Annotated in this window: 104 protein-coding genes, 1 tRNA gene and 5 pseudogenes (1 of these 110 running past the window's edge); 34 read left to right on the top strand and 76 right to left on the bottom strand. The window is 69.7% G+C overall.

What is annotated here, in order from left to right; all coding sequences use genetic code 11:
* Positions 1-208 carry part of the coding region annotated (gene glgB, locus ABZX30_RS12085; RefSeq protein ID WP_355932076.1) for a 1,4-alpha-glucan branching enzyme on the top strand (this coding region is incomplete at its 5' end). The annotated region extends 1052 nt beyond the left edge of the window, so 208 of the 1260 annotated nt are shown.
* A gap of 362 nt (positions 209-570) precedes the next feature.
* On the opposite strand, the gene ABZX30_RS12080 is transcribed toward glgB, so the two are convergent.
* From ABZX30_RS12080 to ABZX30_RS12060, 5 genes are all read right to left on the bottom strand, one after another.
* Positions 571-2805 (bottom strand): UvrD-helicase domain-containing protein, encoded by a 2235-nt coding sequence (locus ABZX30_RS12080; protein ID WP_355932074.1) that lies wholly within the window; start codon positions 2803-2805, stop codon positions 571-573.
* Positions 2806-2973: 168 nt separating this feature from the next.
* On the bottom strand, positions 2974-3288 hold the full coding sequence (locus tag ABZX30_RS12075; protein ID WP_355932086.1) for a thioredoxin domain-containing protein: 315 nt from the start codon (positions 3286-3288) through the stop codon (positions 2974-2976).
* Between the two features lie 14 nt (positions 3289-3302).
* Positions 3303-3731, bottom strand: coding sequence for a MerR family transcriptional regulator (locus tag ABZX30_RS12070; protein WP_355932071.1), 429 nt, complete (start codon positions 3729-3731; stop codon positions 3303-3305).
* 43 nt (positions 3732-3774) lie between these two features.
* Positions 3775-4536 (bottom strand): DUF2127 domain-containing protein, encoded by a 762-nt coding sequence (locus ABZX30_RS12065; protein ID WP_355932070.1) that lies wholly within the window; start codon positions 4534-4536, stop codon positions 3775-3777.
* A gap of 468 nt (positions 4537-5004) precedes the next feature.
* Positions 5005-6396 carry a cation:dicarboxylase symporter family transporter gene (locus ABZX30_RS12060; RefSeq protein ID WP_355932067.1) on the bottom strand — a complete coding sequence of 464 codons (1392 nt, stop codon included), beginning with the start codon at positions 6394-6396 and terminating at the stop codon, positions 5005-5007.
* 153 nt (positions 6397-6549) lie between these two features.
* On the opposite strand from ABZX30_RS12060, the gene ABZX30_RS12055 reads away from it, so the two are divergent.
* Positions 6550-8202 carry a sensor histidine kinase gene (locus ABZX30_RS12055; RefSeq protein ID WP_355932064.1) on the top strand — a complete coding sequence of 551 codons (1653 nt, stop codon included), beginning with the start codon at positions 6550-6552 and terminating at the stop codon, positions 8200-8202.
* Positions 8199-8900: a response regulator gene (locus tag ABZX30_RS12050; protein WP_355932061.1), complete on the top strand. Its 702-nt coding sequence runs from the start codon at positions 8199-8201 to the stop codon at positions 8898-8900. The genes ABZX30_RS12055 and ABZX30_RS12050 overlap by 4 nt, the downstream gene beginning before the upstream one ends.
* Positions 8901-8932: 32 nt before the next feature.
* On the opposite strand, the gene ABZX30_RS12045 is transcribed toward ABZX30_RS12050, so the two are convergent.
* Complete coding sequence (locus ABZX30_RS12045; RefSeq protein ID WP_355932058.1) at positions 8933-9223, bottom strand: hypothetical protein; 291 nt, start codon at positions 9221-9223, stop codon at positions 8933-8935.
* A gap of 55 nt (positions 9224-9278) precedes the next feature.
* Between ABZX30_RS12045 and ABZX30_RS12040 the strand changes: the two genes are divergently transcribed.
* Positions 9279-10034 carry a PQQ-binding-like beta-propeller repeat protein gene (locus ABZX30_RS12040; RefSeq protein ID WP_355932055.1) on the top strand — a complete coding sequence of 252 codons (756 nt, stop codon included), beginning with the start codon at positions 9279-9281 and terminating at the stop codon, positions 10032-10034.
* Between the two features lie 165 nt (positions 10035-10199).
* On the opposite strand, the gene ABZX30_RS12035 is transcribed toward ABZX30_RS12040, so the two are convergent.
* A complete protein-coding gene (locus tag ABZX30_RS12035; RefSeq protein ID WP_355932053.1) occupies positions 10200-11225 on the bottom strand; it encodes an ATP-dependent 6-phosphofructokinase in 1026 nt (341 codons plus the stop codon).
* A gap of 221 nt (positions 11226-11446) precedes the next feature.
* Here ABZX30_RS12035 and pta point away from each other — a divergent pair, with 221 nt between their 5' ends.
* From pta to pyk, 3 genes are all read left to right on the top strand, one after another.
* The gene (gene pta, locus ABZX30_RS12030; protein ID WP_355932050.1) at positions 11447-13558 is read left to right on the top strand and encodes a phosphate acetyltransferase; all 2112 of its coding nucleotides are present in this window, start codon (positions 11447-11449) and stop codon (positions 13556-13558) included.
* Positions 13559-14767 (top strand): acetate kinase, encoded by a 1209-nt coding sequence (locus ABZX30_RS12025; protein ID WP_355932047.1) that lies wholly within the window; start codon positions 13559-13561, stop codon positions 14765-14767.
* Positions 14768-14867: 100 nt separating this feature from the next.
* On the top strand, positions 14868-16295 hold the full coding sequence (pyk, locus tag ABZX30_RS12020) for a pyruvate kinase (protein ID WP_355932046.1): 1428 nt from the start codon (positions 14868-14870) through the stop codon (positions 16293-16295).
* 100 nt (positions 16296-16395) lie between these two features.
* Here pyk and ABZX30_RS12015 read toward each other — a convergent pair whose 3' ends face one another.
* The 4 genes from ABZX30_RS12015 to ABZX30_RS12000 form a co-directional block, all read right to left on the bottom strand.
* Positions 16396-17763 carry a hypothetical protein gene (locus tag ABZX30_RS12015; RefSeq protein WP_355932043.1) on the bottom strand — a complete coding sequence of 456 codons (1368 nt, stop codon included), beginning with the start codon at positions 17761-17763 and terminating at the stop codon, positions 16396-16398.
* Positions 17753-18325: a DUF6114 domain-containing protein gene (locus tag ABZX30_RS12010; protein WP_355932042.1), complete on the bottom strand. Its 573-nt coding sequence runs from the start codon at positions 18323-18325 to the stop codon at positions 17753-17755. Before ABZX30_RS12010 ends, ABZX30_RS12015 begins: the two co-directional genes overlap by 11 nt.
* A 116-nt stretch (positions 18326-18441) precedes the next feature.
* Complete coding sequence (locus tag ABZX30_RS12005) at positions 18442-19074, bottom strand: DUF6230 family protein (protein ID WP_355932040.1); 633 nt, start codon at positions 19072-19074, stop codon at positions 18442-18444.
* A gap of 637 nt (positions 19075-19711) precedes the next feature.
* On the bottom strand, positions 19712-20692 hold the full coding sequence (locus ABZX30_RS12000; RefSeq protein WP_355932038.1) for a tetratricopeptide repeat protein: 981 nt from the start codon (positions 20690-20692) through the stop codon (positions 19712-19714).
* A gap of 236 nt (positions 20693-20928) precedes the next feature.
* Between ABZX30_RS12000 and ABZX30_RS11995 the strand changes: the two genes are divergently transcribed.
* Positions 20929-21564, top strand: a complete 636-nt coding sequence (locus tag ABZX30_RS11995; protein WP_355932037.1) for a TetR/AcrR family transcriptional regulator — start codon at positions 20929-20931, stop codon at positions 21562-21564.
* Between the two features lie 36 nt (positions 21565-21600).
* Here the strand turns inward: ABZX30_RS11995 and ABZX30_RS11990 are convergent, their stop codons facing one another.
* The 8 genes and pseudogenes from ABZX30_RS11990 to ABZX30_RS11955 all read right to left on the bottom strand — a co-directional run bounded on the left by ABZX30_RS11990 (position 21601) and on the right by ABZX30_RS11955 (position 27260).
* Positions 21601-23301, bottom strand: a complete 1701-nt coding sequence (locus ABZX30_RS11990) for a methylmalonyl-CoA mutase family protein (RefSeq protein ID WP_355932034.1) — start codon at positions 23299-23301, stop codon at positions 21601-21603.
* Between the two features lie 82 nt (positions 23302-23383).
* Positions 23384-23722 (bottom strand): DUF3817 domain-containing protein, encoded by a 339-nt coding sequence (locus tag ABZX30_RS11985; protein WP_355932031.1) that lies wholly within the window; start codon positions 23720-23722, stop codon positions 23384-23386.
* A 53-nt stretch (positions 23723-23775) separates the two neighbouring features.
* Positions 23776-24285: a MarR family transcriptional regulator gene (locus ABZX30_RS11980; RefSeq protein ID WP_355932029.1), complete on the bottom strand. Its 510-nt coding sequence runs from the start codon at positions 24283-24285 to the stop codon at positions 23776-23778.
* Positions 24286-24318: 33 nt separating this feature from the next.
* Positions 24319-25041 (bottom strand): TetR/AcrR family transcriptional regulator, encoded by a 723-nt coding sequence (locus ABZX30_RS11975; RefSeq protein WP_355932026.1) that lies wholly within the window; start codon positions 25039-25041, stop codon positions 24319-24321.
* Positions 25038-25616, bottom strand: coding sequence for a hypothetical protein (locus ABZX30_RS11970; RefSeq protein WP_355932023.1), 579 nt, complete (start codon positions 25614-25616; stop codon positions 25038-25040). The genes ABZX30_RS11975 and ABZX30_RS11970 overlap by 4 nt, the downstream gene beginning before the upstream one ends.
* 99 nt (positions 25617-25715) lie before the next feature.
* A complete protein-coding gene (locus tag ABZX30_RS11965; protein ID WP_355932020.1) occupies positions 25716-26762 on the bottom strand; it encodes a recombinase family protein in 1047 nt (348 codons plus the stop codon).
* A 19-nt stretch (positions 26763-26781) separates the two neighbouring features.
* Positions 26782-26919: pseudogene (locus tag ABZX30_RS11960) on the bottom strand (thiamine-binding protein); the annotation flags it as partial.
* Positions 26916-27260: a DUF3817 domain-containing protein gene (locus tag ABZX30_RS11955; RefSeq protein ID WP_355932017.1), complete on the bottom strand. Its 345-nt coding sequence runs from the start codon at positions 27258-27260 to the stop codon at positions 26916-26918. The gene ABZX30_RS11955 and the pseudogene ABZX30_RS11960, both read right to left, overlap by 4 nt.
* A 164-nt stretch (positions 27261-27424) precedes the next feature.
* Between ABZX30_RS11955 and ABZX30_RS11950 the strand changes: the two genes are divergently transcribed.
* The 4 genes from ABZX30_RS11950 to ABZX30_RS11935 all read left to right on the top strand — a co-directional run bounded on the left by ABZX30_RS11950 (position 27425) and on the right by ABZX30_RS11935 (position 30081).
* Complete coding sequence (locus ABZX30_RS11950) at positions 27425-28057, top strand: AIM24 family protein (protein WP_355932083.1); 633 nt, start codon at positions 27425-27427, stop codon at positions 28055-28057.
* 1 nt (position 28058) lies between these two features.
* Positions 28059-28709 carry an AIM24 family protein gene (locus tag ABZX30_RS11945; protein WP_355932015.1) on the top strand — a complete coding sequence of 217 codons (651 nt, stop codon included), beginning with the start codon at positions 28059-28061 and terminating at the stop codon, positions 28707-28709.
* Complete coding sequence (locus ABZX30_RS11940; protein ID WP_355932012.1) at positions 28706-29512, top strand: AIM24 family protein; 807 nt, start codon at positions 28706-28708, stop codon at positions 29510-29512. Before ABZX30_RS11945 ends, ABZX30_RS11940 begins: the two co-directional genes overlap by 4 nt.
* A gap of 92 nt (positions 29513-29604) precedes the next feature.
* Positions 29605-30081, top strand: coding sequence for a MarR family transcriptional regulator (locus ABZX30_RS11935; protein ID WP_355932009.1), 477 nt, complete (start codon positions 29605-29607; stop codon positions 30079-30081).
* A gap of 575 nt (positions 30082-30656) precedes the next feature.
* On the opposite strand, the gene meaB is transcribed toward ABZX30_RS11935, so the two are convergent.
* Complete coding sequence (gene meaB / locus ABZX30_RS11930) at positions 30657-31613, bottom strand: methylmalonyl Co-A mutase-associated GTPase MeaB (RefSeq protein WP_355932006.1); 957 nt, start codon at positions 31611-31613, stop codon at positions 30657-30659.
* Positions 31614-31667: 54 nt separating this feature from the next.
* Positions 31668-32870: an acetyl-CoA C-acetyltransferase gene (locus ABZX30_RS11925; RefSeq protein ID WP_355932004.1), complete on the bottom strand. Its 1203-nt coding sequence runs from the start codon at positions 32868-32870 to the stop codon at positions 31668-31670.
* Positions 32871-33019: 149 nt separating this feature from the next.
* Between ABZX30_RS11925 and mce the strand changes: the two genes are divergently transcribed.
* The 7 genes from mce (at position 33020) to ABZX30_RS11890 (ending at position 43331) form a co-directional block, all read left to right on the top strand.
* On the top strand, positions 33020-33460 hold the full coding sequence (gene mce, locus ABZX30_RS11920; protein ID WP_355932002.1) for a methylmalonyl-CoA epimerase: 441 nt from the start codon (positions 33020-33022) through the stop codon (positions 33458-33460).
* Positions 33461-33692: 232 nt separating this feature from the next.
* Positions 33693-37541 carry a polarized growth protein Scy gene (gene scy, locus ABZX30_RS11915; protein ID WP_355931999.1) on the top strand — a complete coding sequence of 1283 codons (3849 nt, stop codon included), beginning with the start codon at positions 33693-33695 and terminating at the stop codon, positions 37539-37541.
* A gap of 195 nt (positions 37542-37736) precedes the next feature.
* Positions 37737-38672, top strand: coding sequence for a cellulose-binding protein (locus ABZX30_RS11910; RefSeq protein ID WP_355931997.1), 936 nt, complete (start codon positions 37737-37739; stop codon positions 38670-38672).
* 89 nt (positions 38673-38761) lie between these two features.
* Entirely contained in the window at positions 38762-39718 is a 957-nt protein-coding gene (locus tag ABZX30_RS11905) for an ATP-binding cassette domain-containing protein (protein ID WP_355931994.1), read from the top strand.
* 3 nt (positions 39719-39721) lie between these two features.
* The gene (locus ABZX30_RS11900) at positions 39722-40492 is read left to right on the top strand and encodes an ABC transporter permease (RefSeq protein ID WP_355931991.1); all 771 of its coding nucleotides are present in this window, start codon (positions 39722-39724) and stop codon (positions 40490-40492) included.
* 668 nt (positions 40493-41160) lie between these two features.
* Positions 41161-42456 (top strand): ATP-binding cassette domain-containing protein, encoded by a 1296-nt coding sequence (locus ABZX30_RS11895; RefSeq protein ID WP_355931988.1) that lies wholly within the window; start codon positions 41161-41163, stop codon positions 42454-42456.
* Positions 42453-43331: an ABC transporter permease subunit gene (locus ABZX30_RS11890; RefSeq protein ID WP_355931986.1), complete on the top strand. Its 879-nt coding sequence runs from the start codon at positions 42453-42455 to the stop codon at positions 43329-43331. The genes ABZX30_RS11895 and ABZX30_RS11890 overlap by 4 nt, the downstream gene beginning before the upstream one ends.
* 33 nt (positions 43332-43364) lie before the next feature.
* Here ABZX30_RS11890 and ABZX30_RS11885 read toward each other — a convergent pair whose 3' ends face one another.
* Positions 43365-43706, bottom strand: coding sequence for an ATP/GTP-binding protein (locus tag ABZX30_RS11885; RefSeq protein ID WP_355931983.1), 342 nt, complete (start codon positions 43704-43706; stop codon positions 43365-43367).
* Positions 43707-43927: 221 nt separating this feature from the next.
* On the opposite strand from ABZX30_RS11885, the gene ABZX30_RS11880 reads away from it, so the two are divergent.
* The gene (locus tag ABZX30_RS11880) at positions 43928-44956 is read left to right on the top strand and encodes an LLM class flavin-dependent oxidoreductase (protein WP_355931981.1); all 1029 of its coding nucleotides are present in this window, start codon (positions 43928-43930) and stop codon (positions 44954-44956) included.
* Positions 44957-45083: 127 nt separating this feature from the next.
* On the opposite strand, the gene ABZX30_RS11875 is transcribed toward ABZX30_RS11880, so the two are convergent.
* Positions 45084-45476 (bottom strand): SCO5389 family protein, encoded by a 393-nt coding sequence (locus ABZX30_RS11875; protein WP_355931979.1) that lies wholly within the window; start codon positions 45474-45476, stop codon positions 45084-45086.
* 298 nt (positions 45477-45774) lie between these two features.
* Between ABZX30_RS11875 and nucS the strand changes: the two genes are divergently transcribed.
* Entirely contained in the window at positions 45775-46446 is a 672-nt protein-coding gene (nucS, locus tag ABZX30_RS11870) for an endonuclease NucS (RefSeq protein ID WP_355931976.1), read from the top strand.
* Positions 46447-46510: 64 nt separating this feature from the next.
* Here nucS and ABZX30_RS11865 read toward each other — a convergent pair whose 3' ends face one another.
* The 4 genes and pseudogenes from ABZX30_RS11865 to ABZX30_RS11850 form a co-directional block, all read right to left on the bottom strand.
* A complete protein-coding gene (locus ABZX30_RS11865) occupies positions 46511-49078 on the bottom strand; it encodes an ATP-binding protein (RefSeq protein ID WP_355931973.1) in 2568 nt (855 codons plus the stop codon).
* A 281-nt stretch (positions 49079-49359) separates the two neighbouring features.
* A complete protein-coding gene (locus tag ABZX30_RS11860; RefSeq protein ID WP_355931970.1) occupies positions 49360-49683 on the bottom strand; it encodes an STAS domain-containing protein in 324 nt (107 codons plus the stop codon).
* A 107-nt stretch (positions 49684-49790) separates the two neighbouring features.
* On the bottom strand, positions 49791-50660 hold the full coding sequence (locus ABZX30_RS11855; protein ID WP_355931967.1) for a 3-hydroxyacyl-CoA dehydrogenase family protein: 870 nt from the start codon (positions 50658-50660) through the stop codon (positions 49791-49793).
* Positions 50661-50769: 109 nt separating this feature from the next.
* Positions 50770-51075 (bottom strand): annotated as a pseudogene (locus tag ABZX30_RS11850) (TetR/AcrR family transcriptional regulator); the annotation flags it as partial.
* Between ABZX30_RS11850 and ABZX30_RS11845 the strand changes: the two are divergent.
* Positions 51074-51385: pseudogene (locus tag ABZX30_RS11845) on the top strand (ABC transporter permease); the annotation flags it as partial. The pseudogenes ABZX30_RS11850 and ABZX30_RS11845 overlap by 2 nt on opposite strands.
* Positions 51386-51398: 13 nt before the next feature.
* The gene (locus tag ABZX30_RS11840) at positions 51399-51971 is read left to right on the top strand and encodes a cob(I)yrinic acid a,c-diamide adenosyltransferase (RefSeq protein WP_355931965.1); all 573 of its coding nucleotides are present in this window, start codon (positions 51399-51401) and stop codon (positions 51969-51971) included.
* Positions 51972-52172: 201 nt separating this feature from the next.
* On the opposite strand, the gene ABZX30_RS11835 is transcribed toward ABZX30_RS11840, so the two are convergent.
* The 26 genes from ABZX30_RS11835 to ABZX30_RS11710 form a co-directional block, all read right to left on the bottom strand.
* On the bottom strand, positions 52173-52619 hold the full coding sequence (locus tag ABZX30_RS11835; RefSeq protein ID WP_355931963.1) for a DUF2550 domain-containing protein: 447 nt from the start codon (positions 52617-52619) through the stop codon (positions 52173-52175).
* 159 nt (positions 52620-52778) lie between these two features.
* Positions 52779-53153, bottom strand: coding sequence for a F0F1 ATP synthase subunit epsilon (locus ABZX30_RS11830; RefSeq protein WP_355931960.1), 375 nt, complete (start codon positions 53151-53153; stop codon positions 52779-52781).
* Positions 53154-53282: 129 nt separating this feature from the next.
* A complete protein-coding gene (gene atpD, locus ABZX30_RS11825) occupies positions 53283-54719 on the bottom strand; it encodes a F0F1 ATP synthase subunit beta (protein WP_355931957.1) in 1437 nt (478 codons plus the stop codon).
* Complete coding sequence (locus ABZX30_RS11820) at positions 54719-55633, bottom strand: F0F1 ATP synthase subunit gamma (RefSeq protein ID WP_355931955.1); 915 nt, start codon at positions 55631-55633, stop codon at positions 54719-54721. The genes atpD and ABZX30_RS11820 overlap by 1 nt, the downstream gene beginning before the upstream one ends.
* 20 nt (positions 55634-55653) lie before the next feature.
* A complete protein-coding gene (atpA, locus tag ABZX30_RS11815) occupies positions 55654-57246 on the bottom strand; it encodes a F0F1 ATP synthase subunit alpha (RefSeq protein ID WP_355931952.1) in 1593 nt (530 codons plus the stop codon).
* Between the two features lie 131 nt (positions 57247-57377).
* Positions 57378-58193, bottom strand: a complete 816-nt coding sequence (locus ABZX30_RS11810) for a F0F1 ATP synthase subunit delta (protein WP_355931949.1) — start codon at positions 58191-58193, stop codon at positions 57378-57380.
* On the bottom strand, positions 58190-58741 hold the full coding sequence (locus ABZX30_RS11805) for a F0F1 ATP synthase subunit B (RefSeq protein WP_355931946.1): 552 nt from the start codon (positions 58739-58741) through the stop codon (positions 58190-58192). The genes ABZX30_RS11810 and ABZX30_RS11805 overlap by 4 nt, the downstream gene beginning before the upstream one ends.
* 42 nt (positions 58742-58783) lie before the next feature.
* Positions 58784-59014, bottom strand: coding sequence for an ATP synthase F0 subunit C (atpE, locus tag ABZX30_RS11800; RefSeq protein ID WP_006381669.1), 231 nt, complete (start codon positions 59012-59014; stop codon positions 58784-58786).
* 73 nt (positions 59015-59087) lie between these two features.
* The gene (gene atpB, locus ABZX30_RS11795; protein ID WP_355931944.1) at positions 59088-59918 is read right to left on the bottom strand and encodes a F0F1 ATP synthase subunit A; all 831 of its coding nucleotides are present in this window, start codon (positions 59916-59918) and stop codon (positions 59088-59090) included.
* Positions 59919-60143: 225 nt separating this feature from the next.
* The gene (locus ABZX30_RS11790) at positions 60144-60590 is read right to left on the bottom strand and encodes a hypothetical protein (RefSeq protein ID WP_355931941.1); all 447 of its coding nucleotides are present in this window, start codon (positions 60588-60590) and stop codon (positions 60144-60146) included.
* 289 nt (positions 60591-60879) lie between these two features.
* Positions 60880-62214 (bottom strand): MraY family glycosyltransferase, encoded by a 1335-nt coding sequence (locus ABZX30_RS11785; protein WP_355931939.1) that lies wholly within the window; start codon positions 62212-62214, stop codon positions 60880-60882.
* Between the two features lie 152 nt (positions 62215-62366).
* Complete coding sequence (gene glyA / locus ABZX30_RS11780; protein ID WP_355931936.1) at positions 62367-63626, bottom strand: serine hydroxymethyltransferase; 1260 nt, start codon at positions 63624-63626, stop codon at positions 62367-62369.
* A gap of 542 nt (positions 63627-64168) precedes the next feature.
* Positions 64169-64846, bottom strand: a complete 678-nt coding sequence (locus tag ABZX30_RS11775; protein ID WP_355931933.1) for a protein-tyrosine-phosphatase — start codon at positions 64844-64846, stop codon at positions 64169-64171.
* On the bottom strand, positions 64843-65490 hold the full coding sequence (locus ABZX30_RS11770) for an L-threonylcarbamoyladenylate synthase (protein ID WP_355931931.1): 648 nt from the start codon (positions 65488-65490) through the stop codon (positions 64843-64845). The genes ABZX30_RS11775 and ABZX30_RS11770 overlap by 4 nt, the downstream gene beginning before the upstream one ends.
* A gap of 55 nt (positions 65491-65545) precedes the next feature.
* Positions 65546-66385, bottom strand: a complete 840-nt coding sequence (gene prmC, locus ABZX30_RS11765; protein WP_355931928.1) for a peptide chain release factor N(5)-glutamine methyltransferase — start codon at positions 66383-66385, stop codon at positions 65546-65548.
* A gap of 106 nt (positions 66386-66491) precedes the next feature.
* On the bottom strand, positions 66492-67559 hold the full coding sequence (gene prfA, locus ABZX30_RS11760; RefSeq protein WP_355931926.1) for a peptide chain release factor 1: 1068 nt from the start codon (positions 67557-67559) through the stop codon (positions 66492-66494).
* A 111-nt stretch (positions 67560-67670) separates the two neighbouring features.
* Positions 67671-67895, bottom strand: a complete 225-nt coding sequence (gene rpmE / locus ABZX30_RS11755; RefSeq protein ID WP_014675000.1) for a 50S ribosomal protein L31 — start codon at positions 67893-67895, stop codon at positions 67671-67673.
* A gap of 182 nt (positions 67896-68077) precedes the next feature.
* Entirely contained in the window at positions 68078-69208 is a 1131-nt protein-coding gene (locus ABZX30_RS11750; RefSeq protein ID WP_355931923.1) for an LCP family protein, read from the bottom strand.
* A 206-nt stretch (positions 69209-69414) separates the two neighbouring features.
* Positions 69415-71193 (bottom strand): trypsin-like serine protease, encoded by a 1779-nt coding sequence (locus tag ABZX30_RS11745; RefSeq protein ID WP_355932082.1) that lies wholly within the window; start codon positions 71191-71193, stop codon positions 69415-69417.
* Positions 71194-71435: 242 nt separating this feature from the next.
* Positions 71436-73475 carry a transcription termination factor Rho gene (gene rho / locus ABZX30_RS11740; RefSeq protein WP_355931921.1) on the bottom strand — a complete coding sequence of 680 codons (2040 nt, stop codon included), beginning with the start codon at positions 73473-73475 and terminating at the stop codon, positions 71436-71438.
* A gap of 405 nt (positions 73476-73880) precedes the next feature.
* Positions 73881-74810 carry a homoserine kinase gene (gene thrB, locus ABZX30_RS11735; protein WP_355931918.1) on the bottom strand — a complete coding sequence of 310 codons (930 nt, stop codon included), beginning with the start codon at positions 74808-74810 and terminating at the stop codon, positions 73881-73883.
* Between the two features lie 657 nt (positions 74811-75467).
* Positions 75468-76526: a threonine synthase gene (gene thrC / locus ABZX30_RS11730; protein ID WP_355931915.1), complete on the bottom strand. Its 1059-nt coding sequence runs from the start codon at positions 76524-76526 to the stop codon at positions 75468-75470.
* Between the two features lie 6 nt (positions 76527-76532).
* A complete protein-coding gene (locus tag ABZX30_RS11725; RefSeq protein ID WP_355932079.1) occupies positions 76533-77831 on the bottom strand; it encodes a homoserine dehydrogenase in 1299 nt (432 codons plus the stop codon).
* Between the two features lie 169 nt (positions 77832-78000).
* Positions 78001-79392 (bottom strand): diaminopimelate decarboxylase, encoded by a 1392-nt coding sequence (lysA, locus tag ABZX30_RS11720; protein ID WP_355931913.1) that lies wholly within the window; start codon positions 79390-79392, stop codon positions 78001-78003.
* 15 nt (positions 79393-79407) lie between these two features.
* On the bottom strand, positions 79408-80442 hold the full coding sequence (gene nrtL, locus ABZX30_RS11715) for an ArgS-related anticodon-binding protein NrtL (protein ID WP_355931910.1): 1035 nt from the start codon (positions 80440-80442) through the stop codon (positions 79408-79410).
* Between the two features lie 86 nt (positions 80443-80528).
* Positions 80529-81038: a response regulator gene (locus ABZX30_RS11710; protein ID WP_355931908.1), complete on the bottom strand. Its 510-nt coding sequence runs from the start codon at positions 81036-81038 to the stop codon at positions 80529-80531.
* Between the two features lie 109 nt (positions 81039-81147).
* Between ABZX30_RS11710 and ABZX30_RS11705 the strand changes: the two genes are divergently transcribed.
* Positions 81148-81219: transfer RNA gene (locus tag ABZX30_RS11705), tRNA-Arg, on the top strand.
* Between the two features lie 276 nt (positions 81220-81495).
* On the opposite strand, the gene ABZX30_RS11700 is transcribed toward ABZX30_RS11705, so the two are convergent.
* The 14 genes from ABZX30_RS11700 to ABZX30_RS11635 all read right to left on the bottom strand — a co-directional run bounded on the left by ABZX30_RS11700 (position 81496) and on the right by ABZX30_RS11635 (position 91229).
* Entirely contained in the window at positions 81496-82350 is an 855-nt protein-coding gene (locus ABZX30_RS11700) for a nuclease-related domain-containing protein (protein ID WP_355931906.1), read from the bottom strand.
* A gap of 189 nt (positions 82351-82539) precedes the next feature.
* Positions 82540-83913, bottom strand: a complete 1374-nt coding sequence (locus ABZX30_RS11695; RefSeq protein WP_355931903.1) for a site-specific integrase — start codon at positions 83911-83913, stop codon at positions 82540-82542.
* The gene (locus ABZX30_RS11690) at positions 83910-84104 is read right to left on the bottom strand and encodes a helix-turn-helix domain-containing protein (protein WP_355931901.1); all 195 of its coding nucleotides are present in this window, start codon (positions 84102-84104) and stop codon (positions 83910-83912) included. Before ABZX30_RS11690 ends, ABZX30_RS11695 begins: the two co-directional genes overlap by 4 nt.
* Positions 84080-85399, bottom strand: coding sequence for a replication initiator (locus ABZX30_RS11685; protein ID WP_355931898.1), 1320 nt, complete (start codon positions 85397-85399; stop codon positions 84080-84082). Before ABZX30_RS11685 ends, ABZX30_RS11690 begins: the two co-directional genes overlap by 25 nt.
* A 131-nt stretch (positions 85400-85530) precedes the next feature.
* Positions 85531-85776, bottom strand: a complete 246-nt coding sequence (locus tag ABZX30_RS11680) for a SpdD protein (RefSeq protein ID WP_355931896.1) — start codon at positions 85774-85776, stop codon at positions 85531-85533.
* Positions 85777-85790: 14 nt separating this feature from the next.
* Positions 85791-85985, bottom strand: coding sequence for a hypothetical protein (locus ABZX30_RS11675; protein WP_313743461.1), 195 nt, complete (start codon positions 85983-85985; stop codon positions 85791-85793).
* 11 nt (positions 85986-85996) lie between these two features.
* A complete protein-coding gene (locus ABZX30_RS11670; protein WP_355931893.1) occupies positions 85997-86188 on the bottom strand; it encodes a mobile element transfer protein in 192 nt (63 codons plus the stop codon).
* A complete protein-coding gene (locus ABZX30_RS11665) occupies positions 86185-86379 on the bottom strand; it encodes a hypothetical protein (RefSeq protein ID WP_355931890.1) in 195 nt (64 codons plus the stop codon). Before ABZX30_RS11665 ends, ABZX30_RS11670 begins: the two co-directional genes overlap by 4 nt.
* A gap of 19 nt (positions 86380-86398) precedes the next feature.
* A complete protein-coding gene (locus ABZX30_RS11660) occupies positions 86399-87019 on the bottom strand; it encodes a DUF2637 domain-containing protein (protein ID WP_355931887.1) in 621 nt (206 codons plus the stop codon).
* 83 nt (positions 87020-87102) lie between these two features.
* Positions 87103-88476: an FtsK/SpoIIIE domain-containing protein gene (locus tag ABZX30_RS11655; protein ID WP_355931885.1), complete on the bottom strand. Its 1374-nt coding sequence runs from the start codon at positions 88474-88476 to the stop codon at positions 87103-87105.
* 5 nt (positions 88477-88481) lie between these two features.
* A complete protein-coding gene (locus ABZX30_RS11650) occupies positions 88482-88832 on the bottom strand; it encodes a hypothetical protein (protein WP_355931882.1) in 351 nt (116 codons plus the stop codon).
* A gap of 125 nt (positions 88833-88957) precedes the next feature.
* Positions 88958-89686, bottom strand: coding sequence for a GntR family transcriptional regulator (locus ABZX30_RS11645; RefSeq protein WP_355931879.1), 729 nt, complete (start codon positions 89684-89686; stop codon positions 88958-88960).
* 86 nt (positions 89687-89772) lie between these two features.
* Positions 89773-90210 carry an ATP-binding protein gene (locus ABZX30_RS11640; protein WP_355931876.1) on the bottom strand — a complete coding sequence of 146 codons (438 nt, stop codon included), beginning with the start codon at positions 90208-90210 and terminating at the stop codon, positions 89773-89775.
* A 278-nt stretch (positions 90211-90488) separates the two neighbouring features.
* Positions 90489-91229, bottom strand: a complete 741-nt coding sequence (locus ABZX30_RS11635) for a GntR family transcriptional regulator (protein WP_355931875.1) — start codon at positions 91227-91229, stop codon at positions 90489-90491.
* 81 nt (positions 91230-91310) lie between these two features.
* On the opposite strand from ABZX30_RS11635, the gene ABZX30_RS11630 reads away from it, so the two are divergent.
* Positions 91311-92423 carry a DUF1152 domain-containing protein gene (locus tag ABZX30_RS11630; protein WP_355931873.1) on the top strand — a complete coding sequence of 371 codons (1113 nt, stop codon included), beginning with the start codon at positions 91311-91313 and terminating at the stop codon, positions 92421-92423.
* A gap of 33 nt (positions 92424-92456) precedes the next feature.
* Here ABZX30_RS11630 and ABZX30_RS11625 read toward each other — a convergent pair whose 3' ends face one another.
* The 4 genes from ABZX30_RS11625 to ABZX30_RS11610 all read right to left on the bottom strand — a co-directional run bounded on the left by ABZX30_RS11625 (position 92457) and on the right by ABZX30_RS11610 (position 98447).
* A complete protein-coding gene (locus ABZX30_RS11625; protein ID WP_355931870.1) occupies positions 92457-94274 on the bottom strand; it encodes an IS481 family transposase in 1818 nt (605 codons plus the stop codon).
* A 497-nt stretch (positions 94275-94771) separates the two neighbouring features.
* On the bottom strand, positions 94772-95845 hold the full coding sequence (locus tag ABZX30_RS11620; protein WP_355931867.1) for a hypothetical protein: 1074 nt from the start codon (positions 95843-95845) through the stop codon (positions 94772-94774).
* A gap of 14 nt (positions 95846-95859) precedes the next feature.
* The gene (locus ABZX30_RS11615; RefSeq protein WP_355931864.1) at positions 95860-96459 is read right to left on the bottom strand and encodes a hypothetical protein; all 600 of its coding nucleotides are present in this window, start codon (positions 96457-96459) and stop codon (positions 95860-95862) included.
* On the bottom strand, positions 96456-98447 hold the full coding sequence (locus tag ABZX30_RS11610; RefSeq protein ID WP_355931862.1) for an AAA family ATPase: 1992 nt from the start codon (positions 98445-98447) through the stop codon (positions 96456-96458). Before ABZX30_RS11610 ends, ABZX30_RS11615 begins: the two co-directional genes overlap by 4 nt.
* Positions 98448-98687: 240 nt before the next feature.
* Between ABZX30_RS11610 and ABZX30_RS11605 the strand changes: the two genes are divergently transcribed.
* The gene (locus ABZX30_RS11605; protein WP_355931860.1) at positions 98688-100019 is read left to right on the top strand and encodes a hypothetical protein; all 1332 of its coding nucleotides are present in this window, start codon (positions 98688-98690) and stop codon (positions 100017-100019) included.
* A 175-nt stretch (positions 100020-100194) separates the two neighbouring features.
* On the opposite strand, the gene ABZX30_RS11600 is transcribed toward ABZX30_RS11605, so the two are convergent.
* Positions 100195-101589 (bottom strand): hypothetical protein, encoded by a 1395-nt coding sequence (locus ABZX30_RS11600; protein ID WP_355931858.1) that lies wholly within the window; start codon positions 101587-101589, stop codon positions 100195-100197.
* 492 nt (positions 101590-102081) lie between these two features.
* On the opposite strand from ABZX30_RS11600, the gene ABZX30_RS11595 reads away from it, so the two are divergent.
* The gene (locus tag ABZX30_RS11595; RefSeq protein ID WP_355931857.1) at positions 102082-102831 is read left to right on the top strand and encodes a transposase family protein; all 750 of its coding nucleotides are present in this window, start codon (positions 102082-102084) and stop codon (positions 102829-102831) included.
* Positions 102832-102980: 149 nt separating this feature from the next.
* On the opposite strand, the gene ABZX30_RS11590 is transcribed toward ABZX30_RS11595, so the two are convergent.
* Positions 102981-105386, bottom strand: a complete 2406-nt coding sequence (locus ABZX30_RS11590; protein ID WP_355931854.1) for an NACHT domain-containing protein — start codon at positions 105384-105386, stop codon at positions 102981-102983.
* A 242-nt stretch (positions 105387-105628) separates the two neighbouring features.
* On the opposite strand from ABZX30_RS11590, the pseudogene ABZX30_RS11585 reads away from it, so the two are divergent.
* The 3 genes and pseudogenes from ABZX30_RS11585 to ABZX30_RS11575 all read left to right on the top strand — a co-directional run.
* Positions 105629-105760 (top strand): annotated as a pseudogene (locus ABZX30_RS11585) (IS5/IS1182 family transposase); the annotation flags it as partial.
* A gap of 6 nt (positions 105761-105766) precedes the next feature.
* Positions 105767-106111: pseudogene (locus tag ABZX30_RS11580) on the top strand (Scr1 family TA system antitoxin-like transcriptional regulator); the annotation flags it as partial.
* Between the two features lie 4 nt (positions 106112-106115).
* Positions 106116-106340 carry a DUF397 domain-containing protein gene (locus tag ABZX30_RS11575; protein ID WP_355931853.1) on the top strand — a complete coding sequence of 75 codons (225 nt, stop codon included), beginning with the start codon at positions 106116-106118 and terminating at the stop codon, positions 106338-106340.
* Positions 106341-106366: 26 nt separating this feature from the next.
* On the opposite strand, the gene ABZX30_RS11570 is transcribed toward ABZX30_RS11575, so the two are convergent.
* Positions 106367-108793, bottom strand: a complete 2427-nt coding sequence (locus ABZX30_RS11570) for a hypothetical protein (RefSeq protein ID WP_355931850.1) — start codon at positions 108791-108793, stop codon at positions 106367-106369.
* A gap of 331 nt (positions 108794-109124) precedes the next feature.
* Between ABZX30_RS11570 and ABZX30_RS11565 the strand changes: the two genes are divergently transcribed.
* From ABZX30_RS11565 to ABZX30_RS11550, 4 genes are all read left to right on the top strand, one after another.
* Complete coding sequence (locus ABZX30_RS11565; RefSeq protein ID WP_355931847.1) at positions 109125-109721, top strand: hypothetical protein; 597 nt, start codon at positions 109125-109127, stop codon at positions 109719-109721.
* Between the two features lie 492 nt (positions 109722-110213).
* Positions 110214-111884, top strand: a complete 1671-nt coding sequence (locus ABZX30_RS11560) for an allantoin permease (protein ID WP_355931845.1) — start codon at positions 110214-110216, stop codon at positions 111882-111884.
* A gap of 495 nt (positions 111885-112379) precedes the next feature.
* Positions 112380-113042 (top strand): hypothetical protein, encoded by a 663-nt coding sequence (locus ABZX30_RS11555; protein ID WP_355931842.1) that lies wholly within the window; start codon positions 112380-112382, stop codon positions 113040-113042.
* A gap of 32 nt (positions 113043-113074) precedes the next feature.
* A complete protein-coding gene (locus ABZX30_RS11550; protein WP_355931839.1) occupies positions 113075-114076 on the top strand; it encodes a hypothetical protein in 1002 nt (333 codons plus the stop codon).
* 310 nt (positions 114077-114386) lie between these two features.
* Here the strand turns inward: ABZX30_RS11550 and ABZX30_RS11545 are convergent, their stop codons facing one another.
* Positions 114387-114653, bottom strand: a complete 267-nt coding sequence (locus ABZX30_RS11545; RefSeq protein ID WP_355931836.1) for a hypothetical protein — start codon at positions 114651-114653, stop codon at positions 114387-114389.
* Positions 114646-115038 carry a hypothetical protein gene (locus ABZX30_RS11540; RefSeq protein ID WP_355931833.1) on the bottom strand — a complete coding sequence of 131 codons (393 nt, stop codon included), beginning with the start codon at positions 115036-115038 and terminating at the stop codon, positions 114646-114648. The genes ABZX30_RS11545 and ABZX30_RS11540 overlap by 8 nt, the downstream gene beginning before the upstream one ends.
* Positions 115039-115343: the final 305 nt, after the last annotated feature.

Genomic DNA, 115343 nt, shown 5'->3' with positions numbered 1-115343 from the left:
CACGGTCCGCCACGACTACCGCCTCGGCGTGCCCGAGGACGTCCCCGCGTGGCACGAGGTGGTCAACACCGACGCGGCCCGGTACGGGGGCAGCGACGTCACCAACCCCGACCCGGTCAAGCCGGAGGCGACCGCCTGGCACGGGCGCGCGGCGAGCATCCGGCTGACGCTGCCTCCGCTGGCCACGGTGTGGTTGCGGCCGGCCTAGGTTTCTCGCCCCCGCCGCCCCTGCCCATTCCCGTTCCCAGGGGCTCCGCCCCTTCATCCCCGGCGGGGACTGCGTCCCCCGCACACCGCCGGGGGCTGCCGCCCCACGCCCCCGCACCACCTCACCGGGGACTCCGCCCCCTCACCCCTCGGCGGGGCTACCGCCCCCGCACCCCGCAGCACTGCCCCCAGGCCCCGGCGGGCGCTACCGTCCCACACCCCGCCAGGGGCTACTACTCCGCAACCCCGCGGCACCGCGCCCCGCCGAGGACCACCACCCCACCCCGCAAGGGGCCGTCGGTGCGGGACCCCGCGTGGTGGTGCCCGGTATCCCGGGATGCGCATCTCGAGTGTCGTAGGGGGTTACGTCAGGGCCTCGGCCAGTGGCCTGGGGAGTTCCTCGGTGTGGATCATGGCGAGCCGCTGGGTGGCTCGGGTCAGGGCCACGTAGAGGTCGCTGGTGCCGTACCGGCCGGGCTCGACCGCCAGGACGGAGTCGAACTCGAGGCCCTTGGACTGACGGGGGTCGAGCAGGACGACCGTGCGGGTCAGGTCGGGTTCGGCGCCCGCGGTGACCCCGTCCAGCCGGGCGGCCAGCCGGCGGTGCAGTTCGCGCGGGGCGATGACCGCCAGGCGGCCCTCGGCGGGCGTCAGTTCGGCGACCGCTTCGGCCACCGCGCCGGGCAGGTCGTCGTACACACGGCGCGCCCAGGGCCGTACCCCGGTCGAGCGGACCGAGCTCGGCGGGGTGAAGTCCGGGTTCTCGGCGCGGACGACGGCCGCGGCCACGTCCATGATCTCGGACGGGGTGCGGTAGTTGACGCCGAGGCGGGTGTGCTCCCAGCGGTCCTCGACGTACGGCTGGAGGATGCCGGCCCAGGAGCCGACGCCCGCCGCCTCCGCGGTCTGCGCCGGGTCGCCGACGAGCGTCATCGAGCGGGTCGGGCTGCGCCGCATCAGCAGCCGCCAGGCCATCGGGGACAGCTCCTGCGCCTCGTCGACGATGATGTGCCCGAACGCCCAGGTCCGGTCGGCCGCGGCGCGTTCGGCGGCGCTGCGGTGGTCCGCCTCCTCGTGCCGCTCGGCGAACCGTTCGGCGTCGATGATGTCGTGCGCGGACAGGACCTCCGAGGACTCCGGGTCGCTGTCCTCCTTGTCCTCGAACTCGTAGGTCCGGGAGGCGTAGGAGACGTCCAGGACGCCTTGCGCGTAGGCGATCTGCGTCTCCCGCTCCCGTTCGGCGCGGGCCCGGGCGAGCCGGTCGTCCTCACCGAGGAGTTCGGCCGCCTCATCCAGCAGGGGCACGTCGGCCACCGTCCAGGCCCGGGTCACCGGGCGCCGGATCGCGTCGGCGTCCGCCGCGGACAGGTACCCGTCGGGCTCGGCGAGGAAGTCGGCGACCAGCCGGCGCGGGGTCAGCCGCGGCCACAGTCGGTCGACGGCAGACCAGACCTCGGGGTTCTCCGCGATCTCGTCGCGGATCTGGGTGACGTCGGAGGGGTCCAGCAGGCTGCTGCCGTCGTACGGGTCGGTGCCCACGCGCTCGGCGTACAGCTCGGTGAGCGCGTTGAGGATGTGGCCCTCGAAGTGCTCGCGGGCCGCGTTGTGCGGCAGCTTGGCGGCGCGGGTGCGCTCGCGGGCGACGTTCACCAGGCCGTCGTCGAGCATCAGCACCTCGCGGTCGTGCTCGATGGCGATCACCGGGTCGGGCAGCGCCTGCCGGTCGCGCACCACGGCGGCGAGCACGTCGGCCATGCCGGCGCGGCCCTTCACGGCGGCCGCCTCCGGGGTGTCGGTGGCCGTCGCCTTCACGCCGGGGAACAGCTCGCCGACCGTCGCCAGCAGGACGCCGGTCTCGCCGAGGGAGGGCAGCACCTCGCCGATGTAGCCGAGGAAGGCGGGGTTGGGGCCGACGATCAGGACGGCGCGCCGGGCCAGCAGTTCCCGGTACTCGTACAGGAGGTAGGCGGCCCGGTGGAGGGCGACGGCCGTCTTGCCGGTGCCGGGGCCGCCCTCGACCACCAGCACCCCGCGGTACGGGGCCCGGATGATCTCGTCCTGCTCGGCCTGGATGGTCTGCACGATGTCGCTCATGCGGCCGGTGCGGGCGGAGTTGAGCGCGGCCAGCAGCACGGCGTCCCCGGTCGGATCCTCGTGGCCGGTGCGGGTGGCGTCGCCGAGGTCGAGGATCTCGTCGTGCAGGGAGGTGACCCGGCGGCCGTCGGTGCCGATGTGCCGGCGCCGGCGCAGGCCCATCGGGGTGTGGCCGGTGGCCAGGTAGAAGGGGCGGGCCACGCCGGCCCGCCAGTCGATCAGGACGGGGGTGCGCTCGGCGTCGTCCAGGCGCAGTCCGATGCGGCCGATGTGGTGCTTCACCCCCGAGGTCAGGTCGATACGGCCGAAGCACAGGGAGCCCTCCACCGCGTTCAGCGCGGCGAGCAGCCCCGAGCGCTCGGCGACCAGGATGTCCCGCTCCAGCCGGGCCTGCCTGGGCTTGTCACCCTGGGCGAGGGCGTCCGTGACGGAGGCCTCCGTGTCGCCGCGCAGGGCGTCCACGCGCGCGTACAGGCCGTCGATGAATTCCTGCTCGCGGCGCAATTCATCGTCTGGAAATTCGCTGTTTGACAATTCCGCTCCCGCCCGGATATACTGTGCTCACTGAACTTCTCCGTGACCCAGTTTCATTGAAGTCACGAACCATCGAATATACGCAAAGAAATCCCCCGAGCGCAATTGCTCGGGGGATTTCTTCTGGCCCGCGCGGGATCACAGCACGTCGGACAGCTCCTCAAGGAGCCGTCGCTTCGGCCGGGCACCCACCATCGCCTTCACCGGCTCGCCGCCACGGAACACCATGAACGTCGGCATCGACAGCACCTTGTAGGCGTTGGTGGTCACCGGATTGGTGTCCACGTCGAGCTGTACGACCTTCAGCCGGTCGCCCTCCTCTTCGGCGAGCGCGCTGAGGACGGGCCCCATCTGCCGGCACGGAGGGCACCAGTCGGCGGTGAACTCCACCAGCACGGGCAGCTCCGAGGCGATCACCTCCGCCGCGAAGTCCCCGTCCGTCACCTCGGTCACGCCCGCTGCCTTGATCACCGTATCCGCCCTCCCCGTTCGCACCCGGGTTCCGGACCCCCCGGAACCAGCGCCTCGGCGGCCAGCTCGCCCATGGCCTGTTCGGCCCGCGCCAGCTGCCCGGCGACCTGCTCCCGGACCGCTGTCAGTTCGCCGATGAGGTCGTCGAGTTCGGCCAGCTTGCGCCGGTAGACCGCCAGCGACGCCGGGCACGAGTCGCCCTCCGGGTGACCGGCGCGCAGGCACTCCACGAACGGGCGCGTCTCCTCCAGGTCGAACCCGAAGTCCTGCAACGTGCGGATCTGTGTGAGCAGCCGCAGATCGCGTTCGTCGTAGGTGCGGTGCCCGTGGTCGTCACGGCGCGCGGGCAGCAGCCCGCGCGACTCGTAGTACCGCAGCGTGCGCGTGGTGGTCCCGGCCCGTGCGGCCAGTTCGCCGATTCGCATAGCAGCGACCGTAGGCCTTGACGCCGACGTCAACGCAAGCCCGTCAGAGCACCCGCGCGGACTCCTCCACCTCCAGCAGCGACGCGCTGTGCCGTTCCTCGTCGAAGGCCTTCCGGCCGCCCCGAAGACCGAAGAGGCGCTTGGCGAGGGCGATGTAGAGGACGGCGAGGATGTTGAGGGCGAGGGTGGCGATCTTCAGCCCGCTGACGTGCTCGGTGAGTTCGTAGACCTCCAGCGGGAGGAAGGCGGCCGTGGCCACCACCGTCAGGTACTCCGCCCAGCGCTTGGCGTACCACAGGCCGACCGCCTCGACGAGTTCGATCAGGGCGTAGGCCAGCAGCAGGGCCGCGACGACGAGCAGCGTGGAGTGCTGGTAGCCGAAGGACTTCTGGATGGTGCCGACGACCGGGGAGTGGTCGAGGTCGTAGTGGAAGTGCCGGAAGACCGGGCGCAGGACGTTCAGGTCCTCGTCGAAGAGCCGGCGTACCGCGTCCTGGCTGTTGCTGAACTTCCACACCGCCACCGCGACCAGCACGATGAACACTCCGCGCACGGCCCGCTCGACCGCCAGGAAGCGCAGGATGAACAGGTCCCGCAGGACCTTGCCGCGCGGTACCAGCGGGGCGTCGGCGGCCGGTCCCGAGCCGTGCGGCTCGCCGAGCGCGAAGTCGCCGCAGCGCAGGCAGCGCCAGACGTCCCCCAGGGCGGTCCGCGCGTGCAGCCGCACCCGCAGCCGCGGGTCGTCCGGCGCGTACGTCACATGGCCCTTGCGGGCACAGGTCCGCCGGTCCCAGTCGATCTTCATCCCCCGTGCCTCCGTACCGTGTGCGCGGCCGACCCGCGCACGAACGTGCCGTTCCGGTCGCTCCGGAGACGGCACGTTAGTGGATGCGGCCGGGGGGCCCGCAGGTGGGCCCGGTCAGCGTGCCGACGAGGCCGCGGACTCCTTCTTCTTCCTGTGCGGACTCCTGGGCGGGCTCCCCGGCGGCCACCGGGGCTTGCCGGCCGACGGCAGCACCGCCACCCGCACGGTCGGCCGACGGCCTGCCGACAGCACAGGAGGCGGGCCGCTCCGGGCGGGGCACGGAGAAGGTCTCCGGGCGGCCGACCGTAAGGGGGAGTATCGGCCGCCCGGAGACGGTGGGGCCGGGCACCCGGCCCGGGTTCAGGCGGGGCCGGGTGCCCGGGGTACGGGGGGCGGGGGCACCGCCCCGGCAGGAGCGCGGGGGCTCCGTCGGCCTGCGGCTCCGCCGCACGGGGCGGGCGGCGGAGCCTACGCCTTCGCCAGTTCCTTCTCGCCGCCCTGGCGCGGTTCGGGCAGGTCCGCGGGGACCGCGGACGCGCCCTCGTCCAGCAGGGTCGTCTCGTCGAACGGCAGCTGACCGGCGAGCACCTGCCGGACGCGGTCCCGGTCGATCTCCTTGGTCCAGGTGCCGATCAGGACGGTGGCGACGGCGTTGCCGGCGAAGTTCGTCAGGGCGCGGGCCTCGCTCATGAAGCGGTCGATGCCGACGATCAGGCCGACGCCGTCGACCAGTGCGGGCTTGTGCGACTGCAGACCGCCGGCCAGGGTGGCCAGGCCGGCGCCGCTGACGCCGGCCGCGCCCTTGGAGGCGAGCAGCAGGAACAGCAGCAGCGGGATCTGCTCGCCGACGGACATCGGGGTGCCCAGAGCGTCCGCGATGTACAGCGACGCCATGGTCATGTAGATCATCGTGCCGTCGAGGTTGAAGGAGTAGCCGGTCGGGACGGTGATGCCGACCACCGGCTTGCTGACGCCCAGGTGCTCCATCTTCGCGATCAGCCGCGGCAGCGCGGACTCGGAGGAGGAGGTGGACAGGATCAGCAGGAACTCCCGGCCCAGGTACCTGAACAGCGAGAAGACGTTCAGGCCGGTGACGACCCGCAGCAGCGCGCCGAGCACGACGAAGACGAAGAGGAAACAGGTGACGTAGAAGCCGAGCATCAGCACGGCGAGGCTCTTCAGCGCGTCCACGCCGGCCGAGCCGACCACCGCGGCGATGGCGCCGAAGGCTCCGATCGGGGCGGCCCACATCACCATGGCGAGGATGCGGAAGACGAGCCGCTGGATGTGCTCGATGCCGCGCAGCACCGGCTGCCCGGCCGGGCCCATCGCCTGGAGCGCGAAGCCGGCGAGCAGCGCGATCAGCAGGGTCTGCAGCACCTGGCCCTCGGTGAAGGCGGAGACGAAGGTCACCGGGATGATCGAGAGCACGAAGTCGACCGGCGGCAGCGCGTCCGCGGACACCTGGTCGTGTCCGGTCGCCTTGATCGCGTCGGTGAGGTGCAGCCCGTCCCCCGGGTGCAGCACGTTGCCGACGACGAGACCGATGGCCAGTGCGACGAGCGACATCACCAGGAAGTAGCCGAGCGCGATGCCGCCGACGGCGCCGACCTTGGCGGCCTTCCGTACCGAACCGATCCCGAGCACGATCGTGCAGAAGATGATCGGCGAGATCATCATCTTGATCAGGTTCACGAAGCCGGTGCCCAGTGGCTTGAGTTCGATCCCCGCGTCGGGCCAGATCAGCCCCACCGCGATACCGAGGGCCACCGCGACGATCACGGCTATGTACAGGTAATGGGTGCGGTCCCGCTTCACGGCGGGTGCGGCAGGTGCCGTATCGGGGGTGCTGGCGGCCACGGCTGCCCTCCTTGACGTCTTCGTCGGCGAACACCGGCGTGCGGCTCACGTCCGGGCGTTACAGGGGAATGCCGTGACTATCTCCCGCCCCTGTGAGGGCGGTCACCCTTCCGTTCATTTAGTTCACACTCGGCGCGGAGGCAGACTGACGGCATGCGAGTCCCAGCCATTCCCAGGCCCCGCAGCCTGGCCGGCCAGCTGTTCGCCATGCAGGCCGTGCTCATCGCCGTGGTCGTGGCCGGATACGCGCTGTTCACCTACGTCAGCGACCAGCGGCAGGCGGAGGACGCGGCGAGCCGCCAGGCGACGGCCGTGGCCCGCTCCATCGCGGACACCCCCTCGGTACGGGCCGCGATCCACACGCCGGACCCCTCGGCGCACCTCCAGCCGTACGCCCTCCAGGTCATGCGTGACACCGGGGTCGACTTCGTCACGATCATGAATCAGAGCGGGATCCGCTGGACCCACCCCGACGAGAAGCAGATCGGCAAGCGCTATCTCGGCCACATCGCGGACGCCCAGCACGGCCACACCAGCTCCGAGACCTACACCGGCACCCTCGGGGCCTCCGTCCGCACGGTGACGCCGGTGGAGGAGAACGGCCGCGTCATCGGCCTGGTCAGCGCCGGCATCCGGGTCGAGGCCATCAGCCGCCGGGTCCAGGAACAGGTCTCGGCCCTGTTCGGCGTCGCCGCCGGCGTCCTGCTGCTGGGCGCGGTCGGCACGTACGTCATCAACGCCCGCCTGCGCCGCCACACCCACGGCATGAACGCGACCGAGCTCAGCCATGTGCACGACTACCACCAGGCCGCGCTGCACGCGGTGCGGGAGGGGCTGCTGATGCTGGACGGGCAGTACCGGGTGGCACTGATCAACGACGGCGGGCGGGAGCTGCTCGGGGTCGGTACCGAGGACGCGGTGGTCGGCCGGTCGGTCGCCGACCTCGGCCTGCCCGCGCCGCTGACCGGCGCTCTGCTGGCTTCGGAGCCGCGGGTGGACGAGGTGCACCTGACGGCGGACCGGGTGCTGGTGGTGAACACCTCGCCGGTGTCGGGCGGGGAGCGCCGGGGCACCGTGGTCACCCTGCGGGACGTGACCGAGCTCCAGTCGCTGATGGGCGAGCTGGACTCCGAGCGCGGCTTCACCCAGGCGCTCCGCTCGCAGGCCCACGAGGCCGCGAACCGCCTCCACACGGTGGTTTCCCTGATCGAACTGGGGCGTGCGGAGGAGGCGGTCGACTTCGCCACGGCGGAGCTGGAACTCGCGCAGGCGCTGACCGACCAGGTGGTGGCGGCGGTGAGCGAGCCGGTGCTGGCCGCCCTGCTGCTGGGCAAGACGGCACAGGCGAACGAGCGGGGCGTGGAGCTCCTGGTGTCGCCGGAGAGCCGGCTGGACGACGGGGTGCTCCCCGACGACCTCTCGGCCCGGGACCTGGTGACCATCCTCGGCAACCTGATCGACAACGCGGTGGACGCGGCGCAGGGCAGCACCGGGGCACGGGTGACGGTCACGGCGTCCACCGACGACGCGGAGGAGCCCGCGCGGACCCTGCTGCTGCGGGTGGCGGACACCGGGGCCGGTGTGGCTCCCGCCCACGCCGACCTGGTATTCCAGCGGGGGTTCTCCACCAAGCCGGCCGGACCGGGCGGGCGGGGGCTCGGTCTGGCACTGGTGCGGCAGGCCGTGCACCGGCTGCACGGGACCCTGTCCGTGGCGGAGGCCGACGGCGGCGGGGCCCAGTTCGAGGTCCGGCTGCCGTTGCGTACGGCGGTCGGGCCGGCCCCGGTGTCTGGAGGCGACGCATGACGAACGAGCAGCACATCCGCGTGCTGGTGGTGGAGGACGATCCGGTGGCGGCGGACGCGCACGTCATGTACGTCGGCCGGGTGCCGGGGTTCGTCGCCGTCGGCAAGGCGCACACCGGGGCCCAGGCGCGGCGGCTGCTGGACCGCACGCCGGTCGACCTGCTCCTGCTCGACCTGCACCTGCCGGACGTGCACGGTCTCCAGCTCGCCCGGTCGCTGCGGGCGGCCGGGCACCACGCGGACGTGATCGCGGTGACGTCGGCGCGGGACCTGGCGGTGGTGCGGGAGGGCGTCTCGCTCGGGGTCGTCCAGTACGTCCTGAAGCCGTTCACCTTCGCCACCCTGCGCGACCGTCTGGTCCGGTACGCCGAGTTCCACGCCGCGGTGGGTGAGGCGAGCGGCCAGGACGAGGTGGACCGGGCGCTGGCGGCCTTGCGCGCCCCCGGACCCGCGGCGCTTCCGAAGGGGCTGAGCGGGCCGACCCTGGAACGCGTGACCGGCACCCTGCGCGAGGCCGCCGGAGGGCTCACGGCGGCGGGGGTCGCCGAGTCCGTGGGGATCTCCCGGATCACCGCCCGGCGGTATCTGGAGCACCTGGTGGAGAGGGCCCGGGCCGAGCGGAAGCCGGTGTACGGGCAGGTGGGGAGACCGGAGCTGGTCTACCGGTGGGTGAGCGGGACGGAGCAGCGCAGGACCTGAGGACGGCCCCGATGAGCGGTCCGCCCATCCGGTCAGATCCCCAGCGCCTCGATGTCGTCCGGTCGGAGCAGCCTGGTGTGTCCGCCGCCCGCGGTGCCCAGTCGGGGCTGCACCTGCTGCTCGTCGGAGAAGTGCCGCTGCCCGGACAGCCGAAGGGTGACGGCACCGCCCAGCACCAGCCGGTCCTTCTCGCGAAAGGTGATCCGCTCCCCCGGCTTCAGACGGCGCGAGGCGGTGCCGCTCTCCAGCACCGTTCCGTTGGCGGAGTCGAGGTCGACCGCGATCACCCGGACGTGTTCGGACTCGCTCTCCACGCTGACCATCAGGTGCCGGCACCCCGCGCCCCGCGACGCACCCCGCCTCCTCTTCGGCCGGCCCGTGACGGCCGGCCGGCAGGTGCTGCTCGCCGCCACGGACGGCACTTTGCGGGCGCTCGACGGCAGGACCGGCGCACTGCGCTGGAAGAAGCGATGGGGCGCGGACGACGACAGCGAGGACACCTCGTACTCCCTCCGCGACCTCCCGCCGTTCCTCGTCAGCCACGGCAAGGTGTACCTGGCGGGCCACGGGACGGTCGAGGTCTACGACGCCGGTTCGGGCGAGCACCGCGGGAGGATCACCGTGCCCGGCGAGGACAGCCCGTACGACACCGTGAGGATCAACGCCTCGGCCGACACGGTCTACGCCGCCTCCGACAAGACGGTCACGGCTTTCGACAGCCCTACCGGAAAGCGCCGCTGGAGAACACCACTCGAGGACGGTGCTGCGCCCAGAGGCCTCACGGTCTTCGAAGGCTCCCTCTTCCTCAAGGACGACGATCGCCTGCTGCGGTTCGACGCCCGCACCGGCAGGCTCGTGTGGGATGCGGATGTCCAGGGTGGTTCCGTGCCCGCCGTGACCGGTGACCGGGTCATCCTGGGCCACGACCGGAAGATCACCTGCCTTCGCGTGTCATCCGCCGAGCCGTGCGGGACCATGAGCACCGCCGGGATGGACGAGACGCTCATGGGCCCTGGAGGCTCCATCGTGCTCGTCTCCCGCATGAACTTCGTGGAAGTCCTCTCCCCGGATCTGCGCCCTCGCAGCGAATGGAACGCACGCCAGCTGCTGCGGGGATGGGGTGCAACGATCTGATCTGCCGGTACCCGCTCCCGGCGTGCCGGCCTCCGGCCCCGCCCCCAGCAGGAGGAGCTCGATCGCCACCGGGTACGGCAGGACCGCCACCCCCTACGAAGCGGTGGTCGTGCTCGCGTCGGTTCCTGCTGTGGGCGAGATCCGTTCGAGGATCGAAGACGGACCCTAGAAGACCGACTCCGCCTCGTCCATGCGGTCCTTCGGCACCGTCTTCAGCTCGGTCACCGCCTCCGCGAGCGGCACCATCACGATGTCGGTGCCGCGCAGCGCGGTCATCCTGCCGAACTCGCCGCGGTGCGCGGCCTCCACCGCGTGCCAGCCGAAGCGGGTGGCGAGGACGCGGTCGTACGCGGTCGGGACGCCGCCGCGCTGGACGTGGCCGAGGATGACCGGCTTGGCCTCCTTGCCGAGCCGGCGCTCCAGCTCGTAGGCCAGGGCCGTGCCGATGCCCTGGAAGCGCTCGTGGCCGAACTGGTCGATCTCGCCCTTGCTGTAGTCCATGCTGCCCTCGACCGGGTGGGCGCCCTCGGCGACGCAGATGACCGCGAACTTCTTGCCGCGGGCGAACCGCTCCTCGACCATCTTGACCAGGTCGACGGGGTCGAAGGGGCGCTCGGGCAGGCAGATGCCGTGGGCGCCCGCGGCCATGCCGGACTCCAGGGCGATCCAGCCGGCGTGCCGGCCCATGACCTCCACCACCATCACCCGCTGGTGGGACTCGGCGGTGGTCTTGAGGCGGTCCATGGCCTCGGTGGCGACGCCGACCGCCGTGTCGAAGCCGAACGTGCGGTCCGTCGAGGAGATGTCGTTGTCGATCGTCTTGGGGACGCCGACGACCGGCAGACCCGCGTCGGACAGCATCCGGGCCGCCGTCAGCGTGCCCTCGCCGCCGATCGGGACGAGCGCGTCGATGCCGAACTCGCCGACCATGTCGGTGGCCCGCTCGCAGGCCTCCCGCAGCCGGTCCCGCTCCAGGCGGGAGGAGCCGAGGATGGTGCCGCCGCGGGCCAGGATGCCGCCGACCGCGTCCAGGTCGAGGGGGCGGTAGTGGCGGTCGAGCAGCCCCCGGTAGCCGTCCTCGAAGCCGATCACCTCGTCGCCGTAGTGCGCGACCGCCCGGTGCACGACCGACCGGATCACGGCGTTCAGGCCGGGGCAGTCGCCGCCTGCGGTGAGAACTCCGATGCGCATCGTGCTGTGTCTCCTGCTCGCTGTGGGTGGGTACCGGTGAGCCGGTCCGATTGTTTCATGTCCGCACCGGCACCGCGGCGCCCGTCCGGACCCGGGAGGGGGACGCGGCGCTGACGGGCGCCGTGTCCGGCTCGAGGGGTACCGTCAAGAGGGTTCTGCCCACCTCGGTGGGCGATTTTTCTGAGCCGGGCCGGACGACGAGACGGAGAGGGAGAGCGCACGTGACGCGCAGCGTGTACGTGACCGGGATCGACCGCGGCGACGGCCGCCAGGTCGTCGAGCTGGGGGTCATGGAACTCCTCACCCGGCAGGTCGACCGGGTCGGTGTGTTTCGCCCCCTCGTCCACGACGGGCCCGACCGCCTGTTCGAGCTGCTGCGCTCGCGCTACCGGCTCTCGCAGGACCCGGCGACCGTCTACGGCATGGACTACCAGGAGGCGTCCGCGCTCCAGGCCGAGCAGGGCACCGACGAGCTGGTGTCCGCCCTCGTGGACCGCTTCCACCTTCTCGCCCGGGACTACGACGTCGTCCTCGTCCTCGGCACCGACTACGCCGACACCCAGCTCCCGGACGAGCTGTCCCTGAACGCCCGGCTGGCGAACGAGTTCGGCGCGTCCGTGATCCCGGTGGTGGGCGGGCGCAAGCAGACGGCCGAGTCCGTGCTCGCGGAGACGCGGAACGCCTACCGGGCCTACGAGGCGCTCGGCTGCGACGTGCTGGTCATGGTCGCCAACCGGGTGGCCCGCGAGGACCGGGACAAGATCGCCGACCGGCTCGCTTCGCGGCTGCCGGTGCCCTGCTACGTGGTGCCGGACGAGCCCGCGCTGTCCGCCCCGACGGTCTCCCAGATCGCCCAGGCCCTCGACGCCAAGGTGCTGCTCGGGGACGACTCGGGGCTGGCCCGGGACGCGCTGGACTTCGTCTTCGGCGGCGCGATGCTGCCGAACTTCCTCGCCGCCCTGACCCCGGGCTGCCTGGTGGTCACCCCGGGCGACCGGGCCGATCTGGTCGTCGGCTCGCTGGCCGCGCACAGCGCCGGCACCCCGCCGATAGCCGGGGTGCTGCTCACCCTCGACGAGGTGCCGAGCGACGAGATCCTCACCCTGGCCGCCCGCCTCGCCCCCGGCACCCCGGTGCTGTCCGTGGCCGGCAACAGCTTCCCCACCGCCGAGCAGCTGTTCTCCCTGGAGGGCAAGCTGAACGCGGCCACCCCGCGCAAGGCGGAGACCGCGCTCGGCCTGTTCGAGCGGTACGCCGACACCGCCGACCTGGCCAGGCGCGTCTCCGCGCCGAGCAGCGACCGGCTCACCCCGATGATGTTCGAGCACAAGCTCCTCGAGCAGGCCCGTGCCGAGAAGCGCCGGGTCGTCCTGCCCGAGGGCACCGAGGAGCGCGTGCTGCACGCGGCCGAGGTGCTGCTGCGCCGGGGCGTGTGCGACCTGACGCTGCTGGGGCCGGTCGAGCAGATCCGGAAGAAGGCCGCCGATCTCGGCATCGACCTGGGCGGCGCGCAGCTGACCGACCCGGCCACCTCCGAACTGCGGGACGCCTTCGCGCAGAAGTACGCGCTGCTGCGCGCCCACAAGGGCGTGACGGTGGAGCTGGCGTACGACGTCGTCTCCGACGTCAACTACTTCGGCACGCTGATGGTCGAGGAGGGGTACGCCGACGGCATGGTGTCGGGGTCCGTGCACTCGACCGCCGCCACCATCCGGCCCGCCTTCGAGATCATCAAGACCAAGCCGGAGTCGTCGATCGTCTCGTCCGTGTTCTTCATGTGCCTCGCCGACAAGGTGCTGGTCTACGGGGACTGCGCGGTCAACCCCGACCCGAACGCCGAGCAGCTGGCCGACATCGCCATCCAGTCGGCCGCCACCGCCCGGCAGTTCGGCGTGGAGCCGCGGATCGCGATGCTGTCGTACTCGACCGGTACGTCCGGTTCGGGAGCCGACGTGGACAAGGTGCGCGAGGCCACCGAGCTGGCCCGCGTGCGCCGGCCCGATCTGAAGATCGAGGGGCCGATCCAGTACGACGCCGCCGTGGAGCCGTCGGTCGCGGCCACCAAGCTGCCGGGCTCCGAGGTCGCGGGGCAGGCCAGCGTGCTGATCTTCCCCGACCTCAACACCGGCAACAACACCTACAAGGCCGTGCAGCGCTCGGCCGGCGCGATCGCCGTCGGCCCGGTCCTGCAGGGCCTGCGCAAGCCGGTCAACGACCTGTCCCGGGGTGCGCTGGTCCAGGACATCGTCAACACCGTCGCCATCACGGCGATCCAGGCGCAGAACTCCGACCGGTCCCCCGCCGGGACCCCGCACGAGAAGGCCCTCGCTTAAGTGAGCTCCACGCGCGTCCTCGTCCTCAACTCCGGCTCCTCGTCGGTGAAGTACCAGCTGCTGGACATGCGCGACCGCAGCCGGCTGGCCGTGGGCCTCGTCGAGCGCATCGGTGAGCAGACCTCCCGGCTGAAGCACACCTGCCTCGCCTCGGGCGACACCCGTGAGCAGAACGGCCCGATCGCCGGCCACGACGCCGCCCTCAAGGCGGTCGCCGAGGAACTGGGCAGGGACGGCCTGGGCCTGGACTCCCCCGAACTGGCCGCGATCGGGCACCGGGTGGTGCACGGCGGCCTGTTCTTCACCGAGCCCACCGTCATCGACGCCGCGGTGCTCAGCGAGATCGAGCGGCTGATCCCGGTGGCGCCGCTGCACAACCCGGCCAACCTCACCGGCATCCGTACGGCGATGGCGCTGCGCCCCGACCTGCCGCAGGTCGCCGTCTTCGACACCGCGTTCCACACCACCATGCCGGAGTCCGCGGCGCGCTACGCGATCGACCCGAAGATCGCGGACCGGCACCGTATCCGGCGGTACGGGTTCCACGGCACCTCGCACGCGTACGTCTCCCGGGAGACCGCCCGGCTGCTGGGCAAGGATCCCTCCGAGGTCAACGTCATCGTGCTGCACCTGGGCAACGGCGCGTCGGCCTCCGCGGTCGAGAAGGGCCGGTGCGTGGACACCTCCATGGGGCTGACGCCGCTGGAGGGGCTCGTGATGGGTACCCGGTCGGGAGACCTGGATCCCGCGGTCATCTTCCATTTGGCGCGTGTTGGCGGAATGTCCATGGACGAGATCGACACTCTCCTCAACAAGAGGAGCGGCTTGTTCGGGCTGTGCGGGGACAATGACATGCGGGAGATCCGCCGGCGGATCGACGAGGGCGACGAAGAGGCACGGCTCGCCTTCGACATCTACATTCACCGCTTGAAGAAGTACATCGGCGCCTATTTCGCGGTGCTCGGACGGGTCGACGCGGTCGCCTTCACAGCGGGAGTCGGGGAGAACGCGAGCCCGGTGCGGGAGGCTGCCGTCGCGGGCCTGGAGGAGCTGGGCCTGGCGGTGGACGGCGAGCTGAACGCCGCGCGCGGTGACGGGCCGCGGCTGATCTCGCCGGCGTCCGCGCGGGTGGCCGTCGCCGTGGTGCCGACCGACGAGGAACTGGAGATCGCGACACAGACCTACGCACTGGTGGGACACAGCCGCTGAGCAAATACACGGGAGTAACACGGCTGAGCGCATAGCCGCCCATTTGTATTTTCCGCCAGACGGAATATTCCGTAGCGAAACAAACCGATAGGATCACCCCATGCGCCGTTCGAAAATCGTCTGTACTCTCGGCCCCGCGGTCGACTCCCACGAGATGCTCGTCTCCCTGATCGAGGCGGGCATGAACGTGGCCCGGTTCAACTTCAGCCACGGCTCGCACGCCGAGCACCAGGCGCGGTACGACCGCGTCCGGGCCGCCTCCAAGGAGACCGGCCGCGCCATCGGCGTCCTCGCCGACCTCCAGGGCCCGAAGATCCGTCTGGAGACCTTCGCCGAGGGTCCGGTCGAGCTCGAGCGCGGTGACGAGTTCGTCATCACCACCGAGGACGTCCCGGGCGACAAGCACATCTGCGGAACCACCTACAAGGGCCTGCCCGGTGACGTCGACCGCGGCGACCAGATCCTGATCAACGACGGCAACGTCGAGCTGAAGGTCCTGGACGTCGAGGGCCACCGGGTGCGGACGATCGTCATCGAGGGCGGTGTGGTCTCCGACCACAAGGGCATCAACCTGCCCGGCGCGGCCGTGAACGTGCCCGCGCTGAGCGAGAAGGACATCGAGGACCTGCGGTTCGCGCTGCGCATGGGCTGCGACCTGGTCGCGCTGTCCTTCGTGCGGGACGCCAAGGACGTCCACGACGTCCACAAGGTGATGGACGAGGAGGGGCGCCGCGTCCCGGTCATCGCCAAGGTGGAGAAGCCGCAGGCGGTCGACAACATGGAGGACGTCGTGATGGCGTTCGACGGCGTGATGGTCGCCCGTGGCGACCTCGCCGTCGAGTACCCGCTCGAGAAGGTCCCCATGGTGCAGAAGCGCCTGATCGAGCTGTGCCGGCGCAACGCCAAGCCGGTGATCGTGGCGACCCAGATGATGGAGTCGATGATCACCAACTCCCGTCCGACCCGCGCCGAGGCCTCCGACGTGGCCAACGCGATCCTGGACGGCGCCGACGCGGTCATGCTGTCGGCCGAGTCGAGCGTGGGCGCGTACCCGATCGAGACCGTGAAGACGATGTCGAAGATCGTCGCCGCGGCCGAGCAGGAACTGCTGTCCAAGGGCCTGCAGCCGCTCGTGCCGGGCAAGAAGCCGCGCACGCAGGGTGGTTCGGTGGCCCGCGCGGCCTGCGAGATCGCCGACTTCCTCGGCGGCCGGGGCCTGGTGGCCTTCACCCAGTCCGGCGACACCGCCCGCCGCCTCTCGCGCTACCGCGCCTCCCAGCCGATCATCGCCTTCACCACCGACGAGGGCACCCGCAATCAACTGACGCTCAGCTGGGGTGTGGAGTCGCACGTCGTGCCGTTCGTGAACAGCACCGACGAGATGGTCGACCTGGTGGACCAGGAGATCACCAAGACCAACCGCTTCAGCCCGGGCGAGATCGTCATCATCACCGCCGGCTCGCCCCCCGGTGTCTCGGGCACCACCAACATGCTCCGGGTGCACCACCTCGGCGGCGACGGCCGCTGACGGCCCCGCCGAGGTACTTGTACGGCGCTGAGGGCGCCCCCTGCGACGCAGGGGGCGCCCTCAGTTCTTGCGCGGCTCCCGAACGGGCCTGTGCGGCCGCTCAGTCGGTCGTGTACACGTGCATCCCGGGCACGTGCAGGTTGCCACCGAACTGGGCTGCCTGGGTCACCTTGGCGTTGGTGAAGTAGATGAGCGGGATGTTCAGCGGCGGCGGGCTGTCCGGGCTGAACGTCACGGGGATCAGGCCGAAGAGGTTGCCGGAGATGCTCTCGGTGTACATCACGGTGTCGCCACCGGTGATGGTCGACGTCGTGCCCTTGGCGGCCTGCACGTGGTAGGTCTTGCCGGACTGCTTGTCGTTGACCGTCTGGTGCAGGTCCCCGATGTCGGTGCCGCCGGAGATGACGTACTTCAGGACCTTCTTCTTGGTCCCGTTGGCCGTCTTCACCTCGACGATGCCCTGGTAGTCGGCGCCCTTGAGCAGCAGGGAGCTGGCGTTCAGGTACCAGGGGTCGTCCGCCACCGGCACCTTGTTGTCGATGCCGCTCTCGTCGAGCGTGGCGGCCGGGCAGTCGGCGGCGGCGTCACCGGGACTCGCCGACGGGCTGGGTGAGGCGGTGGCCGTCGCGGCCGCGTCGCCGGCCGCCGTGGTGGCGTCGTCCGCCGCCTCGGAGGCCGTGCCGGTGGTGTCCTCGACGGTGTCCTCGACCGTCTTGGTGGTCTTGTCGACCGTGTCCTTGACGGTGCCGGACGAGCCGGAGTCCTTGCTGTCCCCGGAGGACGACGAGGAAGAGGGCGACGCCGAGGACGACGCGGACTCCGACGGGCCGGGGGTCGCGCTCGCGCTCGCGGAGGACCCCGAGCCGCCGGTGAAGATGTCGCCGATCGTGTCCCCGACGGTGTCGAGCAGACCGCCGCCGCTCTCGGACGCCGACGGGGCCGCAGTGGCGGTGTCACCGGACGACGAGGTGTCCTTGGAGTCCGAGGACCCGGCGGAGGCGGTCGCCGTAGGCGTGGGGTCCGGCTTGCCACCGGAACCCGAATCCGCCGAGGTGGACCCGCCGGAGGTGTCCTTGGTGCCGCCCGACGCCGAGGGGTCCGGCGTGCTCCCGCTCGTGTCGGTGGAGTCGCCCGCGCTCTCGGAGGCGGACGGCGACGGCGAGGCGGAGGCGTCCGTGCCGTCCGAGGAGTCGGACAGCGCCTTGACGCAGTCCTTGTACTCGTCGGCCGTCAGGCTCTTCGACGACGCCGACGCCGACGGCGAGGAGCCGTTGTCGGCGAGGGCGAGGCTGGACGTGAATCCCATGCCCATGAGGACCGCGGTCGGCATCGCCACCGTGGCTATCGCCTTGCCGGCCGGCATCTGGAACCTGGTGAACAGCGGCTTCTTGGGTGCCGCGTGGCGCGGCCCGGTTCTCACACGGGACTCGTCCACCTCAGTCCCGTGGGTCACCTCGTCAGCCGGCACTGTGCCTCCCGTTCGCCCCGTTCGCCGGGCTCGTTCCTGACAGGTCGTTCGAGTCGCCCACCCCGTTCGCGTCCTTGCCGAACGACACGGGCGCGGGGGCACCGCTGTCGGCGGGCGCGGCCTCGGGCACCGCCTGCGGCTGCGGCACCGCCTGCGGCTGTGCCTCGACGCCCGGCGCCCAGGCCACCGCCATCGCTCCGCCGAGGAGGGCGAGCACGAAGCCGACGACGAAGCCGCCGAAGTTGGCCACGGGGATGGACACCAGCCCCAGCAGGATCGCCGCGACGCCCGCGAAGACCCGTACGTGCTTCTGGAACCAGAGGCTGACGCCCAGGACGAGGAGCAGCACACCGATGATCAGGGATCCCGCTCCCGCGGTGGTGGACATCGCCAGCGTCAGATGGCCGAGCTGCAGGTGTGCGTACGGGAAGTACATGATCGGAAAGCCGCCGAGCAAGACGAACAGACCAGCCCAGAACGGACGGGTGCCCCGCCAGGCGCGGAACTGCTGCCTCCGGCGGGTGAACTGGCCGGATGCGGCGGCAGGGGTCTCGGCGCTCATGGAAAACAGCTCCCTGGTGCGGCGTTGCTGTGGTGGTGATGTGTGCCACGTGTGAAACGCGGCCGGAGAGTGGACAGGCGGGGGCGCCATCGGCTCCCCCGCCCGTCAACGAATGCTCAGTAGCACTCGTGCGTACCCGTCGACAGCGACATGTGCAGTCCGCTGAGCTTGAAGGTTCCGGCAGTGGTCGCCCACGCCGTCTGCTTCACGTCGGTCAGCGTGGCCGAGTCGGCCTGCTGCGCGAAGCCGAACGGGTTGGCCTGCTCGCTGCCACCCTTCATGCCCGGACCCTTGGAGGCGTCCTTGGCGGCCACACCGATGTCGAGACCCTTGAACGTCGCGTCGGCGTTCAGGTCGGCGACGTCGATGTACAGGTTGTCGGCCTCGACCGGCTTGTCCGCGCCCGCCTTCAGGATCAGGCTGACCGATCCGAAGACCGGGATGTTCGGCGTGACCACCGACTGGCACATGTTGCTGATCGTGGCCGACTTGAAGGCCGACACGGCGACGGGGTGAGCCGTCTTGTTGCCGTCGAGCGTGTAGCCGGCGTCGAGCGCACCGTACTGCGAGAAGCCGGTGCCCTCGAGCTTGTCGGCCGTGACCTTGAACGACTGGCCGGAAACGCTGAACGACGCGGCGAGAGCGCCCTGCGCGAGGGCGACACCTATCGCTGCCGTAGCGGCGACGCTGGGCACCATGACCACAGCGAACCGCTTCCATCTGGTCCCGCCACGCACCTGGGACTCCATATTTCCTCCTTCTCGGACGTACATCTCCTGACCCTTGCTCACCACCGAGGCGGCGGCTCAGCCGGGCAGGGATGGGAGAAGCGCTACGTCCTCGGGAAGGGGAGCGCCCGCGCTCGGAGGCACGAACCGCGCCCGAATCACCGGCGATCACCCCCGAGCGACAACCACTGGTCGCGCCTGACACGCATCACGCACAACCTTGCTGGACAGGCTTCACCGTGCGGCGAAGACCCCCCTGTCCTAGAGCCGGCGCCACTGCCGCCGACTCTGCCCGGTGGGGACCCAGAGTGCCCCGCCGACCCGACCGGCTGCCGGGGTGCGGGAATGGACCGAGCGTCGCCGATCGTGGTGCATTCTCGCCGCCCGCACAAGGGGGTTCGTTACTGGCTAGTAACGGCCGGATAACCGAAGGACGACCCGGCGGTCTCGAAGTGCGACGCTGGGTGGCATCCAAGGGCAGAACAAAACCGTTGACCTTTGGACGGAACCAGACAGATCAACGGCCCTGCTTTACTGCGAGTAACAGCGGCCGCGATTACCAAGATTTGGTAAAGCGCGGCCGCCGTGACGTGGGACTGGCCGATCTTTCACCCCGGCATCACATGCCGGGAGGTTTAGCGACTGGTCAACAGCCGCTTCAGAACAGGGCGCGAGCCAGGGCCCGGCGCGCCCCCACGACCCGCGGGTCGTCCGAGCCGACCACCTCGAAGAGCTCGAGCAGCCGGCGCCGGACGGCGTCCCGGTCGTCACCCACCGTGCGCCGCACGGTCTCGATCAGCCGCCCGAACGCGTCCTCGACGTGCCCGCCCACCAGATCGAGGTCGGCGGCCGCGATCTGTGCCTCGACGTCCTGCGGCTTGTCGGCCGCGTCCCGGCGCACCTGCTGCGGGTCCGCGCCCTGCACCCGCTGGAGCAACTCCGCCTGCGCCAGGCCGAGCTTGGCCTCGGTGTTGCCCGGGTCGTCGTTCAGTACGTTCTTGTAGGCCTGGACGGCACCAGCCAGATCCCCGGCGTCCAGGGCCTGTACGGCGGCCTCGAGCAGCGCGTCGTACGGCCCCGCCGGGGGTCCGGCCGCCGCGGGGACGCCGCCGCCCGGCTGGGCGTCCGGGTCGACGGTCAGGCCGGTCAGGCCGAAGCGCTCCTCGGCGACCTGGACCAACTGGTCGAGGGTCTGCCGGATCTGCGCCTCGCCGGCGGCGCCCTGGAAGAGCGGCAGCGCCTGTCCCGCGACGACCGCGAAGACGGCCGGGATGCCCTGCACCCCGAACTGCTGCATCAGCATCTGGTTGGCGTCGACGTCGATCTTGGCGAGCAGGACGCGGCCGGCGTACTCGACGGTCAGCCGCTCCAGTACCGGGCTCAACTGCTTGCAGGGCTGGCACCACTCGGCCCAGAAGTCGATGACGACCGGGACCTCGGCGGAGCGCTGGAGGACATCGCGTTCGAAGGTGGCCTCGTCGACGTCGATGACGAGATCGGCCGGTGAGACGGCACCGGTGCCGCCGCCCTGCCGGGCGGCCTCGGCGCGCGCCTGCTCCGCCTTGGCCTTGGCCTCCTGGGCCGCCTTCACCGCGGCGAGGTCGACGACGCCGCTCATGGACATGTTCCGTGGCTGCATGCGCCTATCCTCCCCCGTTCCCGCGCGTGTGTGAAAAAACGTCGTGTCGGCGGCGCCGGGTCCCCACCCCACGCCGTGCGGTCGTCGCCCGTGCGGTCCCCACGGGCCCTCGCCGCGACCCCGCGCCGCGCGTTTTCGCTACGAGTCGTAGCGTAATACCGTCGCGGGTGCGGGCGACACCCCGCCCCGGTGATCTCCCTCACGGCCTCACAGGAACCGCCGGTTATGGTCAAGGCATGCAGAGCAGCACCCCCGCCGGCCGCCCCGGACGCCCGCGCAGCGCCGCCGCCGACACCGCGATCCTGGCCGCGACCCGGGAGGCCCTGGTGGAACTCGGCTGGTCCAAGCTCACCTTGGGAGACGTGGCCACGCGGGCCCGGGTCGCGAAGACGACGCTCTACCGCCGCTGGGCGGGCAAGAACGAACTCGTCGTGGACGCGGTGGCCGAACTCTTCGACGAACTCGAACTCCCCGACCGCGGCAGCCTCGCCGCCGACATCGAAGGCGTGGTCCTCCAGTTCGCGGCCATCCTGGCCCGCCCCGAGGCCAAGAGCGGCCTGATGGCGGCGGTCGCGGAGTCGACCCGGGACGACGCCCTGCGTCAACGGGTCCGCGCCTCCATCGTGGACCGCCAGAAGCGCCTCGTCCTCGAGGGCCGCGCCCGCGCCCAGGCCCGCGGTGAACTCCCCGCGGAGGCCGACCCCGTGGAGGCCGCCCGCACGGCCGACCTCATCTTCGACGTCGTCGCCGGTGCGGTGGTGCACCGCACACTGGTGAGCGGCAAGCCGGCGGACGAGGAATGGGTACGGAGCTTCACCCGGGTGCTCCTGCACGGCCTGACGTCACCGCCCCCCGGCCCCGCGACCCCCTGAGGGGGCGGAGCCGGGCCCGCCCCCGCCCGGTGGCGGTCAGAAGCCCGCCGGCTCCGTGTACACCCCCCACTCGTCCCGGAGGACCCCGCAGATCTCCCCCAGCGTCGCCTCCGCCCGCACCGCGTCCAGCATGGGCTCGATCATGTTGGCCCCGGACCGCGCCGCGGTCAGCATGCCGTCCAGGGCCGCACGCACACGTGCCTCGTCCCGCGCCGTCCTGCGCGCCCCGAGCACCCGGACCTGCTCCCGCTCCACCTCGTGGCTGACCCGCAGGATCTCCAGGTCGCCGGTGACCGACCCGGTGTGGACGTTGACGCCCACCACCCTCTTGTCGCCCTTCTCCAGCGCCTGCTGGTAGCGGAAGGCGGACTCGGCGATCTCGCCGGTGAACCAGCCGTCCTCGATGCCCCGCAGGATGCCGGAGGTGATCGGCCCGATCGGGTGCCGCCCGTCGGGGTGGGCCCGCAGGCCCCGCTCCCTGATCTGCTCGAAGATCTTCTCGGCGTCCGCCTCGATCCGGTCCGTCAACTGCTCGACGTACCAGGAACCGCCCAGCGGGTCGGCCACGTTGGCGACGCCGGTCTCCTCCATCAGCACCTGCTGCGTGCGCAGCGCGATCTCCGCCGCCTGCTCGCTGGGCAGGGCCAGCGTCTCGTCCAGGGCGTTGGTGTGCAGCGAGTTGGTCCCGCCGAGCACCGCCGCCAGTGCCTCCACGGCCGTGCGCACCACGTTGTTGTACGGCTGCTGGGCCGTCAGCGACACCCCGGCGGTCTGCGTGTGGAACCGCAGCCACTGCGCCTTCTCGCTCTTCGCCCCGTACACGTCCCGCATCCACCGCGCCCAGATCCGGCGCGCGGCCCGGAACTTGGCGATCTCCTCGAAGAAGTCGACGTGCGCGTCGAAGAAGAAGGACAGGCCGGGCGCGAAGACGTCCACGTCCAGGCCGCGCGACAGCCCCAGTTCGACGTAGCCGAAGCCGTCCGCGAGCGTGTACGCCAGCTCCTGCGCGGCCGTCGAGCCGGCCTCCCGGATGTGGTAGCCGGAGACGGACAGCGGCTTGTAGGCGGGGATGCCGGCCGCGCAGTACTCCATCAGGTCACCGATCAGCCGCAGATGCGGCTCGGGCTGGAAGAGCCACTCCTTCTGGGCGATGTACTCCTTGAAGATGTCCGTCTGGAGGGTGCCGTTGAGCGCGGACACGTCCACGCCCTGCCGCTCCGCTGCGACCAGGTACATGCAGAAGACGGGCACGGCCGGCCCGCTGATGGTCATGGACGTCGTCACGTCGCCCAGCGGGATGTCCTTGAACAGGACCTCCATGTCCGCCGCCGAGTCGATGGCCACCCCGCAGTGCCCGACCTCGCCCAGCGAGCGCGGGTCGTCGGAGTCGCGTCCCATCAGCGTCGGCATGTCGAAGGCGACGGAGAGTCCGCCGCCGCCGGCGGCCAGGATCATCTTGTAGCGCTCGTTGGTCTGCTCGGCGTTGCCGAAGCCGGCGAACTGCCGGATGGTCCACGTGCGCCCGCGATAGCCGGTCGGATACAGCCCGCGCGTGAAGGGGTACTCCCCCGGCCACCCGATCCGCTCGAAGCCCTGGTACTCGTCGCCGGGCCGGGGCCCGTACACCGGCTCCACGGGATCACCGGAGAGCGTGGAGAAGTCTGCGGCGCGCTTGCGCGCGGCGTCGTAGCGGGCCTGCCAGCGACGGCGGCCTTCCTCGATGGCGTCAGCATCCATACGACGAATTTACTAGGACGTCCTAGTAAATGTCGACGGCACGCCGCCGCACGGGGCTCGCGCGGCGGTGGAGGCTCAGGTGTTACGCCTCGGCGACGGCCGGGGCCTGGTCCGCGGACCCGGGCTCCAGCTCGTGGGTGATCTTCCGCTCGACGAAGAACGCGGCGGTCGGGATCGTCCCCGCCAGCAGCACCCACAGCTGCTTGCCGACCGGCCACTTGGCCTTGGAGCCCAGGTCGAAGGCGAAGACCAGGTAGACGACGTACAGCCAGCCGTGGGCGATGGCGACGACCCGGGTGAAGTCGGCGGCGCCGTCGATGTGAAGCCCGTACTTCGCGATCATGCTCAGACACAGCAGCACCAGCAGCACACCGGTGGTGTAGGCCATGACGCGGTAGCGGGTCAGCACGCTCTTTTTCATGCCGTCGAGCGTAACCGCCCGATCCGGGAGATCTTGCCCCGGGTCGCCCGCGCTCAGTCCGCGTCGAAGTCGTGCGCCGCGATCCGGAGCGGGCGCAGCATCGCGAAGAGTTCCGCGCACTCCTCGGCGTCGTACACCCCGAGGCCGAAGTCCATCGCCATCAGGTCCCGGGTGGCCGCGTCGACCACCTCGCGGCCCTTGTCGGTGATGCTGGCGAGCGTGCCGCGCCCGTCGTTCGGATTGGGCCGCTTGGCCACGAGCCCGGACTTCACCAGCCGGTCGACGGTGTTCGTCACGGAGGTGGGATGCACCATGAGCCGCTCGCCGATCTTGGACATCGCCAGTTCACCGGCCTTGGAGAAGGTGAGCAGCACCAGTGCCTCGTACCGCGCGAAGGTCAGTCCGTACGGCTTGACCACCGCGTCGACCTCGGCCAGCAGGATCTGGTGCGCCCGCATGATCGAGGTGATCGCCGCCATCGACGGCACGTTTCCCCACCGCTGTTTCCAGAGCTCGTCGGCGCGGGCGATGGGGTCGAAGGGAAGACTGAGAGGCTTCGGCACGTCACCAGACCCTACCCGCCGGTCACATCCCGGTCAGCTCCGTCTCGGCCTTCGGTCGGCCGGGCCTTCCGGGCCCGGGACCGCCCGGCGCAGATGGTGGCGGACCGCCCGCTGGGCGACGGGCCCGAGGTCCTCCAGGGCGGCCACGAGCGCGCCGAGGTGCTCCAGGGCGTCGAGGGCCGCGTGGGCGCCCGCCTCGTCCACGCCCTCGTACAGCTCGATGCCGACGAAGGACGCGGCGACCGCGCGGGCCAGGTTCGCCGGGTCGGTGAACTCGCCGAGCGGGGTCGCCGCGAGCACCCTCCGGAGCACCTGCTCCATCGACGCGATCCACAGGTCGAGGCCCGCCGCCGTGGCCGGCCCCAGGGCCTCGTGGGTCTGCGCCCCGGCCAGGAGCTGGCCGAGCAGGGCGACGTGGCCGCCGGCCCGCTCCTGTGCGTGGATCTCCCGGCCCACGGCCAGGAGCTCGGAGAGGGAGGAGACGGACGCGAGTCGCGCTCGGTGCCGGGCCACCGCGTTCTCCGCGCCGTAACGGCAGGCCGCCGCGAGGAGCTCGTCCACCGAGCCGAAGTGGTAGAAGACCAGCGCCTGGTTGACCCCGGCCGCCGCCGCGACCGTACGGGCGGACGTCTTGGCGATCCCCTGCTCGGTGAGGACGCGCAGGGCACCCTCCAGGAGCCTGGTCCTGGTCTCCTGGGACTTGCCCTGGGACTTGCCCTGGGTGCCGCGTCGAGACGTCGCCGGCTCCGGGCTCATGACCCGTTGCCGAGGGTGCGCAGGAGGCACGGGGTACCGACGCCCGAGGACAGGGTGCGCGAGCAGCGGCGGGCGGCCGGGGTGCAGGACAGGGGCGCCTTGAAGAGGGCGAGGAAGACACCGACGACGAGGAGCAGCGGGCACAGGTAGGCCAGCGCCGCGGCGAGCGGGCCGAAGAGGGGGACGGCGGGGCCGAGGCTCAGACCGGCGCCGCAGACGGTGAGCACCAGCGCGCGGACCGCGAGCTCGGCCAGCCAGTTCCGGCGCGCCCGCTCCGGGGTGATGCCGTGCTCGGCCCACAGCCGCAGCCGGTCCAGGGACCAGGCCGTCGCCCAGCCGCGCAGGGGGCGCACCACCAGCCGGTCGGCGAGCGCCCGGGGGGCGCCCCGGCGGGGGCGGTGGTCGTGACCGGCGAGGAAGCGGACACCGTCGGCGTCGGGGACACAGCGCCAGTGGTCGATGAGGGTGAGGCGGGACTCCCAGCGGCGCCGCTGGGCCGGTTCCTGGGTGCGTTCCCGCAGGATGTCGAGGCCGGCCCGTATGCGCGTCTCTATGTGGAACGCCTGGAGCGCCATGGATGTGTCCCCCTGTCGGCCGGAAGGCCGGCCCGTCCGGCCGTTTGAGCGACCGCTCAACCTGTCCACGGCGGAAGTTACACCTCTTTGAGCAGTCGCTCAAAGAGGCGGGTCTGCCGCCGGGCAGGGCGGTGGGCACGGAAAAACCCCGGCACAGCGGCCGGGGTCGGGCCCCCAGGTACGCAGGAATTCGGCCTCCACCCGCTGATCCAGCGTCTCTGCGTAGATCGTCACGTGACCAGCCTTGCAGCGGTACAGCGGTACGCCCTTGTCGCTGGTTCCGCCATTGAGCCTGCCGTCGCAGCGATAGCAGAACGCCAGACCGGCAACCAGGGGAGTCGCCCGGCGGGGTGCACGGTCGGTGCCGGTGGCCAGCGCGAGTAGACGTTCCCGTACGGCCTTGGCTTCGGCGGCAGTCAGGATCGGGTCGGCGAACTGAACCGGCGTGACGCCATCGGCAGCCAGCACCAGGGCGCCTTTGTGGGCACGGTGGCCCCGGAGCGTCGGCGACTTCAGGAGTCTGCGCCACTGGGGTTCAGACAAGCCGACCATGCGAGCGGTGCCCGCTACCGTGCCATCGCTGATCAGCTTGGCAACAGCAGCGCGGATGAGTTCGGCTTGCGCAGCGTCGACGGCGAGATAGGCCGCACCGTCCCGCCGGATGATCTGGTATCCGAACGGCGCTCTCCCGCTGGACCACCGTCCTTGTGTCCGGCGCGTCTCGTGCCCTTCGCTGATACGGGCAGCGATCATGCCGCGTTCCCACTCAGCGAGTGCAGCGAGGACGTTCCCCACCATGCGGCCGGTTGGCGTGCTGGTGTCGATCGTGTTGTCTGTGGTCGCGATCTTGGCCCCGTAGGCTTCCGCCCACGCCACCAGCCGCAGGAACTCGCCCACGCTGCGGGCGTAGCGATCCAGCTTCCATGCGATCACCACATCAGGCGTTGCCGCCATCAGCGCCGACATGCCCTTGCGCTGCTCCAGCGGCTTGGCTCCGCTGACGCCCGCATCTATGTACTCGACGGCTTCAGCCGGGTCGTACCCATGGCCGGTAAGCCACTGATGGGCAGCAGCGCGCTGAGTCTCGATTGAGGCGCTGTCGTCGCTCTCGCGGGACAGCCGCAGGTAGATCGCCGTGCTGGTCATGTACTCAAAGGTGCCTGCATTTGCCCTCGACGGAGGTGAACATGGCGTCGGTGCGGTGCGGCAGGCCCGACTCGCGGACCACGCGGACGGCGTCGGCGACGTATTCCCCCACGTCCTCGCCGACGCCGAGGGGCGTCACGGAGAAGGCGACGATCATGCGTTCACGATTCCTTCCTTGCGGGCGCGGGCGGCGATGACGGCGCTCTCGGCCTCGCGCCGGAGCTTGCGCTCGGCGAAGAAGCCGCCGGTGGGCAGGACCGAGAGGACGAAGTAGAGGACCCCGGTCCTGATGTCCCACCGGGCGCGGTTCCAGGCGTCGGCCCAGAAGACCACGTACAGGACGAACAGCACACCGTGGACCGCGCCCATCACGGGCACCGCGTTGAAGTCCGTGGTCCGCTTCAGCACCGAGCAGACGAGCAGGACGAGGAAGGACACAGCCTCCGGGGCGGAGACCAGGCGGAGGCGGCGGAGGGCGCTGGCGGTCTTGATGTCCACGGGTCACCTTCGGTGGGAGAGGGTCGACGGCATGCGCAGCGCTGACTTGTGAACGCGTGCACAAACTTCCGCCCATTGTGGCAAACCGGGGGCGGAGGCCGGGCGCCGGGGCGACACAGGCACTGTCGGCGGCACCGGCCGCCCGCTACCTTCACCCCGTGGCGATGTTCCGACTTCAAGGCAGCAAGGTGCTCGCCGTCGACATGACCGGGGACGCCGTCAAGGCGAAGAACGGCTCCATGGTCGCGTACGACGGGCAGATGGCCTTCAAGAAGCTGAGCGGGGGCGGTGAGGGTCTGCGCGGGATGGTGACCCGGCGGCTCACCGGCGAACAGATGACCGTGATGGAGGTGAGGGGGCACGGGACGTGCTGGTTCGCCGACCGGGCCTCGGAGATCAACCTCGTCGCCCTCCAGGGGGACAAGCTGTACGTGGAGTCGAGCAACCTGCTCGCGACCGACGCCGGGCTGCGGACCGGGACGACCTTCACGGGACTGCGCGGCGCCTCCCAGGGCAACGGGCTGTTCACGACGACCGTCGAGGGGCACGGACAGGCGGCGATCATGTCCGACGGGCCGGCGGTCGTGCTCCGCGTCAGCCCCCAGTACCCGCTGGTCGTCGACCCGGGCGCCTACATCGCCCACCAGGGGAACGTCCGGCAGTCCCTCCAGTCCGGTGTGACCTTCCGCACCTTCCTGGGCGAGGGCGGCGGCGAGGCCTTCCAGATCCGCTTCGAGGGGGACGGGCTGGTGTACGTACAGCCGAGCGAGCGGAACACGATCGCGGGGGACGTGTGAGATGCCGCTGAGAGAGATCAACTCCAAGATGGTCGAGGCCACCGTCGTGCCCGGGCAGCGGCTGTTCAGTCAGCGCGGCGCGATGCTCGCCTACCAGGGCGACGTCTCCTTCACCCCCAGCATCCAGGGCGGGCAGGGCGGGATCATGTCGATGATCGGGCGGCGCGTCGCCGGCGAGGCCACGCCCCTGATGACCGTGGAGGGCAGCGGCACCGTCTTCTTCGGGCACGGCGGCCACCACGTCCACGTCATCAACCTCTCCGGCGACACCCTCTACGTGGAGGCGGACCGGCTGCTGGCCTTCGAGGGCACGCTGCGGCAGGGGACGATGTTCATGGGCTCGCAGGGCGGGGTCATGGGCATGGTCCGGGGCCAGGTCACCGGGCAGGGCCTGTTCACCACGACCCTCCAGGGCCACGGGGCGGTGGCGGTGATGGCGCACGGCGGGGTCTTCGAGGTGCCGATCACACCGCAGCGGCCCGTCCACGTCGACCCACAGGCATACGTCGCCCACCACGGCGACGTACGCAACAAGCTGTCCACCGCCCTCGGCTGGCGCGACATGGTGGGGCGCGGCTCCGGCGAGGCGTTCCAGCTGGAGCTCAGCGGCAGCGGCACGGTGTTCGTCCAGGCCTCGGAGGAGAAGCTGTGAGCGGGTACGGAACTCCCGGCGGGCCCGTGGTGTACGACCCCATGACGCTGCCCGTCGACGACAACGTGAACAAGTACACCTTCTGCGTGGAGCTCAAGGGCGCCGAGTGGTTCCTGCAGAAGGGGAAGATGATCGCCTACTACGGGGCGATCGAGTTCAACGGGATCGGGCACGGGCGACTCGACCGACTTGTCCGTACGTCTTTTCATTCGCCACTGCACGCGAGCGACTGGGTCGTGGCGTCGGGGTCCGGGCGGATGCTGCTCGCCGACCGGGCGTTCGACGTCAATTCGTTCGACCTGGACGACGGCAACCTGACCATTCGCGCGGGCAACCTCCTCGCTTTTCAGCCAAGTCTTGCTCTCAAGCAGTCGATCGTGCCGGGTTTTCTGACACTGATCGGAACCGGAAAGTTCGTGGCCGCATCCAACGGACCGGTGGTGTTCATGGAACCCCCCATCCGGGTGGACCCGCAGGCGCTCGTCGGCTGGGCCGACTGCCCGTCGCCGTGCCACCACTACGACCACGGGTACCTCACGGGCGTGATGGGCGGTCTACGTGCGATGACGGGGCTCGGCGGGGCCTCCGGGGAGGAGCATCAGTTCGAGTTCGTCGGGGCCGGGACGGTGCTGCTCCAGTCGAGCGAGACGCTGATGGCGGAGCAGTCGACGGGGGCGGTTCCGCCGGAGCCGGGCGTGCCCGGCGGTGGCTCGGCGACACCGGGTGGACACGGAGCGCAACCGTCGGCGGCTCCGCGCCTTCCCGGACAGCTGGGAGACCTCCAGCGTCGCTTCGGGCTGTGAGCGGTAGTCTGCGGAGTGTGACGTCGAACGCGTGCGCACAGTCACACCACCCTCACTAGTTCGCCTTTCAACATTTTAGGTAGACTTCATTCATGGAGACCGAAACGGCCACGCGCTGGCTGACCGATGCGGAGCAGTGCGCCTGGCGCACCCACCTGGAGGTCAACAGGCTGTTGACGTATCAGCTCGAAAAGGACCTGCAGCCGTTCGGCCTGACGATGAACGACTACGAGATCCTGGTGAACCTCTCCGAGTCCGATGACGTGCGGATGCGCATGAGCGACCTGGCGTCCGCCACGCTGCAGTCCAAGAGCCGGCTCTCGCACCAGATCACCCGCATGGAGAACGCGAACCTGGTCCGGCGCGAGAACTGCGAGTCCGACCGCCGCGGGCTCTACGCCGTCCTCACCGAGCACGGCATGGAGACGATGAAGAAGGTCGCGCCACATCATGTGGCATCCGTCAGGAAGCACTTCATCGACCTGCTGTCGCCGGAAGCCCTGACGGAGCTGGACAAGGCCCTGAAGCCCATCGCCGAACACCTGCGGGGGCAGCGGGGCCGCCCCTGACCCGGCCGGGGGGGCGCGAGCGGCAGGCGGGTGTTCAGGTCTCGCCTGCCGCTCCGCTGCGCGGCATCGGCGCCGGGTCCCGTCCCGGTCGGTGTCCCGAGACCGGCACGGAGCCGCCCCGGCGCGGCACCCGGCCCGGACCCACGACCCCACGGCGACATGACCCGCCCCCTCGCCCGAGTCATGGGCACACGGGCGGAGCCCCGCCAGACTCCGGAGGCTCACCCCGAACGGCATCCAAAGCCGCAGCCCCGCAGGGAGCCCCCGGCAGGGGCACAGCCCCGCATGGCGCAAGAGGAACCGCCTACGGGCGACAGGGACGCCCCGCGATCGTCCCAGCGGCGCAGCCCCGGGCGGGGGGCCAGGCGGCGCAGCCCCCGGCAGAGGTCCAGGCGGCACAGCCCCGCAGGGGCCAGGCGGCACAGCCCCGCAGGGGCCAGGCGGCACAGCCCCGCAGGGGCGGGGGGGTGTAGCCCCCGGCGGGGGCCCAGGGGGCGCAGCCCCCGGCGGGGGAAGGGGCGGGGCCCCCGGGGATGGGAGAGGGCAGGGGCGGCGGGGGCGGGGGAACCGGACGGTCAGCCCGCCGTCAGTCCCGCCACCAGCTCGTCCGCCGCGCGGTAGGGGTCGAGCTCCCCGGAGACGATCTGCTCCGCGAGGGCGCTGAGGCGGCGGTCCCCGTGGAGGTCGGCGATGCGTTCCCGCAGGGCCGTGACCGCGATGGTCTCCACCTCCCGCGCCGCGCGGGCCAGCCGGCGTTCGGACAGGACGCCGCGCTCCTCCATCCAGGCCCGGTGCTTCTCCAGGGCCTCGACGACCTCGTCGACGCCCTCCCCACGGGCGGCGACCGTCTTGACGATGGGCGGGCGCCAGTCCCCGGGGCCACGGGACTCACCGAGGCCCAGCATGTGGTTCAGCTCACGCGCCGTGGCGTCGGCACCGTCACGGTCGGCCTTGTTGACGACGTACACGTCACCGATCTCGAGGATGCCCGCCTTGGCCGCCTGGATGCCGTCGCCCATGCCCGGGGCCAGGAGGACCACCGAGGTGTCCGCCTGGGAGGCGATCTCCACCTCCGACTGGCCCACGCCGACCGTCTCGACCAGGATCACGTCGCAGCCCGCCGCGTCCAGCACGCGGATCGCCTGCGGGGCGGCCCAGGCCAGCCCGCCCAGGTGGCCCCGGGTGGCCATCGAACGGATGTACACCCCCGGGTCGGAGGCGTGCTCCGACATACGGACCCGGTCGCCGAGCAGGGCGCCGCCCGAGAAGGGCGAGGAGGGGTCCACCGCGAGGACGCCCACCCGTTTGCCCTGTTTGCGGTACGCGGTCACCAGCGCCGACGTGGACGTCGACTTGCCGACACCCGGGGAGCCGGTCAGACCGACCACGTACGCGTTCCCGGTCAGCGGCGCCAGGGCGGCCATGACCTCCCTGAGCTGCGGGGACGCCCCCTCCACCAGGGAGATCAGCCGGGCCACGGCCCGCGGCCGGCCTTCCCTGGCCTGGGCCACCAGAGAGGAGACGTCCTGCATCACAGCTCCGTTCGCGAAAGGGACCTACTGCAAGGGCCTACAACGAGGGTGCACTCAGACCTTCGGCACGCGCACGATCAGCGCGTCGCCCTGCCCGCCGCCGCCGCACAGCGCGGCCGCGCCGACCCCGCCGCCCCGGCGCTTCAGCTCCAGGGCCAGGTGCAGGACCAGACGGGCGCCCGACATGCCGATGGGGTGACCGAGGGCGATGGCGCCACCGTTCACGTTCACCTTTTCCGTGGAAACCCCGAGGTCCTTCATTGACTGGACCGCGACGGCGGCGAAGGCCTCGTTGATCTCGATGAGGTCGAGGTCGGAGACCTCCAGGCCCTCCTTCTTCAGGGCGTGCAGGATGGCGTTGGAGGGCTGGGACTGCAGGGAGTTGTCCGGACCCGCCACGTTGCCGTGCGCGCCGATCTCGGCGATCCAGGACAGGCCCAGTTCCCGCGCCTTGGCCTTGCTCATCACGACCACGGCCGCGGCGCCGTCGGAGATCTGCGAGGAGGAGCCGGCGGTGATCGTGCCGTCCTTGGCGAAGGCCGGCCGCAGCTTGCCCAGGGACTCCGCCGTGGTGTCGCCGCGGATGCCCTCGTCCTTGCTGAAGACGACCGGCTCGCCCTTGCGCTGCGGGATCTCGACCGGGGTGATCTCGGCCTCGAAGACGCCGTTCTTCTGCGCGGCGGCGGCCCGCTGGTGGGACAGGGCGGCGATCTCGTCCTGCTCGGGGCGCTTGATGCCCAGGCGCGTGTTGTGCTTCTCCGTGGACTCGCCCATGGCGATGCCCTCGAAGGCGTCGGTCAGGCCGTCGTACGCCATGGCGTCGAGCATCTCGACGGCGCCGTACTTGAAGCCCTCCCGGGACTTGGGCAGCAGGTGGGGGGCGTTGGTCATGGACTCCTGGCCGCCGGCGACGACGATGTCGAACTCGCCCGCCCGGATCAGCTGGTCCGCGAGGGCGATGGCGTCGAGGCCGGACAGACACACCTTGTTGACGGTGAGCGCCGGGACGCTCATCGGGATGCCCGCCTTGACCGCGGCCTGCCGCGCCGGGATCTGTCCCGCCCCGGCCTGCAGGACCTGGCCCATGATCACGTACTGCACCTGGTCGCCACCGATCCCCGCACGGTCGAGGGCGGCCTTGATAGCGAAGCCGCCCAGATCGGCCCCGGAGAATGACTTGAGCGAGCCGAGCAGCCGTCCCATCGGGGTGCGAGCACCCGCGACGATGACGGAGGTCGTGCTGTTCGATGCTGACATGAGGTGGGATCCCCTTCCAGCTGCACAAAGCTGAGGAGTGAACGAGGGTTTACTTCGAATGTACTGACCGGTACCGCACCCCGTCATCGGGCCGTCGGTGTGATCGCGCGCACGTTGCGTAACCACCCGAGGCGCGCTGCACTGACACCATGCTGACGCGAATCGACCACATCGGTATCGCCTGCCACGATCTCGACGCGACCGTCGAGTTCTACCGGGCGACGTACGGCTTCGAGGTGTTCCACACCGAGGTCAACGAGGAGCAGGGCGTCCGCGAGGCCATGCTCAAGATCAACGACACGTCCGACGGGGGGTCGTCCTACCTCCAGCTGCTGGAACCGGTCCGGGAGGACTCCACCGTCGCCAAATGGCTGGCGAAGAACGGGGAGGGCGTCCACCACATCGCCTTCGGTACGGCGGATGTCGACGCGGACGCCGCGGACATCCGGGGGAAGGGCGTACGCGTTCTGTACGAGGAGCCACGACGTGGCTCCATGGGGTCGCGGATCACCTTCCTGCACCCCAAGGATTGCCATGGCGTACTCACAGAACTGGTCACATCGGCGCCTGTTGAGTCACCTGAGCACTGACCCTCGTACATAAGGGCCGGTAGGGTTGGGGGCGGTCGTCCCGCATCACCGGGACGGCCGGGTCCTGCCGTCACCGGCAGGACCTCCGGGGTCCGGGTTTCGGGGGACGAGCGTCGGGGCAGCAGCCCGTGCTCCACCGTTGATCTGACACCATTCCCCGGGGGCCCCGTCCGGCGGATGGACGGAGCTCGTTTGGACAGGCTTGCTACCAGGGGACGGATGGGACCGCGCAGTGCGGGGCTACGAGAGCCAGGAGCGAGAGCCGGCGGCTGACGTCGACCACCTCTCTCGGTTCGAGGCCGAGATGAAGCGGCTGAAGACCGAGCGGGAAAAGGCGATCCAGCACGCCGAGGACCTCGGCTACCAGGTCGAGGTGCTGCGCGCCAAGCTGCACGAGGCGCGGCGCACCATCATGTCCCGGCCCGCCTTCGACGGTGCCGACCTCGGCTATCAGGCCGAGCAGTTGCTGCGCAACGCCCAGGTCCAGGCCGACCAGTTGCGCCAGGACGCCGAGCGGGAGCTGAGCCAGGCCCGCGCCCAGACCCAGCGCATCCTCCAGGAGCACGCCGAGCAGGCGGCCCGGCTCCAGGCCGAGCTGCACGCCGAGGCCGTGGCCCGCCGCCAGCAGCTGGACCAGGAGCTCGCCGAGCGGCGCCAGACGGTCGAGTCGCACGTCAACGAGAACGTGGCGTGGGCCGAGCAGCTGCGCGCCCGCACCGAGGCCCAGGCCCGCCGGCTCCTCGACGAGTCCCGCGCCGAGGCCGAGCAGGCCATGGCCGCCGCCCGGGCGGAGGCCGAACGGGTGACCGCCGAGGCCCGGCAGCGGCTGCAGAGCGAGGCCGAGGCGGCCCGCGCGGAGGCCGAGCAGCTCCTGCGCCGCGCCCGCACGGACGCCGAGCGGCTGCTGAACGCCGCCTCCACCCAGGCGCAGGAGGCCACCGACCACGCCGAGCAGCTGCGCACCTCCACCGCGACGGAGTCCGACGCGGCCCGCCGCCAGGCCACCGAGCTGAGCCGGGCCGCCGAGCAGCGCATGGCCGAGGCGGACGAGGCCCTCCGCAAGGCGCAGTCCGAGGCCGAGAAGGTGCTCACGGAGGCCAGGGAGGCCGCCGCCAAGGCGCTCGCCGGCGCCGAGTCCGCCAACGAGCAGCGCACGCGCACGGCGAAGGAGCAGGTCGCCCGGCTGGTCGAGGAGGCCACCAAGGAGGCCGAGAACACCAGGTCCGAGGCCGAGCAGCTGGTCGCGGACGCCCGCGCCGAGGCCGAGAGGATCGTCGCGGAGGCCGCCGAGAAGGCCCGTACGCTCACCGCCGAGGAGAGCGCGACCCAGCTGTCCAAGGCGGCGAAGACCGCCGAGGACGTGCTGAACAAGGCGGCCGAGGAAGCCCGGAACACCACCAAGGCCGCGACCGAGGAGGCCGAGCGGATCCGCCGGGAGGCCGAGGCCGAGGCGGACCGGCTGCGCGGCGAGGCGCACGACATCGCCGAGCAGCTCAAGGGCGCGGCGAAGGACGACACCAAGGAGTACCGCGCCAAGACCGTCGAGCTCCAGGAGGAGGCCCGCCGGCTGCGCGGCGAGGCCGAGCAGCTGCGCTCGGACGCGGTCGCCGAGGGCGACCGCATCCGCGCCGAGGCCCGGCGCGAGGCCGTGGCGCAGATCGAGGAGGCGGCGAAGTCCGCCGAGGAGCTGCTGGCCAAGGCGAAGGCGGACGCGGACGAGCTCAGGCAGAAGGCCACGACGGACAGCGAGAAGGTCCGTACGGAGGCCATCGAACGGGCGACGACGCTGCGCCGGCAGGCCGAGGAGGTCCTGGAGCGCACCCGCGCGGAGGCCGAGCGCTCCCGCGAGGAGGCGGTGGAGCTCGCCGAGACCATCACCTCGAACGCCGAGCAGACCGCGCGCGAGCTGCGCGAGGAAGCCGAGCGGGCGGTCGAGGCCCGGCAGGCGGAGGCCGCCGAGGAGCTGACCCGGCTGCACGCGGAGGCGGAGGCGCGGCTCGCGTCCGCCGAGCAGGCGCTGACGGACGCCCGGGAGGAGGCCACGCGGCTGCGCCGGGAGACCGGCGAGGAGACCGAGCGGCTGCGCACGGAGGCCGCCGAGCGGATCCGTGCGCTCCAGCAGCAGGCGGAGGCGGAGGCCCAGCGGCTGCGGGACGAGGCCGCGTCGGACGCGTCCGCGTCCCGGGCGGAGGGCGAGGCCATCGCCGTACGCCTGCGGTCGGAGGCCGCGGCCGAGGCGGAGCGGCTGAAGTCGGAGGCCCAGGACTCCGCCGACCGGGTGCGGGCGGAGGCGCAGGCCGCCGCCGAGCGGCTGGCCGCGGAGGCGTCCGAGACGCTGGCCGCCGCGCAGGAGGAGGCCGCCCGCCGGCGCCGCGAGGCCGATGAGCTGGTCGGTGCCGCGCGCGCGGAGGCCGGCCAGGAGCGTGAGCGGGCCCGCGAGCAGAGCGAGGAGCTGCTGGCCTCCGCGCGCCGGCGCGTGGAGGACGCGCAGGCCGAGGCGGTCCGGCTGGTGGAGGAGGCCGACCGGCGCGCCACCGAGATGGTGTCGGCGGCCGAGCTGCACGCCCAGCAGGTACGGGACTCCGTCGCCGGGCTGCACGAGCAGGCACAGGAGGAGATCGCCGGTCTGCGCTCCGCCGCCGAGCACGTGGCGGAGCGGATGCGCCGGGAGGCCGAGGAGGAGGCGGGCCGGGTCCGCGCCGACGCCTACGCCGAACGGGAGCGGGCGAGCGAGGACGCGAGCCGGCTGCGCCGCGAGGCGCGGGACGAAACGGAGGCCGCCAAGGCGCTCGCCGAGCGGACGACCGCGGAGGCGATCGCCGAGGCCGAGCGGCTGCGGGCGGACGCCACGGCGCACGCCCAGCGGGCGCGGACCCAGGCGTCGGACACGCTGGCCGAGGCCGACCAGTCCGCGGCGCGCGCCCGGGCCGAGGCCCGGGAGGACGCCAACCGGATCCGTTCCGACGCGGCGACGCAGGCGGACACGCTCATCACCGAGGCGCGCAACGAGGCCGAGCGGCTCCAGTCGGAGACGATCGCCGAGGCCGACCGGGTCCGGGCCGAGGCGGTGGCCAAGGCCGAGAAGCTGATCGCGGACGCCTCCGGCGACGCGGAGCGGCTGCGCGGCGAGGCCGCCGAGACGGTCGGGGCCGCGCAGCAGCACGCGGAGCGGGTCCGCACCGACGCGCAGCGGGTCAGGGCGGACGCGGAGGCGGAGGCCGAGCGGCTGGTGACGACCGCCCGTGAGGAAGCCGAGCGGACGCTGGACGAGGCCCGCAAGGAGGCCAACAAGCGGCGCTCGGAGGCGGCCGAACAGGTCGACACGCTGATCACGGAGACCACGGCCGAGGCCGACAAGCTGCTGACCGAGGCGCAGCAGCAGGCGCTGAAGACCACCGCGGAAGCGGAGTCGCAGGCCGACACGATGGTGGGCGTGGCCCGCCAGGAGGCCGAACGGCTGGTGTCCGAGGCACGGGTCGAGGGCAACTCGACGGTGGAGAAGGCCCGTACGGACGCGGACGAGCTGCTCGTCGGCGCCCGCCGGGACGCCACCGCGATCCGGGAGCGCGCGGAGGAGCTGCGCGACCGCATCACGGGCGAGATCGAGGAGCTGCACGAGCGGGCCCGCCGTGAGGCCGCGGAGACGATGAAGTCGACCGGTGACCGCTGCGACGCGCTCATCAAGGCCGCCGAGGAACAGCTCGTCAAGGCGCAGGCCAAGGCCAAGGAGATCGTCTCGGAGGCGAACTCCGAGGCGGGCAAGGTCCGTATCGCGGCGGTGAAGAAGGCGGAGGGGCTGCTCAAGGAGGCCGAGCAGAAGAAGGCCTCGCTGATCCGGGAGGCCGAGGAGCTCAAGGCCGAGGCGATCCGCGAGGCCAGGCGGTCGGTCGAGGAGGGCAAGCGCGAGCTGGAGGTCCTGGTGCGCCGGCGCGAGGACATCAACGCCGAGATCTCCCGTGTCCAGGACGTGCTGGAGGCGTTGGAGTCCTTCGAGGCCCCGTCGTCCGGGAAGGACGGCGGCGTCAAGGCGGGCGCCACCGTGGGACCGCCCCGATCGGGTGGCAAGTCGTCAGACAGCTAGCGCACAGGGTGGTTTCTGATGTCTTCTGGGTGCTTTGACCCCTTCCTCGGCAAGATCATTCGCAAGCCGTCCGGGGGTCAGCCACTCAAAAGAGGTGTCATTCTCCAGATCAAACACGTATCCGCTCGATGACACACCGCTTCGGCCCCTAGGATTCCACCTATCACCTCACCGGTCTCATTCGACAGGAACCCCATGAGCGACACTTCCCCCTACGGCTTCGAGCTTGTGCGGCGTGGGTACGACCGCGCTCAGGTGGACGAACGAATCTCCAAGCTCGTCTCCGACCGTGACAGCGCTCTCGCCCGCATCACCGCTCTGGAAAAGCGCATCGAGGAACTCCACCTCGAGACGCAGAACGCCCAGGCCCAGATCAGCGACGCCGAGCCGTCGTACGCGGGTCTCGGCGCGCGCGTAGAGAAGATCCTCCGCCTCGCCGAGGAAGAGGCCAAGGATCTGCGTGAGGAGGCCCGGCGCGCGGCCGAGCAGCACCGCGAACTCGCGGAGTCGGCGGCCCAGCAGGTGCGCAACGACGCGGAGTCGTTCGCCGCGGAGCGCAAGGCCAAGGCCGAGGACGAAGGCGTCCGGATCGTCGAGAAGGCCAAGAGCGACGCCTCGCAGCTGCGGGCCGACGCGCAGAAGGACGCGCAGTCCAAGCGCGAGGAGGCGGACGCCCTCTTCGAGGAGACCCGCGCCAAGGCCGCGCAGGCCGCCGCCGACTTCGAGACGAACCTCGCCAAGCGCCGCGAGCAGTCCGAGCGCGACCTGGCCTCGCGTCAGCAGAAGGCCGAGAAGCGCCTGGCGGAGATCGAGCACCGCGCCGAGCAGCTGCGCCTGGAGGCCGAGAAGCTGCGCACCGACGCCGAGCGCCGCGCCCGCCAGACCGTCGAGACGGCCCAGCGCCAGGCCGAGGACATCGTGGCCGACGCCAACGCCAAGGCCGACCGCATCCGCTCGGAATCCGAGCGCGAGCTCGCGGCTCTCACCAACCGCCGCGACAGCATCAACGCCCAGCTGACGAACGTCCGCGAGATGCTCGCCACGCTCACGGGCGCCGCGGTGGCCGCGGCCAGTTCGCCGGCCGATGACGAGCCGATCTCCCGCGGGGTTCCGGCCCAGCAGTCCCGGTAACACCCGGACGCCCGGCGACCGCACGCAGTCGAAGCCCCCTGCCACTCCTTCCGGTGGCAGGGGGCTTCGTCCCGTTCTAGCGTGACCGCATGATCGAGCTGGACGGACTGACCAAGCGGTACGGCGAGACGCTGGCGGTCGACGGACTGAGCTTCGCCGTGCGGCCGGGCATCGTCACCGGTTTCCTCGGGCCGAACGGGGCAGGGAAGTCCACGACCATGCGGATGATCCTCGGCCTCGACCGTCCCACCGCCGGGGACGTCCGGATCGACGGCACGCACTACGACCGGCTGAAGGACCCGCTGACGTACATCGGGGCGCTGCTGGACGCCAAGGCCGTGCACGGGGGCCGGAGCGCGTACCACCACCTGCTGTGCCTCGCGCAGAGCAACGGGATCCCGAAGAGCCGGGTGCGGGAGGTGCTGGAGACGGTCGGGCTGACCTCGGTGGCACGGAAGAAGGCCAAGGGGTTCTCGCTGGGGATGGGGCAGCGGCTCGGGATCGCGGGGGCGCTGCTCGGCGATCCGCGGATCCTGATGTTCGACGAGCCGGTCAACGGGCTCGACCCGGAGGGCATCCACTGGATCCGCACCCTGATGAAGTCGATGGCGGAGCAGGGGCGGACGGTGTTCGTCTCGAGCCATCTGATGAGCGAGATGGCGCTGACCGCCGACCACCTGGTGGTCATCGGGCAGGGGCGGCTGCTCGCGGACACCTCCATGGCCGAGTTCATCCGGCAGAACTCGCGGTCGTACGTCCGGGTCCGCAGCCCCGAGCAGGAGCGGCTGCTGGACGTGCTGCACCGGGCCGGGATCACGGCCGTGGAGGCGGGCGGCGGGGCGCTGGAGGTGGACGGCGGGAAGGCCGAGCTGATCGGCGAGCTGGCCGCCGAGCACCGGGTCCCGCTGCACGAGCTGAGTCCGCAGCAGGCCTCCCTGGAGGAGGCGTTCATGAGGCTGACGGCGGGGTCGGTGGAGTACCACGCGCACAGCGACACCGCGCCCGTGCCCGAGGGCTGGGGCGCCGACTGGAAGAAGGGCACCTGAGTCATGGCCGCCGTCGAGGTCGTCCGGTCCGAGTGGACCAAGATCCGGTCTGTCGCGTCCACGCTGTGGACGCTCTCCGTCGCCGTGGTCGTCTCCGTCGCCGTCGGCATGCTGATCTCGGCCCTGTCGAGGAGCCAGTACGACAGGATGCCGGTACGGGAGCGGCTCTCCTTCGATCCCACCCTGGTCAGCTTCGCGGGCATGACCCTCGGCCAGCTCGCGCTGATCGTGTTCGGCGTGCTGGTGGTGTCCAACGAGTACAGCACCGGCATGATCCGCACCTCGCTGGCGGCCGTGCCGCGGCGCGGCACCTTCCTGTTCAGCAAGATCGCGGTGGCCACCGGGCTCGCGCTGGTCGTCTCCTTCGCCACCAGCTTCGCCGCCTTCTTCCTCGGGCAGACCGTGCTCGGCCCCCACCGGGCACAACTGGGCGACCCGGGGGTGCTGCGGGCGGTGATCGGCGGCGGGCTGTACATGACCCTCATCACCGTGTTCTCCATGGGCGTCGCCGCGATGCTGCGCTCGCCGATGCTGTCGCTGGGCATCCTGATGCCGTTCTTCTTCCTGGTCTCCAACATCCTCGGCAACGTCGACGCGACGAAGAAGATCGGCCGGTACCTGCCCGACCAGGCCGGCAGCCGCATCATGCAGGTGGTCCCCCGAATCGGCGACGACACCCCGTACGGCCCCTGGGGCGGGCTGGGCATCATGCTGCTCTGGGTGATCGCGGCGGTGGCGGGCGGCTACGTCCTCCTCCGGAAACGGGACGCCTAGGGCATCGGCGCCCGGAACGACAGCGGCTGGGCCGAAGCCCCGTGCCCGTGCCCGGTACGGCGGGCGGGGCCACCGCCGTCCACACCCCAGGCCGGCTGCGGAGGCCCCGTCACCCGCGCCGAGGGCGTGCCCCGCGCCCGCCGCGGCAACGGCTGAGCTGCATCCCGGTGCGTGCTCCGGCGGTCCCGGAGCCAGGGGCCCGGGACCGTGCCCGGTACGGCGAGCGGGGCCACCGCCGTCCACACCCCAGGCCGGTTACGGAGATCCTCGTCCGCCTGAAGGGCGTGCACGTCGGTGCGTGCTCCGAGAGTCCCCGAGCCAGGGCTCGGGTCTGCACCGGGGGTGCGGCGAGTGGAGGCACCGCCCACACCCCAGGCCAGTCGGCGGAGGCCCCGTCGTCCGGGCGAAGGCGTGCCCCGCGCCCGCCGCGGCAGCGGTTGAGGCGCACGCCGGTGCGTGCTCCGGGGGTTCAAGGGGCTCGGGTCCGTGCCCGGTGAGTGGGGGTGCCTCTCGCGGGCCGTTGCCTCCGCCGCCTTCATCCGCCCGGGCAGCGGAGCGCGTGCGGGGCTTTACTCTCCCTTGGGCGGAACCGTCAGCGCCCGGATATCCTCCTAACCCTTACGGGGGCGTGTGCCCTGCTGTCCTGAACCTTTTGATGGGTGCGGAGCATGATCGAGGCTGTCGGCCTGACCAAGCGCTACGGCGACAAGACCGCCGTGTACAACCTTTCCTTCCAGGTACGACCGGGCGCCGTGACCGGCTTCCTCGGGCCCAACGGCTCGGGCAAGTCGACCACCATGCGGATGATCCTCGGCCTGGACAACCCGACCGCGGGCACGGTGACGATCGGCGGCTATCCGTACCGCAAGCTGCCCAACGCACCCCGCCAGGTCGGCGCGCTGCTTGACGCCAAGGCCGTGCACGGCGGCCGGCACGCCCGCAACCACCTGCTGTGCCTGGCGCAGCTGTCGGGCATCCCGGCCCGGCGGGTGGACGAGGTGCTCGGGGTCGTCGGACTCCAGGACGTGGCCAAGAAGCGCTCCAAGGGGTTCTCGCTCGGCATGGGCCAGCGGCTCGGCATCGCGGCCGCGCTGCTCGGCGACCCGCAGGTGCTGCTGTTCGACGAGCCGGTCAACGGCCTCGACCCCGAGGGCATCCTCTGGGTGCGCAACCTGATGAAGGCGCTGGCGGCGGAGGGGCGGACCGTGTTCGTCTCCAGCCATCTGATGAGCGAGATGGCGCTGACCGCCGACCACCTCATCGTCATCGGGCGCGGCCAGCTGCTCGCCGACATGAGCGTGAAGGACTTCATCTCGGCCAACTCGGCCGACTTCGCGCGGGTCCGCACCCCGGACAGCGAGCCGCAGCTGCGGGAGAAGCTGACCTCCGCGCTCACCGAGGCGGGCGGTCACGTGCTGCCGGAGCAGGACGGCGCGCTGCGGGTCACCGGGCTGCCGCTGCCCCGCATCAGCGACCTCGCGCACGAGTCGGACGTACGGCTGTGGGAGCTGTCGCCGCACCAGGCCTCGCTCGAGGAGGCGTACATGCGGATGACCCAGGGCGCCGTGGACTACCGCTCGACCATCGACGAGAAGGCGGGCCTGCAGCAGCCGCTGCCGCCCGGCGCCCAGCCGCCCCTGCCGGTCCCGGGCCAGGGCCAGCCGGGCTGGTACGCCCCGCCGCCGCCCCAGCAGCAGGGCGGGGCGCCCGTGGGGCCGTACGGCGGCCCCGGGGCGCCCGCGGGGGCGTACGGCCCTCCGGCGGGGGCGCCCGGCCCGTACGGCGCTCCCGGTGCAGGCCGGCCGAATCCCTACGCCCAGCCGCCCGTACCGCAGCAGCCGCCCGCCCCCGCGGCGCCCGCCGCCCCGGCGCCGGCCGCCGCGCCGGCCGCGGAATCGCCCGGGTCCGCCGCCCCCGCCCCCGCCGCACCCGTCGCCCCGACCAAGCCCGAGGACGCCCGATGAGCACCCACCAGCCCCCGATGCCGCAGGCAGCAGCCGCCGTGCCCGAGTGGCAGGCGGCGCCCGGAGCCTCGTACTCCGGATACACCTCGCCGATCCCGGTGGTGCGCACGCACCTCGGGCACGCGGTCGCCTCCGAGTGGACGAAGATCAGGTCGGTGCGCTCGACGATGTGGACGCTGGGCGTCTTCGTGCTGCTGGTGGTCGGCATCGGGCTGGCCGCCGGCGCGCTGGTGGCGGACTCCACCTCGGACATGGACGGCCAGAGCGCCCTCGGCCTGGGCTTCTTCGGGCTGCTGCTGGGCAGCATGTGCATCATCACGCTCGGCGTGCTGACCACGGCCTCCGAGTACGGCACCGGCATGATCCGTACCACGATGGTCGCCTGCCCGAGCCGGGGGCGGGTGCTCGCGGCGAAGGCGATCGTGTTCTTCGCCGTCGCCTTCACGGTCACCCTGGCGTCGGCCTCCCTCGTGGCCATGGCCCAGGTGTCCATGCTCGACGGCAGCGGCGCCAGCCACCCGTCCGGCGGCGAGTGGCTGAAGGCCACGGTCGGCGTCAGCCTCTACATCGCCCTGCTCGGCCTGGTCTCGCTCGTGATCGGCTCGATCATCCGGCACTCCGCGGGCGCCGTCACCATCATGATCGGTGCCGTGCTCGCCCCGCTGGTGATCGCGCTGTTCATGTTCTCCGAGTCGCTGGCGAGCCTGCGCGAGAAGCTGGTCCAGTACTCGATCCCCAACCAGTTGAGCGTCTTCTACTCCAACTCCCTCAGCCGGTCCGGCCCGTCCGGCTGGGACCCGCTGTGGATCATGCTGGGCGTGACGGCCGTCGTGTTCGGCGCGGCGTACGCGCTGCTGCAGAAGCGCGACGTCTGACCGGTCCGGTCGATCCGACCGGTTGCGGGTTCTTCAGAACCTCGGCGCGTTACGGGACCGCTGCACCCGCGTGGTGCGGCGGTCCTTCGCGTTCCAGCACGCCTTGTGCCAGTGGCGGCGGTCGTCGACGCCCGAGTGCTCCGGCCAGGCGACGACGTGCGGGACGCCGGAGGGGATCACCTGGTCACAGCCCGGGCAACGGTAGGTCTTGCCCTCCGCGCTGGCCCCGGCCACGTGCCGCACGCTCCAGTTCTCGCCCCGCCAGTTCTCGGTGGACTGCCACCCGCCGTACCGGTCGGCGCGGTCGTCCTCGGCGCTCCGGGCGGACGCGGCCGTGTCCTTGGGGCCCTTGGGGCGGTTGCGACGCGGGGACACGGGACACCTCTCGGGGCTCTGCAGGAAGGCGGGCTGTGACCAGCCTACGCGTCCCCGACGTGGGTACGCGTAGGGAACCAATCCATACAAGTCCCCCTGCCAGCCGACGCATTCTGCAGACAATCCGCAAATCCCTTTGCCAGGCCGTGTCCTCGTCACGTGTCCCACGGTTATGCCGGGTGGGGGAGCTCCGCGTCGGAGCCGAGGAAGCAGGAAATGCGATGCGCGTAGGAAGTTTTGTGCTGGCCGCCCAGTTCCCTGGGCAGGGCCAGGGGGAGGCACTGCACCGGGCGGTCCGCTCGGCACAGGTCTCCGAGGAGGCGGGCCTCGACGCGGTCTGGCTGGCCGAGCACCACTTCGTGCCGTACGGCACGTGCCCGTCCGCGGTCACCCTGGCCGCCCTGCTGCTGGGCCGCACCCGGCGCATCCGGGTCGGTACGGCGGTCAGCGTGCTGCCCACCGTGCACCCGGTCGCCCTCGGCGAACAGGCCGCGCTGCTGCACGTGACCAGCGGCGGCCGCTTCACGCTCGGCGTGGGCCGCGGCGGCCCGTGGGTGGACCTGGAGGTCTTCGGCGCGGGCCTCGCCGCCTACGAGCACGGATTCCCGGACTCACTCGATCTGCTGCTGCGCTGGCTGCGCGAACCGGCCGTGGCGGCCTCGGGCGAACGGTTCTCCTTCCGTGAGGTGCCCGTCGTACCGCGCCCGTCGGAGGCGCTCACGGACCTCCCCGGGCCCGAGGTCGTCGTCGCCTGCACCTCCCCGTCGAGCGTGCGGCTGGCGGCCGAGCGCGGGCTGCCGATGCTGCTCGGCATGCATGTCGGGGACGAGGAGAAGGCCGAGATGACCGCGCTGTGGCGACGGCACGCACGGGCGTGCGGCCGGCCGGACGAGGAGATCGCCCACGCGGCCCATGTGTCGGCCGGCGTCTGCCAGATCGCGGACACCCGTTCCGACGCGACGGAGACCCTGCTGAAGGCCATGCCGGGCTGGCTGAAGCAGGGTCTGGAGGCCCATGTGACGGTGGACGACCGGACCCGGTCGATGCGCGATCCGCTGGCCTACACCGAACTGCTCTGCGGGCTGCACCCGGTCGGCACTCCCCGTCTGTGCGCCGAACGCCTCAGGGCGACCTCGGAGCGCACCGGCATCTCCCGCTTCGCGCTGCTCGTGGAGGGCTCGGGGGACCTGGCGGCGACGGAGGAGAACGTACGACGGCTGGGTGCCGAGGTACTGCCCCACCTGCGCTGACCGGTCGGCTCCCCTGGAAGGTGAGGGGCTTGCCGGCGAGGGGCTTGCCGCTCCAGTACTGATGGCACCTCCCGCGGGTGGAGCGGCAAGCGGCGACTCACTGCGTCAGCGGTTCGCGGGCTCCGCGTCAGCAGTCCCTGAGCTCCGGGGACTGGTTCAGCAGCTGACCGCGCACCGAGGTGAAGCGGGCCAGACGCGCGTCGGCCGAGGTGTCCATCGGGAACACCGCCACCCGGTGGCAGTTCTGGAACGCCAGCCGCACACCGAAGTGCCGCTGCAGCGCGCCGCGTATCGCGTCGCTGGCGAGCGCGCGCAGCAGCTGACCGCGTGCCTGCTCGTCCGGCGGGGGCGTCTGGTTGTCGGCGAAGTCTCCGCCGTCCACCTTCAGCTGGGCCACCAGGGAGCTGATCATCTCCCATGCGTAGGGCAGGGAGATCCGGACGCAGTCGACGAAGTCGGCTTCGTCGACCTCGCCTCGCTCGGCCTGTTCGAGTAGGGCCGGTGAGACGTCGAGCGACATGGGTACTCCTCTCGCACCCCCGAACAGCAGGGGTTGCCGGACAGGTAAGGGAGTTCGCGATGCCGGACACGCTGAGTACACGCATCGCGACCTCCCGTTCCCTACCGTAGGCAACGGACGGTGACGGCACCAGGAGAATGCGTACATACGCAGATCCCTTTAGGCACACAATCGGCCAGGTATGAACACGTACGCTCAGAACAAACAGGGCGGCCCAGAGGCTCCCGGTCGAGGGCGGTGGCGGGAGACAGGCGGGCGGATCGCGGGGGCGGCGGGGTGTCGAGTAGCGTTGCCGACCATGCGTCTCGTCATTGCCCGGTGCTCGGTCGACTACGCCGGCCGGCTCACCGCCCACCTCCCCTCGGCCCCCCGCCTGATCCTGGTCAAGGCGGACGGCAGCGTCTCGATCCACGCGGACGACCGGGCGTACAAGCCCCTCAACTGGATGTCGCCGCCCTGCACGCTGAAGGAGGGCTCGGGCGACGAGGAGGGCGTCTGGACCGTCGTCAACAAAGCAGGCGAAAAACTGATCATCACGATGGAGGAAATCCTCCACGACACCTCGCACGAACTCGGCGCGGACCCCGGCCTGATCAAGGACGGCGTGGAAGCACACCTCCAGGAACTGCTCGCCGACCGCATCGAAACGCTCGGCGAGGGCTACACCCTGATCCGGCGTGAGTACATGACCGCGATCGGGCCGGTCGACATCCTGTGCCGGGACGGCGAGGGCCGGACCGTCGCCGTGGAGATCAAGCGGCGCGGCGAGATCGACGGGGTGGAGCAGCTCACCCGCTATCTGGAGCTGTTGAACCGCGATCCGCATCTCGCCCCCGTCCGCGGCATCTTCGCCGCCCAGGAGATCAAGCCGCAGGCCCGCGTCCTCGCCACCGACCGCGGCATCGGCTGCCAGGTGCTCGACTACGACGCGCTGCGCGGCATCCAGGACGACAAGCTGCGGCTGTTCTGAACGGCGTTGCCGTGGGGCACGCGGGTGGGGGCCGGGCCCGGCTGGGGCCCGGCCCCCGCCCGCGTCACATCACCCGACCCGTACCGCCGCTCTGCGGGGCGCTCGCCGAACCGCCGGCCGCCGCCGGGGCGCTGGAGACGGCGCCGCTGGCGGTGTCGGACGTGGAGGGAGTGGACGGCGCCGTGTCCGTGGGGTCGGGCGTGGTGCTGTCGGTCGGCGTCGGGGTGGTGCTCTTCGTCGGCGTCGAGGAAGGCGTCGACGTGGTCGGGGCCGGGCTCGACGCCGACGGCCTGGACGTCGTCGGCCTCGGCGACGTGCTCGGCGAACCGCCGTCGCCCGTCCCCTTCGTACCGCTGGGCTCGTCCGAGGGCCGGCTGGCGGCCGGGGTCGGCGTCGGGTCGTCCGCCGTGCCGTACGTGCCGTCGGGGCCGGGATCCGTCGGCCGGCTGACCACCGCGCCGGCGCCGGCGTCGCCGCTGCCGTTGCCCGGGGCCTGCGCGCCCAGGTCGCCGTCGTCGGTGCCCTCGTCGGCGGACGGGTTGACGCTCACGTTCTTCGCCGGTTTGTCCGCGTTGTCGTTCGAGGTCATGCCGAGGGTCACCACCGTGCCGAGCACGGCGGCGAGCAGCGCGCCCGAGCCGGCCGCGACGAGGTTGCGCCGGGCCAGCCGCCGCAGGCCGCCGCCCCGGACCGTGGGCAGCGGCGCGGTGACCGCCGCCGCCCGGTGGGTGATCAGGGTGTCGTCGGAGGGCGGCTGGAGCCGCGGGAACGGGGCCAGGACCCCGCCCGGGGGCGGGGCCGGCTCCTCACGGCGCACGTCGGGCACTTCCTCGCCCGCGGTCGCCCCGATCCCGGGCACGTCGCCCGTGCGGTCGGCGACCAGGGCGAGGGCGCGGCGGCCGGCGACGGTGCCGCGCTTGTCGGCGAGGGCGGCGCGCAGGCCGATGGACGCCTCGAGTTCGGCGCGGGCCCGGTCGAACTGGCCGCCGCACAGCGCGAAGATGCCGAGTTCGTGGTGGAAGTAGGCCTGTTCGGCCACCTCTTCGGCGAGCCGGGAGGCCTCGGCGCCGGCGCGCAGGGCCCGCTCCCAGGCGCTCCAGTGCAGTCCGGCGGCGAAGGCGGGCGCGACGGTGCGGGCGAGCCGGAGGGCGACGCTCTCCTCGCCCTCGGCGAGCGGGGCCGTCAGCGGCACCAGCACGGTCAGCGCGGCGAGCACCGCGTCGGCCTCCGCGCACACCCGCTCGGGCGTGACGGACGGGTGTCCGGCCCACCAGGTGTAGTGCTGGGCGGCGGCGTGGGCGGTGTCCGCGACGTCGTCGGCGTATCCGGCGGCCTCCAGCTGGGTCCGCACGCCGACCGCGAGGCGGTAGCGGGAGCCGACCGGGGTGACCAGTCCGCAGGAGGCGAGCTCGCCGAGGGCCGCGTCCGCGTGGGTGTCGCCGACCAGCGCCGGCAGGTGCGCCTGGTGCGGGACCTCGCCGCCGAGCGCGACGGCGAAGCGCAGGGTGGCGCGGGCGGAGGCGCTCAGCCGGGAGGCGAGCAGCCGGGCGGGTGCGGCCGCCTCGGCGAGCGACGGCAGGGGCATGTCCTCGCCGTTGCCGGTGTCCGTGCCGGGCGGGGCGTCGAAGGGGGCGTCGACCGGGTGCCGTAGGTCCTCGAAGACCCCGACCTCGTCCACGGCGCCCGCGCCGGCCCGCAGGTGGTCGCGCTGCCCGAGCAGGGCACCGGCCTGGACGAACCGCAGGGGCAGGCCCTCGGACTCGAACCAGAGGTCACCGGCCCAGTTGGCCTCCTCCTCGGTGAGGACGCGGCCGACGGCGCGCTCCAGGATCTCCACGCCCCCGGCCCGGTCCAGGCCGCCGAGGGGGATCTCCCCGACCGCCGAGTCGGCGGACGGGGCGGGCACGTCCGGGGTGGCGCTGATGAGGAAGGCGCACTCGGGGGTGGCGTCGAGGAGTTCGTCGAGGGCGGCGCCGCCGAACTCGATGTCGTCCACGACGACGACCGCGCCGATCTCGCGGACCAGGTCGAGCACCTCGTCCGGGTCCGGGCGGTGCAGGGGCGTGTCGTACACCGCGTGACAGAGGTCGCGGAGCAGATCGGCCGTGGTGCGGTGGAAGCCGGTGAGGCGGACGACGCCGTCGGGGGCGAGGTCCGCGCAGTCCTCGGCGACCAGGTCGAGCAGGGCGGTGCGGCCGGAGCCCGCCGGGCCGGTCAGGCGTACGGAGCGGCCGCGGGCGAGCAGGCGTACCAGGCTCTCGCGCTCGTCCTGGCGTTCCAGGAGCGACAGCGCGGGCCGGTCCGGTCCGGGCGGTACCGGTGGCCGGGCCGCGCGGTCGGTGGCGGCGCGTTCGGCGGCGGCGAGCTTGGCGGGCCTGCCGGGCCGCTCTCCCGGCGGGCAGGGCTCGATCTCGCTGCCGTCGACCGGGTTGACGGTGAGCAGGAAGTCGCCGGTGACGAGCTGCACCGTGCGGGCGAGTGCCGGCGCGCTCTGTCCGAAGTCGCTGGTGAGGGATTCCCTGGGCGGGCGCTGACGCGGCGTGGTGCCCGCCCCACTCCGAGACGCGCTCGAGCGGGAGGTACCCCCGGTGTCCTGGCCGTGGTCCTCGGGTCCCCGGTTGATCGGGTCCATAGGTTCTAGCCCCCCAAAAGCGTCGTGTGCCCGTGTCCGGCCCCTCCCGGCCTGCTGCACACCGCGCTGTCGCTTCTGGTCCGGGCCCGCTCGAGGGTTGCGAGGCAGCGGGCGACCGAACCCTAAACCTTGGCACAGTATCTACGACAGTCCGGGGTGCCGCGCGGTCCGGGACATCACGGTCTCGTGATGATTGCACCTGACATGCGGTTGGGCGCATCCGTCCGGGTCTCCCCCGTCGCCCGTTTCACACCCGCTTCGCGGCGTCCCGCGCGGGCGTCTCACACCCGGGGCAGCGACTCCACGCCGATGCCGCCCTCGATCGCCAGGATCCGGTGCAGCCGGGTGGCCACCAGCAGGCGCTGCATCTGCGGCGGTACGCCACGCAGCACCAGGCGCCGGCCGCAGCGGCCGGCCCGCCGATGGGCACCCATGATCACCCCGAGTCCGGTGGCGTCCCAGGAGTCCAGCTCGGTCAGGTCGAGCACCAGGTCGCCGACTCCGTCGTCGACGGCCGAGTGGAGGACCGTACGGGCGTCCGCCGCGCTCCGGACGTCGAGGCGGCCCCCGACGACCAGCTCGGCGTGGTCGCCCCTGATGTACATATGCGCTCCCCGTGAGTGCGTCTCGTGCTCGGTGGTGTCTGGTGATGCAACCTCTGACGTCGGTGAACGGTCAGAGGTTGCCGTCTGTGAGCGAACCGATACCGAATTCACCCGCGAGGGTGACGGTCTCCGTACGTGTAGAAGCCCTGCCCGCTCTTGCGGCCGATGTCACCGGCGTCCACCATCCGGCGCATCAGCTCCGGCGGGGCGAACTTCTCGTCCTGCGACTCGGTGTAGATGTTGCTGGTGGCGTGGAGCAGGATGTCGACGCCCGTCAGGTCGGTCGTGGCGAGCGGGCCCATGGCGTGGCCGAAGCCCAACTTGCAGGCGATGTCGATGTCCTCGGCGCTGGCGACGCCCGACTCGTACAGCTTCGCCGCCTCGACGACGAGGGCGGAGATGAGCCGGGTGGTGACGAAGCCGGCCACGTCCCGGTTGACGACGATGCAGGTCTTGCCGACGGACTGGGCGAACTCCCGTGCGGTGGCGAGGGTTTCGTCGCTGGTCTTGTAGCCGCGCACCAGCTCGCACAGCTGCATCATCGGGACCGGGGAGAAGAAGTGGGTGCCGACCACGCGCTCCGGGCGTTCCGTCACGGCCGCGATCTTGGTGATCGGGATGGCGGAGGTGTTGGAGGCGAGGACGGCGTCGTCGCGCACGATCTTGTCCAGGGTGCGGAAGATGTCGTGCTTCACTTCGAGTTTCTCGAAGACGGCCTCGACGACGATGTCCGCGTCGGCGGCGGCGTCGAGGTCGGTGGTCGCGGTGATGCGGGCCAGCGCGGCGTCGGCGTCGTGCGCCTCCAGCTTGCCCTTGCCGACGAACTTGTCGTACGAGGCCTTGATGCCGTCGGTGCCACGCTTGAGTGCCTCGTCGGTGACGTCGCGCAGGACGACGTCCCAGCCCGCCTGAGCGGAGACCTGGGCGATGCCGGACCCCATGAGACCGGCCCCGATGACGGCGAGCTTCCGTGCCACTCCGACTCCCCTCACACGCTGTTTACGGTTGCCTCTTCGGCGGACCATAGCGCTCGTGGGGGGCCGTGTGACCGGTAAGTAATGCGCGTCACGTCTCATTTGGCGGACATCACACCGACAGGGGGCAGGCCGCGCCTCGGACGGCGTAGTTGAGCACCTTCTCCCCCAACAGCTCCTCCATGTCGTCGAGGAGGTCCAGTACCTCTCGTGACACTTCGTCCGGATCGCGCCCCTTGACCATCTCGCGCCCGACGACCGCCATGACGGTGCTGTCCACCCAGCCGATCTGACCGGCCATCAGGTACGGCTCCTCGTCGCCGCCCGCCGCGCCGGTCTCCTCACGCAGGGCTCGCTCCAGGTTCGCCTGGCCCTCCTGTGCGATGGCCCACAGCCGGGAGCGCAGCGCGGGCGCCTCTTTGGGGTCGCTGTCGTACGCGAGGGCGATGAAGGTCCGCACCCCGCAGGAGTTCGGGCCCGTGATCAACGCGCTGACCGTGCCGTCCATGCTGCTGTCCGGCCTGATGCTGCCCATGACCCTGGCTCCGGCGTGGCTGGACGTGCTCTCCCACTTCGTCCCGTTCCGCTATCTGGTGGACGCGGTGCGGGACGCGTACGTGGGCTCGTACACGTCCGCCCACATGCTGTACGGCGCCGTGGTGGCCGTCGGGTCCGCCACGGCGGCCGTGACGGTGGGCACACGGGTCTTCCGGACCTCCGGGTCGTAACTACGCTGGTGACATGGTCAATCTGACGCGCATCTACACCAGGACCGGCGACCGGGGCACCACCGCCCTCGGTGACATGAGCCGGGTCGCCAAGACCGATCTCCGGATCTCTGCGTACGCGGACGCCAACGAGGCGAACGCGGTGATCGGCACGGCGATCGCGCTGGGCCGGCTCGACGAGGAGGTCGTCAAGGTCCTCACGCGCGTCCAGAACGACCTGTTCGACGTGGGCGCGGACCTGTCGACGCCGGTGGTGGAGAACCCCGAGTTCCCGCCGCTGAGGGTCGAGCAGTTCTACGTCGACCGGCTCGAGGCGGACTGCGACCGCTTCAACGAGAAGCTGGAGAAGCTGCGGTCGTTCATCCTGCCCGGCGGTACGCCGGGTGCGGCCCTGCTGCACCAGGCGTGCACCGTCGTACGCCGCGCCGAGCGCTCCACCTGGGCCGCGATGGAGGTCCACGGCGAGGTGATGAACCCCCTCACCGCCACCTACCTCAACCGCCTCTCGGACCTCCTGTTCATCCTGGCCCGCACGGCGAACAAGGAGACCGGGGACGTGCTGTGGGTGCCGGGCGGGGAGCGTTAGGCCCGGCGGTCGCGCGGGGTGCGGCACGGTGTCACGAACTGGTCCAGACCTCTTGACCGATGGTCCAGACCTTTCTGTTCTCGCGGCACCGTGGGCATGAAGGCTCAGTCATGCCCCTGACATCCCCCTAGAGGAGGCGCACCATGCGCTTCGTACCCAGAGCCGCGGCGGGGTCCGCGACCCTGTTGCTCCCGATTCGGGCTAGGCCACATTGACGCGCTGACCGGGCGGGGCTGCCTCCAGCCACGCGAGGAAACCGGTCAGCGCGTCGTCGCTCATGGCGAGTTCCAGGCGCGTGCCCCGGTGCGTGCAGGCGAGGACGACGGCGTCCGAGAGCAGGGCCAGCTCCTCCTCACCCTCGGGCAGCCGGCGGCCGGCCACCTCGATCTGCGCCCGCTCCAGGACCCGGCGCGGGCGGGGGGCGTAGGAGAAGACCCGGTACCACTCGATGCGGTCACCGTTGTAGCGGGCGACCCCGTAGCTCCAGCCCTTGCCGCCCGTGTCGGGTTTCTCCGGCACGTCCCAGCGCAGCGAGCAGTCGAAGGTGCCGCCGGAGCGCTGGATCAGCCTGCGGCGCAGGCCGAACAGGAACAGTCCCATCACCACGAGTACGACCACGATCCCGCACACAGTCAGAGCGAGGACCATCGGCACCGACCTCCTCGTCTCCTAGGTAACGGAACGTAAAAAACACCCGTATTCACCTCAGCCGCGGCCGGCTCCGGATCGCTCCGGTGCCGACCGCGGCCGAGTTGCGTCATCGCGCGCTCCCCCAGAGCCTAGAGGGCCCGGGAGGAGCGCCAAAGTTCAGCGCGCCGCCGCGGCGCGCAGTCGGACGTCCGCCCGGCGCTCGGCGGTGGCGTCGCCTTCCGCCTTCGCGCGCTCGAGCTCGCGCTCCACGCGCTGGACGTCGATCTCGTCCGAAAGCTCGGCGATCTCGGCCAACAGCGACAGCTTGTCGTCCGCGAACGAGATGAAACCGCCGTGCACCGCGGCGACGACCGTTCCACCTTCACTCGTACGGATGGTCACCGGGCCCGACTCCAGCACACCGAGCAGCGGCTGGTGACCGGGCATGACGCCGATGTCGCCGGACGTGGTGCGCGCGACGACCAGGGTGGCCTCGCCGGACCAGACCTCTCGGTCGGCCGCGACCAGCGCGACGTGCAGCTCAGCAGCCAAGGGTGGCTCCTCGGGTCACCACCCGGCGGGTCTGCCGGGTGTTGGTTACAAGTCTAGTAGGCGTGGGAGAGGGGGCGGGACGAACCCCGCCCCCTCGGACCTGAGCACAGCTCACGGTGAGCGCGAGGCTCAGGAGACGCCCAGCTCCTTCGCGTTCTTCTTCAGGTCCTCGAGACCACCGCACATGAAGAACGCCTGCTCCGGGAAGTGGTCGTACTCACCGTCGCAGATCGCGTTGAACGCGGCGATGGACTCGTCCAGCGGAACGTCCGAGCCGTCCACACCGGTGAACTGCTTGGCGGCGTGGGTGTTCTGGGACAGGAAGCGCTCCACGCGACGGGCACGGTGGACGACGAGCTTGTCCTCCTCGCCGAGCTCGTCGATACCGAGGATCGCGATGATGTCCTGGAGGTCCTTGTACTTCTGCAGGATCGTCTTCACGCGCATGGCCGCGTTGTAGTGGTCCTGCGCGATGTAGCGCGGGTCCAGGATCCGGGACGTGGAGTCCAGCGGGTCCACGGCCGGGTAGATGCCCTTCTCCGAGATCGGACGGGAGAGCACCGTCGTCGCGTCGAGGTGGGCGAAGGTGGTGGCCGGCGCCGGGTCGGTCAGGTCGTCCGCGGGGACGTAGATCGCCTGCATCGAGGTGATCGAGTGACCGCGGGTCGAGGTGATGCGCTCCTGGAGCTGGCCCATCTCGTCCGCCAGGTTCGGCTGGTAACCCACCGCGGACGGCATGCGGCCGAGCAGCGTGGAGACCTCGGAACCGGCCTGGGTGAAGCGGAAGATGTTGTCGATGAAGAACAGCACGTCCTGCTTCTGGACGTCGCGGAAGTACTCCGCCATCGTCAGACCGGCCAGGGCGACGCGCAGCCGGGTGCCCGGGGGCTCGTCCATCTGGCCGAAGACCAGCGCGGTCTTGTCGAGGACGCCGGACTCCTCCATCTCCTGGATGAGGTCGTTGCCCTCACGGGTGCGCTCACCGACGCCCGCGAAGACGGAGACGCCCTCGTGGAGGTTGGCGACACGCATGATCATTTCCTGGATCAGCACGGTCTTGCCGACACCGGCGCCACCGAACAGACCGATCTTGCCGCCCTTGACGTACGGGGTCAGCAGGTCGACGACCTTCAGGCCGGTCTCGAACATCTCGGTCTTCGACTCGAGCTGGTCGAACGCGGGGGCCTTGCGGTGGATGGACCAGCGCTCGCCGTCGTACGTCTCGTCGGTGTTCAGCACCTCACCGAGGGTGTTGAACACCTTGCCCTTGGTGAAGTCGCCGACCGGGACGGTGATGCCCGCGCCCGTGTCGGTCACCGGGGCCTGGCGGACCAGACCGTCGGTGGGCTGCATGGAGATGGCGCGGACCAGGCCGTCACCCAGGTGCTGGGCGACCTCCAGGGTCAGCGTCTTCTTCTCGCCCGCGTTCGCCGGGTCGGCGACCTCGACGTGGAGGGCGTTGTAGATCTCCGGCATCGCGTCGACGGGGAACTCCACGTCGACGACCGGGCCGATGACCCGGGCGACGCGGCCCGTAGCCGTCGCGGTCTCAACAGTGGTGGTCATTAGCGGTCACTCCCCGCGGTCGCGTCGGCCAGGGCGCTCGCGCCACCGACGATCTCGCTGATTTCCTGGGTGATTTCGGCCTGGCGGGCCTGGTTGGCAAGCCGGGTGAGCGTCTCGATGAGCTCACCGGCGTTGTCCGTGGCCGACTTCATCGCGCGCCGCGTGGCGGCGTGCTTCGAAGCGGCCGACTGGAGCAGCGCGTTGTAGATACGGCTCTCGACGTACCGCGGCAGCAGGGCGTCGAGGACGTCCTCCGGCGACGGCTCGAAGTCGTACAGCGGGAGGATCTCGCCCTGCGGCTTCTCCTCGGCCACCTCTTCGAGACGGAGCGGCAGCAGCCGGGCGTCGAGCGCCGTCTGCGTCATCATCGAGACGAACTCGGTGAAGACGATGTGGAGTTCGTCCACGCCGCCGTCCGCCGTCTCCTTCTCGATCGCCTCGATCAGCGGCGCCGCGACCTTCTTGGCGTCCGCGTACGAGGGCTCGTCGGTGAAGCCGCTCCACGACTCCGCGATCTTGCGCTCACGGAAGTTGTAGTGGGCGACACCGCGGCGGCCGACGATGTACGTGTCGACCTCCTTGCCCTCGCGCTCCAGGCGTGCGGTCAGCTGCTCCGCGGCCTTGATGGCGTTGGAGTTGAAGGCGCCGGCCAGACCGCGGTCGCTCGTCAGGAGCAGGACCGCGGCACGGGTCGGGGTCTCGGCCTCCGTGGTGAGCGGGTGCTTGGTGTTCGACCCGGTGCCGACCGCCGTGACCGCTCGGGTGAGCTCGGTCGCGTACGGCGTGGAGGCCGCCACCTTGCGCTGCGCCTTGACGACGCGCGAGGCGGCGATCATCTCCATCGCCTTCGTGATCTTCTTGGTCGCGGAGACGGATCGGATGCGACGCTTGTAGACCCGGAGCTGGGCTCCCATGAGTCAGGTCCCTTCCGTCGTCACTTGCCGGAGGTGGCAGGGGCGTCCTCGCCGAGCAGCTTGCCGTCCGACGTCTCGAACTGCTTCTTGAACTCCGCGATCGCGTCGGCGATGGCCGTCAGGGTGTCGTCGGACATCTTGCCGCCCTCCTTGATGGAGGTCATGAGGCCCTGCTCCTTGCGGTGCAGGAACTCCAGCAGCTCGCGCTCGAAGCGGCGGATGTCGGCGACGGGGACGTCGTCCATCTTGCCGGTGGTACCGGCCCACACGGAGACGACCTGGTCCTCGGTGGCCATCGGCTCGTACTGGGCCTGCTTGAGCAGCTCGACCATGCGCTGACCGCGCTCCAGCTGGGCCTTCGACGCGGCGTCCAGGTCGGAACCGAAGGCGGCGAACGCCTCCAGCTCGCGGAACTGGGCCAGGTCCACGCGGAGGCGGCCGGAGACCTGGCGCATCGCCTTGTGCTGGGCCGAGCCACCGACGCGGGAGACCGAGATACCGACGTTCAGGGCCGGACGCTGGCCGGCGTTGAACAGGTCGGACTCCAGGAAGCACTGGCCGTCGGTGATGGAGATGACGTTGGTCGGGATGAACGCCGAGACGTCGTTGGCCTTGGTCTCGACGATCGGCAGACCGGTCATCGAGCCGGCACCCAGGTCGTCGGAGAGCTTGGCGCAGCGCTCCAGCAGCCGGGAGTGCAGGTAGAAGACGTCACCCGGGTAGGCCTCACGGCCCGGCGGGCGGCGCAGCAGCAGCGACACGGCGCGGTAGGCGTCGGCCTGCTTCGACAGGTCGTCGAAGATGATGAGGACGTGCTTGCCCTCGTACATCCACTGCTGACCGATGGCCGAACCGGTGTACGGCGCCAGGTACTTGAAGCCGGCCGGGTCGGACGCCGGGGCGGCGACGATGGTCGTGTACTCGAGGGCGTTGTTCTCCTCCAGCGCGCGGCGCACGCCCGCGATGGTGGAGCCCTTCTGGCCGATGGCGACGTAGATGCAGCGGACCTGCTTCTTCGGGTCGCCCGAGCGCCAGTTGTCGCGCTGGTTGATGATCGTGTCGATGGCCAGAGCGGTCTTGCCGGTCTGGCGGTCGCCGATGATCAGCTGACGCTGGCCACGGCCGATCGGGGTCATCGCGTCGACGGCCTTGTAGCCGGTCTCCATCGGCTCGTGCACCGACTTGCGGACCATGACGCCCGGAGCCTGCAGCTCCAGGGCGCGGCGGCCGGACGTCTCGATCTCGCCGAGGCCGTCGATCGGGTTGCCGAGCGGGTCGACGACGCGGCCGAGGTAACCCTCACCGACCGCGACGGAGAGGACCTCACCGGTACGGCTGACCGGCTGTCCCTCCTCGATACCGCTGAACTCGCCGAGGACGATGGCACCGATCTCGCGCTCCTCGAGGTTGAGGGCGAGGCCGAGGGTGCCGTCCTCGAACTTCAGCAGCTCGTTGGCCATGGTCGAGGGCAGGCCCTCCACCTTGGCGATGCCGTCGCCGGCAAAGGTGACCGTACCGACCTCCTCGCGCGAGGCCGCGTCCGGCTCGTACGACTGGACGAAGTTCTCCAGCGCGTCCCGGATCTCCTCCGGCCGGATCGTGAGCTCCGCCATCTGGGTTCCCTGCTCTCCTTGTTGGGCCCGAAGTTTCACTTGGGGGGTTGGGGGACTCCCCCCAATAAGAGGTGAATCCTCTGCACGGCCCAACCAGGGCCGTCGTGTACGTCGTGCGTGTTGAGTTACGGCTAGCTCGCCATGCGGCGGGCGGCGTCCTCCAGCCGGTCCGCGAGGGAGCCGTTGATGACCTCGTCACCGACCTGCACCCGGATCCCGCCGATGACGTCGGGGTCCACGTCGAGGTTGAGGTGCATCCGGCGGCCGTAGAGCTTCGCGAGGGCGGCGCCCAGGCGCTGCTTCTGCGGGTCGCTCAGCGGCACCGCGGAGGTGACGACGGCCACCGCACGGTCCCGGCGCTCGGCGGCGAGCTTGGACAGGGACTCGAGTCCCGCCTCCAGGCTACGTCCCCGCGGCGCGGTCACGAGGCGGATCACCAGACGCTCGGTGGCCGCCTTGGCCCGGCCGCCGAGCAGCCGGTGCAGCAGCTCGACCTTGGCCGCGGTGGTGGCCTTGCGGTCGGTCAGCGCGGACCGCAGCCCGGTGTTCGAGGAGACGATCCGGCCGAACCGGAACAGCTCGTCCTCGACGTCGTCGAGCGTGGCCGCCCGCTGCGCGGCGGTGAGGTCGGCGACGTCGGCCAGCTGCTCCAGCGCGTCCACCAGGTCGCGGGGCTGCGACCAGCGGGAGCGCACCAGTCCGGACACCAGGTCGGCGGCGGCGCCGCTGACCTGGCCGCCGATCAGGCGCTGGACGAGCGTGGCCTTCGCCTCGCCGGGCTGCGCCGGATCGGTGAGGACCCGACGCAGCGACACCTCGCGGTCGAGCAGCGCGGTGACGGCCGCCAGCTCGTCGGCGAGCTGCGTCGCGTCCACGGACGTGGCGTCCGTCAGCGCGTCGAGCCGCTCACGTGCGGCTGCCAGTGCCTCGCGGCTCGCTCCGTTCATCGCGTGGCCTCGGCCTTCTCCTCGAGCTCGTCGAGGAAGCGGTCGATCACACGGCTCTGCCGGGCGTGGTCCTCGAGGGACTCACCGACGAGCTTGCCGGCCAGTTCGGTGGCGAGCTTGCCGACGTCCTGGCGGAGCGCGGACGCGGCGGCCTTGCGGTCGGCCTCGATCTGGGCGTGGCCGGCGGTGATGATTTCCTCACGCTGCCGCTGGCCCTCGGCGCGCATCTCGGCGATGAGCGCGGCGCCCTGCTCCTGAGCCTCCTGGCGCAGGCGCGCGGCCTCGTGCCGGGCCTCGGCGAGCTGGGCCTTGTACTGCTCGAGGACGCTGTGGGCCTCGGTCTGAGCGGCCTCGGCCTTCTCGATACCGCCCTCGATGGCCTCGCGACGCTCTTCCAGGACCTTGTTGATGGTCGGAAGGAGCTTCTTGGCGAGGAAGCCGAAGACGATGACGAAGGCGATCAGGCCGATGACGAGCTCCGGCCACGGCGGAACGAGGGGATTCTCCTTCTCCGCCTCGGCCGCGAGCTGAACCAGTGCGTGGTTCACATCAGTGCCTTTCGTCGAATGGGGCTGTCGCTGACGTTCGTCTTAGTAGACGAACGGCATGACGAGGCCGATGAGGGCCAGCGCCTCACAGAAAGCGAAGCCGAGGATCTGGTTGGCGCGGATCAGACCGGCCGCCTCGGGCTGGCGGGCCAGGGCCTGGGTGCCGTTGCCGAAGATGATGCCGACGCCGACGCCCGGGCCGATCGCGGCGAGGCCGTAACCGATGGAGCCGAGGTTGCCTTCGACCGCAGCGAGGGTCTGGAGAGCGGACATGCCGGTTCTTCCTTCTCTTTCAGTGACCGGTGGGGGTTGGCCACCGGATGTCTTTGGGGGTGGTGAGCGGTGCTCAGTGGTGCTCGGCGAGCGCGCCCTGGATGTACGTGCAGGTCAGCAGCACGAACACATACGCCTGGACGGCCTGGATGAAGAGCTCGAACAGCGTCATCACGATGGTCATCGAGAACGACACGGCGGAGTACGCGATGCCGATGCCGTTGAGCATGTACCAGCTGGCGACGGTGAAGAGGACCAGCAGGGTGTGACCGGCGAACATGTTCGCGAACAGTCGGACGGCGTGCGTGAACGGCCGGACCAGCAGGTTCGAGAAGAACTCGATGGTCATCGACAGCGGCAGCACCGCGCCCAGCGACTTGTCGTAGCCGGTGACGTTCTTGAAGAAGCCCACGAAGCCCTGACGCTTGAACGTCAGCACGACCCAGGTGATGTAGACGATCGCGGCCAGCACGATCGGGTACGCGATGATCGACGTCACCGGGAACTGAGCGACCGGAATGATGGACCAGAGGTTCATCATCCACACGAAGAAGAAGAGCGAGACGGCCAGCGGGACGTACTTCTCGCCCTCGCGCTTGCCGAGTGTCTGGTAGACGATGCCGGTGCGGACGAAGTCGTAGCCCGCCTCGGCGATCATCTGGAGCTTGCCCGGGACGACCTTGGGCTTGGCGAACGCCGCCCAGAAGAAGCCCACCACGATGATGGAGCCCAGCAGGGCCAGCAGCATCGGCTTGTTGAAGTACAGGCCGTTGCCGTCTGCGTTGCCCCAGAGCGGCTCGAACATGAACGAGTGCAGGCCCGGAGCGACGTTGTCGAAGCCACACCCGTCGAACAGGTGGCAGCTCGAGTCGAAAGCGAGCGTCTGCGTCGGGTCAGCACTCACCGCGGGCTCCTTCAGCGTGGCGCATAGGTACGGCAACCTCGTTGTGTCGGCGCGGCGTGCGGCCGCGGTTCGGCACGGGACTGGTGTTACGGATGTGGGGGCGGCTGGGGGGCATCTCGCCTCGCGATTGAGCAGGCGTCAGCTCGGATGCCCGCGCCCGCGATGCCGCAGTTGGCACCGGACGATAGCAGGATCTCTCGTGCGCCTTTATCCCGGGCCTACCTCTCACGATGAATGCCCTGACTTCTCGGGCTTGTCACCCTTCGAAGAGGCGGTCGAGTCGGGCTCGACATAGAGGATCTTGGCGTTCATGTGCGCACGCGTCTGCGCGGCGATCCAGGTCAGGGTGCCGGCGACGAGCGTGAACGCGAAGGCCTTGGGGTTGAACAGGGCCGTGTGCTTGAACGCGGCCACGAAAACGAACAGCAACAGCAGCTGCGCGGCGTAGAGCATGAGGCCCATGGCCTGGAACAGGTGCGGAAGCGATGCGGCGGTGCGCTGGAGCACGTAGAGCCCGATCCCCATGAAGAGGATCACGATCACCGTCGCCACGACCGCCCCGACGGCACCCTTGCCGCCCGCGACCACACCGCTCACGACGGCGGCGATCACGCCGACGGCAGCCGTGGGTACGGCGGCCTGGGCCAGCATCCGGGCGTCATGGGACGGCATGGCGGCAACTCCGCTTTCACAAGGGGGCAGGGTGTCGTCATGGACGAGCGTAGTCCCGGTCTGAGTGTGGGAGACCTCACGCCGGGGGACCGTCGCAGTGCGGTCCTTCGGCTCCATCCGGGGTTCTCGTGAACCGTATCACAAACTATTTGATGAGGTCTTTACCTGGTTGGTGTGCTTGCTGTCACACATGAGGGTGACAGTGCGCGTCTGTGCAAAAATCGGGGCGCCTTGTCTGGTATTAGGCTGCTTCGCTCCCCCACGACTTGGCAATGCTCTAGTCAGATTCTTACCTTGAGCCGCCGCCGACGCGGGAGCGGGAACGGGCGCCGAGGGCGGTCGCTCCGTTGACTCCGGCCACCCCGGCGGCGACCGGATCGGGGTGCGCGGCGGCGTCCTCGGCGCCGTGTCCGGCGGTCTGCGCGGCCTGCGTGTGCTCGTACGCCGCGGACGCGCGACGCCGCCGGTACCGCGGCGGCACGAAGCGCTCGGCCCAGCGCGGGATGCGCGGGGTGAACCGCGGCAGCAGGAGCAGCACGAGTCCGATCGCGCTGAGGCAGGCCACCCCGAGGACGATCCACATCGACGCGGAGTTCACCGAGTAGGCCAGCGCGCCGAAGCCGATCAGCGCCGACCAGAAGTACATCAGCAGCACGGCCCGGCTGTGCGAGTGCCCGATCTCCAGCAGCCGGTGGTGCAGGTGCCCGCGGTCGGCGGCGAACGGCGACTGACCGCGCCAGGTGCGGCGCACGATGGCCAGGACCAGGTCGGCGGCCGGCACGGCGATGATGGTCAGCGGCAGCAGCAGCGGGATGTAGACCGGCACCGTCTGGTGCACGGCCGCCTTCTCGGAGCCCGCGTACAGGTTCAGCGCGTCCGGGTCGACCTGTCCGGTGATGGAGATCGCGCCCGCGGCCAGCACCAGCCCGATCAGCATCGAGCCGGAGTCGCCCATGAAGATCCGGGCCGGGTGCATGTTGTGCGGCAGGAAGCCCAGGCACATGCCCATCAGGATCGCCGAGAACAGGGTGGCCGGAGCGGCGGCCTCGATGCCGTACGAGTACCAGATCCGGTAGGCGTACAGGAAGAACGCGGCGGCGGCGATGCACACCATGCCGGAGGCGAGGCCGTCGAGGCCGTCGACGAAGTTGACCGCGTTGATGGTGATGACGACCAGCGCGACCGTCAGCAGGGTGCCCTGCCACTGGGTGAGCGCCACGTTGCCGACGCTCGGGACGGGCAGCCACAGGATCGTCAGACCCTGCATGACCATCACACCGGCGGCGATCATCTGGCCGCCCAGCTTGATCAGGGCGTCGATCTCGAACTTGTCGTCCAGGACACCGATCAGCCAGATCAGGGCCGCCCCGGAGAGCAGCGCGCGCGGCTCGTTGGACTTGGTGAAGACCTCACTGAGGTTGGTGAGGTGGTCCGCGACCAGCAGCCCCGCGCACAGGCCGAAGAACATCGCGATACCACCGAGCCGCGGAGTGGGTTCCCGGTGCACGTCACGGGCCCTGATCTCCGGCATCGCCCCGGCCACGATCGCGAACTTCCGTACCGGCCCTGTCAGCAGATACGTCACCGCGGCCGTGATGCAGAGCGTCAGGAGGTATTCACGCACGGGCTTCCCCACAGGTCTCGCTGGCCATCTCAGCCCCACACCCTAGCGACGTACGCATATCTGTGGGGACTGCCGGGTAGCGACGATGGTTGCACGTGAGGCTGTGTGCTCGGGCGCACATCGGTGTCCACGACGGTGTGCGCGCGCCGCGGCTACCCGTGCTCGGCCGGAATACGGCCCGGATACGGCGGGAATCCGCCCGCCAGCTCCCGCACCTCGCGCCGCGCCGCGGCGGGCTCCGCCGTGCCGCGCAGCACGCCCGCGAGCAGCGCCGCGATCCGTGCCATCTCCCTCCCCCCCATGCCCTGCGTGGTCACCGCGGCCGTACCGAGACGCAGACCGCGGGCGTCGCCGTGCGGCAGCGCGCAGCAGTCCAGGACCATTCCGGCGGCGGCGAGCCGGCCGCGGGCGGTGCGTGCGTCGACACCGAGCGGGGCCGGGTCGGCGGTGACCAGGTGGGTGTCGGTCCCGCCGGTGGTGACCGCCAGTCCCTCGGCGGCGAGCCCGTCGGCCAGCGCCCGCGCGTTGGCGACCACCTGATGGGCGTACACGGTGAACGCCGGTGCCGCCGCCTCGCCGAACGCCACGGCCTTCGCCGCGACGGAGTTCATCTGCGCGCCGCCCTGGGTGAAGGGGAACACGGCCCGGTCGACGCGCTCGGCCAGCTCGCCGCCGCACAGGAGCATCCCGCCGCGGGGACCGCGCAGCACCTTGTGGGTGGTGGCGCACACGATGTCGGCGTACGGCACCGGGCTGGGCGCCGCCCGGCCCGCGACCAGCCCGATGGGGTGCGCGGCGTCGGCGATCAGATAGGCCCCGACCTCGTCGGCGACCTCGCGGAAGAAGGCGTAGTCGATGTGGCGCGGGTAGGAGATCGACCCGCACACGATCGCCTTGGGCCGGTGCGCGCGGGCCAGCGCCCGCACCTGGTCGTGATCGATGAGCCCGGTCTCCGCGTCCACCCCGTACCCCACGAAGTCGAACCAGCGGCCGGAGAAGTTGGCGGGCGAGCCGTGGGTGAGGTGACCGCCGTGCGGCAGGCCCAGGGCGAGGACGGTGTCGCCCGGCCGCAGCAGGGCGGCGTAGGCGGCCAGGACGGCGGACGACCCCGAGTGCGCCTGTACGTTCGCGTGGGCCGCCCCGAACAGCCGCTTGGCCCGCTCCACCGCGAGGCGCTCCGCGACGTCGACGATCTCGCAGCCGCCGTGGTACCGGGCGCCCGGATACCCTTCCGCGTACTTGTTCACCAACGGCGATCCGAGCGCGGCCAGCACCGCCGGCGAGGTGAAGTTCTCCGCCGCGATCAGCTGGAGCCCCGCCGACTGCCGCTCCAGCTCACCCAGCAGTACCCCGGCCAGCTCCGGATCCTGCCGCCGCAGGACATCGGCCTCGAGGGCATGGGTGACCGACATGACGCACTCCGGGCGATCGACGGTGACGTCCCTCCAATGTAGGCCGCACACGACCACCCCGCGCGACATCCTCCCCCCGACCGGTGCACCAGGTGGCCCAGAGAGAAAGCTCATCGCCCCGGCAGGGCGCGCGAACCTACAGGGGCGAAGCCCCTGAGGCCGCAGGGCGCGCAGCCCCCCGAGCGTCCCGGCGACGGAACCCCACAGGGCGCAGGGGCGCAGCCCCACAGGGAGACAGCCCCGCAGGGGGACAGGCGCGCCAGCCCCACAGGGGCGCAGGGGCACAGCCCCGCAGGCGCGCAGCCCCACAGGGGGACAAGCGCGCAGCCCCACAGCCCCGCAGGCGCACAGCCCCACAGGGGGACAGGGGCACAGCCCCACAGGGGTGCAGGGGCGCAGCCCCGCGAGCGTCCCGGTGACGGAACCCGGCGGGGGTGCAGGGGGCGGAGCCCCCGGTGGGGTCGAAGGGGCGGAGCCCCTGGGGACGGGAAGGGCAGGGGCGGCGGGGGCGAATCCATGCGGCCGACCACCCCCGGCAGGGGCTACGCCCGCGCCGCCACCCCCGTCAGCGCCGTCACCACCGGATCCAGCGCCTCGTGTATCTCGTCACCGATCGACCGGAAGAACGGCAGCGGCGCCCCGTACGGGTCGTACACCTCGTCCGCCTCCGCCGTGGGCGCCAGCAGCCACCCCCGCAGCGCGGCCGCCGCCCGGACCAGTGCCCGCGCACGCGCGACCACCCCGTCCTCCAGCGGCGGCAGTGTCGCCGGGTCGATGGCCCGCACCAGCCGGGTGAACTCCTTCAGGGTGAAGGTGCGCAGCCCGGCCGAGTGCCCCATGGAGATGACCTGCGCCCGGTGGTCCCGCGTAGCGGTCAGCACCAGGTCCGCCATGATCACGTGCTCGTCCAGCAGTTCCCGCCCGACGAAGCCGGAGGCGTCCGCGCCGAAGTCGGCCAGGACCGCCTCCGCGTTGGCCTCCATGGGCGCGCCCTCGTGGCCCCAGGTGCCCGCGCTCTCCACGATCAGCCCGCCGCCCAGTACGCCGAGCCGCTCCGTCACGAAATGGCGGGTCAGCCGCTCGGTGATCGGCGAGCGGCACACGTTGCCGGTGCTGACGTGGAGGATGCGGAAGGTGTCGCGCGGAAATCCGAACGTCGTCGTCTCCTCCGCGTTGTACTTCCCGCCGCCTATGCCACGCCCCGCGTCAGGGGCCGTCAATTCGCCACCTCGAGGTCGGGTACGACCTTTCGCAGCTCGTCCGGTGAGATCGCGCCCTCACGCAGCAGCAGTGGCACCTCGCCGGTGACGTCGACGATGGACGACGGCACGTTGCCCGGCGTGGGCCCGCCGTCGAGGTAGACGGAGACGGAGTCGCCGAGCATCTCCTGCGCGGCGTCGCAGTTCTCGGGCGCCGGGTGTCCGGTGAGGTTGGCCGAGGAGACGGCCATCGGGCCGACGTCGGTGAGCAGCTCGATCGCGACCGGGTGCAGCGGCATGCGCACCGCGACGGTGCCACGGGTGTCCCCCAGGTCCCACTGGAGGGACGGCTGGTGCTTGGCGACCAGCGTGAGGGCCCCCGGCCAGAACGCGTCGACCAGTTCCCAGGCCAGCTCGGAGAAGTCGGTGACGAGCCCGTGGAGCGTGTTCGGGGAGCCGATGAGCACCGGGGTGGGCATGTTGCGGCCCCGGCCCTTGGCGTCGAGCAGGTCGGCGACCGCCTGCGAGGAGAACGCGTCCGCGCCGATGCCGTACACGGTGTCGGTGGGCAGCACCACGAGTTCGCCCCGGCGGACGGCGGACGCGGCCTCGCGCAGACCCGTCGTGCGGTCGGTCGCGTCGTTGGTGTCGTATCGCCGTGCCATGTCTAGCGGGCCTCCTCGTACACGTGCTGCTGCTGGTGGTGGTCGGTGGTGGCGGTCACGGCAGCGCCCTGCGCGCGGTCGCGAACCGGGGACGGTTGTTGAGGTCGGGGTGGTCGGCCGCGTCGGCCCAGCCCCGTTCCTCGGTGAAGATCCACGGCACCTGGCCGCCCTGTGTGTCGGCGTGCTCGATGACGACGACTCCGCCGGGCCGCAGCAGCCGGTGCGCGGTGCGTTCCAGGCCGCGGATCAGGTCGAGGCCGTCCTCCCCGGAGAACAGGGCGAGTTCGGGGTCGTAGTCGCGGGCCTCGGGGGCGACGTACTCCCACTCGGTGAGCGGGATGTACGGCGGGTTGGAGATGACCAGGTCGACCTGGCCGTCGAGGTCGTGGAAGGCGTCCAGGGCGTTGCCCTGGCGCAGGTCGACCCTGGACCCCGCCATGTTCTTGCGGGTCCACTGGAGCGCGTCCTCGGACAGTTCCACGGCGTGCACCCGGGAGCGCGGCACCTCCTGGGCGAGCGCGAGCGCGATGGCGCCGGAGCCGGTGCACAGGTCGACGATGCACGGCTCGACCACGTCCATGGCGCGCACCGCGTCTATGGCCCAGCCGACCACGGACTCGGTCTCGGGCCGGGGCACGAACACGCCCGGCCCGACCTGGAGTTCCAGGTACCGGAAGTAGGCCCGCCCGGTGATGTGCTGGAGCGGCTCGCGCTGCTCGCGCCGGGCGATGACCTCCCAGTAGCGGGCGTCGAAGTCGGAGTCCTTCACGGAGTGCAGCTGGCTCCGCTTGACGCCGTGCACGAACGCGGCGAGTTCCTCGGCGTCGTTGCGCGGCGAGGGCACGCCGGCGTCGGCCAGCCGCTGGGTGGCCTGCGCCACCTCCGCGAGCAGCACGCTGCGGGGGCTTGGGGGGCGCCCCCCAAATTCTTGCTGCACGCTCGTCCTCCGGTGCTCAGTGCTTCATCACGTGCGCGGCTTGCGTGACGGCCTCAGGCGGGCTTCACGCGGCCGCGAGCTTGGCCGCCGAGTCCGCGTCGACGCAGGCCTGGATCACCGCGTCGAGGTCGCCGTCCAGGACCTGGTCCAGGTTGTACGCCTTGAAGCCGACGCGGTGGTCGGAGATGCGGTTCTCCGGGAAGTTGTAGGTGCGGATCTTCTCGGACCGGTCGACGGTGCGGACCTGGCTGCGGCGGGCGTCCGCGGCCTCCCGTTCCGCCTCCTCCTGCGCGATGGCCAGCAGCCTGGAGCGCAGGATACGCAGCGCCTGCTCCTTGTTCTGGAGCTGGCTCTTCTCGTTCTGGCAGGAGGCGACGACCCCGGTCGGGATGTGCGTGATGCGCACGGCGGAGTCGGTGGTGTTGACCGACTGGCCACCCGGTCCGGAGGAGCGGTAGACGTCGATGCGGAGGTCGTTCGGGTTGATCTCCACGTCCACCTCCTCGGCCTCGGGGGTGACGAGGACACCGGCGGCGGAGGTGTGGATGCGGCCCTGGGACTCGGTCGCGGGCACCCGCTGCACCCGGTGCACGCCGCCCTCGTACTTCAGCCGGGCCCACACGCCCTGGCCGGGCTCGGTCTGGCCCTTGGTCTTCACGGCGACCTGGACGTCCTTGTAGCCGCCCAGTTCGGACTCGGTGGCGTCGATGATCTCGGTCTTCCAGCCGATCCGCTCGGCGTAGCGCAGGTACATGCGCAGCAGGTCACCGGCGAACAGGGCGGACTCGTCGCCGCCGGCGCCGGCCTTGATCTCCAGAATGACGTCCTTGTCGTCACTCGGGTCGCGCGGGACGAGCAGCAGGCGCAGCTTCTCGGTCAGTTCCTCGCGCTGCTTCTCCAGCTCCTTGACCTCCGCCGCGAAGTCGGGGTCGTCGGCGGCCAGTTCGCGCGCGGTGTCCATGTCGTCGCCGGTCTGCTTCCAGGAGCGGTACGTGGCGACGATCGGGGTGAGCTCGGCGTAGCGCTTGTTCAGCTTGCGCGCGTTGGCCTGGTCGGCGTGGACCGACGGGTCGGCGAGCGTCTTCTCCAGGTCGGCGTGCTCGGCGACGAGTTCCTCGACGGCCTCGAACATCTTGGGCTCCTGATACTGCGGGTGAAGGGGTGGCGGCGACCAAAAACGCCGGTCCCGGCGCGGCGCCCTCCGGGGAGGGAACGCGGCCGTGGACCGGCGGTTCGGTGCTCGCTACTTCTTGGAGCCGGCGGCAGCCTTGCCGAAGCGGGCCTCGAAGCGGGCCACGCGGCCACCGGTGTCGAGGATCTTCTGCTTGCCCGTGTAGAACGGGTGGCACTCGGAGCAGACCTCGGCCCGGATGGTGCCGGACTCGATGGTGCTGCGGGTGGTGAACGACGCGCCGCAGGTGCAGCTGACCTGCGTCTCGACGTACGCGGGGTGGATGTCGCGCTTCAAGGTGTCTCCTAGGTTTCGGGAGGGCGCCGGGTCGCCGCCGCGGGGTGCGGAGGCGTGAACCGGGGCCGACGTACCAGTCTGCCAGGACTGGGGCCATCCCCCAAAACCGGGGGTTCGCGTTTTCTATTCCATGGGGGTGGGAGGTGCGCACGGCCTCCTGAGAGGGCGCCCGCGCCGGGCGCCTACGAAGAGGTCACCACGCCCTTGGCCTCGCCCGTCGCCGTGCCCTTCGTGGCGCTCGCCGGGATGGGCTCGTCGTTCTTGAGGGCCGCCCACACCAGGTCGGCCTTCGCCTTCTGGACGAGGACGCGGTTGGGGTTCGCGGGGTCGTACCGGACCGGCATCGTGACCATGTGCAGGTGCGAGGAGCTGATGCCCTTCAGGCCGTCCGCGAAGTCCGCCAGGGAGTTGACCGAGCCCAGCTCGGAGTCGGTGGTGACGGCCTCGGTGGCGGTGTCGGCGAGGTCGAGCAGCTTCTTCGGGCTGGTGAGGACGCCGATCTGCTTGACCTGGTCGACCAGTGCCTTGACGAAGGCCTGCTGGAGCTGGATGCGGCCGAGGTCGGAGCCGTCGCCGACGCCGTGCCGGGTGCGGACCAGGCCGAGGGCCTGCCGGCCGGTGAGCTGGTGCGTGCCGGCCTTGAGGTCCAGGTGGCTCTGCGGGTCCTTGATGTTCTCGGCGGTGCTCACCCGGACGCCACCGAGCTCGTCGATGAGCTTCTCGAAGCCGGCGAAGTCGACCTCGAGGTAGTGGTCCATGCGCAGGCCGGTGAGGGTCTCGACGGTCTTCACGGTGCAGGCGGCACCGCCGGTGGAGTACGCCTCGTTGAACATGACCCCCTTGGCCGCGGGGTGGGTGGTGCCCTTGGTGTCGGTGCACTCGGGGCGGTCGATGAGGGTGTCGCGGGGCATGGAGACCACGGCGGCCTTCTTGTGGCCCTCGTAGACGTGGACGATCATCGCCGTGTCGGAGCGGGCGCTGCCGTCGTCGGTGCCGCCGCCGAGCTTCTTGTTGGAGCCGGAGCGGGTGTCCGAGCCGAGGACCAGGATGTTCTCGGAGCCGTTGTCGGCCTTGGCCGGCCGGTCCGCGCCGAGCGCCTGGTCGATGTCGAGGCTCGTGATGTTGCCGTTGAGCTTGAAGTAGACGTAGCCGGCCCCGGTGCCGCCCAGCACCACGACGCCCGCGGCGGTCCACGCGGTGATCATCAGCCCTCTGCGGCGCTTGCCGCGGTCCTCGCGGCGGCGCCCCTCGGCCCGGTGGCCCTTCGTGCCGGGCTCGGGTATCGCGGGCTCCGGCGTGCTCTCGGCAGACATGTGCTCCTCGGATTCTCGTCCGGTCGGTTACCCCCTGTTGTCAGGGACAGGCCTGGTCTTTCGACCCTTTACCGCACCATCGTCGCTCCGCCTGGTCAGACGGGGAAACCCGGGAAAGGGTTGCACGACGCACCGTGCCCACCGTGTACGACGGCGGGCACGGTGCGTAGCCGGACGCGCGGGACGCACCCCGCTCACCTGCGGGTTCAGCCGAAGAGGTCGTACTTGTCGAAACCGGTACCGACCGAGACACGTGTGGCGAAGATCTCGCTGGTCGCCTTGCCGGTGCCCTTGTACAGGTACAGCGTGCCGCCGGGCGTGCGGGCCAGGAAGTCGGCCCTGCCGTCGCCGTTGACGTCGCCGACCGCGTCGAAGGCGTTGTACGTCGTGCTGCTCCACGTGCGCACCTTGACGCGGGTGGAGAACGCCCCGGTGCCCGCCGTGCCGGTGCCCTTGTACAGGTACACGTCGCCCGTGCTGCTCTTGCGGACGAGCAGGTCGGCCTTGCCGTCACCGCTGAGGTCACCGTGGCCGCGTACCCAGTTGTACTGGTTCCAGCCCGTGCCGACCTCGACGCGGGCGGCGAAGCTGCCGTCGCCCTTGCCCGGGTAGAGCCACAGGGTGCCGCCGGAGTCGACGGAGAGCAGGTCGGGCAGGTAGTCGCCGGTGAGGTCACCGGGGGCGACGATGCGGGTGCGGGTCTTCCAGTTGTCGAAGATCTGCCGGGTCGCCCAGGAGGCGCTCGAGGTCAGGTAGTGCGTCCAGTAGACGGCGCCGGTGGCGCTGGAGCGGTAGACCAGGTCCTGGTAGCCGTCACGGTCGAGGTCGGTCTGGAGGACGGCGTTGACCCCGCTCCAGCTGCCCCAGGACTGCCGGGCGGCGAACGCGCTGCCGGTGGAGTCCTTCTCGTAGCCGGTCTTGGTGGCGGACTCGCGCAGCCACAGGTCGGCCTTGTGGTCGCCGCTGAGGTTGGTGTCGTCGACGCGCGGGTAGGCGGCGCCGACGTAGGTGCTGACCTTGGTGAAGACGCTGTAGGAGCCCTTCAGCACACAGTCCTTCACACCCCAGGAGACCACGCCCACGATCCGGCCGCCGACGGTCAGCGGGCCGCCGGAGTCGCCGTTGCAGGAGGCGGTGGTGCCGGTGTCGCCGCCGGTGGCGGGCTTGCCCGCGCAGACCATGTGGCCCTTGACGAAGTCCGTGCCGTAGTAGCCGGCGCAGGTGGTGTCCGACTGGATGGGCAGCGTGGCCGTCTTCAGCGTGCCGGAGATGTCCTGGCTGGTGGAGCTGGTGCGGCCCCAGCCGTACAGCGTGGCGCTGGTGCCCGCGGCGTACGAGGTGGTGTTGCCGGAGGTCGTCATGCGGATCGGTGTGGCCTTGACGGCGACCGGGAGGGTGAGGACGGCGATGTCGTTGTCGATGGTGGCCGCGCTGTAGGACGGGTGGTTCCACTGCCGCCAGACGCCGGTGAGGGTGCCGCCGTGCAGGTCGGTGGTGCCCTGGTCGTCGGTGGTGGGCAGCTGCGAGGTGCTCGTGATGACGGCGCCGTGGGCGTGCCAGTCGTAGCCCTTGACGCAGTGCGCGGCGGTGAGGATCTTCGTCGGCGCGACGACCGAGCCGCCGCAGAAGAAGCCGAGGTCGTCGCTGGTGTCGGTGGTGCCCTTGTCGTCGTAGTACCAGAGCTGGGCCATCCACGGGGCCGACGTGATGGTGGTGTCGGTGCCGCCGATGATCTTCGGGTCGACGGTGGCGGTGTTCGTGCCGGTGCTCGTGCTGGTGCTCGTGCTGGTACTGGTGCTGCTGGTACTGCTGCTGGTGCTGGTGCTCGCGCTCAGGGACGACTTGGCGGTCGTCTGCCCCGCGGTGTCGTCACCGGCGAGGGCGCCCGCGACCCGCTTCTCCAGCTCACCGGGCGACGGGGAGGTGAGGGCCGGCTTGACCGTCGGCGTCGGCGGTGCGGGGGCCGCGCCGGCGGACGAGGTCATCAGCGCGGCGGCGACGGCCGCGGTCACACCGGCGGCGGCGAGGGGGAGGGCGATGCGTATCCGGCGTCTGTGCCGGCCGTTGCCGGGCAGGGTTGTGCTCAAGGGGTCCCCAGGGAGGCAAGAGGTGGAAGGGACGCATGGTGCGTCGTCCCGTCCTGCTCAGCGCCAAAAGGCCGCTCCCCGTCACTGGTGTGACGGGGAGCGGCCTGGGGAACGCCTGTCGAGGCCCGGTCCGGGCTGCCTCAGTCTCCGTTGCCGGGGGTCGGCGTCGTCTTCTGGATCTGCATCAGGAACTCGACGTTCGACTTCGTCTGCTTCATCTTGTCGAGCAGCAGCTCGATGGCCTGCTGCTGGTCGAGCGCGTGCAGCACCCGGCGCAGCTTCCAGACGACCGCGAGCTCCTCGTTGCCGAGCAGGATCTCTTCCTTGCGGGTACCGGACGCGTCCACGTCCACCGCCGGGAAGATGCGCTTGTCGGCGAGCTTCCGGTCGAGCTTGAGCTCCATGTTGCCGGTGCCCTTGAACTCCTCGAAGATCACCTCGTCCATGCGGGACCCGGTGTCCACCAGGGCGGTGGCGAGGATGGTCAGCGAACCGCCGTCCTCGATGTTCCGGGCCGCACCGAAGAACCGCTTCGGCGGGTACAGCGCGGTCGAGTCGACACCACCGGACAGGATGCGGCCGGAGGCCGGGGCGGCCAGGTTGTACGCACGGCCCAGACGCGTGATCGAGTCGAGCAGCACGACCACGTCGTGGCCCAGCTCCACCAGGCGCTTGGCGCGCTCGATGGCGAGCTCGGCGACCGTGGTGTGGTCCTCGGCCGGACGGTCGAAGGTCGAGGAGATGACCTCGCCCTTGACCGACCGCTGCATGTCGGTGACCTCTTCCGGACGCTCGTCGACGAGGACGACCATCAGGTGGCACTCGGGGTTGTTGTGCGTGATCGCGTTGGCGATCGCCTGCATGATCATGGTCTTGCCGGTCTTCGGCGGGGCCACGATCAGACCGCGCTGGCCCTTGCCGATCGGCGACACGAGGTCGATGATCCGGGTGGTCAGCACGCCCGGGTCCGTCTCCAGGCGGAGGCGGTCCTGCGGGTACAGCGGGGTCAGCTTGTTGAACTCCGGGCGGCCACGGCCGTGTTCGGGCGCCATGCCGTTGACGGAGTCCAGGCGGACCAGCGCGTTGAACTTCTCGCGGCGCTCGCCTTCCTTGGGCTGACGGACCGCGCCGGTGACGTGGTCGCCCTTGCGCAGGCCGTTCTTGCGGACCTGGGCGAGGGAGACGTACACGTCGTTCGGACCCGGCAGGTAGCCCGACGTACGGATGAAGGCGTAGTTGTCGAGGATGTCGAGGATGCCCGCGACGGGGATCAGGACGTCGTCCTCGGCGACCTGCGGCTCGGCGATCTCGTCACGGCCGCGACGGCCACGGCGGTCGCGGTAGCGCCCGCGGCGGCCACGCCGGCCGCCCTCGAAGTCGTCGTCGTCCTGCGGACCGACGTTGCGGTCCTGACGGCCGCCGCCCTGCTGCTGGCCCTGCTGCTGACGGTCCTGACGGCCGCCGCCCTGGCCCTGCTGCTGCTCGTCGCCCTTGCCGCCCCGGCGGTCACCACGGTCACCACGGTCACCGCGGTCCCGGCCGCGCTCGCGGCGGTCGCGGCGGCCACGGCCGTCGCCGTCACCGGCGTCGCCCTGCTGCTGGCCCTGCTGGCCCTGCTGCGGCTGGGCCTGGGCGGGCGTCTCGGCCTTGGGCTCGTTCTTCGCCTCGGCGGCGATCGTCTCGGTGCCGGTGCCCGCCGGGGCGCCTGCCTCGGCGGTGGCGCGGCGACGGCGGCGCTCGGCCGGGGCGTCGTCCCCGGTGCCGCCGGCCGGCTGGCCGGGAATCTCGATCTGCTGCTGGGCCACGGCCTTGTCGGCGGGCGCCTCGGCGGCCTTCTCGGCCTTCTTCTCGGCGGGCGCCTCACCCGTACGGGCCTTGGAGGTGGCCCGGCGCTTCGGCTTGGCCTCGGCGGGGGCGTCGGCCTGGGCGGCCGGGGCAGCGCCCCCTCCCGCCTGCGCCTCCTTGATGACCTCGATCAGCTGGCTCTTGCGCATACGCGCCGTGCCCCTGATGCCGAGGCCGGAGGCGACCTGCTGCAGCTCGGCCAGCACCATGCCGTCGAGGCCGGTACCACGGCGCCGCCGGGAGCCGGCACCGGTGGCAGGCGCGGAGGCGTCCGTGGCGGGCGCGGCAGCGGTCTCCTCGACACGTGCGCCCATCAGATCGGTGGTGTCGCTCACGAAGGGTCCTTCCCTGGAGCGGACGTCGGCCTGTCTGGCTCGGCGACCGGTTGTGCTGTCCGGCGTCGGTTCTGTCTCTGTGAACCAAGCCGGGGCGGTGGTCCGCCAAAGCGGCGGAGGAAATTTCTGGTGATGGCGCTCCCCCGAGCCGTGACACCCAGTGTCACGTGGCGTGGTAGCACCGATTCCGGAGCGTGCCCGGCTGCCTGCTCAGTGTCCACGTACGACGTGCTGCCCAGGTACGGCGTACGGGACACGGAGTGGCTTGGGAGGCTCCCGGAAGAATGTCTGTCCCGGACGGGGACACGAAGCACCTCGCCATGGTGGGGTCGGGTGCAGACTTGAGGTTAACACTACCGGATCCAACAAACATTCCCCCTCTCGAAATCCGGCAACCGCCGGCATTTACATGTCGCTGGCGGTCGCGAGCGGCAGCACGCTCGCTCCCTGGACATCCAGTTTCAGCCGGTTGGCGGCCCAGCCCGGGCCCGCCAGCCGTTCCACCTTGTCGGCGGTACCCGCGTCGGTCAGTGCCATGACGGTGGGTCCGGCGCCGGAGATCACCGCGGGGATCCCGTCCGCCCGCAGCCGCTCCACCAGCGCGGCGCTCTCCGGCATCGCCGGTGCGCGGTACTCCTGGTGCAGGCGGTCCTCGGTGGCCGGCAGCAGCAGCTCGGGGCGCCTGGTCAGTGCCTCGACGAGCAGGGCGGCGCGGCCCGCGTTGACGGCGGCGTCGACGTGGGGCACGGTGCGCGGCAGCAGGCCGCGCGCGGTCTCGGTCAGTACCGGCTTTCCGGGCACGAAAACCACCGGAACGACTGAATCGTCGGGCTCCATCCTGATCGCCCGGGCGGCGCCGGCCTCCATCCAGGAGAGCGTGAACCCGCCGAGCAGACAGGCCGCCACGTTGTCGGGGTGCCCCTCGATCTCGGTGGCCAGCTCGAGCAGCGCGGCGTCGTCGAGCCTGGCCTCGCCGCCTATGGTCACCGCCCGGGCGGCGACGATGCCCGCGCAGATGGCGGCGGAGGAGGAGCCCAGGCCACGGCCGTGCGGAATGCGGTTCGCGCAGACGATCTCCAGGCCGCGCGGCTGCCCGCCGAGCAGGTCGAAGGCGGTGCGCAGGGAGCGCACGAGGAGGTGACTCTCGTCACGCGGGAGTGTCTCGCTGCCCTCCCCCGCGATGTCGATGTGCAGCCCGGAGTCGGCCACCCGGACGACCACGTCGTCGTACAGCCCCAGTGCGAGGCCGAGGGCGTCGAAGCCCGGGCCGAGGTTGGCGCTGGTGGCGGGGACGCGCACCCGGACGGCGGCGGCGCGGAACGCTGGACCGGCCATCGCTCGATGACTCTCCTTGAGCTGCGTGATGGTCGAATGACATCGATACGTACGTGGGGGCCCTCCGGCCGCGCAGACGGCGCGGCACCCTGCCATATGCGGGGCATATGCGTGGGTGGGTTCGGTACAGCCTATCGAAGGAAGGTTCTGTGGCGACATAGGGCGCACAGGAGGCGCACGATGCGTGTCGTGGGCCCCTCGTGCCCCCTTCCTAGGGAGTCCCCAGGGTCGGACGCCGTGGTGAGCCGCCGGGTCGCCCGGTGCGGGCCGGATCCTCCGGCGCCTTCTCCGGCGCGTGCCCCGGCAGGTCTCCCGACGGGCCTCCCGGCAGGTCTCCCAGCGGGTTTCCCGACGGGCCTCCCGGCGGGTTTCCCGACGGATTCTCCAGCGGCTCCGGAGCGCATCTCGGCCAATTCCTCAGCCGGATCCAGGACAGGATCCCCGATCGGGTCCCGGATCGGGTTCCTGATCGCATCCCGACCGGGCCCTGATCGAATCCCCGACGGATCCCTGACCGGACCTCCCGCCGACTCCCCGGCCGGTTCCCGGCCGATTCCCGACCGGACCCCGACCGACTCTCGACCGGCTCCCGGCCGCCGCCGGGGCCGACGCCCGACCGGATCCCGACCGGATCCCGGCCGGATCCCGGCCAGGCCCTCAGGCGAGGCCGAGGCGCTCGGCCGCCGTCGCGGCGTCGACCGGGACGGTGACCGGCTGCGGGGCGCCCGCGACGGCCCAGTCGGGGTCCTTCAGGCCGTTGCCGGTGACCGTGCACACGATCCGCTGTCCCGGGTCGACCTTGCCCTGCTCGGCGGCCTTCAGCAGACCGGCCACGGACGCGGCGGACGCGGGCTCCACGAAGACGCCCTCCTGCGCGGCCAACAGCCGGTAGGCGCGCAGGATTTCACGGTCCGTCACCTCGTCGATGGCGCCGCCGGACTCGTCGCGCGCGGCGAGGGCGTACTTCCAGGAGGCGGGGTTGCCGATGCGGATCGCGGTGGCGATGGTCGATGGGTCCTTGACGACCTCGCCGCGCACGATCGGGGCGCTGCCGGCGGCCTGGAAGCCCCACATGCGGGGTGTCCTGGCGGCGATGCCGTCCGCGGCGTACTCCTTGTACCCCTTCCAGTACGCGGTGATGTTGCCCGCGTTGCCGACCGGGAGGACGTGGATGTCCGGGGCGTCGCCGAGCATGTCGACGATCTCGAAGGCGGCCGTCTTCTGCCCCTCGATGCGCACCGGGTTGACCGAATTGACCAGCGCCACGGGGTAGTTCTCGCTCAGGGAGCGGGCGAGCGTGAGGCAGTCGTCGAAGTTGCCGTCGACCTGGAGGATCTTCGCGCCGTGCACGAGGGCCTGGCCCATCTTGCCGAGCGCGATCTTGCCCTGCGGCACGAGCACCGCGGAGACCATGCCGGCGCGCACGGCGTACGCGGCGGCGGAGGCGGAGGTGTTTCCGGTGGAGGCGCAGATCACGGCCTTCGCCCCCTCCTCCTTGGCCCTGCTGATGGCCATGGTCATGCCGCGGTCCTTGAAGGACCCGGTGGGGTTCGCGCCCTCCACCTTCAGGTGGACCTCGCAGCCCGTGCGCTCGGAGAGCACCTGCGCGGGCACGAGGGGCGTGCCGCCCTCGCGGAGCGTCACGACCGGCGTGGTGTCGGATACCGGCAGCCGGTCCCGGTACTCCTCGATGATTCCGCGCCACTGGTGGGTCATTGCTGGTTACTCTCCTTCAACCCGCATGATGCTGGCGACACCCCGCACGGTGTCGAGCTTGCGCAGCGCCTCGACGGTCCCGCTCAGGGAGGCGTCGGAGGCGCGGTGGGTGACGACGACGAGGGAGGCCTCGCCGCCACCGTCCTGTCGTCCTTGCTGCCGAACGGTATCGATCGACACTCCGTGCTCGGCGAACACCGTGGCCACCTGGGCGAGAACGCCCGGTTTGTCGGCGACGTCGAGGCTGATGTGGTAGCGCGTGACGACGTCGCCCATGGGCGAGACGGGCAGCGCGGCGTACGCGGACTCGCCGGGGCCGGTCGCCCCGTTGAGCCGGTTGCGGCAGACGGCGACGAGGTCTCCGAGTACGGCGGACGCGGTGGGCGCGCCGCCGGCGCCGGGACCGTAGAACATCAGCTGTCCCGAGGCGTCGGACTCGACGAACACGGCGTTGTAGGCGCCGCGCACGGAGGCGAGCGGGTGGCTCAGCGGGATCATCGCCGGGTGCACCCGGGCGGTCACGGACCCGCCGTCCGCGGCCCGCTCGCAGATGGCGAGCAGCTTGATGGTGCAGCCCATCTCCTTGGCGGAGGCGAAGTCGGCCGCCGTCACCTCGGTCATGCCCTCGCGGTAGACGTCGTCGAGGCGGACCCGGGTGTGGAAGGCGATCCCGGCGAGGATGGCGGCCTTGGCGGCGGCGTCGAAGCCCTCCACGTCGGCGGTGGGGTCGGCCTCCGCGTACCCGAGGGCGGTGGCCTCGTCGAGGGCCTCCTGGTAGCCGGCGCCGGTCGAGTCCATCTTGTCGAGGATGAAGTTCGTCGTCCCGTTGACGATCCCGAGCACCCGGTTGACCTTGTCGCCGGCGAGGGACTCGCGCAGCGGCCGGATCAGCGGGATGGCGCCGGCGACGGCGGCCTCGTAGTAGAGGTCCCTGCCGTTCGCGTCGGCCGCCGCGTGCAGGGCGGCGCCGTCCTGGGCGAGGAGGGCCTTGTTGGCGGAGACGACGGAGGCGCCGTGCTCGAAGGCGGTGGTGATGAGCGTACGGGCGGGCTCGATACCGCCGATGACCTCGACGACGACGTCGAGGTCGCCGCGTTTGACGAGGGCGGTGGCGTCGGTGGTGACGAGGGCCGGGTCGATGCCCTCGCGCACCTTGTCGGGACGGCGTACGGCCACGCCCGCGAGCTCCACGGGCGCGCCGATGCGGGCGGCGAGGTCGTCGGCGTGCGTCGTCATGATGCGCGCCACCTCTGAGCCGACAACACCACAGCCCAGCAGCGCCACCTTCAGCGGACGCGTACGCATCATCCGACCTCGTTTCCTCATACCGTCTACGGTTGGACCAGTCTCACTCAGGGGACGGGACTTTCTGTGCCATGTCCGGATCGTGAGACATCGATTTCATTTGTACCGGGGTGGCAGACAGGAGATCTTCCACCCCGGCTCGCGGCGTGCTCCCCGCGCCCGCTGCGGCTCACCCGACGTCGAGCCGCAGCAGGTCCTCCTCCGTCTCGCGCCGGACGATCACCCGGGCCTCGCCGTCGCGCACGGCGACGACGGGCGGGCGGAGCACGTGGTTGTAGTTGCTGGCCATGGACCGGCAGTACGCCCCGGTCGCCGGCACCGCGATCAGGTCACCCGGTGCCAGGTCGGCGGGCAGGAACGCGTCCCGGACCACGATGTCCCCGCTCTCGCAGTGCTTGCCGACCACGCGCGTGAGCATCGGCGCGGCGTCGGAGGTGCGGGAGACGAGCGCGACGCTGTACTCGGCGTCGTACAGCGCGGTACGGATGTTGTCGGACATGCCGCCGTCGACGGAGACGTACGTCCGCAGTCCGTCGAGGGGCTTGATGGTGCCGACCTCGTACAGCGTGAAGGCGGTCGGCCCCACGATGGCCCGCCCCGGCTCGACGGAGATGCGCGGGGTGCGCAGCCGGGCCACCTCGCACTCCCGGGTCACGATCTCGGTCAGCGCCTTGGCGATCTCGTGCGGCTCACGCGGGTCGTCGTCACTGGTGTACGCGATCCCGAGCCCGCCGCCGAGGTCGATCTCGGGCAGCTCGACCCCGTGCTCGTCCCGGATGTCCTTGAGCAGCCCGACGACCCGGTGCGCGGCGACCTCGAACCCGGACATGTCGAAGATCTGCGACCCGATGTGCGAGTGGATCCCGATCAGCTCCAGCCCGTCGAGCTGGAGGGCCCGCCGCACGGCCTCGGCGGCCTGCCCGCCCGCGAGCGGGATGCCGAACTTCTGGTCCTCGTGGGCGGTGGCGATGAACTCGTGGGTGTGCGCCTCCACGCCCACGGTGATCCGGATCTGCACCCGCTGCCGCCTGCCGAGGGACTGGGCGATGTGCGCGACGCGGACGATCTCCTGGAAGGAGTCGAGGACGATGCGCCCCACTCCCGCCTCGACGGCGCGCCGGATCTCCGCCTCGGACTTGTTGTTGCCGTGGAAGGCGATACGGTCGGCGGGCATGCCGGCCGACAGGGCGGTGGCCAGCTCCCCGCCGGAGCACACGTCCAGGTTGAGCCCTTCCTCGTGCAGCCACCGCACGACGGCCCGGGACAGGAACGCCTTCCCGGCGTAGAAGACGTCGGCGTCCTGCCCGAAGGCGGTACGCCAGGCACGCGCACGGGCGCGGAAGTCGGTCTCGTCGAGGACGTAGGCGGGCGTACCGAACTCCTCGGCGAGTGCCTTGACGTCTGTGCCGCCGACGGTGACGACCCCGTCGGCGTCCCGGGTGACGGTCTGGGCCCACACCTTCGGGTCGAGGGCGTTGAGATCGGTGGGCGGCGCGGAGTAGTGGCCCTCGGGGAGGACGTCGGCGTGACGGGGCCCGGCGGGGTGTGCGGAACGGCTCATCTTGGGCGTGCTCTTTCAGAGGTGGTCGGGTGCGTCGATGCCGAGCAGGGACAGGCCGCCGGCCAGCACCGTCCCGGCGGCTTCGGCGAGGGCGAGCCGGGCACGGTGGGCGGCCGAGGGTTTCTCCTCGCCGCGCGGGAGCACGGTCAGCAGGAAGGGCAGCGCGGCATCGGCGACGGTGACGAGATGCCGGGCGAGCCGGTCCGGGGCACGGTGGGTGGCGGCCGCGGCGAGGATACGGGGGTGGTCGGCGAGGGCGGCGACGAGCACGCCGGCCTCGGTACGCGCCGGGTCGCCGGGAGCGCCGGGGTCACCGGGATCGCCGGGGTCACCGGGATCGCCGGGATCGCCGGGTTCGGCGGTGAAGCCCAGGCGGGCGGCGTTGCGGGTCAGGGCGCGGGTGCGGGCGTGGGCGTACCGGACGCGGAAGAGCGGGTTCGCCTCACGCTGGACCAGGTGGTCGGCGGTGATCCGGGGCCGGTCGTGCGGCGCGGGATGCAGCAGGGCCCACTGGGCGGCGTCGGGACCGAGCGGGGCGGGGTCCTCCGGCGCGGGCACGGGCCGCAGATTGACCGGCTCCCCGTGCTCCACCTCGACCCGCCCGCCCTGCGTAGCGACGATCCGCACCAGCGCGTCGGCGACGACCTCGGCCCGCACGTCGTAGGGCACGCGCAGGGTGACGACCTGCCCGGCGAGCAGCTCACTGTGCCCGTAGGCCGACCCGAGCTCGCGCACTTCCCGCACGAGGCGGGCGGCGGGGTCGGCGCCGGCCCGGAGAGTGATGTTGAGAAACCCCGGCCCGGTGACGACCACGTCCTCGACACCCTCGGCGTCGACGAGATGCGGCCGCAGTATCTCGGCGACCCGCAACGCCGGCTGCCCCGCCGGCCGGGCGAGCTGCAGCGCGATGTTGGTGGCGTAGTCCCCGCACCCGCCCGGCCCCGGGGGCGTGACCACGGCCCGCTCCGGCACGGTGACGCTCAGCTCCCCTCCGTCCACGGCACGACGCACCGCGTGCAACACGGTGCGCGAGAGCTCGACGGGGGTCACGGGACAAGGGTAGGGGAGGAGGGGGGTGGGTACGCGAGCCGGTTCGGGACGGTTTCCCGCGATGTGGACAGCGCCGCGCGCCGCCCCTAACGCTCCTGACACTCCTGCCGCCCCTGATGCAGGTCACCGGGCTCGGGCTCCCCGCCCACCGCCACGGCGTCGCCCCTCCCCCCGTCGATCAGCCGCCGGACGAGCTGCACGAGCTGCCCGGGATCGAAGGGCTTGGCGAGGAACGCGTCGACCCCGACCTCGAGACCGGCCTCGACCTCGAACTGCGTACACGCGCTGACGATGGCCAGCGGAAGATCACGCGTCCGCGGATCGGCCCGCAGCCGCGCGGCGGTCCCCAGCCCGTCCAGACGCGGCATGACGACATCGAGCGTGATCACGTCGGGCCGCACCTGATGAACGACTTCCAGACACTCGGCACCATCGGCCGCGGTCACGACCTCGAGCCCCTCCAGCTCGAGATTGACCCTGATCAGCTGCCGGATGACCTTGTTGTCGTCCACAACAAGCACCCGCCCCGACGCCCCTGGCACCCCTCGAGAGTAGGTCGAGACCGGCCACCGCGTCCGCGTTTTCCCCACTTCCACCCCGCCCGAGCGACGCGCCCCCTCCCGGCCACCGGAAACCCGTTCATGAACACCCCATCAGAGCTGGTAGTGTTCTACCCGTCGCCGCGGCCACCACCGCAGCGGACACGCCCCCGTAGCTCAGGGGATAGAGCAACGGCCTCCGGAGCCGTGTGCGCAGGTTCGAATCCTGCCGGGGGCACCCCTTATGAGGTGCCCAAAGACCCCGTCACCAGCGGAAACGCTGAGGCCGGGGTCTTCGCGTATGTGCAGGCGTATGCGGCTCGAAGCGGCTCTATGTCGAGGTCTGTGGACGAGGCGTGGACGGGATCTTGAAGCATCGTCGCAGGTGAGGTGCAGGAAGAAGACGGAGCCCGCACCGACGCCAGGCACCCCCGCCCGGCACGGAATCGTCACGCCGCAGGGGCTACCGACGGCCGAGCAGGAGGGCTGCCGGCACCTCACTGCGGCCACCAGCTCAGGCCTGGGCCCACGCCTGACGATGGCGAGCAACGCTGTACACCTGCTCCACCTGGTCGGCCGTGAGAACGCCTGAGAGCGGAGCGAGTGCCGATACCTGGCGCTCCTGATACACCCGGACACTGAGCTGCGTAGAGACCACCTTCAACTCGGTGACCCCGACGAAGACGAGCACCGGCTCCACCGGTACCGGGAAGTCGCAATAGCGCTCAAGTACTCGGGCGACTCGCTTGGCCTCTGCCCGGCTCTTGCGTGCGTAGGGCGCCGGTTTCCCGTGATCGACTTTCACGGAATCGTCCCCGACCCATACGGCCCGCTTGTGGTGGTGCTTCGTATTGATGCTGAACACTCCACCAGGCCCGATCAGTAAGTGATCGATATCCACTTTGTTGGCCAGGGGGATGGAGTGCAGGACATGCCAGCCTTGGCGTCCTAATCCGTTCAGCTCGGCTCCCACTCGCCGCTCCCCCGCCAAACCCTTTCGCCAGGAGTCCCACTCAGTGGGGCGCCGCAGAAGCCGTGAGATGACTCGCCCCATTACCCCCGGGCCGGATACATCGAGCAGATCACGTATGGACTCCCCGGGGAGGTTGACGGCCAAGTCGTCGGCCGGCGTCAGAGGTGGCAACATCGGGCGTGCTGGCACCTCGGACGCCCTGTCCGGTGGGGCAGGCTCGGTGAGGTTCTGTAAGTGCTTTGTCAGCAGGGCGATCACGTCGTCGCGATACTCAGCCCGCAAGACCGTGATGCCCCCCGTTGGGACATCCGCCCAACCAACCGCGGTGCCGTCAGGCAGGTTGGCGTACAGACGATCATGCCCGTACCGCTTCCAGCGCGTGACGTGCAGCTCCACAAGGCCTCCTGTGCTCCGGCATTGACGTTGCCGATATGCCAGCAGCAAGCGAGACGCGGCCACAAGAGCGCAGGGCAGGCCGCACGTCTCAGCTTGACCGTTACGAAAGGAAGCATCGGTGCGGGTAGGGCCGAAACGAGGGAGGCCCCAGGCGGCATGCCTGAGGCCTCAGTGTCGGTGCAGGTTGTCTCACTCGTACTCGCGGAGCAGGTCCTCGATACGCCGGTTGGCAACGTCCTGCCGTCCATCGAGGCACTTCGCGTAGCGGGTCAGCAGGACCTCCACGCTGTTGCCGGCGCGCTCGGCAACCTCGGTGGGGTCCACCCCCGCATTGAGCCACGTAGACAGTGCCGAGTGACGAAGGTCGTACGGCCTACTCGCGAGCGGCGAGGCCGCGACGGCCGGCGGAAGCGCCAGGAGCCGAGCCTCCTGCCACGCGCGGTAGTAGGTCGAGGATGGGACGACCGAGCCCTTCTCGCTGAAGAAGAGCCGCCCGTCATCCGCCGTGCCAAACGTGGCCAGGTGCTCGCGCAGCACGGTGACGAGCTGGGGCGGGATGGGCACACGTCGAACGTCTTCAGCCGGTCGATTCTTGAGCCCGCGGTCGTCGTGGGTCTCCCCCGAGTCCGTCCACTGCTTGCCGACCGAAGGACGGGTGCGGTGGAGCAGCGCCGATCCCCAGCCCTGCTCAGGGAGGAGCAGATCAGTCTCCACTAGGCCGACCGCCTCAGCAGGACGGAGCCCGCCAAAGTACATCGCCGCGAACAGCCCGACGAGACGCCGGCCGCGAGCACGCCGGTAGCCGCCCACGTAGGACACTGCCGCCAGGAGATTGCGGGCCTGCTCCGGGTTGGCGACAACGCGCGGATCGACCTGGTTCGAGACCTTGGGCTTCTGCCAGCGAACCGCCGTGATCGGGTTCTCCCGCAGCTCCCCCAGGTCGACCGCATAGTTCGCGGCGTTCACGAGAGTCCGCCGCTTCCGTCGCACAGTCTCAGCGGCTGCAGGGGTGCCATCGAGCTTGAGCTTCAGCCCGTCGAGCACCACACGCGCCGTCGCCGGTTCGGCGAGATCCGCGAGCGGTCTGGACGCCTTTGCTACCCAGTGCAGAACGTTCTGAACGTTGGCCGGCACTTCCCGGTCGTTCGGCCCCGGCAGCACGAAGGCCCAGCTACGCAATGCCCTACGGATCTCCTCGTCGGACGGCCGTCCCGCCCTCTCTTCGAGCAGTTCCATGGTCACGCTGGTCAGGGATTCGTTGATGCCGTCTCGCGTATTGGGTGCAGCATGGGGCCACTTCATGGCGAGGTACTTGAGCGCGAAGTCGTACCAGCTCAGCGGGGACTTCTTCTGCTCCATCGAAGCCGGGAGACCGCTCTCCGTGTCGAACTCTTCGCCGCTGCGCATGGCACTCAGGAGCTTCGCTCGGTAGTGATCCGCGAGCGCCTTGGTACGGAACGAGTCCGAGAAGACGTTGCCCGCGACGGACCAGCGGACGCCGTACGAGGGGGTCTTGGTGTCCCGCTTACGTACGCCCCAGACCTTGACGTCGAGAGACTTCACGCAGCCTCCTCCAACTGCCTGAGCCACGAGGCGAAATCACTACGCCAGACCCGAAGCTCACCATTGGGGAGCTTGAAAGCGGCCGGGCCCTCCCCCAACTCACGCCAGCGGTAGAAGGTCCGTCGAGAAACGCCACCCAGTTCGTCCAAAACTTGGCGAACGGTCATCAGCTCGTCGCGGCGGGCGTCCATGTCGGTTCTCCTTCCGTTCCGGGGGCGGGTTCGAGGGATGCGGCGAGCCACGTTTCGCCTAGAGACAGGCCCGTTCCGGCGAACAGCCAGTGGGCGAGGACAAGCGTGGTTTCGCCGTCCTGCGGAACAGCTGGTGTGGCTTGGGCCCGGCGCCATTCAGCGCGGGCGTCGCGGAGGGCGCCGAGGGTGGTGGAGTAGCGGCGGGACTTGGTGGAGAAGTGGCCGCGGAAGCCGAGCATGTGGGCCCAGGCCCGAAGCCGGAGCTCTGCCAGCTCGAGGCGAGCGCCGAGAGCCCATGCGGTGCGGATCATGCGCCGGGCGTGGTCCGTGATCCGGGCTTGCGCCAGCTCGGCGAGGAAGCGGATCGGGCGGTCGAGGGTGCCAGTCGCCGTCTCGGCGCCTTTGGTCGCGTACTTGGCGATGTACGCCGCTACGGCTCGCTCGGTCAGCTCCTGGCCGCCGTCGAAGTCGGCGGAACGGATCGGACGGACATCGAGCTGCCGGCCGAAGACGAAGCTGTGGGCCCGGCCGTCGATCTCCGGTCCGGCGACGCGGGCGGCGGTGGCAGCGGCCCGGATGGCATCCGTCAGCAGCTCGGCCGACGCCCATGCCGGGGGCGCGGTGTCTCCGCCTTCCGGGCCGTCGAGGCGGATGACCGCGTGGAAGTGGACGGCACCGCGCTTTTGGTACTCGGCCACCTTCGCGAAGGAGACCCGGGCGTGATCGCGGAACGCGCGCTGCGTGAGGCCGGCGCGCTTGGCTACCTCCCGGCGGAGGTAGATGGAGAAGCGCCGCCACAGTGCACCGGCGTGCGCGTTCCACAACACAGATGCTTCGTAGTCGTAGGTGTCAGGGTCGAGCGGGGTGCCCAGTGCGGGGTCCTGCTCGTCGTGGCGGATGCCGCAGCGGCAGTCCCGACCTCCGGACGGGCGGTTGTGGACCGGTCCGAAGCCCGGAGCGGTGAACGTGGCGAAGACGCGCGGGTGCGTTGCGACCCGTTCGGATGTGCCCTTGCCTCCACGCAGTCCGGCGGTGATCAGGTGGTACGTGTCGCGGCGGTAGGTCTCGGCGCAGGCCGCACAGCGCGTTGCACGGCGGTTGTTGCAGCGCACCAGGAGTTGACCGGCGGGGAGCGTGGCGGAGTCCAGGTGGCGCAGGACTCGACCGATCTCGCCGGTTGCCGTGTCGACTTCGTATTCGGTGCGGTGGCCGTCGAGGCGGACGGGGTGTGTGCAGCCGCCCAGGCCGGAGAGTTGGTGGGCCAGCTCGGGCAGGTTGCCGAGTGAGGCGAGCATGGAGAGTTCCGCCAGCGGGGGCGGAGTCTGCCGGGTGATGATGGGTGTTCCTTTCGGCTGTTTCAGCGGTTGGGAGGAGTCGGCCCCGGGGCGGCGGGATGCTTGGCGGCTTTTGCCGCCCCGGCGGCCGGTCAGCGCTTGGTCGCGCTGTTGAGCAGGGAGCGCAGGACTACGGCGGCGATGGCCACGGACACGGCCGTGACGGCGACGGCCGCCAGGAGTGCGGTGAGGACGATGCCGACGACGACCACGGCGGCGACCGCACCCGCGTACGGGGTGAGCGACCGGCCCGCGGACGGCACCGGAACCTGCGTCTGCTGAGTGACGAGGGGTGTCGTCGGCAGTGTCGGAACGTCGGGGAGCTTGGGGCGGAACATGGCGTACCTCCTTGTCACTTGTCGGTGCCGTTGACGACGCCGACCCCGGAGCGGGTGCCGGATTCGATGGCAGGGGCGAGGAAGGTCTGTGAGAGCCAGAAGCCGAACAGTGCGATGACGACGGCGACCCAAAGGCGGATACCGAGGAACTTGATCGCGGCCCAGGCGATGACGCCCAGAACGAAGACGAGCGGGAGTGAGACGGTCACGGGAGCTCCCCTCAGCGGACGGCGCAGCGGTGGGTGCGGGCCGCGAGCTCGGCGGCGGCGCGGCTGTCGTAGTCGGTGGAGAAGCCGCAGCGCGGGGCCGTGCAGGCGGCGGTGTGCTTCTCGCGGCCCCGGCCGTCGTAGTAGGTGCCGACCTGGACGGGGCCGATACGGATGACGTTGCGGAAGCGGCGATTGTTGGTCATGAGCGGGTCTCCTTGTCGGTCTCGCCGGTGAAGTCGGTCGCGTGGTCGGCCAGCCAGCGCAAGATCTCGTCGCCCTCGTAGCTGTCGGCGGCGAGGATCACCGGTTCGGCGATCAGCACGGCTTCGGTGAGTCGGTTCTGTCGGGTCAGCTCGGCGGCGCGCCTGAGCGTGCGGAGCGTGGACGGACGCAAGGTGGAAAACCCTCCAGGGTCAGGTGAGTTGAGCTGCGATGGCTTCGGCGAGCGGCATGGGGACGCCGAGCCGGGCGCGAAGCGTCGAGGTGTCGATAGGGGTTCCGGTCCGGGCGCGGTGGTCGTCGGCGACCTTGCGGGCGTGGGCGACGAGTGCCGGCGGGACGGAGGCCGTTGAGGACGGAGCCGATTCCCGTTTCGCGGCGGGCAGTTCAGGAGCGGAGGCGGAAGGGACCACTGCCTCGTCTGGCACCGGTTCCGGCGCCGCTTGTGGCTTGGGTGCATCGTGGGCGAGCAGCGTGCCGCCGAGGAAGGCGACGGCAGGCCATCCGGCCACGAGGATCCGCAGCCAGGACGGTACGGCGTTCAGGTCGAGCAGTCCGGCGGTGGCGACGTTGGCGCCCAGCGACGCGGTCAGCGCGACGAGGAACCAGGACCACCCGGCCGCTTTCGCGCCGCCGGAGCGGAGCCGTCGCCAGGCCGCCACCAACAGCAGGTCGACGGAGACCGGGTAGGCCCACGCCTTCCAGCCCTGCTGACCGGCAGCCGAGGCCAGGTCGTGCAGGTGGGCGAAGGACAGCGCGGCGGCGATCAGCGCTTGGATGAGTACGGCGTCGACTCGGACAGGCAGGGCACGCACCTCACGCCTCCTTCCAGTTTTTGGCATGGCGGGGGTATGGGCTTGGCGCGGGACGGCCGCGCCGGACGTTGGAGCAGGACCGGCTACTCGGTGACCGGTTGTGGAGCGGCGACCGGCTCGGCGTCCTCTACGGGCACGGGCGGGACGTACGGCCGGAAGGGCGTGAGCGCCGATACGTCGGGGGCGATGTGTGCCGTTGCTCGGCAGGTGGCCGCAGCTTCGGCGAGGGAGAGGTAGGGGGTGCGGATGCAGGACCAGCCGCCGGAGGTGTCGCCGATGACAGCCAGGCCGGGCAGCTCCGCGGCGATGGCGCAAGCGGCGTAGACCGCCTCAGGCGCGATGTCGCCGAGAGCCATCTTCGCGGAGGCTTCATCGTTGACGCGGTGGCAGACACGGCCCGTGAGCTGGGCCCGGAGCATGGTCGCTCCCTTGCCGAGCTCGGCGCCGAACCGCTGCCCACAGACTTCCAGGTAGATGCCGGCGGCCCGGCCGAGCTGGGCGAGCCGGATGAGCTGGGTGACCATCTCGTCCCGCCGTTCCTCCTCCTTCCTTGTGGCGACGAGGAAGAGTTCCGCCACCTCGTCGATGAACAGCACGATGGGAGCTGGGCGTTCGTCTTCCGGCAGGCCCCAGACGTCCGAGGTGATCAGTTCCTCCGGGGTGCCGGGCGCGGTGCCCTGCCGCGCCTTGATCAGGTCGTAGCGGTCCTCCATTTCCTTGACGAGTACGGGAAGCAGCTCGGCCGCCTGGCCCGGGTCCGTCGCCAGCGCGGAGAGCCGGGCGGCGAACGGTGCCAACTCGACCCCGCGCTTGCAATCGATGCCGACCAGAACGACGGGCTGAGCGGCCAGCTTGGTGAGCAGGTTCCGCAGGTACATGGACTTACCCGAGAGCGTTGCGCCGAGGACGAGTCCATGCGGTACGGCGCGGTAGTCGCGCACGAAGGCGGTTGCGTCCTCCCGTACGGCCACCGGCACCCGCAGTAGGTCACCGACGGCCCGCCGAGGCATCCGCACCTTGCGGAGGACGTCAAAGCCGACGAGCCGCAGTTCGACGACACCGGGCTTGACGTCCCGGACGTACACGGCGTGCACGCCCCAGGCGTGGCGAAGCCGTTCCGCCGACGCGGCGACGTCCGCCGGCTCCTGGCCGGGAGCCAGCCGCAGCCTGACACGGAGGCCGGTCGAGGTAGGCCTGATCAGACCCCGGCGGGGAGGCACGGGACGTACCTCCCGGCGAGTGGTCGCTCTGACGGCCAGTGCCCGCCACCGGGGTGGCGCGACCGTCAGGCCGCAGGCGTCCATGGTCGACGTGTACGAGGCCAGCAGCCGGGCCACCGAGACCGGCAGCCCGATCGTGGACCAGTACGCCGCCGGGTAGGCGTGCCGGGCGTAGGCCGCGCCGCCTATCGCAGCGAGCGGGCCGCCCAGCTCGGCCAGCGTCACGAGGTCGGTCACGTCGGTCAGACCGCCTCAGCCATCGGGAACGCGCCGGGAGCAACGGCGGTGGCCCGGTAGGCGATACCGTGCCGCTGCTGGCCGTTGAAGACGCTTTCCCACGGACGAGCCACCAGTCCCGGCAGCGAGACCGGAGCACCGACGGTCAGCCCGTCCGTCACACCGCTCTCAGGGATGGTGACCTGGAGCAGCGACGACTCGCCCTCGTCGATGTAGACGACGCCGACGGTCATCAGTGCCTCGCCGCTCACGGCGTCCTTGGCAATCTCACCGGTCTGCCGGTCGCGCACCTTCGGCGCCGGAGCTTCGGTCAGCAGGATCGTGGCGGACGAGGCGTCAATACGGATCACACGCACAGAGATGTCTCCTTCTGAGTCGATCAACCTGGCGCACCTGACAAGTTGACTTAGCAAGCTTGAAGTTAGGGATGCCAGGTTGACTTGTCAAGTGATTGTGGAGCGGAACCGGCCTCGAACGAGGCTCAGTTCAGACGGTAGGTGTCTTCGAGCTCCTGCCGATCGGCAGGAAGCAGCACGTCAGAGACTTGCAGAGCCTGCCCGGAGGCGTCGCGGGCGATGACCAGGACGCTGAGCACAGGCACGCCGTCCGGCAGGCCGAGTAGCTCAGCGTCCCCCGCTTTGGGCAGTCGGGCAGAAACCCTCTCTGTCACGTGGTCGAAGCGGACCTTCTTCCGGGCTTCGATGTGCTCACGGACGCTGCCGCTGAGGACTTCGCGCCTGTCCAGCTCGGTTCCCTCGACCAGGCCGGCGGGGAAGTACGACGAGACCAACTCGACTGCTTCGCCGCCCTCTTCGACGAGGAATCGGCGCACGAGGACCTTGGCCCGTCTCGGCAGGCCGAGGGCGGAGGCAATCCGAGCAGGAACGGGGACCTCGCCGACTTCAATCAGCCGCCCCGGGGCCTGCGACTCGTCGCGCTCCAGAGCCTCACGCCCCCGCCGGTCCTGCCGCTCGACAACTTCCGGTCGGCCCCGGACGATGGTCCCGAACCCCTGGCGGGACTCCAGCCAGCCGTCCCGCTTCAGCAGCTCCAGAGCCCGCACGACGGTCGGGCGGGACATCCCGAAGGCTTGCACCAGCTGGTTTTCACTGGGTACGCGGGTGCCGGGCGGGTACGTGCCGTCCTCGATACGACGCTGAATCGTCTGCGCGAGGCGCACGTACTTCGGTGGCTCCACTTCATACGCCATGAACGCCGCCCGTCGGGATTGGCCAAGTCAACTGGTCAACCAGACTAGCGTCTCTATTGCGCGCGCAATAGGTGTGGCTGGTTCCGTCAGCTCGGCCAGGCATTGGCCACCACGAAGGAGACCATCGTCCCGCCGAAGCGACTCGGCCCGGAGTGCCACGCGTCGGCGATCGAGTCGACCAGCAGCAGCCCGCGGCCGTGCGCGTCGTTGGCATCCGGGCGCCGGAGCCGTACGTTCGCGGGGAACCCCGGATTGTGCACCTCCACCCGGAGTGATGTTCCCGCACGGAACCATTCCACCCGCACCATCCACGGCTCATCCGACCGGCCGTAGAGGATGGCATTGGTCACCAGTTCCGAGATCATCAGCGCACAGTCGTCGACCGAGCAGGCCGGGTTGTACGGGGCGATGAACTTCTGGAACCAGCGCCGGGCCCGCGGTACGGACTCAGGGGACGGATGCAAGGTCATCGCCCCGAGACGCGGTGATGCCGGGCTGGGATCGCGGTCGATCATGTAGGCCATCCGCGCTCACTCCTTGCCGGTGCCGTCACAGTCGAGGCACCGTCGCTTCGATGCGGGACGGGCACAGTCGTTGGCGGTGGAGAGCGCCAGCGTCGTACGCGAACTGACACGCTTCCAGCCAAGCCCCCGGCACGCCCGGCAAGCTAACCGCGTGCCCTGATCCGGCCGCTGACTCGTCACGCCGTGCCCCCTTCCGAGTAAGTGGCCTTGGCCACTTACTGGATAGTGGCATTAGCCACTGTGCCGATGCAAGCGGTTCGGCAGAACTGCCGTCCCGCTCAGGTCAGCGGGTAGCCCTGCTCGAACGCCCAGCGGCGTGGCGGGTACGTGGCTTCGGCGAACTCCAGCGGCCGGTCCTGGAGGTCGTAGACGACGTGGTGGACGACCAACACGGCTGACCCTGGCTCCAGTTGGAGGTCCGCTACCTCTTCGGCAGTCGCACTCCGAGCGCACATGCGGTCTTCGGCGTAGCTTCCCTGACGTCCCGTCATCGTCTCGACGTACATCAGGGTTCCCTCCTGAATCCGCTCGGGTTCCATGAGCTTGGGCGCCCGCTCGCCGACGTCCGGAGCAAACCACGACGTGGACAAGGTGATCGGCCCGTCCTGGTTGTTGGTCACGCGCCGGCGGTGAACAGCCCGACGGTCCCGTACCAGGCCCAGCGCCTCAGCCACGTGGTCCGGCGCCTCCAGCCAGCCCGCAGACGTGATCACCGCGTACTCGCCGGGCGTGTAGATCTTCCCGGTCTGCCGCGCCCGGCCGTACAGCTCACGGGCCCGCCGGTTGACCTCCAGGCTCCGCACATACGTGCCCGACCCCTGACGCTTCTCGACCAGCCCCTGATGACTCAGCGCTTCGAGCGACCGTGCCGCCGTCGGCCTGGACACCTTCCAGTCCGCCGCGAGTTGCCGTTCCGAGGGAACCTCGTCCCCCGGCCGCAGGTCGCCCCGAAGGATCTGATCACGGATGAAGTGCGCGATCTGGAGATACTTCGGCTGAGTCTCCTCGATCTGCGGCATGTCCCCTCCTCGTCCAAGTGGCTATGGCCTCTGGCCACTATAAGGTGAGTGGCCAATACCGGACCCCGTAACCTTGAGCACATGACGCGGTTGATCGTCGCAGCAGGAGGAGGGGGCGACGCAGTCGCCGCCGCAATGCTTGACGCCGCCCTCTACGGCGACGACGACCAGGCGGTGATCCTCACCTACGCGTGGGACCGCCTACTCATCGACCCGCTACCAGGACCCCGAGGCGCCGACAGCTTCACTGGGCTCACGCCGATCACTTCCGCTGTCTGGTCAGTGCCGGCGGAGGCTCGCCCAGTTCCTCCAGTGGGATCGACGCTGCCCCGGCTTGCCGCAGAGCTCCCGCACACCTTCGCACTGCTGGACCCCCACCACGGCGCCGAGGGCGTGACGCGCCAACTGGAAGAGCTCGTTGGCCACTTGGAGCCGGAGTCGATCGACCTCCTGGACGTCGGCGGCGACATCCTGGCCCGAGGCGACGAGCCCACGCTAAAGAGCCCGCTCGCCGACGCCCTCACACTCGCGGCATGCTGCCAAGTTAACGCGCCCGTGCGTCTCTTGGTCGCAGGCCCTGGCCTGGACGGTGAGCTCTCTCTCGACGACCTGCGCGGCATACTCGGCCCGATCGTTCACACCTTCACGGCGAAGGACACCGAGCCAGTCAGCCTGGTCCTGGAGTGGCACCCATCCGAGGCCACGGCGATGCTCGCAGCGACAGCCCGAGGCGTACGTGGCACATGCGAGGTACGGGACGCAGGCCTACCCGTACCGCTCACGGACGAGGGTCCCGCCGTCCACGAGGTCGACATGGACGAGGCGCTGAGTCGAAACGAGCTGGCCCGCGCGATCATGACGACCGCGACCCTGGACGAGGTAGAGGCCTACAGCCGCGAAGTCTGCGGCTACTCGGAGATCGACTACGAGCGAAACAAGGCCGCCTGGCTCAAGGACCAGCCGCCAACAGAGCTGGTGCCGACGACGGTTCTGGCCGAGCTGGACCAGTTCGAGAGCGAGGCCCGCAGCCGCGGAGTCACCCACACGACGTTCCGCCACATCACCGAGGCCCTGAACCTCAACGGCAACCAGCGCAAAGACCTACGCGAGCTCCTGCTCAACAGCCGTCCGGAGCAGTACGCCGCACCCCTGTGGCGCATCACGACGCAATGTCGGATCCCAGTTGATGCTTGACGTTCTGGTCCCAGGTGATGTTTGACGGTGGGCCTAGACAACATCGGAAACCTTACGGGGCTTGTTCGCTTTCACGTGGCGGACGGGAATGTCGGTGGTGCGGCGGATGACCCGGACCTGGCCGTCCAGCGCGACGGTGATCGTCGTGTCCGACACGTGCACGGTCACGGTCTGCCCCGCGTAGGGGCGGCCGAGGGACACGGTCTGCCGGCAGACCATGACCGTGCCGACCGCGCTGACCCGCCGCTGCACCCGCACCGGCTCGACGCCCGGACGCGGCGGCGGGCCCGCGGGCCGCAGACCCCGCAGCCGCTGCACCTGGTCGCGGGTGAGCGGGTTGGGCCGCACCCGCAGCAGTTCCCGCGAGGACGGATCGAAGAACGACAGGGTCTCGTCGTCGATCCGGATGCCCACCTGGCGGCCTCCCAGGATCTCCGCCGCCAGCACTTGATGCCCGCCCAGGCCCACCAGCCCGCTGTTGTTCACCACCCGGTCCACCTCGAACGCCGCCCCGTCCCCGGCCGGAATCGGTGCCGGTCCGGCTGCCCGTCCGCCCCGGGCGGCCAACTGCGCAAGATCGGCCACGGACAAGTGCGAGCGCACGCTCTTGATCCTCGCCCCGGCGATCAGCAGATGGATCACCGAGGTGTCGGCCCAGAACGTCACCGTCAGCCCGGCGCGGGCCGGGCCCAGCCAGAACTGCTTGCCCGCGACCTGCAGATTCCCACTCGCAGGCACCACCCGCTCGAACTCCACCGGCCCACCGGGCTCTATCGGGACCGCTGCCGCGGCCGGCTCAGGCGGGCCGGCCGGCACAGTCGGCACTTCAGCCGGACCCGGCTCCGCAGGAGGTGTCCGCTGCTGCGGCACCAGCGCGAGCACTGCGGGCACCCTCAGGCCCAGCACGTCCCGTTCCTGCTCGGCAACCGGGGAGAACCGATCGGCCGGGGACTGCATGTCCAGCGCCTGATGCGGACGCGAGGAGTTGTACTCCTCCACCCACGCATCCAACGCGGCCTGAGCCTCCCCGATACTCTCGAACGCACCGCAGTCATCCAGGAGTTCACGCCGCAGCGTCTGATGGAACCGCTCGACCTTGCCCGTCGTGGTCGGCGACGCCGGCTGGGTGAGCCGGTGCGCGATCCCGTTCTCCCGGCAGATCCGGTCGAACAGCACCTCACCACCGTGCCCGAACCGGTCCGTGAACTGCTTGCCGTTGTCGGTCAGCACCTCTTCCGGCACCCCGAACACCTGCAAGGCCCCGGCGAACGCCGCGCAGACCGCCCGCCCGGTCGCCCGCTCGACCACCGACGCGATCACGCAGTACCGGGAATGATCGTCCACCCCAGTCACGATCTTCGCCTCGGACAACTCGCCCGTGACCGGGTCGACCAGCATCACACCGCCGACGATGTCCATCTGCCACAACTGCATCGCCCGGTCCCGCTGCCAGCGTTTGTAATCCGACCGCTTCCTCCGCCGCACCCCCGGCACCACCAGGCCATGACGGACCAGGATCCGATACACCGTCATCCGCGACGGCACCGGCGCCACCGTCCCGGACCGCTCCAGCACATGAGCGATCCGCCGCGGACCCCACTTCGGGTACTTGCGCCGCACCTCGCACACCGCCGTCTCCACCTCGGCAGAAGCCTGATGCGGACACGACGCCGGCCTACGCGAACGATCCGACAGCCCCGCCAAACCGGCAGCTGCATACCGGGACTTCCACCCGCTCACCGTCTGCCGCGACACCCCGAGCGAAGCCGCGACCTCCGTCACCGTCGCACCCGCCAACACAGCAAGCACAGCCCGGTATCTCTGCTCGACAACCGACAACTCCACCAGCACCAATCCCGGCCTCCCCACACGCACCGCAACGACGCGCACAGAAAAGCCGAACACGGCCACTGTCAACCATCAGCTGGGACCGAAGTGTCAAGCATCTACCGGGACCGGACACGCATCACGACGCAACCTGAGTAACAACCTTCTTCACGGGTTCAAGGCGGCTCGCTCCGCTCCCCGCGCGCGGCCCGGCCCCCGGCCGGGCCTGCGCTCCTGTCTCCGCCCCGCTCCAGCCCGGCCGGCGCCCGGACCGCGCCCATGGCAATCAGTTGCCTGATGCCAGAGAAGGGGTACGTCGTGGCTGGGGCGGTCGGCTCCACGGCTTTAGCCACCTCCCCGGTCCGGGGCCCGCGTCGAGCAAGACCAGGGGGCCACTCGTGCACATTGCGGGCAGGCCCAAAGCCTGCCCGAGTTGCCAACCAGCGTAAGGCCCCCTGGTCATGCTCGACCCCAGACCGGGCAGGCCACCGGCCAAACCCGCTCCACCGACCTCCGCGACGTCAAGCACGGCTGGGGCTGCTTGCCCGACCGACTCTGGGTTCACAGAAACACTGCACCGGGTCCGCCATGTCGCTTCGCCCCATGAGGTCAGCGTCGAATTGAATCTTTTTATCGCGGTAAGCCCAAGCGTCTTTCTCGGTCAGACTAACCGTGTCATCCTTCACTCTCGCCCGACGTCCGTCGAACACAAAGAGATACCCACGACGATCATACGTCGCCGCCCGCTCCCTTGTCCTGTCTAGGTACTCTGCAAGCTGCCGAAGCCCGTCGTGCGCACGCTTTTCAGCGTGACTGCTCGTTATCCTCGGATTATCGCCTAGGACACCGCTGTGACCGAGCCATTTGATCTCGATCATAGCTATTCGATTCGAATTTTCCCACTTGATCTCGATATCTACGGGATTACGATCATCTACATTGCTTTCGGGCCGAATATCAGGATTGCCTTCTCGAAGACTGCTGGCCAAGTACTGAACCAACGAGTCTCGCATCTCCGATTCAGGTGCGGCCTTCCAAACAATCCTGTCGTCGTCGCGCCACAACGAGGCCAGGATACGGCACTGGCTGGAGCGAGCAAGCCTCACCGAGTAATGCTCCAGGCAATCAGCGAGTTCCCGGAACTTAGATATACCGAAAATCTTCGTGAAGGCGACTGAAGCGGGCACCTGGCCGAGGCGGCCATTCACCCAAAATTCCTCACCTCTGCCGGGCTCATAGTGATACAAGACCGTTTCATGCGCGAGTTCCGCCGGCTCATATCGCTCCTTCCATACCCAGAAGACGTCGTCATCGCACACCTCGACCGTAAGCAGGCCATCGTTGTGCATAGGCAACCGACTCACGTCAGGAACCTTGTAGGCGCGACTATAATCCAGAGAGGAAGATTCGTCCGTCGTCCTATAGAACACCGTCAGAGCCGAGTTGATTGATTCATAATCAACCGCTCGATGAATCTCCTTAAGCTTGGGCAGGAAGTCACGCAGGATATCCGGGCCAGCTTCCCCCAAGGTTTTTGAGGCTACAGCAATGTAGTGCCCCCGAGCCATTTCAGCGAGGCGCTCTAGCTGAGACACAGTCCCCCCTCTACTTACTTTCCCGCGTTGGCTGTCTGCTCCAGCAGGAAACTTAGCCAGACCACGGCAGGAACCATGTAATCTGGAATATCACTGCCCAACGACCTCTTGAGAACGGCGAACTGTGCATAGACCTGTGCCAGGTTGGCATCCTCCAACAGTTCCTGAGGCACCTCAAGCTGTTGAGCCTTCGCCAGATGTGGCTCACGTGCCACCCCCTCTTCTACAGAGGAGACGGGCATGGCGGCGGATGCTCCTGTAGATCCGCGAAGATATGGCACTCGGTCACTAAAGCGACCCAACTGCAGCCAAAGATCCAGCTCTTTTCTGCCCGCCTCAGTAATGACTAGCCTATCTTCCTCAGAAGCAAGAAGTTGCCTAACCTTAAGGAACTCGACGGCATTGTAGAGCTCCACGCTGAAGGGCGAAGATGTGGGCGTCGAGAAAAACGTGTACCCCCAACTCGCGACCGGCTTGCGATCATAAAGGCCCAGCAGGCAAGCAAGATAGATGAAGATCTGAACTGAGCTGAGTGAGATCTCCTTCGTTTCATCGGAGATTTCGGATACGACGAAGAGCGCATCAAACGATGCCTCTGGCGATGCCTGACTCAAAACATTCTCCCGTCCAAGCTTGCCTGGATTGCAGCGTATGACTCATCGAACAACTCTTCTGAGTCTGCCTGCACCTCAGACAGAACCGACCAATTGGTCATGCGCTCTACGTGCATCAACTCACGCCCACACACATGAGCAAGCTCTAGAACGAGGCGGTTGGAGTTCAAATTCGCAGTCATGATGAGGCGGTTACCTCGACCTACGAAAGCTCCGAACATCTCGCCGGCACGACTCTCATATGCGATATCGAGCGATCCCTCCGGAGTGTCGATGTAGAGGCCGGCTGAAGCGCCGTTAAGCATATGCTCCGTCAACGCCATCCGCAGAGCGATGTCGATGAAATACCGCTGGCTTTCAGACAACTGGTTCTGCTCACGCCGGGGCTGTCGATCAATCGTCACGATCAACTCCGGCCCCCGAGCTCTTTGATCTAGGCGGCAATGAAGATCCATTCCCAGAAAGGCACGGGCGAGACTCTGAAATCGCGGAACAAACTCGAGCTCAGCCTCGGCATACTTTTCAGCGAGTTCCCGCTTGACCGGAGTGAGCAAAGCTTGATACTCGTCTCGTTTCTGACGGTACCGATCCCTCCTGTCTTGCGCGGCAGCGAACTCTGCTTGAAGCTGCTTTATAACATCAGAAACGCCAGAATGTGCAGCTTTGTTGCGTACCCAATCAGAGTTCTCCCGCTCGAACTCCTCAATAGCTCGCGTTGTACGGCGAAACTCATCCTGCGCGACCTGCCGTTGCTGCTCGGCACGTTCAGCATCCTCCTGGGCTGCTTTGAGTCGAGCAGCACTCTGCTGCAGCCGCACATCTAGCTCACGGAGGAGGTCGAAATCTTCTCCCTCGTCAGACGAACTAGTATCGCTATGACACAGTGGGCACCTGTTGTCAGCAAGAATCCGTTCAACTTCAGCGATCGAGTCCACCGAGGCAGTGCCACAGATGCCACATGATTGATCATGAATAAGCTTGTGGATGAGCGGATGCTCTGTTGGTCCACTCTTGGGGCTCAGCCGACTATTGAAGGCACGGTCATACTCTGTAGTCAGGGAGTGATGATCAGCAGCTGCAATACCTACCTGCAGACGTGCATCCTTCTCTTGAGCCAGCCTCTGATCAACGATGGCAGCGCAACTATCGCGCTGATCCAGCAGGCTTCGATGCTTATCTTCCAACTCCTCGTTGAGTTCGAATGAACCCCCACTTCGCTCCAAGAGGTCCCGGATTTGAGCACGAGCCGAAGTAGCCTGGTACTGGGCATTCCTGGCTTGCGATTCGAGCCTGTCTGCCTTTCTTTGCCACTCGCCTGCCGCGTCCGCCCTCGCCGAATCGAGGCCGAAAACGAGGAAGAGAGCGAACCTGGCGACCTCTGGATCCCAGAAAAGGAGGTGTCGACGCTCATCAAAGGTTACAAGGAAATGCTGAACATAGATTAGTTGGTCGAAACTGGCCAAGCCGGCATGCTTAAGGCTGAGAGTCTCATATTCCTCCATGATCTCCCTGCCTAGCGTCGGATCTCCGAATTCTCCCGCTCGTTCGAGATCAACGTCTGGACCCTTCACTCGTAGAGAACGAAGAGCGTCCCCGTCAAAGAAACCCCGCGTGACCTCATACTCATATTCTCCGATCGTGAATTCTACTGAAACCTCGGCGATTTCCCTGTCATCCGTCTTTACGCGTCCAGTGAAGTAATCAGGTGCATACGAACGCGCACTCTTGCTGTATTCTGAAAGTGACAACACCTTGACCTCAGGAGGGGCTACCGCACCAGTGAGGGCATAATTCAAGATGGCCAAGAAAGTGGACTTCCCGAGTCCATTTGCACCAGACAGGCAAAACACGTTCTTGTCGAAGTCAACGACGTTCTCGCTGCGATTGCGATATAGCGAGAAGTGAGAGATCCGCAACCGTCGAACCTGCGGAAGGCGGATGCTGCCAGCCCGCTCCCCCATGTCTGCCCCTCCCTGATGCACCGTCATGTGCGGGACTGTAGTGGCAACTAGGTGCCGGCACCAGGTACTGTCGCTGGTGCATGCCTCAGTAGGCCCCACAGCGGGGGTGTCGCCCGCAGCTGCCTCTCCAACGACGCGAGCTTTCAAGCCAGAGGCGCTCGATCGTGGTATCGTGCGCCGGTTACGCGGCCTGCCCTTGCTAGCGACTGTGGACCGGTCGCACCGCCTACCTGCGAACTGGGCCGCTAGGAATTGCGAGGAGTTTCTATGGCCCAGGCCGGCGCGCAGGCGCTGACCGCTCATTATCGCAGCCTGCAGAAGAGTTGGGCAGTCTCACATAATGAAACATACCGGCGACTAGTTGTCCCAAATGGCAACTCCTCGCAGCCATTCCATCGCTGGTTCCACTTGAAGGAAGCCTACTCGTCTCAGCTGTTGCCTCAACTTATCTCAGATAGTGGCGACTCTCCGCGGGAAGCCCTACGGGTTCGCGATCCATACAGCGGCAGCGGTACTACACTGCTCAGCGCCCTTGAGGTGAGTTCCCAGCGCGATCTTCCCGTCGCTGTCCATGGCACAGAGCGCAACCCATTCATCTGGGAGCTCGCTCATTCGAAGGTCGCAGGCAGAATTGCCGGACGTGAGGCCGCTAAAGAGTTCGAGGTAGCCCTCGACTCCGTTGAGGCGCTCTACCGTTCTCCTAATCGGCCGTCCGTCTCGATCCCCGACCAAGCAACGTTGCGTAACGAACGCTATTTTGCGCGTGACAATGTAGAGAAGCTGTGCTCCATTCGGCGAGCAATTGATATGTGTGCTGACGGGCTGTCGCGTTCTCTCTTGAGAGTGAGTCTTGCGGCCGCGGTGGAAAGTTGCGGACGGCTGCGTCGAGACGGCCGAGCATTGCGATTCACCCCCAGCAGGCAACCCAAGGATGCCTGGACCGCCTTCAGCGAGCGTGCCGCTGTCGTCCTACAGGATCTCGAGGTAACCGATCCACTAGATGCATCCGGGGCTGTGCGGCTCGGCGATGGACGAGAGCGCAGCGGTGAAGCCATCGAATTTGATTGGATAGTCTTTTCCCCTCCTTATCCAAACAATATCGACTACACCGAAGTTTATAAAACCGAAGCGTGGGTGCTTGGCTGCTACGAAACCGCAGAGGAAATGCGCACGCAACGGCAGCTAACGGTACGTAGCCATCCGAGCATTCGATTCGAGCGCGAGTATTCTTATCTCGAGGGTGGCAAATCTGCTGATGTCAATCGGATCATTGATCCAGTGATCTCGTCTGTCCCTAAGGGGAAGTACTATAACGGACGAGTGGAAGTGATACGTGGCTACGCCGATGACATGTTGCAAACTCTACAGTCGTGCCGGCGCGAAGTTGCCTCGAATGGACGTCTAGCCTTCATCGTAGGCAATTCAGCACACGCCTCAGGCGACCATGCCTTCATCATTGCCGCAGACGTCCTCATGGGTGCTTTGGCGGAACTCGCTGGCTGGCGAGTAACTGAGCTCAACATTGCGCGTGAGCTAAGTCGGCGAAATGCGGACAGTGAGTTCTTGCGAGAAAGCGTCGTGATGCTAGAGCCGGCCTGACCTACGTTGCGCTAGTGGAGAGCCCTGGCTGTATGCCTGGGCTAGCGTCCTGACGAAAGCGCCCAGGAACAGGTGTGAGCAGACCTAGTCCACCGTAGATAGTGTTTTCGTCCTCTGCGTCCGACTGACGCAGAGGACAGCCAGGCAAAGCAGGCGTAGCCGTCACCAGGTGAGCTCAACTAGTCATTGGAAAGTCTCGGGGAAGGACGGCCGGCGGAGTGGTCACGAAAAACTGTTGAAGCGGTTCGAGCACCACCAGCCGACGAACCTCCTCTGAGAGTTGGGAGGCATCTAGATGAAGCGGCAGGTCTGGGACCGTGGTAATCAACCAGCGAAGCAAAACCTGTAGTGCAACTGACCTGAGCTCCGACAAGGTTTTCGCGTTGATCTCTCCCGTATCGTCCCCGTGTGCATACTTCGAGCGAATCTCGTAAGCATTTTTGACGATCTTTTGCACCGCCAGACGATCGCTGTCCGTCATCCACAAGGAAGCAGCTCGGTAGGCGACCTTACGGCTCAGGTCGAGATTCTGCTCGTCTGACAGCAATGCCTCCATGGCGATGACGTAATGAAGCACAACTTCCTCGGCCTCTTCCTCCCAGACGAAGTCGTTCCCGAACGTTCGATGCGAGGCGCGTACCAGGTGCTGGGCAGCACGGCTCAGACGACGCGATCGCTTTGAGGGCTTCTTTTTAGTGGTCTCGCTCGTGATCGCATCGATACGACTAGAAACTGCCTCACAAAAAGAAGCTAGGCGTCCTGTATCTTCGGGTGCCACCGTATAGGTTCCGATATCGTGTGACTCAACCTCCTCTTGCTCTCCCTGTGGTCCCTGATAAACGTCGATGCGGGTCGTCGCCTCGCCTGTCGACAGGTGCACCTCGCGGCCGCGCCTTACCGTGTACAGGGCTTCCATCCGCAGCACATCGTCCCAGCACCAGAGCTGCAAGGTGATAAGGGGTTTCCAGAACAGTGTCTCCGGCCGGGTATGCAGAAGAGGGAAACGTAAGCCTGTACGGTCGGGCTTCTTTTCCGTGTCTGGCCGATGCAGGAAAGCAGCGCCAGCTAGCAGCCGCGGCGGCAAAGGATTCGGCTGCAGAAGCTCATCTAGTGACGGGATGGGTTGGAGCTTATGGAGTTCCGCTCCGGTGAACGTCTGCAAGGTGTAGTTGCCGACGTCTATACATGTTCCAGGGGGAAAAGAACCGTCCAGCAGGATCCAGTCCTCCACCACAGGCATTGGCGCCATGCAAAATCGCTTGAACTCTTCGGCTAGATCGTCCGTGAAGATAGAGAGTCCAGCTGCGGCAGCGTGTGCCGCACGCGCGAGGCCGGTTGTCTCAAGCAGAACATGGTCATGTGGAATTCGGTTTTCGCCTTTGGTGTACAGGTCAGGTCTGCGATCGGGATGAACAGCGGCAGCAATCGCAGCACGGACAGAGGCCCAGGCCGGGACGCGGCTCAATGCCAGCCAAGTCATCGTGTGAGGGGCGACTGGTTGTCTCGCCCCACTTGTCACATCGGCGAACCAACGTTGCAGTGCTGCTGTGATCGCGTCACCCTCACTCATCTGTCAGACGCTACCGCGGCCGAGCTGGCTATGCCTCCGCCTTTCGACGACAGGCTTCCTGACTGCCCGGAACCCATGAGTAGGCAGAGTTGACGCCAGGGTGCGTATGGTTCCTCAGCCGGGCGCTGTAGTCACGCCGAGCGGCGCTGCATTCACTTCTCCCCCGGTCCTCCCGAACAGCGGTTGTGCGTGGACCACCTGTGGCCGAGAAGGCGCCGTCTCTTCCGTAGGTAGCGGATGACCTGGACGTACGGTTGAGACTGCAAGGCCCTCCGGAGCCGTGTGCGCAGGTCCGATCTTGCCGCGGGCTACTGTCGGGGGCTTTCAAAGCCTCGCCCTCGGTGATTTCGCTGTGAGCAGCGGCTGGCGCAGGCAGACAGGTGCCACCGCAGGCAGCCGTCTGTAACTGATCGCGTGAACCTGGGCGGCGCTTCAGTCCCCTGCCGTTGGGGGCGGTGTTCGAAGTCTCAACCCACAGGCACAGGTGCCGCATTGGTTCCCTGTCCTGCCGCACTCGACCTGCCCCACGCCCTGGTCGAGTGGGTCACCATGCTCATCGTCACCAGCGAGGGTGACCGGCGATGCAAACTCCCGCCGCACCAGCGTGCCCTGGTCGGTCTGGTGTACCTGCGCAGGCACGACACCCTCGCCCAGCTCGCGGTCGGCTTCGGTATCTCCGTCGGCACCGCCCCCGCCTACGCGGCAGCCGTCATCGACCTGCTCGCGGACCGCGCGCCCGGCCTGCTGCGCGCCTTGCGCGAAGCCGACCCGGACTACGTCCTGCTGGACGGCACCCTGGCGGAGTGCGACCGGGTCGGCGACGGCCGGACCGACTACTCGCACAAGCATCGTCGGCACGGGGTGAATGTGCAGGTGGTGACCGACCCGGCCGGGCGGCTACTGTGGATCTCGCCTGCCCTGCCCGGCCGTGCCCACGACCTCACCGCGGCCCGCACACACCGGATCATCAGGATCTGCGAACGCCAGGGCATCCCGGTCCTCGCCGACCGCGCCTACGTGGGAGCCGGCCCGTGGGTGACGACACCGCTCAGACGCCCACCCGGCCGCGGGTTGCCACCGACTCAGCAAGCGCTCAACCGCGCGCTCTCGGCGGCACGGGCACCAGTGGAACGGGGTGTGGCCCGTCTGAAGTCCTGGCGCATCTTCCGCAGGGCTCGGTGCAGCCCGAATCGAATGTCGTCAATCGCCGTGGCCGTCCTCACCTTGGAGCGGCAACGCTGAAAGAGCTCACTCTATGGACACGACCCGTACGCGTCCCACCACTTGGGGCCGGATCGCCCGTACCGCGTACAACCGCCCCCGTTCCCCTTCAAGGCACTCTTGAGAGACGGCCCGTCCGCCACCGGCGCCTCGCCGGCCTCCACACCCGGTCACCTCAGGGACTGGCGGGCAAGGTGACGTTGCAGATCGATATGACGAAACTGGTGGACGGGTCCCACCTGGCGCAGAATGCCTCGGCTTCGGGCGTCGTCGAGAAAGGCCATGAGGTCGGGCGGGAATCCCTCGTACCGGGCGAGGTGGCTTTGCGTGAGGACGAAGAAGATGTACGAGGTCTGCCGGAGGGCGCCCAGCATTGCCCCCAGCAGGGCGTAGAGGCAGGCGAACGTCGCCACGCCGAAGATTCCGGAACCGCCGGTCAGGGTGAGGGGTGCGACCGACAGGCCGAAGACCACCAGGAAGACCCCACCGGTCATCAGTGTCATCGTGCCGGTCGCCTCGCGGTCTTGACGCAGGACGGTTTCGGGTCCCACCACTGTGGCAAGGTCGGGTGTCTGGACGGACAGACCGAAACCGATGCCGCCGGCGAGCCCGGTGACCAGGGCGATGGACAAGCCGATCTCGGCGATTACCGTCCACGTGGAGGCGTCCGCTCCCCACTGCGACGGCATCGCCGCGCTCACGCACGCTGCGATGCCCGTGAGCACCAGACTGAGCAGCAGCGCCGCCAGGCAACCAGACCGGCTCCATGCCCAGGCCAGCCGTCCGCCGGGGGTCGCGGCCGCTTCCCTCAGGCTGACGCGGGCGGCGTAGGAGAGGCCCAGGAAGAGTCCCAGCCTGGCGCCGCTCTCAAGTGCCTCGCCGGTCAAGGCAAGGGGGTTGTCCCAGTCCACCGGCTGGATGGTGACGACGACGTACGTGAGCACCCCTTGCGTCATCGCGCCGATCAGTGCGCCGGTCAGCCCCAGGGCCAGGATCCGCGCGGACCCCAGGGACCGGAACCTCGCCGCCGTCCGGCGGAGGGCCGGGAAGCCCAGGAAGACGACGATCGCGATGCCGGCGAGGTCGCCGCACGTCCACAGAACTGGGCCGTCGGAGGGTGCAACGAGCGTCACCAGGGCGCACGCGATCGCCACCAGGGCCGGGCGGGCCCCGGCCACCGTCAGCGCGGTCAGGAGCCCGAAGTACAGGCCCAGCGAGAGGCAGTAGAGGATGTCGCCCTGTGCCCCGTAAGTCAGCGACGCCGTCGCTCCGGCGGTGACCGTGGCCGTCACCAGTACGGCACCGCCCAGGACGAAGGCGACGAATCGCGCCGCCCGGCGCGTCGGCAGGAGCGCCCTCAGCCTCCACCAGGCGATGTCTGGAGCACCGCCCTGGTCGTGCTCCAGATGCCGGGCGATCCGGGTCAGGACTCGGTGTGCCTGCGGGGCGTCGGTTCCGTACACGCTGGGGAGGAAACTCCCGAGCAGGTGCTCGTCCACCTCGTCCCTCGTGCGGAACCGGCCGTCCTGGCACAGTCCCGCCGGGTCCGGCGGCAGGGTGCGGCCCGGATAGCCCGGCTCCAAGGAGGAGCGGTAGAACCTGCGCGCGAGAAACAGTCCCAACGGGGTGCTCAGGGCCTGTCCGACGGGACTTCGCGTGCCGAGTTCGGCCACCACCGGCTCCCAGCGCCGTGCCTCCGCGGTGCCCGGCCTCCCCCGGAGGTACCTGGCCGCGTCAGCGGCGTCCATGGGCAGAATGGTGATCCCCGCCGCCCCGTACACGCCGATGGCGAGGTCCGCGGCGTGAACGGCCTCGCGGAACTCCGCGAGGCGGCTGGAGAGCACCAGCGGGGCCGTGATCCAGGGGTCGTCGTTGACGGCGGCCAGCACCTTGGCACGCAGGCCCACCGGCAACTCGTCGAAGCCGTCGAGGATCGGCAGGATGCGCTGCCCCGTGAGCAGTGCCTCGGCCAGGTCGGCGGCGCCGTGCGTCGCGACACCGGCCGGCGGGAGTGCAGTCAGTCCCGGATAGCTTTGGCGAAGCTGACGGACCATCAAGTGCGACAGGGTGGTGTCATTCGGATGCCAGGAGCCGAGGTTGAAGAGCACCGGAACACGTTTCTCGGGGGCCGCGTCCCAGCTGTCGAGCAGATGCGACAGAAGGCGGTTCAGGAGCGTCGTCTTGCCCGCTCCGGGTTCCCCGAGAAGCAGCAGCCGCCGCGCCGGTGTCCTGTCACTGAACACCTTCCCGATCTCCCCGTCCCGTCCGGCCAGGCCAGCGGGCGTGGACGGCCAGCCGGCGGAGTCCCCGGGGCGACCACCGGGCCACTCGGTCGCGATGGACCGCAGGTTCGACCAGTCGTGGACGAAATCGAAGCCCGCGGCAGCCCAGGTGACCGGCATCGGAGCGAGGCCGTCCAGGCCACGGGCCTGCGTCTCGGCTTCCCACTGCCGCCGCACGAGGTCGGCCAGATCGCGGGCCGCGGACTCCAAGTCGCTCGCCCGTCCGGCGTCGAGCCGGTCGTGCGCGAACGCCTTCCAGGACAGGTACAAGGGGGCCAGCGTGGGCAGTGTCACGCTCAGCATCGATATGACGCCCAGTTTCCCCACGTAGGCCATGAGCAACGCGGCGCATGTCCCGCCCATCGCCAACGCCCAGTACCACCGACCGACACGCCCCCGTCCGGACGCCCCCGCATCTGTCATGTCGCTATGGTGTCGGATCGCGCCGCTCCACGGCGGAATATCCGCGTTTTCCAGCACTGCCTCTCGGCTGCCGGAGAGCAGCCGCCCCATGTCACCCCGAGGGCGACGAGTCGGCGGCACGGGCACCGGGCGAACACGGCATGGCGAGACTGCAGTCCTGGCAGATCTTCCGCCGATCACGCATCAGCCCCAGCCGCACGACCGTCATCACCAAAGCTGTCCTCACGCTGGAGAGGCAGCGCTGAAAACGCTCAGTGATCCACGAGGCAGCGCTGCGCATCAGGGTCGGTGACCGAGCCGCAGCACGGGCTCAGCTCGCCCGCGTCCTGGAACTCTCTGAAGCCGATCAGGTCACCGTACGTGTCATTCCCTTTGACCTGGACGGCTTCGGAGGAGCGGGAAGCGCCATGGGGTACGCAGGTGGTCCGGTCCCCAAGCTGGACACCTTCGTACGTGACGGACCCGATGGCCCTGTGTTCATCGACGCCGAAGCCCAACTCGGGCGCTACCGAACGCTCTTTTGCAGGGTGGAAGCGGCATCGCTCGAACCCGCGCGTTCGCGTGACCTCATCCTCCGGATGGCGAAGGAGCCGTGAGTCCATGTTGGACCTCAACACCTGGCAAAAGTCGTCCTACTCCGGCGGCGGCCAGGGCGACGCCTGCGTGGCGGTCGCACGTCGTCGCACCCACATAGCCGTCCGCGACTCGAAGGCCCCGGCGAGGGCTCCCCTCTCCGTCCCAACCGGAGCCTTCACCAGCTTCATCGAAGCCCTGAAGGGCGACACCTACTCCACGGTGGTGGACTTCAGCCTGCCTCGAGGCTGAACCACCTCGTCGCCACCGATCGGCACTCAGTGGCGCCTTTTGCCCTTCTTACGGCCGCCACCCTTGCCCCGCGCGGCCGGCGGCTCTTGACGCACCTGTGCCAGGTACGCCTTCTCGCACTCCTCGTACGCCAGCGCTGCGGGTCGGGCGATCTCCTCGTCCGGATGGTCCGACAGCAGCTGAAGGGCATGCGATGCGGTGGCGGGGTCGGCACGGGCGAGCTCCGACACCAGCGCCGACGCACCGCCCGGCCAGCCGGTGGCCATCTGCTCGAACCCCTCGTGCAGGGCGCCGAGTTCAGGGGTGCGAAGGCCGCCGTCCGCTCCTTCCGGCGGCGTCTCGTCGTCCTCGGGGACCTCGCCGAGGGCGAAGGACGCACGCCAGGCCGGGGCCGCGAGGGCGTGCAGCCGGTCCAGTCTCCACAGCAGCCGGGACGGGAGGGGCACGGCCTCTTCGTCGACCGCCTCCCCCGCCGCCCGCAGCGCCTCGGCGGCCCAGGCGCCGAGCACCGGGTCGCCGACGTACCCGGCGAGCAGCCCGGGCGGGGCGTCGGGCAGGGTTTGCGCCGCCAGCCTGCGGTGAGCCAGCAGATCCGTGGACGATGGGGGTCCCTCCGCGCGACCGGAGCCGAGAGTGGGGGAGGACGCCGCCAGTGCCGCCAGCAGCCTCGGCCAGCGCGCCTCGGGTCCCTCGCCGCCGGCAACCCACTGGCGCAGCACCCGGTGGGCGGCGGGATCGTCCCACTGCCGCGCAGCGGGGACCAGTTGTGCGGCATCCATGGCGATCACCGCCTCCACGGTGGGGAAGCGCTCCGCCACGTTCGCCGGCGTCCACCGCTGCCCCTCCCCGTCACCCGCGGCGGACCCGTCTGCCTCCCGCGCCGACTCCCCGGTAAGCGGCGGCCAGCCGCCGCCGTACGCCAGCAGCAGCGCCTCGCGAAGCACCGCGGCGGCCAGCGGGGTCAGCCCGTACGCGTCGCCGCGCCGCCACACCACACCGGCCGCGGCCAGCAGATCCAGGCGGCCGGCCAGCCGCCGAGCCTCCGGCGCCAGATCGGCGGCGTCCTGTTCGTCCAACGGACCGAGCTGCAGCAGTCGTTCGAGCTCGGGCAGCGACGGCAGGCGGTACGCCTCCGCCGTGTACCCGGGCTCATCCGACTCCGTGGAGTCCCCGGGTCCGCGCACCGGCGCGGCGAGCGACGCCTCCGGCGGTACCATCCAGTCGGCCGCCACAGCCGCATCCCGCGCCACCGACCGGGTCTCGCCCGCGGCGCAGTGGAGTGCCACCAGATCGCCCAGGATCTCGCCCTCGAAGTCTTCCCCGAGGTCCGGATCCGTGCCCAGCCGCGCGCACAGCTCCACCAGGGCGCGCACGGCGAGAGCCGCCAGTTCGCCCGCGTTCCGCTCACGCCATGCTTCCAGGGACGGCCCGGGCCGCGGCGTGCCTTCCTCGTCCAGGACGAGGAAACCGGTCGTGAGCGCGACGTCGGCCCCCTCCGCGTCGGCGTCCGCGGGCGGGCACGCGGCGAGCTGCGCGGCGGGCGCGAGCAACCCGCTGTCGCACAGCGCGGACACGAAGCCGTCCCGGTCCGTGGGCAGCGGGTGCGGCGGTGCGAAGGATTCCTCCCCCCGCAGCGTGTCGTACTGTTCGACCACCTTGCCCACCGCCGTGCGCAGCGCCATGTCGTCCGGACGCGGACCGGGAGCGGGAAGTGCCGCCGTCGGCAGTTCGGCCGGCCCGAGCGACCAGCGGCGGGCCACGCGCAACCCGGCTTTCGTGGCCGCCTCGGTCCACTCGTCCACTCCCTCGGCATCCATCAGACGCGCCACCTGCTCGGAGCCCAGCAGGTCCAGCACCCATGGCGCCTCGTCCGACTCGGTGAGATACAGGGCGAGGCGCTGCCCGAGCAGCATCGCGGCCACCGCCTGTCGTTCCATCGCCAGTCCGCGCCGGTAGGGGCCGAGCGCCCACGCCGCCGGGCCCGCGCACAAGGAGCCCGCGTCCGACTCCGCGGTCTCCGTCGCGTCGGGCAGGGACAGCAGCTCGGCACGCTCCGCGTACGGCAGCCGCGCCAGCTCCTCCAACCCTCCCCGCACCGCCTGCGCGTCCCGAACGTCGACACCGCGCGCTCGCAGCAGGCCGCCCCAGAAACGGGGGAGCGTCAACTCGCGCGGGTCGCACATCACCCGCAAGTGCTCCTCGGCGCACTTGTCGATCGCCTCGCGCAACCGCGCGTGCCGCTTGGTGTTGAGCCGCCCGTCCGCCCTGGTGCGGTCCGCCAGGACACGCAGTACCGCGAGTGCCGCGCCCTCCTCGCCCGGTGCGACGGAGAGGAACTGGGGCAGCGCCTCGAGCAGCACGGCCCGCACCAGGTCGGGGGTGGCCTCGGGCAGCCCGTCGCGTACCTTGGCGCCGCTCAGGGCGAGCAGATACACGACCGCGTCCGCGGCCACTGGGTCAAGACGTTCGCCATGCTCCGTGCCCCAGGAGAGAAGAGAGCAGACTGCCAGACCGGATTCCGCTTCGTGTGTCACCCGAACACCGTACAGAGCCGTTCACGGCGCGGAGCCACTCCCTTCCGTCGCCGACTGACCATGGAATGTCACCAGGAGGCGCGCAGCCCGACGGACACGGCCACCGCTCGGGTAGGCCATGTGAGGGAGTCTCCCGCAACGTGGCACTGGGGGCGAGAGAGCCGCAGCTCCGTGCTGGGCGGCGCCCCCCGGCTACCGACCGCTGGCCGCTGGGCGGGCCCCGCAGAGTGAGGGCGAGTTCGCCCCCTGGGTGGAACGCGCCCTGCTGGACCAGGGACGGGCCCTGTACTCCCGGGTGGAGGCGGAGTCCCTGCTGCGCGAGGACCCGCGGATCACCCACCGCACGCTGTACTACGACGTACTGTCCGCGGTCGCCCGGGGCGCCTCGACCCCGGCGAAGGTCGGCTCGATGCTGGAACGGTCCCGCTCCGCCATGGTGGCACCGCTGGAGGTGCTCGAGTCCACCGGCTACGTCCGCAAGGAGCAGGACCTGCTCAAGGCGCGGCACCCGGCCATCAGCGTGGCGGACCCGGTGATCCGCTTCAACCAGCTGATCACACTGCCCATGGTGGATCTGGTGGAACGGCGGCGTGGTGCCCAGGTGTGGCAGTCGTCCCGGCCGACGTACCACTGGAAGATCCTCGGCCCGCATTTCGAGGAGACCGCGCGTGAATGGGCCCGCTCCTTCGCCATCGACGAGACGGGGCTGTCCCTCGGCGCGGTGGGCACGGCGGAGATCGCCGACCCGACAGCCCGGACCAAGCACGAGGTCGACCTGCTCGCACTGGCCCCCGGCGAGCGCCCTCAAAACCCGCGAGCCGCCATCGCACTGATCGGTGAGGCCTGATCCACCCACCCATGCCCAGGAGGCATCCCGACTCCGCGCTCTTCCCCACGTTCGGCCTGTGGGCCACTCCTGTCGCCTACAGATGCCTGGACGCGAGCTCGTGCACGGCCTCACCACCTGGCCTGCGGTGCCCCGCAGGCGCCCCGCGAGAGCCTTCCGAAACGCTTCCTTCATCCGGGGAGCATGGAGAGGTAACGACTGCCTCCTAGCGTCCCCTGTCATGGACACGAAAGTCTGTACGCGCCCGGCCTCGCTTCGGATCCACGGCAACTCCCGCACCGTGCACGGGTCTACGCGACGTCCCGTGAGGCGTGTCTGAAGCAGGCGTATCGCCCGCCCCACGGGCCACGCCCCGCTGTCCCGCCCCGCTCGCCACTCCCCACCCCCGCAGTCCCCCTCCACGACGCTGTCACGCGGGCCCCGGCACCCTCGCCCGCCTCCGATGTGAGCCACCCCCACAGCAGTCCCCGACCCGCAGCAAGGAGGCACGGTATGAGCACCGAGCCACGACTGGCAGAAGTGACCGAGCCGGAACCGGCGCACAGGGCGGCGTCCGGCACCGACCAGGCCGTCAGGGAAACCCTGGAGGACTACACCCTCCGCTTCGCGCCCCGCAGTTACCGCCGCTGGACCCCCATGGTCGTGGCGACCACGGCGCTGGGCGGCATCGCGTACATGGCCGACTTCTCCATCGGGGCCGGTATCGGCCTGGCCCACGGCACCGGCAACGCGCTCGTGGCGATCACGGTCGCCGCCGTCGTCATCTTCGTCACCGGCCTCCCCCTCGCCTACTACGGCGCCCGCTACAACATCGACCTGGACCTGATCACCCGCGGCTCCGGCTTCGGCTACTACGGCTCGGTGCTGACCGGCGTCATCTTCGCCAGCTTCACCTTCATCTTCTTCGCCCTCGAAGGCTCGATCATGGCCCAGGGCCTCAAACTCGGCCTCGGACTGCCGCTCTGGCTCGGCTATCTGGTCTCCACCCTGATGGTGATCCCGCTGGTGATCTACGGCATGAAGGCGCTCAGCAAGCTCCAGGTGTGGACCACCCCGGTCTGGCTGGTGTTGATGGTCGCCCCGCTGGTCTACCTGATCGCCACCGACCCGGGCACGGTGGACCGCTTCCTCGCCTACGCCGGCACCGACGGCGAAGGTGGCGTCAACACCGCCTCCGTCCTCCTCGGCGCGGGCGTGTGCCTCTCCCTGATCGCGCAGATCGGCGAGCAGATCGACTACCTGCGCTTTATGCCGCCCAAGACCGCAGCGAACAAGCGCAGCTGGTGGACCGCCGTCATCATGGCCGGGCCGGGCTGGGTCGTGCTCGGCGCGCTGAAGCAGGCCATCGGCGTCTTCCTCGCCGTCTACGTCCTCGCCGAGGTCGGCGCGGACGCCGCACCCGAACCGATCCAGCAGTTCCGCGGCGCCTTCGACGCGATGATGCCGTCCTGGATGGTCATCCCACTCGCCGTGGCCCTCGTCGTGATCAGCCAGATCAAGATAAACGTCACCAACGCGTACTCCGGCTCGCTGGCGTGGACCAACTCCTTCACCCGCGTCACCAAGCACTACCCCGGCCGCATGGTCTTCGTCCTGGCCAACCTGGCCTTCGCCCTCGCCCTGATGGAAGCCGACATGTTCAGCTTCCTCAACGACATCCTCGGCTTCTACTCCAACTGCGCCATCGCCTGGGTCGTCACCGTCGCCACCGACATCGGCATCAACAAGTACCTGCTGAAGCTCTCCCCGCTCCAGCCCGAGTTCCGCCGCGGCATGCTCCACGCGGTCAACCCCGTGGGCGTCGTGGCCTTCGTCGCCGCCTCCGGCCTGTCCATCGCCATGTACTTCCACGCCCTCGGCGACACCCTCCAGCCGTACTCCCCCGTCGCCGCCGCCGTCATCGCCTTCGTCCTCACCCCGCTCATGGCCATCGTCACCAAGGGCAAGTACTACCTGCGCCGCACCGACGACGGCATCGAAGAGCCGCTCCTGGACGGGGACGGCAACCCCAGCGCCGTGACGTACGAGTGCCACGTGTGCCGCCAGGAGTTCGAGCGTCCGGACGTGGCCGCCTGCCGGACGCACGGCGCCGTCGTGTGCTCGCTGTGCCTGAGCACCGACAAGGTCGGCGACCACGTGCTGTCGCCGGCACCCACCGCCTGACGCCCCCTCACGCCCGGGAGAAAGCGAAGGGCCCCCGCACGTAACGTCTTTGCGGGAGCCCTCGGTTCCAAGACGGCAACCGTCCTCCACCGGCCAGAGGCGTCATCGCATCGTGAGGGCCCGACCCGAACCAGAGGTCCTGACGACAACTCCCGGAGCCGTGTGCGGAGATTCGAATCCTGCCGGGGGCACCCGGCATGAGGCGCCCAAAGAACCCGTCACCTGCGGAAACGCTTAATTAGGACACCGCCGTCAGGAGGTTGCGGCCTGCTCCATCGGGGGCTTCTGTGGCTCGTATTCAGCCGGTGCGGCCATGTCCACAGACTTCGTTGCGTTACGAAACAGTGACCCTGCGGGCCAGTCATTCATGGTGACTTCTGTGGCGAGTTACCCAGTTGGAAGATCGGGCTTGACGTGAACCCGCCTGGTGTCCCCCAAGTCCCGCCGATAGCGTTGGCACACTCGTGAGATTCCTCGCCCCACCGGGAGCCATCCGTGAACCGCCGTCCCACCCTGCTCGCAGCCGCCGCGCTGACCGCCGTCGCGGCCCTGTCGCTGTCCGCCTGCGGGAGCGGTGACGACGACTCCAAAGGCAACGAAAAGATCGCTGGTGCTGACACGGGTGACCAGCCGTCTGCTTCAGCGTCGCCGAGCCCCTCCGCCTCGACGCCTTCCGACCGCCCCGACATCACATTGCCGTCGGACCTCACCATGACGTTCGAGGGCGAGAAGACGGACGATTCCGTCAAGGACGCCGTGCTGGCCGACAGCGCCGAACGAATGCGCGCGGTCAACGCGGCAATCGCGGGTACGGACCCGAAGGAGAAAGGGATCGCCTTCTACAACAGCGGGAAAGCCCTGGAAGCGGCCGTGACGTGGGTGGGGAAGTTCAAGAAGGCGAGTCTCGGTATCACCGGGAGGTTCCGCTACTACGACCGGATCGTGACGCTGGACGGCAGCAAGACTGCGTCGGTCGTGTTCTGCGCCGACGAGAGCAAGGGCTACGCCAAGGACCTCAAGACGGGTAAGCCCAAGGTCACCACTCCGTCCGACCAGGACTTCATCCTCTACAACACCCGGCTGCAAAAGCGCGGTGACGGGGTGTGGCAGACCACGGGCATCGCGTCGACCGCGGGAGCGAAGCAGTGCCTGAAGTGAGCCGGCGAGTACTCAGTGGTCTCGTCCTGACCATGACGTTCGTGGCTCTGGGTTCGCCAAGCGCTTGGGCCAGTGCTACCCCTGACGGCAGTCGAGAAGGCGACACGACCGTGTCGGCAGACAGCAAGGGCGACACGGTTTCGGCGACAGCTGGCGCTGTCGTCTTCGACCGGTCGAAGAACGGTTCCGGGCAATCCGCGGGGGCAGTGACGTCTACGACCACGTGGACCCCACCTGCGTGCTACTACGCGCCCAGGTACACCCCGGCAGAGCTGAAGGCATATCTGGAGTCGATCTGGGAGGCCGAGTCGACCGGGGCTCAGTGGGACTTGGAGCAACGCAACAAGTACGAGAACGGTGGCCAGACCGCCGGCACGTACAAGGACTTCAACAAGGACAAGACCGGCAAGGGCTACTGGTGGGACTCATACGTCACCAAGGGACGTGAGGGCGACCCGGGCGCGCTCGACTGCACCAGGCCCATCTTCTGGGTGGACCAGGGTGAGGCTCCGCCGGCGGACATCCCCCAAGCAGTCACGCCGGAGGTGCTCGCGCAGCTCGCGTACGCCGAGATCCGCGTCCCCTCGGCCAAGGTCCAGCTCGCTCCAGAGGGCACCACGAAGGTGAACCTGCCGACCTGGGCGTGGCTGGACGCGGCGACGTTCGAGCCGGTATCGGTCACAGCGTCCGTCCCACTGCTCGGCATCGAGGCGACGACCACCGCCGAACCGGTGTCGCTGAGGATCGAGCCGGGCACGGCCGACGCCACGACGTTTCCGGCGTCCGGCGTCTGCGAGATCAGCAACGGCCGGATCGGTGAGGCGTACGCGAAGGGCAAGGCAGACGAGTCTCCGCCGTGCGGAGTCAGGTACCTGCGCTCCTCTGCAGACGGCTCGTACAAGCTCAAGGCCACCATCACCTGGAAGATCCACTGGACCGGTACAGGCGTGAACGGCGAACGGGCCCTGCCTGACGGGACATTCGGAGCCGAGCAGGACGTCGTCGTCCAGGAGATCCAGGCTGTCAACCGCTGATCACGGATCATTGAGCGTCCAGGAGTACGTGAGAGGCCGTGAACCACACTGTCCGTGCTGACAAGTCATCCCCATCGGGACCCGGTCCCCATGCTCCGACCATGTCAGAGGCTTCGCCGGCACCAGGCATCAACGACATCATGATCTGTCGCGCTGCTGCGCCTGGCCTGTCTCGCGCCGCCTACACCTTCGAGGAATTCCTGCGCCTTTCGGATTTCTGATCCGCTATCGCCGATCTCGCTCTAAAGCTGATCGGCTCGAACGGAAAGTCGTACATCCAGTCCACCACCTGCCAGGATTTCGTGCGGGGTCACGAGCCTTCGGATCTGATGCGTCTCGCAATCTCGATGTCATCCTTGAGTGCGCTCAGGCGGGGTGGGGTTCTGGAATCGTCAAGCACGACTACGTGCAGTCGATCGCCGATCTTGGGGGAATCCGCGTCACCCCACCAAGAGGGATGCTTTCTGAGATCGATGAAACCGTCGGCGTCTCCCATGTCCACCATCACACCTACCGGGCTGACCAGTGTGATGGTAACATCAAGCTCTTCGTGATCCCGGATCACTTCGTCACCCACTCCCGTTAATGGCGATCCACGTCTTGTTCAGCGTCAACTCATTGAATCTTTCGAGCTTGTCGACTGGAATGGTGAACTCGATTCTCGGGGTTCCGTTGGGCCCCTTGAGGTCGTATCTCCTCATGTAGGGAGACTTGGCGAATTCTTTGAGGAAGTCGGGATGCATGTCGTAGCGGACCATACCGTCCGCGAAATTCCTGCCGGTCGGACTCATGTACTCGGCCGCTACGCTACGTTCCCCGAAATATATCAGCCCGTCTGAGAGCAGTCCCGGCCCTGGCAGGGGTGCCGCGCTGATTATGATGGTGGAAGCAGTCCACGGTGATGGTGAGCAAGCGAACGGCGCCGCGCGGCTTCTCAGTACGATGCTGTCGTCGCTCGACAACCAGTAAGGCTTCGCACGGCTTCCGGCATCCACAGCAGGGCTTGCGCAAGTTCCCGGGATCGCCCAACTGGCGTCAGAGTGTCGCTGGTTGGGGTGGATGACAGAGCGGACACGGGATCCGTGATCATTCAGGTGTCTAAGCCAAGTGATCAAGAGGGTTCCCGTGTCCGCTGTCTCATCTTCCCCGATCCCTGCCGTGTTGGCCAAGTTGGGTCCACTCCATCCAGACGACATGCCTGACCTGCGGTTCTTCCTGGAAGCGGTGCCCGATCCTCGCTCCCGGCGGGGCCGCTGGTACTCACTGA

Origin of the sequence: Streptomyces sp. NPDC004542 (assembly GCF_040610035.1) — a bacterium.
Lineage (GTDB): Bacteria > Actinomycetota > Actinomycetes > Streptomycetales > Streptomycetaceae > Streptomyces.
Note: the sequence above shows the minus strand (reverse complement) of the source record. Positions and strands in the feature narration are given on the sequence as shown.

What these genes read in the sequence shown, in the direction of transcription:
- ABZX30_RS11790 (WP_355931941.1), bottom strand. Translation starts at nt 60,590, where the DNA reads ATGCCGTCCCATGACGCCCGGATGCTGGCCCAGGCCGCCGTACCCACG.
- ABZX30_RS11950 (WP_355932083.1), top strand. Translation starts at nt 27,425, where the DNA reads ATGTTCCGACTTCAAGGCAGCAAGGTGCTCGCCGTCGACATGACCGGG.
- ABZX30_RS11770 (WP_355931931.1), bottom strand. Translation starts at nt 65,490, where the DNA reads ATGGCACGGCGATACGACACCAACGACGCGACCGACCGCACGACGGGT.
- ABZX30_RS12000 (WP_355932038.1), bottom strand. Translation starts at nt 20,692, where the DNA reads ATGCAGCCACGGAACATGTCCATGAGCGGCGTCGTCGACCTCGCCGCG.
- ABZX30_RS11610 (WP_355931862.1), bottom strand. Translation starts at nt 98,447, where the DNA reads ATGACGGTGCATCAGGGAGGGGCAGACATGGGGGAGCGGGCTGGCAGC.
- ABZX30_RS11865 (WP_355931973.1), bottom strand. Translation starts at nt 49,078, where the DNA reads ATGGACCCGATCAACCGGGGACCCGAGGACCACGGCCAGGACACCGGG.
- ABZX30_RS11985 (WP_355932031.1), bottom strand. Translation starts at nt 23,722, where the DNA reads ATGAAAAAGAGCGTGCTGACCCGCTACCGCGTCATGGCCTACACCACC.
- ABZX30_RS12050 (WP_355932061.1), top strand. Translation starts at nt 8,199, where the DNA reads ATGACGAACGAGCAGCACATCCGCGTGCTGGTGGTGGAGGACGATCCG.
- ABZX30_RS11835 (WP_355931963.1), bottom strand. Translation starts at nt 52,619, where the DNA reads ATGGTCCTCGCTCTGACTGTGTGCGGGATCGTGGTCGTACTCGTGGTG.
- atpD (WP_355931957.1), bottom strand. Translation starts at nt 54,719, where the DNA reads ATGACCACCACTGTTGAGACCGCGACGGCTACGGGCCGCGTCGCCCGG.
- ABZX30_RS12045 (WP_355932058.1), bottom strand. Translation starts at nt 9,223, where the DNA reads ATGGTCAGCGTGGAGAGCGAGTCCGAACACGTCCGGGTGATCGCGGTC.
- ABZX30_RS11995 (WP_355932037.1), top strand. Translation starts at nt 20,929, where the DNA reads ATGCAGAGCAGCACCCCCGCCGGCCGCCCCGGACGCCCGCGCAGCGCC.
- mce (WP_355932002.1), top strand. Translation starts at nt 33,020, where the DNA reads ATGCTGACGCGAATCGACCACATCGGTATCGCCTGCCACGATCTCGAC.
- ABZX30_RS11880 (WP_355931981.1), top strand. Translation starts at nt 43,928, where the DNA reads ATGCGCGTAGGAAGTTTTGTGCTGGCCGCCCAGTTCCCTGGGCAGGGC.
- ABZX30_RS11690 (WP_355931901.1), bottom strand. Translation starts at nt 84,104, where the DNA reads ATGGACGCCCGCCGCGACGAGCTGATGACCGTTCGCCAAGTTTTGGAC.
- ABZX30_RS11890 (WP_355931986.1), top strand. Translation starts at nt 42,453, where the DNA reads ATGAGCACCCACCAGCCCCCGATGCCGCAGGCAGCAGCCGCCGTGCCC.
- ABZX30_RS11875 (WP_355931979.1), bottom strand. Translation starts at nt 45,476, where the DNA reads ATGTCGCTCGACGTCTCACCGGCCCTACTCGAACAGGCCGAGCGAGGC.
- ABZX30_RS11895 (WP_355931988.1), top strand. Translation starts at nt 41,161, where the DNA reads ATGATCGAGGCTGTCGGCCTGACCAAGCGCTACGGCGACAAGACCGCC.
- ABZX30_RS11725 (WP_355932079.1), bottom strand. Translation starts at nt 77,831, where the DNA reads ATGCGTACGCGTCCGCTGAAGGTGGCGCTGCTGGGCTGTGGTGTTGTC.
- ABZX30_RS11965 (WP_355932020.1), bottom strand. Translation starts at nt 26,762, where the DNA reads ATGACCAGCACGGCGATCTACCTGCGGCTGTCCCGCGAGAGCGACGAC.
- ABZX30_RS11970 (WP_355932023.1), bottom strand. Translation starts at nt 25,616, where the DNA reads ATGGCGCTCCAGGCGTTCCACATAGAGACGCGCATACGGGCCGGCCTC.
- ABZX30_RS11680 (WP_355931896.1), bottom strand. Translation starts at nt 85,776, where the DNA reads ATGTTCCGCCCCAAGCTCCCCGACGTTCCGACACTGCCGACGACACCC.
- ABZX30_RS11840 (WP_355931965.1), top strand. Translation starts at nt 51,399, where the DNA reads ATGGTCAATCTGACGCGCATCTACACCAGGACCGGCGACCGGGGCACC.
- ABZX30_RS11745 (WP_355932082.1), bottom strand. Translation starts at nt 71,193, where the DNA reads ATGACCTCGTCCGCCGGCGCGGCCCCCGCACCGCCGACGCCGACGGTC.
- ABZX30_RS11910 (WP_355931997.1), top strand. Translation starts at nt 37,737, where the DNA reads ATGAGCGACACTTCCCCCTACGGCTTCGAGCTTGTGCGGCGTGGGTAC.
- ABZX30_RS11630 (WP_355931873.1), top strand. Translation starts at nt 91,311, where the DNA reads ATGACGCGGTTGATCGTCGCAGCAGGAGGAGGGGGCGACGCAGTCGCC.
- ABZX30_RS11670 (WP_355931893.1), bottom strand. Translation starts at nt 86,188, where the DNA reads ATGACCAACAATCGCCGCTTCCGCAACGTCATCCGTATCGGCCCCGTC.
- ABZX30_RS11935 (WP_355932009.1), top strand. Translation starts at nt 29,605, where the DNA reads ATGGAGACCGAAACGGCCACGCGCTGGCTGACCGATGCGGAGCAGTGC.
- atpE (WP_006381669.1), bottom strand. Translation starts at nt 59,014, where the DNA reads ATGTCCGCTCTCCAGACCCTCGCTGCGGTCGAAGGCAACCTCGGCTCC.
- ABZX30_RS11635 (WP_355931875.1), bottom strand. Translation starts at nt 91,229, where the DNA reads ATGCCGCAGATCGAGGAGACTCAGCCGAAGTATCTCCAGATCGCGCAC.
- thrB (WP_355931918.1), bottom strand. Translation starts at nt 74,810, where the DNA reads ATGGCCGGTCCAGCGTTCCGCGCCGCCGCCGTCCGGGTGCGCGTCCCC.
- ABZX30_RS11550 (WP_355931839.1), top strand. Translation starts at nt 113,075, where the DNA reads ATGACGTTCGTGGCTCTGGGTTCGCCAAGCGCTTGGGCCAGTGCTACC.
- glyA (WP_355931936.1), bottom strand. Translation starts at nt 63,626, where the DNA reads ATGTCGGTCACCCATGCCCTCGAGGCCGATGTCCTGCGGCGGCAGGAT.
- pyk (WP_355932046.1), top strand. Translation starts at nt 14,868, where the DNA reads ATGCGCCGTTCGAAAATCGTCTGTACTCTCGGCCCCGCGGTCGACTCC.
- ABZX30_RS11810 (WP_355931949.1), bottom strand. Translation starts at nt 58,193, where the DNA reads ATGAACGGAGCGAGCCGCGAGGCACTGGCAGCCGCACGTGAGCGGCTC.
- ABZX30_RS11990 (WP_355932034.1), bottom strand. Translation starts at nt 23,301, where the DNA reads ATGGATGCTGACGCCATCGAGGAAGGCCGCCGTCGCTGGCAGGCCCGC.
- ABZX30_RS11600 (WP_355931858.1), bottom strand. Translation starts at nt 101,589, where the DNA reads ATGAGTGAGGGTGACGCGATCACAGCAGCACTGCAACGTTGGTTCGCC.
- ABZX30_RS12065 (WP_355932070.1), bottom strand. Translation starts at nt 4,536, where the DNA reads ATGAAGATCGACTGGGACCGGCGGACCTGTGCCCGCAAGGGCCATGTG.
- ABZX30_RS11945 (WP_355932015.1), top strand. Translation starts at nt 28,059, where the DNA reads ATGCCGCTGAGAGAGATCAACTCCAAGATGGTCGAGGCCACCGTCGTG.
- ABZX30_RS11640 (WP_355931876.1), bottom strand. Translation starts at nt 90,210, where the DNA reads ATGGCCTACATGATCGACCGCGATCCCAGCCCGGCATCACCGCGTCTC.
- ABZX30_RS11750 (WP_355931923.1), bottom strand. Translation starts at nt 69,208, where the DNA reads ATGTCTGCCGAGAGCACGCCGGAGCCCGCGATACCCGAGCCCGGCACG.
- ABZX30_RS12005 (WP_355932040.1), bottom strand. Translation starts at nt 19,074, where the DNA reads ATGGAGTCCCAGGTGCGTGGCGGGACCAGATGGAAGCGGTTCGCTGTG.
- ABZX30_RS11925 (WP_355932004.1), bottom strand. Translation starts at nt 32,870, where the DNA reads ATGTCAGCATCGAACAGCACGACCTCCGTCATCGTCGCGGGTGCTCGC.
- ABZX30_RS11975 (WP_355932026.1), bottom strand. Translation starts at nt 25,041, where the DNA reads ATGAGCCCGGAGCCGGCGACGTCTCGACGCGGCACCCAGGGCAAGTCC.
- meaB (WP_355932006.1), bottom strand. Translation starts at nt 31,613, where the DNA reads ATGCAGGACGTCTCCTCTCTGGTGGCCCAGGCCAGGGAAGGCCGGCCG.
- ABZX30_RS12010 (WP_355932042.1), bottom strand. Translation starts at nt 18,325, where the DNA reads ATGAGCGCCGAGACCCCTGCCGCCGCATCCGGCCAGTTCACCCGCCGG.
- ABZX30_RS11905 (WP_355931994.1), top strand. Translation starts at nt 38,762, where the DNA reads ATGATCGAGCTGGACGGACTGACCAAGCGGTACGGCGAGACGCTGGCG.
- ABZX30_RS11645 (WP_355931879.1), bottom strand. Translation starts at nt 89,686, where the DNA reads ATGGCGTATGAAGTGGAGCCACCGAAGTACGTGCGCCTCGCGCAGACG.
- ABZX30_RS11900 (WP_355931991.1), top strand. Translation starts at nt 39,722, where the DNA reads ATGGCCGCCGTCGAGGTCGTCCGGTCCGAGTGGACCAAGATCCGGTCT.
- ABZX30_RS11685 (WP_355931898.1), bottom strand. Translation starts at nt 85,399, where the DNA reads ATGCTCGCCTCACTCGGCAACCTGCCCGAGCTGGCCCACCAACTCTCC.
- ABZX30_RS11820 (WP_355931955.1), bottom strand. Translation starts at nt 55,633, where the DNA reads ATGGGAGCCCAGCTCCGGGTCTACAAGCGTCGCATCCGATCCGTCTCC.
- ABZX30_RS11575 (WP_355931853.1), top strand. Translation starts at nt 106,116, where the DNA reads ATGTTGGACCTCAACACCTGGCAAAAGTCGTCCTACTCCGGCGGCGGC.
- prfA (WP_355931926.1), bottom strand. Translation starts at nt 67,559, where the DNA reads ATGTTCGAGGCCGTCGAGGAACTCGTCGCCGAGCACGCCGACCTGGAG.
- ABZX30_RS12035 (WP_355932053.1), bottom strand. Translation starts at nt 11,225, where the DNA reads ATGCGCATCGGAGTTCTCACCGCAGGCGGCGACTGCCCCGGCCTGAAC.
- thrC (WP_355931915.1), bottom strand. Translation starts at nt 76,526, where the DNA reads ATGACCCACCAGTGGCGCGGAATCATCGAGGAGTACCGGGACCGGCTG.
- atpA (WP_355931952.1), bottom strand. Translation starts at nt 57,246, where the DNA reads ATGGCGGAGCTCACGATCCGGCCGGAGGAGATCCGGGACGCGCTGGAG.
- ABZX30_RS12070 (WP_355932071.1), bottom strand. Translation starts at nt 3,731, where the DNA reads ATGCGAATCGGCGAACTGGCCGCACGGGCCGGGACCACCACGCGCACG.
- nucS (WP_355931976.1), top strand. Translation starts at nt 45,775, where the DNA reads ATGCGTCTCGTCATTGCCCGGTGCTCGGTCGACTACGCCGGCCGGCTC.
- ABZX30_RS11560 (WP_355931845.1), top strand. Translation starts at nt 110,214, where the DNA reads ATGAGCACCGAGCCACGACTGGCAGAAGTGACCGAGCCGGAACCGGCG.
- ABZX30_RS11605 (WP_355931860.1), top strand. Translation starts at nt 98,688, where the DNA reads ATGGCCCAGGCCGGCGCGCAGGCGCTGACCGCTCATTATCGCAGCCTG.
- lysA (WP_355931913.1), bottom strand. Translation starts at nt 79,392, where the DNA reads ATGAGCCGTTCCGCACACCCCGCCGGGCCCCGTCACGCCGACGTCCTC.
- ABZX30_RS11860 (WP_355931970.1), bottom strand. Translation starts at nt 49,683, where the DNA reads ATGTACATCAGGGGCGACCACGCCGAGCTGGTCGTCGGGGGCCGCCTC.
- ABZX30_RS12055 (WP_355932064.1), top strand. Translation starts at nt 6,550, where the DNA reads ATGCGAGTCCCAGCCATTCCCAGGCCCCGCAGCCTGGCCGGCCAGCTG.